86 protein-coding genes and 4 pseudogenes are annotated in these 103,867 nt (G+C 65.2%); 44 read left to right on the top strand and 46 right to left on the bottom strand.

The window, feature by feature from the left end; all coding sequences use genetic code 11:
- Positions 1-268, top strand: a 268-nt coding sequence (locus tag FMM79_RS11070) for an integrase core domain-containing protein (RefSeq protein WP_148625073.1), incomplete at its 5' end; no start/stop codon positions are given.
- A 111-nt stretch (positions 269-379) separates the two neighbouring features.
- Here the strand turns inward: FMM79_RS11070 and FMM79_RS11065 are convergent.
- From FMM79_RS11065 to FMM79_RS11050, 4 genes are all read right to left on the bottom strand, one after another.
- Positions 380-769: an STN domain-containing protein gene (locus FMM79_RS11065; RefSeq protein WP_162528489.1), complete on the bottom strand. Its 390-nt coding sequence runs from the start codon at positions 767-769 to the stop codon at positions 380-382.
- A gap of 78 nt (positions 770-847) precedes the next feature.
- A complete protein-coding gene (locus FMM79_RS11060) occupies positions 848-1,828 on the bottom strand; it encodes a DUF4880 domain-containing protein (protein WP_148627556.1) in 981 nt (326 codons plus the stop codon).
- A complete protein-coding gene (locus FMM79_RS11055; RefSeq protein ID WP_148627555.1) occupies positions 1,786-2,358 on the bottom strand; it encodes an RNA polymerase sigma factor in 573 nt (190 codons plus the stop codon). Before FMM79_RS11055 ends, FMM79_RS11060 begins: the two co-directional genes overlap by 43 nt.
- A 221-nt stretch (positions 2,359-2,579) precedes the next feature.
- Positions 2,580-2,942: a helix-turn-helix domain-containing protein gene (locus FMM79_RS11050; RefSeq protein WP_148627554.1), complete on the bottom strand. Its 363-nt coding sequence runs from the start codon at positions 2,940-2,942 to the stop codon at positions 2,580-2,582.
- A gap of 104 nt (positions 2,943-3,046) precedes the next feature.
- Here FMM79_RS11050 and FMM79_RS11045 point away from each other — a divergent pair, with 104 nt between their 5' ends.
- Positions 3,047-3,787 carry an NADPH-dependent F420 reductase gene (locus tag FMM79_RS11045; RefSeq protein WP_148627553.1) on the top strand — a complete coding sequence of 247 codons (741 nt, stop codon included), beginning with the start codon at positions 3,047-3,049 and terminating at the stop codon, positions 3,785-3,787.
- 22 nt (positions 3,788-3,809) lie between these two features.
- Entirely contained in the window at positions 3,810-4,553 is a 744-nt protein-coding gene (locus FMM79_RS11040) for an NADPH-dependent F420 reductase (protein WP_148627552.1), read from the top strand.
- A 585-nt stretch (positions 4,554-5,138) separates the two neighbouring features.
- Here FMM79_RS11040 and FMM79_RS11035 read toward each other — a convergent pair.
- The 10 genes from FMM79_RS11035 to FMM79_RS10990 form a co-directional block, all read right to left on the bottom strand.
- Positions 5,139-6,068 carry a YncE family protein gene (locus tag FMM79_RS11035; RefSeq protein ID WP_148627551.1) on the bottom strand — a complete coding sequence of 310 codons (930 nt, stop codon included), beginning with the start codon at positions 6,066-6,068 and terminating at the stop codon, positions 5,139-5,141.
- 67 nt (positions 6,069-6,135) lie between these two features.
- Positions 6,136-7,905 (bottom strand): allophanate hydrolase, encoded by a 1,770-nt coding sequence (atzF, locus tag FMM79_RS11030; RefSeq protein WP_148627550.1) that lies wholly within the window; start codon positions 7,903-7,905, stop codon positions 6,136-6,138.
- The gene (uca, locus tag FMM79_RS11025; RefSeq protein WP_148627549.1) at positions 7,902-11,498 is read right to left on the bottom strand and encodes an urea carboxylase; all 3,597 of its coding nucleotides are present in this window, start codon (positions 11,496-11,498) and stop codon (positions 7,902-7,904) included. The genes atzF and uca overlap by 4 nt, the downstream gene beginning before the upstream one ends.
- Positions 11,495-12,130, bottom strand: a complete 636-nt coding sequence (locus FMM79_RS11020) for an urea amidolyase associated protein UAAP2 (protein WP_148627548.1) — start codon at positions 12,128-12,130, stop codon at positions 11,495-11,497. Before FMM79_RS11020 ends, uca begins: the two co-directional genes overlap by 4 nt.
- A gap of 14 nt (positions 12,131-12,144) precedes the next feature.
- The gene (locus FMM79_RS11015; RefSeq protein ID WP_148627547.1) at positions 12,145-12,972 is read right to left on the bottom strand and encodes an urea amidolyase associated protein UAAP1; all 828 of its coding nucleotides are present in this window, start codon (positions 12,970-12,972) and stop codon (positions 12,145-12,147) included.
- A complete protein-coding gene (locus tag FMM79_RS11010) occupies positions 12,969-13,460 on the bottom strand; it encodes a CopG family ribbon-helix-helix protein (protein WP_148627546.1) in 492 nt (163 codons plus the stop codon). Before FMM79_RS11010 ends, FMM79_RS11015 begins: the two co-directional genes overlap by 4 nt.
- 12 nt (positions 13,461-13,472) lie before the next feature.
- Entirely contained in the window at positions 13,473-14,255 is a 783-nt protein-coding gene (locus FMM79_RS11005; protein WP_148627545.1) for an ABC transporter ATP-binding protein, read from the bottom strand.
- Positions 14,252-15,067 carry an ABC transporter permease gene (locus tag FMM79_RS11000; protein WP_148627544.1) on the bottom strand — a complete coding sequence of 272 codons (816 nt, stop codon included), beginning with the start codon at positions 15,065-15,067 and terminating at the stop codon, positions 14,252-14,254. Before FMM79_RS11000 ends, FMM79_RS11005 begins: the two co-directional genes overlap by 4 nt.
- A 57-nt stretch (positions 15,068-15,124) precedes the next feature.
- Positions 15,125-16,207, bottom strand: a complete 1,083-nt coding sequence (locus FMM79_RS10995) for a putative urea ABC transporter substrate-binding protein (RefSeq protein WP_148627543.1) — start codon at positions 16,205-16,207, stop codon at positions 15,125-15,127.
- A 237-nt stretch (positions 16,208-16,444) separates the two neighbouring features.
- On the bottom strand, positions 16,445-16,942 hold the full coding sequence (locus FMM79_RS10990; protein ID WP_148627542.1) for a CopG family ribbon-helix-helix protein: 498 nt from the start codon (positions 16,940-16,942) through the stop codon (positions 16,445-16,447).
- A 489-nt stretch (positions 16,943-17,431) separates the two neighbouring features.
- Here FMM79_RS10990 and FMM79_RS10985 point away from each other — a divergent pair, with 489 nt between their 5' ends.
- Together FMM79_RS10985 and FMM79_RS10980 are read left to right on the top strand one after the other, a co-directional pair.
- Positions 17,432-18,430, top strand: a complete 999-nt coding sequence (locus tag FMM79_RS10985) for a sterol desaturase family protein (protein WP_205466619.1) — start codon at positions 17,432-17,434, stop codon at positions 18,428-18,430.
- A 134-nt stretch (positions 18,431-18,564) separates the two neighbouring features.
- Positions 18,565-21,033 carry a TonB-dependent receptor gene (locus tag FMM79_RS10980; RefSeq protein ID WP_148627541.1) on the top strand — a complete coding sequence of 823 codons (2,469 nt, stop codon included), beginning with the start codon at positions 18,565-18,567 and terminating at the stop codon, positions 21,031-21,033.
- Between the two features lie 91 nt (positions 21,034-21,124).
- Here the strand turns inward: FMM79_RS10980 and FMM79_RS10975 are convergent, their stop codons facing one another.
- On the bottom strand, positions 21,125-22,696 hold the full coding sequence (locus FMM79_RS10975; RefSeq protein ID WP_148627540.1) for a tetratricopeptide repeat-containing sulfotransferase family protein: 1,572 nt from the start codon (positions 22,694-22,696) through the stop codon (positions 21,125-21,127).
- Between the two features lie 496 nt (positions 22,697-23,192).
- On the opposite strand from FMM79_RS10975, the gene FMM79_RS10970 reads away from it, so the two are divergent.
- The 4 genes from FMM79_RS10970 to FMM79_RS10955 all read left to right on the top strand — a co-directional run bounded on the left by FMM79_RS10970 (position 23,193) and on the right by FMM79_RS10955 (position 28,203).
- Entirely contained in the window at positions 23,193-24,194 is a 1,002-nt protein-coding gene (locus FMM79_RS10970) for a sterol desaturase family protein (RefSeq protein WP_148627539.1), read from the top strand.
- Between the two features lie 118 nt (positions 24,195-24,312).
- Positions 24,313-24,789 carry a hypothetical protein gene (locus FMM79_RS10965; protein WP_205466616.1) on the top strand — a complete coding sequence of 159 codons (477 nt, stop codon included), beginning with the start codon at positions 24,313-24,315 and terminating at the stop codon, positions 24,787-24,789.
- A gap of 344 nt (positions 24,790-25,133) precedes the next feature.
- Positions 25,134-25,304, top strand: a complete 171-nt coding sequence (locus FMM79_RS21615; RefSeq protein WP_205466613.1) for an SPASM domain-containing protein — start codon at positions 25,134-25,136, stop codon at positions 25,302-25,304.
- 601 nt (positions 25,305-25,905) lie between these two features.
- Positions 25,906-28,203 carry a hypothetical protein gene (locus FMM79_RS10955; RefSeq protein WP_240339116.1) on the top strand — a complete coding sequence of 766 codons (2,298 nt, stop codon included), beginning with the start codon at positions 25,906-25,908 and terminating at the stop codon, positions 28,201-28,203.
- Positions 28,204-28,210: 7 nt separating this feature from the next.
- Here FMM79_RS10955 and FMM79_RS10950 read toward each other — a convergent pair whose 3' ends face one another.
- The gene (locus tag FMM79_RS10950; RefSeq protein WP_148627537.1) at positions 28,211-29,074 is read right to left on the bottom strand and encodes a helix-turn-helix domain-containing protein; all 864 of its coding nucleotides are present in this window, start codon (positions 29,072-29,074) and stop codon (positions 28,211-28,213) included.
- A 159-nt stretch (positions 29,075-29,233) separates the two neighbouring features.
- Between FMM79_RS10950 and pobA the strand changes: the two genes are divergently transcribed.
- Positions 29,234-30,403: a 4-hydroxybenzoate 3-monooxygenase gene (gene pobA / locus FMM79_RS10945; RefSeq protein ID WP_148627536.1), complete on the top strand. Its 1,170-nt coding sequence runs from the start codon at positions 29,234-29,236 to the stop codon at positions 30,401-30,403.
- A gap of 151 nt (positions 30,404-30,554) precedes the next feature.
- Here the strand turns inward: pobA and FMM79_RS10940 are convergent, their stop codons facing one another.
- Both FMM79_RS10940 and FMM79_RS10935 read right to left on the bottom strand, forming a co-directional pair.
- Positions 30,555-31,697 (bottom strand): purine nucleoside permease, encoded by a 1,143-nt coding sequence (locus FMM79_RS10940; RefSeq protein ID WP_148627535.1) that lies wholly within the window; start codon positions 31,695-31,697, stop codon positions 30,555-30,557.
- 80 nt (positions 31,698-31,777) lie between these two features.
- Positions 31,778-34,255 carry a TonB-dependent siderophore receptor gene (locus FMM79_RS10935; protein WP_148627534.1) on the bottom strand — a complete coding sequence of 826 codons (2,478 nt, stop codon included), beginning with the start codon at positions 34,253-34,255 and terminating at the stop codon, positions 31,778-31,780.
- A 530-nt stretch (positions 34,256-34,785) separates the two neighbouring features.
- Between FMM79_RS10935 and FMM79_RS10930 the strand changes: the two genes are divergently transcribed.
- Genes FMM79_RS10930 through FMM79_RS10840 form a run of 19 tightly spaced genes read left to right on the top strand, consistent with a single transcriptional unit; the run spans position 34,786 to position 54,842 of the window.
- Positions 34,786-34,968 (top strand): AtzG-like protein, encoded by a 183-nt coding sequence (locus FMM79_RS10930; RefSeq protein WP_148627533.1) that lies wholly within the window; start codon positions 34,786-34,788, stop codon positions 34,966-34,968.
- Positions 34,965-36,335, top strand: coding sequence for an AtzE family amidohydrolase (locus FMM79_RS10925; protein ID WP_240339114.1), 1,371 nt, complete (start codon positions 34,965-34,967; stop codon positions 36,333-36,335). Before FMM79_RS10930 ends, FMM79_RS10925 begins: the two co-directional genes overlap by 4 nt.
- Positions 36,332-37,696, top strand: coding sequence for an NCS2 family permease (locus tag FMM79_RS10920; RefSeq protein ID WP_148627532.1), 1,365 nt, complete (start codon positions 36,332-36,334; stop codon positions 37,694-37,696). The genes FMM79_RS10925 and FMM79_RS10920 overlap by 4 nt, the downstream gene beginning before the upstream one ends.
- Positions 37,696-38,622 (top strand): 5'-methylthioadenosine/S-adenosylhomocysteine nucleosidase, encoded by a 927-nt coding sequence (locus tag FMM79_RS10915; protein WP_148627531.1) that lies wholly within the window; start codon positions 37,696-37,698, stop codon positions 38,620-38,622. The genes FMM79_RS10920 and FMM79_RS10915 overlap by 1 nt, the downstream gene beginning before the upstream one ends.
- Before the next feature lie 17 nt (positions 38,623-38,639).
- Positions 38,640-40,217 (top strand): gamma-glutamyltransferase family protein, encoded by a 1,578-nt coding sequence (locus FMM79_RS10910; protein WP_148627530.1) that lies wholly within the window; start codon positions 38,640-38,642, stop codon positions 40,215-40,217.
- Positions 40,211-41,461 carry an allantoate amidohydrolase gene (locus FMM79_RS10905; protein ID WP_148627529.1) on the top strand — a complete coding sequence of 417 codons (1,251 nt, stop codon included), beginning with the start codon at positions 40,211-40,213 and terminating at the stop codon, positions 41,459-41,461. Before FMM79_RS10910 ends, FMM79_RS10905 begins: the two co-directional genes overlap by 7 nt.
- Positions 41,451-42,713, top strand: coding sequence for an alanine--glyoxylate aminotransferase family protein (locus tag FMM79_RS10900; RefSeq protein WP_148627528.1), 1,263 nt, complete (start codon positions 41,451-41,453; stop codon positions 42,711-42,713). The genes FMM79_RS10905 and FMM79_RS10900 overlap by 11 nt, the downstream gene beginning before the upstream one ends.
- Positions 42,710-43,615 (top strand): allantoinase PuuE, encoded by a 906-nt coding sequence (gene puuE / locus FMM79_RS10895; protein ID WP_148627527.1) that lies wholly within the window; start codon positions 42,710-42,712, stop codon positions 43,613-43,615. Before FMM79_RS10900 ends, puuE begins: the two co-directional genes overlap by 4 nt.
- On the top strand, positions 43,612-44,004 hold the full coding sequence (gene hpxZ, locus FMM79_RS10890; RefSeq protein WP_148627526.1) for an oxalurate catabolism protein HpxZ: 393 nt from the start codon (positions 43,612-43,614) through the stop codon (positions 44,002-44,004). Before puuE ends, hpxZ begins: the two co-directional genes overlap by 4 nt.
- A complete protein-coding gene (gene uraD, locus FMM79_RS10885) occupies positions 44,004-44,444 on the top strand; it encodes a 2-oxo-4-hydroxy-4-carboxy-5-ureidoimidazoline decarboxylase (protein WP_148627525.1) in 441 nt (146 codons plus the stop codon). Before hpxZ ends, uraD begins: the two co-directional genes overlap by 1 nt.
- On the top strand, positions 44,441-45,874 hold the full coding sequence (locus tag FMM79_RS10880; protein WP_305778396.1) for an FAD/NAD(P)-binding protein: 1,434 nt from the start codon (positions 44,441-44,443) through the stop codon (positions 45,872-45,874). The genes uraD and FMM79_RS10880 overlap by 4 nt, the downstream gene beginning before the upstream one ends.
- A complete protein-coding gene (uraH, locus tag FMM79_RS10875) occupies positions 45,871-46,203 on the top strand; it encodes a hydroxyisourate hydrolase (protein ID WP_148627524.1) in 333 nt (110 codons plus the stop codon). Before FMM79_RS10880 ends, uraH begins: the two co-directional genes overlap by 4 nt.
- A 1-nt stretch (position 46,204) precedes the next feature.
- Positions 46,205-47,632: a xanthine dehydrogenase small subunit gene (xdhA, locus tag FMM79_RS10870; protein WP_148627523.1), complete on the top strand. Its 1,428-nt coding sequence runs from the start codon at positions 46,205-46,207 to the stop codon at positions 47,630-47,632.
- Complete coding sequence (gene xdhB / locus FMM79_RS10865) at positions 47,625-49,958, top strand: xanthine dehydrogenase molybdopterin binding subunit (protein ID WP_148627522.1); 2,334 nt, start codon at positions 47,625-47,627, stop codon at positions 49,956-49,958. The genes xdhA and xdhB overlap by 8 nt, the downstream gene beginning before the upstream one ends.
- On the top strand, positions 49,955-50,872 hold the full coding sequence (xdhC, locus tag FMM79_RS10860; RefSeq protein WP_148627521.1) for a xanthine dehydrogenase accessory protein XdhC: 918 nt from the start codon (positions 49,955-49,957) through the stop codon (positions 50,870-50,872). The genes xdhB and xdhC overlap by 4 nt, the downstream gene beginning before the upstream one ends.
- The gene (gene guaD, locus FMM79_RS10855) at positions 50,872-52,170 is read left to right on the top strand and encodes a guanine deaminase (RefSeq protein ID WP_148627520.1); all 1,299 of its coding nucleotides are present in this window, start codon (positions 50,872-50,874) and stop codon (positions 52,168-52,170) included. The genes xdhC and guaD overlap by 1 nt, the downstream gene beginning before the upstream one ends.
- Positions 52,170-53,186: an adenosine deaminase gene (locus FMM79_RS10850; RefSeq protein WP_148627559.1), complete on the top strand. Its 1,017-nt coding sequence runs from the start codon at positions 52,170-52,172 to the stop codon at positions 53,184-53,186. Before guaD ends, FMM79_RS10850 begins: the two co-directional genes overlap by 1 nt.
- A complete protein-coding gene (locus FMM79_RS10845; protein WP_148627519.1) occupies positions 53,186-54,319 on the top strand; it encodes a nucleoside hydrolase in 1,134 nt (377 codons plus the stop codon). Before FMM79_RS10850 ends, FMM79_RS10845 begins: the two co-directional genes overlap by 1 nt.
- A gap of 4 nt (positions 54,320-54,323) precedes the next feature.
- The gene (locus FMM79_RS10840; protein ID WP_148627518.1) at positions 54,324-54,842 is read left to right on the top strand and encodes a DUF4269 domain-containing protein; all 519 of its coding nucleotides are present in this window, start codon (positions 54,324-54,326) and stop codon (positions 54,840-54,842) included.
- Positions 54,843-54,902: 60 nt separating this feature from the next.
- Here FMM79_RS10840 and FMM79_RS10835 read toward each other — a convergent pair whose 3' ends face one another.
- The 9 genes from FMM79_RS10835 to FMM79_RS10795 all read right to left on the bottom strand — a co-directional run bounded on the left by FMM79_RS10835 (position 54,903) and on the right by FMM79_RS10795 (position 62,994).
- On the bottom strand, positions 54,903-55,481 hold the full coding sequence (locus tag FMM79_RS10835; protein WP_148627517.1) for a TIGR00730 family Rossman fold protein: 579 nt from the start codon (positions 55,479-55,481) through the stop codon (positions 54,903-54,905).
- A gap of 50 nt (positions 55,482-55,531) precedes the next feature.
- Complete coding sequence (locus tag FMM79_RS10830) at positions 55,532-56,065, bottom strand: phosphoribosyltransferase (protein WP_148627516.1); 534 nt, start codon at positions 56,063-56,065, stop codon at positions 55,532-55,534.
- Between the two features lie 86 nt (positions 56,066-56,151).
- Positions 56,152-57,108 carry a LysR family transcriptional regulator gene (locus FMM79_RS10825; protein ID WP_148627515.1) on the bottom strand — a complete coding sequence of 319 codons (957 nt, stop codon included), beginning with the start codon at positions 57,106-57,108 and terminating at the stop codon, positions 56,152-56,154.
- A gap of 305 nt (positions 57,109-57,413) precedes the next feature.
- The gene (locus FMM79_RS10820) at positions 57,414-58,193 is read right to left on the bottom strand and encodes an IclR family transcriptional regulator (protein WP_148627514.1); all 780 of its coding nucleotides are present in this window, start codon (positions 58,191-58,193) and stop codon (positions 57,414-57,416) included.
- Between the two features lie 153 nt (positions 58,194-58,346).
- Positions 58,347-59,126: a helix-turn-helix domain-containing protein gene (locus tag FMM79_RS10815; protein ID WP_162528488.1), complete on the bottom strand. Its 780-nt coding sequence runs from the start codon at positions 59,124-59,126 to the stop codon at positions 58,347-58,349.
- Between the two features lie 150 nt (positions 59,127-59,276).
- Positions 59,277-60,506 (bottom strand): MFS transporter, encoded by a 1,230-nt coding sequence (locus FMM79_RS10810; RefSeq protein WP_162528487.1) that lies wholly within the window; start codon positions 60,504-60,506, stop codon positions 59,277-59,279.
- Between the two features lie 236 nt (positions 60,507-60,742).
- A complete protein-coding gene (locus tag FMM79_RS10805) occupies positions 60,743-61,042 on the bottom strand; it encodes a hypothetical protein (protein ID WP_205466611.1) in 300 nt (99 codons plus the stop codon).
- Positions 61,043-61,053: 11 nt separating this feature from the next.
- Positions 61,054-62,103, bottom strand: a complete 1,050-nt coding sequence (locus tag FMM79_RS10800; protein WP_162528486.1) for a class I SAM-dependent methyltransferase — start codon at positions 62,101-62,103, stop codon at positions 61,054-61,056.
- Positions 62,104-62,163: 60 nt separating this feature from the next.
- Positions 62,164-62,994, bottom strand: a complete 831-nt coding sequence (locus tag FMM79_RS10795; protein ID WP_162528485.1) for an alpha/beta fold hydrolase — start codon at positions 62,992-62,994, stop codon at positions 62,164-62,166.
- A gap of 275 nt (positions 62,995-63,269) precedes the next feature.
- On the opposite strand from FMM79_RS10795, the gene FMM79_RS10790 reads away from it, so the two are divergent.
- On the top strand, positions 63,270-64,511 hold the full coding sequence (locus FMM79_RS10790; protein WP_148627508.1) for a serine hydrolase: 1,242 nt from the start codon (positions 63,270-63,272) through the stop codon (positions 64,509-64,511).
- Between the two features lie 114 nt (positions 64,512-64,625).
- Here FMM79_RS10790 and FMM79_RS10785 read toward each other — a convergent pair whose 3' ends face one another.
- From FMM79_RS10785 to FMM79_RS10775, 3 genes are all read right to left on the bottom strand, one after another.
- Positions 64,626-66,932 carry a TonB-dependent receptor gene (locus tag FMM79_RS10785; protein WP_148627507.1) on the bottom strand — a complete coding sequence of 769 codons (2,307 nt, stop codon included), beginning with the start codon at positions 66,930-66,932 and terminating at the stop codon, positions 64,626-64,628.
- A gap of 179 nt (positions 66,933-67,111) precedes the next feature.
- Positions 67,112-68,188, bottom strand: a complete 1,077-nt coding sequence (locus FMM79_RS10780) for a class I SAM-dependent methyltransferase (RefSeq protein WP_148627506.1) — start codon at positions 68,186-68,188, stop codon at positions 67,112-67,114.
- Entirely contained in the window at positions 68,185-69,582 is a 1,398-nt protein-coding gene (locus tag FMM79_RS10775; RefSeq protein WP_162528484.1) for an MFS transporter, read from the bottom strand. The genes FMM79_RS10780 and FMM79_RS10775 overlap by 4 nt, the downstream gene beginning before the upstream one ends.
- A gap of 236 nt (positions 69,583-69,818) precedes the next feature.
- On the opposite strand from FMM79_RS10775, the gene FMM79_RS10770 reads away from it, so the two are divergent.
- Positions 69,819-71,210, top strand: coding sequence for an FAD-dependent oxidoreductase (locus FMM79_RS10770; protein WP_240339112.1), 1,392 nt, complete (start codon positions 69,819-69,821; stop codon positions 71,208-71,210).
- A 7-nt stretch (positions 71,211-71,217) separates the two neighbouring features.
- Here FMM79_RS10770 and FMM79_RS10765 read toward each other — a convergent pair.
- Positions 71,218-71,907 (bottom strand): annotated as a pseudogene (locus tag FMM79_RS10765) (winged helix-turn-helix domain-containing protein).
- Between the two features lie 108 nt (positions 71,908-72,015).
- Between FMM79_RS10765 and FMM79_RS10760 the strand changes: the two are divergent.
- Positions 72,016-72,330: pseudogene (locus FMM79_RS10760) on the top strand (IS110 family transposase); the annotation flags it as partial.
- A 299-nt stretch (positions 72,331-72,629) separates the two neighbouring features.
- Positions 72,630-73,690, top strand: a pseudogene (locus FMM79_RS10755) (IS630 family transposase).
- Positions 73,691-73,964: 274 nt separating this feature from the next.
- Here the strand turns inward: FMM79_RS10755 and FMM79_RS10750 are convergent.
- Positions 73,965-74,546, bottom strand: coding sequence for a hypothetical protein (locus FMM79_RS10750; protein WP_148627503.1), 582 nt, complete (start codon positions 74,544-74,546; stop codon positions 73,965-73,967).
- Between the two features lie 79 nt (positions 74,547-74,625).
- Positions 74,626-75,765, bottom strand: coding sequence for a class I SAM-dependent methyltransferase (locus FMM79_RS10745; protein WP_148627502.1), 1,140 nt, complete (start codon positions 75,763-75,765; stop codon positions 74,626-74,628).
- A 187-nt stretch (positions 75,766-75,952) separates the two neighbouring features.
- Between FMM79_RS10745 and FMM79_RS10740 the strand changes: the two genes are divergently transcribed.
- Complete coding sequence (locus tag FMM79_RS10740) at positions 75,953-76,417, top strand: DUF4440 domain-containing protein (protein ID WP_148627501.1); 465 nt, start codon at positions 75,953-75,955, stop codon at positions 76,415-76,417.
- Positions 76,418-76,436: 19 nt separating this feature from the next.
- On the opposite strand, the gene FMM79_RS10735 is transcribed toward FMM79_RS10740, so the two are convergent.
- The 3 genes from FMM79_RS10735 to FMM79_RS10725 all read right to left on the bottom strand — a co-directional run bounded on the left by FMM79_RS10735 (position 76,437) and on the right by FMM79_RS10725 (position 79,269).
- A complete protein-coding gene (locus tag FMM79_RS10735; protein WP_148627500.1) occupies positions 76,437-76,754 on the bottom strand; it encodes a hypothetical protein in 318 nt (105 codons plus the stop codon).
- Positions 76,755-76,781: 27 nt separating this feature from the next.
- Entirely contained in the window at positions 76,782-78,191 is a 1,410-nt protein-coding gene (locus tag FMM79_RS10730) for an MFS transporter (protein ID WP_148627499.1), read from the bottom strand.
- 241 nt (positions 78,192-78,432) lie between these two features.
- Entirely contained in the window at positions 78,433-79,269 is an 837-nt protein-coding gene (locus tag FMM79_RS10725) for an SDR family oxidoreductase (RefSeq protein WP_148627498.1), read from the bottom strand.
- A gap of 208 nt (positions 79,270-79,477) precedes the next feature.
- Between FMM79_RS10725 and FMM79_RS10720 the strand changes: the two genes are divergently transcribed.
- Entirely contained in the window at positions 79,478-80,539 is a 1,062-nt protein-coding gene (locus tag FMM79_RS10720) for a DUF3089 domain-containing protein (RefSeq protein ID WP_148627497.1), read from the top strand.
- Between the two features lie 79 nt (positions 80,540-80,618).
- On the opposite strand, the gene FMM79_RS10715 is transcribed toward FMM79_RS10720, so the two are convergent.
- The 7 genes from FMM79_RS10715 to FMM79_RS10685 all read right to left on the bottom strand — a co-directional run bounded on the left by FMM79_RS10715 (position 80,619) and on the right by FMM79_RS10685 (position 87,172).
- On the bottom strand, positions 80,619-81,605 hold the full coding sequence (locus tag FMM79_RS10715; protein ID WP_148627496.1) for an aldo/keto reductase: 987 nt from the start codon (positions 81,603-81,605) through the stop codon (positions 80,619-80,621).
- Between the two features lie 2 nt (positions 81,606-81,607).
- Positions 81,608-82,567 (bottom strand): Gfo/Idh/MocA family oxidoreductase, encoded by a 960-nt coding sequence (locus tag FMM79_RS10710; RefSeq protein ID WP_148627495.1) that lies wholly within the window; start codon positions 82,565-82,567, stop codon positions 81,608-81,610.
- Between the two features lie 78 nt (positions 82,568-82,645).
- Positions 82,646-83,554 (bottom strand): class III extradiol dioxygenase subunit beta, encoded by a 909-nt coding sequence (locus tag FMM79_RS10705; RefSeq protein WP_148627494.1) that lies wholly within the window; start codon positions 83,552-83,554, stop codon positions 82,646-82,648.
- Position 83,555: 1 nt separating this feature from the next.
- On the bottom strand, positions 83,556-83,966 hold the full coding sequence (gene ligA / locus FMM79_RS10700; RefSeq protein WP_148627493.1) for a protocatechuate 4,5-dioxygenase subunit alpha: 411 nt from the start codon (positions 83,964-83,966) through the stop codon (positions 83,556-83,558).
- Between the two features lie 46 nt (positions 83,967-84,012).
- A complete protein-coding gene (locus FMM79_RS10695) occupies positions 84,013-85,038 on the bottom strand; it encodes an amidohydrolase family protein (RefSeq protein ID WP_148627492.1) in 1,026 nt (341 codons plus the stop codon).
- A 4-nt stretch (positions 85,039-85,042) separates the two neighbouring features.
- Entirely contained in the window at positions 85,043-85,942 is a 900-nt protein-coding gene (locus FMM79_RS10690; RefSeq protein WP_240339111.1) for an NAD(P)-dependent oxidoreductase, read from the bottom strand.
- A 63-nt stretch (positions 85,943-86,005) separates the two neighbouring features.
- Positions 86,006-87,172, bottom strand: a complete 1,167-nt coding sequence (locus tag FMM79_RS10685) for a LysR family transcriptional regulator (RefSeq protein WP_148627491.1) — start codon at positions 87,170-87,172, stop codon at positions 86,006-86,008.
- Between the two features lie 116 nt (positions 87,173-87,288).
- Between FMM79_RS10685 and ligK the strand changes: the two genes are divergently transcribed.
- The 6 genes from ligK (at position 87,289) to FMM79_RS10655 (ending at position 93,805) form a co-directional block, all read left to right on the top strand.
- Positions 87,289-87,963, top strand: a complete 675-nt coding sequence (ligK, locus tag FMM79_RS10680) for a 4-carboxy-4-hydroxy-2-oxoadipate aldolase/oxaloacetate decarboxylase (protein WP_148627490.1) — start codon at positions 87,289-87,291, stop codon at positions 87,961-87,963.
- Entirely contained in the window at positions 87,956-89,020 is a 1,065-nt protein-coding gene (locus tag FMM79_RS10675; RefSeq protein ID WP_148627489.1) for a 4-oxalomesaconate tautomerase, read from the top strand. Before ligK ends, FMM79_RS10675 begins: the two co-directional genes overlap by 8 nt.
- On the top strand, positions 89,013-89,903 hold the full coding sequence (locus tag FMM79_RS10670; protein WP_148627488.1) for an amidohydrolase family protein: 891 nt from the start codon (positions 89,013-89,015) through the stop codon (positions 89,901-89,903). Before FMM79_RS10675 ends, FMM79_RS10670 begins: the two co-directional genes overlap by 8 nt.
- A gap of 228 nt (positions 89,904-90,131) precedes the next feature.
- Positions 90,132-92,213, top strand: coding sequence for a phosphocholine-specific phospholipase C (locus FMM79_RS10665; RefSeq protein WP_240339110.1), 2,082 nt, complete (start codon positions 90,132-90,134; stop codon positions 92,211-92,213).
- Positions 92,210-93,262: an HAD family hydrolase gene (locus FMM79_RS10660; protein WP_148627486.1), complete on the top strand. Its 1,053-nt coding sequence runs from the start codon at positions 92,210-92,212 to the stop codon at positions 93,260-93,262. Before FMM79_RS10665 ends, FMM79_RS10660 begins: the two co-directional genes overlap by 4 nt.
- A gap of 21 nt (positions 93,263-93,283) precedes the next feature.
- Positions 93,284-93,805, top strand: a complete 522-nt coding sequence (locus FMM79_RS10655) for a prolyl-tRNA synthetase associated domain-containing protein (protein ID WP_148627485.1) — start codon at positions 93,284-93,286, stop codon at positions 93,803-93,805.
- Positions 93,806-95,118: 1,313 nt separating this feature from the next.
- On the opposite strand, the gene betA is transcribed toward FMM79_RS10655, so the two are convergent.
- Positions 95,119-96,777, bottom strand: a complete 1,659-nt coding sequence (betA, locus tag FMM79_RS10650; protein WP_148627484.1) for a choline dehydrogenase — start codon at positions 96,775-96,777, stop codon at positions 95,119-95,121.
- A 33-nt stretch (positions 96,778-96,810) separates the two neighbouring features.
- Positions 96,811-98,841: a betaine-aldehyde dehydrogenase gene (gene betB, locus FMM79_RS10645; RefSeq protein ID WP_148627483.1), complete on the bottom strand. Its 2,031-nt coding sequence runs from the start codon at positions 98,839-98,841 to the stop codon at positions 96,811-96,813.
- Positions 98,842-98,997: 156 nt separating this feature from the next.
- Here betB and choW point away from each other — a divergent pair, with 156 nt between their 5' ends.
- Positions 98,998-100,800 (top strand): choline ABC transporter permease subunit, encoded by a 1,803-nt coding sequence (choW, locus tag FMM79_RS21610; protein ID WP_205466608.1) that lies wholly within the window; start codon positions 98,998-99,000, stop codon positions 100,798-100,800.
- Positions 100,800-102,017 carry a choline ABC transporter ATP-binding protein gene (choV, locus tag FMM79_RS10635; RefSeq protein ID WP_148627482.1) on the top strand — a complete coding sequence of 406 codons (1,218 nt, stop codon included), beginning with the start codon at positions 100,800-100,802 and terminating at the stop codon, positions 102,015-102,017. Before choW ends, choV begins: the two co-directional genes overlap by 1 nt.
- A 190-nt stretch (positions 102,018-102,207) precedes the next feature.
- Here choV and FMM79_RS10630 read toward each other — a convergent pair whose 3' ends face one another.
- A complete protein-coding gene (locus FMM79_RS10630; protein ID WP_162528483.1) occupies positions 102,208-102,957 on the bottom strand; it encodes a LemA family protein in 750 nt (249 codons plus the stop codon).
- A gap of 113 nt (positions 102,958-103,070) precedes the next feature.
- Here FMM79_RS10630 and FMM79_RS10625 point away from each other — a divergent pair.
- Positions 103,071-103,867, top strand: a pseudogene (locus tag FMM79_RS10625) (IS3 family transposase); the annotation flags it as partial.

Genomic DNA, 103,867 nt, shown 5'->3' with positions numbered 1-103,867 from the left:
CTTCACCGGCGTGCTGCGGCGCGAGGGTATCGCCATCAGCATGGACGGCCGCGGCGCCTGGCGCGACAATGTCGTGGTCGAGCGGCTGTGGCGCTCGGTGAAGTACGAGGAAGTCTACCTGCACGCCGACGCATGCGTCAGCGAAGCGCGCAGTTCGATCGGCCGATACCTGGGCTTCTACAACGCCCGGAGACCTCACTCGAGCCTCGGCGGACGTACGCCCGATCAAACCTACTTTGACAATCTGCCACAGGCCGTGGCAGCGTGAATTGGCCGCGACTTGCGGGGCGTCACTCCGGCCGGGCTACGCCCGACCTCCATGACGCCCCGCAGGCGCCAGCTTGAACAACCAAACCGCAGACGATCCACTTATCAAACGTCAAAGGCTGTTCAGACAAACCGAGCCACTTCTGACAACGATTTCGCTCTGTGGCTCCCCCCCTGCAATTGGAATGGCACGTTCCGGAGCGGCTTTCAGTGAAATGAGCGTTGCACTCTCGCTTGCCACTACAAGGCCCTGACCTGAGATCAGGCGGCGCAGTGCCTCTCTTCGCGTGAAGCGCCCTCGCATGGCCTGGACCTTGCGGCCGGCAATCGCATCATAGGGGAAGGAGACGTGGACTTCTGCCTGTCGCGCAAAGGCGTTGAGCGCATTGGCCGTATCGCCTGCGGCGATGTCGAACGCAATTTGCCGTTCCTCGTTCTGGGCGTGGGCAGCGACAGGCGTTACGGCCGCCATCATGGCAGTCGTGAGCAAGTACTTATACATGGATGGACCCCGGTTGGTGCAAGTGTCGGGGCATGGATGGATGGGGCCGCCAAAACCGCCATCCGCACTGCAAAAAATTCAGGCGCGAGTGAGCACGACGCCGCCATTGCCGTCGCGACGAGTCCGGATGGAGAAGGACGTCTGCAGCGCGAGCAGGAATTCGGATGGATCGGCCGTGTCGAACGTACCGCCGATGCGCAGTTTGGACAATCCGGGATCGCCGATCACGATCTTGTGCTCAAGATAGCGATTCATTTCCGCCAGGGCATAGTCAAGGCTCTCGCCGTTCAGGACGAGCGTCCCGCTCCGCCATGAGGTGACGCGGTCAATTTCGTTTTCATCGCGCCGCACGGTGGCGAGACCCGCCGTTGCGAGAGCGGTTTCGCCAGCAGCAAGGATTTTTGGGTCATCGCCCAGTCGGCCCTGCCCTTGGATGATCGTCAGCTCGCAGCTCTCGTCCCGGAGGCGGGCGTTGTAGAAGCCTGCCGCGAGATGGAATGTTCCGCCTTGGGTAATAAGCGAAAGACTGTTCCCGGCGACCAACCGGATGGCGATCTCGCCGCGTTCGAGCCATAGCTGAAGCGGCGCGCCGTCTTTCCAATAGATGCGGCTGTCCGTATTGAGATCGACCGCCATATCCGTGCCGCTCACGATCTTGCGCCTTTGCCCGATGTCGGTGCTGGCCATATCGCGCGCGGCCGCGCGGTAAGTGAAGCTGCCGCCCGCGAGCGCCAGGACGCCAATGCCGATCCCGGCCCTCAGAAGTGTGCGGCGGCTGCCGGTGGGCGAACTGGCGGGGTTTTCGTCTTGCTCGGCGACCTCTGCGTCGGTCACGGGGCCTGCAGGGGCGAATGGAGCGGCCTTGAAATGCTTGAGATCGTTCAAGGCATGCCAGGTGCCCGCGACCTCGGCAAAGGCGGCGGCGTGGCGCGGATCGGCATCGCGCCACGCCTCGAATGCGCGCATGTCTTCCGAGCCAGCATCAAGGCTGGCAAGCCACCGCGCGGCGTCCTCTATCAGGTCGTCGCCAGGCGTTTCGAGTTCGGGACTATCGAGCAAGCTACCTCCAGCCCTGCATTATTGTCACGGCGTGCTCGCGTTACAAGGGCCAGACCTTTGGCGAGGTGCTTTTCGACTGTCGAGAGCGAAATAGATAGTGCTTCGGCAATCTGCGCTGGAGCCATGCCCTGTATCTTGCGCATGTGCAGGACCCGGCCGCATTGCGGCGGCAGGGCATCGATGAGTTTCAGGAGATGGGTCAGTTCGGAACGAGCCGAGGACACTGTGAAAGCGTCCGGTGTCGGGTCCGCCATTTCGAGCACTTCAAGTGAGGCCAGGTAATCGATCCGCACGACACTAGCGCGGCGCAGTCGCTCGATCGCAAGATTGTGCACGATTGTGAGGACAAAGCTCCGTGGTGCCTGGATCGCCCGAAAATCGCTGGTGCCCAACACGCGGGCGTAGGCCTCCTGAACGAGGTCGTCTGCCTCATCGCGGCCGCAGAAGTGGGCGGCCCTTGCCAGGTACGCCGCAGCATGCGGCAAGACTTCGGCAAGGAACCAAGAATCGATGTCGCGTAGCCAAGCCAAGGTGAACTCCTGATTGCCGCCTGCGCCCTAGGGCCCCAGTCTTACATTTTCAGGACACGGCGGCGCAGCAAGTGCCTCGGATCACGAACAGCACGCGATGCAGCTCTATCGATCGGGCGTATCCGCAAGGAATTCAAAGTGGTAAGGGCCAGTACGGCTATGGGACCGGCTGCGATCCCGCCAGCCAATGACCGGTTGCGGCGAAAGCTGCCAGTCGACCGTTAGCGCGAAGGTCGACCACTGTCTTTGAGTTTGGCCCAGTCCACCAAAGCATCGAACGCTGGGCCAAGCGCGCTACCGATTACACTCAGCGAATACTCCACCTTGGGTGGCACTTGCGGATACAGCGTGCGGACGACGATGCCGTCCCCCTCCAGTGCCTTGAGTTGCTGGATCAGCATCTTCTGGGTAACGCCGGGTATGCGCCGCTCCAGCTCGGAAAAGCGTAGTGGACCGTCGGCAGCCAGGAGCTGGACGATGATGACGATCTTCCACTTGCCCTCAAGCACCCGCAGCACCTCGGCGGTGGTCGCCGCCCAGGCGTGCTGCTCTTTCGGATCCTGACAGGGACGTGCCTGCTTCATCTACTTACCTTCTGGTGAGTATCCCACCGTCCGGTGGGTTCTTGTTGATTAGTCCGCGCACTCCTAGCTCCACATTTTCATTAACGTAAGTCAGGAGTTCAGCCTTGAAAATTGGCATTCTCGGCACCGGCTACATCGGCAAGACCCTCGTAACCAGGCTTTCCGGCGCGGGACACGATGTGAAGGTCGCCAATTCGCGCGGCCCGGACACGATTGACCGGGACCTGCTGGCAAACGGTGCCCGAGCGGTCAACGCGAAGGAGGCGATCACCGACGTCGAGGTCGTGATCATGTCCATTCCGCTCGACCGCATCCCTGATGCGGCGCCGATGCTCTCCGCGATCCCGGCTGAGACGGTCGTGATCGACACATCCAACTACTACCCGTCCCGAGATGGCTCAATCGATGCCATCGATCAGGGGCAGGTGGAGAGCCTGTGGGTTGCGGAGCAGATCGGCCGCCCGCTCGCCAAAGCGTGGAATGCGATCGGCTCGCCGTCCTTCGCCAACAAGGCCAAACCTGTTGGCGATCCGGATCGGATTGCAATCCCGATCGCGGCCGACCGCGACGAGGATCGGCGCGTGACCATGGCGCTCGTCAGCGACACCGGCTTTGATGCGGTGGATGCGGGCAGTCTCGCCGATTCCTGGCAGCAGCAACCGGGCAGCCCGGTCTATTGCACGGACCTTTCCCGCGACGAAATCCCTAGCGCGCTAACCGCAGCCGCGAAGGAACGTTCACCCAAGCGTCGAGACATCATCATCTCGGCCATCACCGAGCGGTTTGGCGACACCTACCCGGATGGCGACACGCTGGTCCGCCTGAACCGCGCGCTGTTTATGTAAACCTCCAGCAAGGATCATCCTCATGAAGATTGGACTTCTCGGAACCGGGCATATCGGCAAGACGCTTGCCCTGAGGCTCCCGGCCGCCGGCCATGACCTGAAGATCGCGAACTCGCGTGGGCCGGATACTATCGACGCCGCGCTGCTCAAGAATGGCGCGCGTGCCGTCACGGCAGAGGAGGCTCTGACCGACATTGACGTCGCGATCCTTTCGATCCCCTTGAAGGCCCTTCCGGGCATCAGGCACCTGATTGAGGGCCTGTCCGAGGATGTCGTGGTGATCGATACGTCGAACTACTATCCCGGCCGCGATGGTCAGATCGCCGCGATCGATGGCGGTCAGATCGAAAGTGAGTGGGTGGGTGAGCAGATCGGGCACACTGTCGTCAAGGCGTGGAACGCGATCGGCTCGGACAGCTTCGCCACCAAGCCTAGGCCAAAGGGAGAACCGGAGCGCATCGCGATCCCGATTTCGGGCGACCGGGAGGACCAGCGGGCGACCGCCATTGGTCTGGTCAATGATACCGGCTTCGACGGCTATGACGCTGGCGTGCTTGCGGAATCGTGGCGGCAGCAGCCCAGTGCCCCCGCCTATTGCACCGATCTGACCCGCGACGAGATGGGGCCGGCGCTGGCGGCCGCGGAGCGGCACCGCCTGCCCAAGCGCCGCGACCTGACATTCGCGATCGTCATGGAGCGGATGGGCGAGGGCGTGCCTCCTGACGCAGAATGGGGCGTAAGACTTACCCGCGCCATCAGTATGTGACCGCGAGGACGCCCTGCCGGCGCGGCGGGGCGTCCCGTTCCCAATTTCCAGAAAAGAAAGTCAGCCAACCATGTCCGGCAATCATGTGAGCATCGGCTGCGGCGCGCCCGTCGATCGATTGAAGGGCCGAACCGCTCTTGTCATGGGCGGCTCGCGAGGGATTGGCGCCGCGATCGTCAACCGTTTGACCGCGTTCGGAAGACCTCAAACGCAGCGTGTCGCGTAACCCAATGCCATCAAAGGCCGACCGCTACCCTGTGGTCGATTTGCGCAACAAAGTCATTGGTAAGCCATCTGGCTGCCTTGCATAGGGAGCGGACATCAAGGGGGCTTCTCTTTTGTGGCGTCGGGTCACGGAAAGTTGGGCGAGACCTATGCGAAGGCCCGTATTCGAACTCGGTCCCTGCGACAACGCCGACGTCGACCATCCGTGCGAATTCCTTGCCGAACATGCTTGTGCCCATGGCCAAGGCACTGGGTCCACGCAAAGCGGGCCCGACGCGGACGACCGCGGCGAGCCCGCTTTGCATGGGTAGGATCGTGTTATGGCACGGACCAGAGCGCGATCCGCGCGCGTTTCCCTGGTCAGTCGGGCAGCATGGCGGTGGGCCACCAGGTGATGATGTGCTCGTCGTGGGCGGAGGTCCACACGCCCTCGGGGGTGTGGCGCAGCGCCCCGCTGCCTGCGGCCTTGCCCATGCGGGCGATGATTCTCGAGGTCGCTGCATCAATGACGACGAAGCGCTGGTCGTCGGTGGTGCGCAGCCAGACCTTGCCCGCGCCGGTATCGATGTCGCCCCACTTGAGGTTGTCGCCCACCTTGATCCGGCCGGTCACCTCGACGCTGTCCGGATCGACTCGGGCCAGCGTCCCATCGCCCTGTTCCTGCACCCAGACCGCGCCTTCGCTTGCGGCCAGAAAGCCGGGCATGGCGCCAAGAGAAGTGCTTCCCGTCAAGTCGTTGGTGGCAGGATCGATGCGCTGGAGAGTCTGCTTCTCGGCGCTGACGGCCCACACGGCATCAAAGCCATAAGCGAGGTACCAGGTGCCCGGATCCACGGTGATTTGGGCGATCACGGCGTTGGTGGCGGGATCGATGCGCGCGACCTGCCCGTTGGGATTGCTCGCGACCCAGATCGAGCCTGCGCCGAAGGCCACGTTCAGCTCGCCCGCCTGGTTGGCGATGCCGGTATAGATCGCGGCGAGGAGCTTGCCGCTGGCAAGGTCGATGCGGTTGATCGTGCCCGCCCCGCAGTCCGCCACCCAGAGCGATCCCGCCGCGATGCTCATGGTGCCACAGGGGCGACCGAGCGGGATCTGCGCTTCCTTCCCTTCGCGCGACCATTTCTCGATGCGGCCGCGATTGGTTGCCCACACGCTGTCGCCGTCGACGGCCAGGAAGTCGGCGAAATCGGGGACATGGATGACAGTCTCATCCTGCGCCAGCGCGGGGCTCGCAAGCGATGCCATGGCGGCGGCGGCGCCTGCCGTCAGAGTGCGCGTATACCTGTTCATCCGATGTCCCCCATTCAACGTAGTGTGCGCAAGAGTGCCTGGTGCGACCCGAAGCGTGGCTCTCGTCTCAGGCGAGGCTGGCGATGTAGTTGCGCCATCCGCCAAGGGCCGTGATGTCGGTGGCGCCGATCGTCGCGCGCGGTTCGGACACGAAGCCCTTGACGCTGGAGCCGTCCGCCAGCGTCACCGTGCCGATGGCCAGCGGCGCGGGCACTTCGGCAACGAAGCTGCCGAACTCCGCCGCGCCCAGTTCGTAGACTTCGACCGGCAGGCTGGTGCCGCCTTCCTCGAAGACGAGGGCGGGCTTGGGCGGCGTGCTGTTGGCCAGCGCGTAGAGGCGGTAGCTGGGCGCGGTGTCGAAGGCGCCGATGAACTTGGCATCGCGCGAGGTCAGCTGCCAGTGGAGCGGCATGTCCTTCAGGTGCGCGCCGACAACGGCCAGTTTCACGGTTTCCATACGTCCCTCAAGATCAAGCGGTGGCAAAGGAGAAGAAGTGCGCGCGGCAAGGTAGCCGTCAGCCACGTCGAGCAGCGCGCGGTCGGTGTCGGCCGGCCCGATCAGGGTCACGCCAAAGCCGGTGCCGTTGTCGCGGATCCCTGCCGGGACCGCCAGCGCGGCCATGTCGAGCAGGTTCACGAAGTTGGTGTAGTAGCCAAGGTTGGAATTGAGCGCGACGGGCGCCTTGGCCAACTCGCCTACACGGTAGGTGGTGCCGGTGGTGGGGAAGGCGAGCATATCGACCTCCTCCCACACAAGGTCGGCGTGGCGCATCAGCGCGGCCATGCGGTAGATGCCGTTGAAGAGCTCGACCGCGCCGATCTTCAGGCCCGGTTCCACCACCTCGCGCACGACCGGGTCTATGGACTCGGGATCGCTCGTGAGCAGACTTTCGATGGCGGCGGTACGCTCGGCGACCCACGGGCCGCCGTAGAGGAGGAGCGCCGCTTCCTGGAGCGGGGCGTAGTCGATCTCGACGATCCTGGCCTCGCGACCCAGGACGTCGAGCGCCTGCTCGTAGAAGTGCTCGGCTGCCCCGTCGCCGAAGAACTGGCGCTGGTCGCGGCGAGGTACGCCGATGACCTTGGGCGCCAGCGGCGCGTCGGCCAGCGGCTTGGAATAGGGATCGGCGACATCGAAGCCCGCGATCACGCCGTCCACGATGCGGGCGTCGGCGGTGTCGTCGGTGAAGACGGTGATGCAGTCGATGGTCCGGCAAGCCGGGACGAGCCCCTTCGTGCTCCAGCGACCCTTGGTGGGCTTGAAGCCGATGAGGTGGTGGAAGGCGGCGGGAACGCGTCCTGAACCGGCCGTATCGGTGCCCAGCGCAAAGGGCACGATGCCCGCCGCGACCACCACTGAGGAGCCCGAGCTGGACCCGCCGCTGACGTAGGCCTGATTGTAAGCGTTGCGCGGGATGCCATAGGGGCTGCGCGTGCCGACAAGGCCGGTGGCGAACTGGTCGAGGTTGGTCTTGCCGATGAGGATGGCGCCCGCCTCGCGCAGGCGCGCGACCACGGTGGCGTCCTCGTCCGGTGCGTAGGCAAAGGCGGGGCAAGCGGCGGTGGTCTGGAGCCCAGCCGCATCGATGTTGTCCTTCACCGCGAAGGGCACGCCCGCAAGAGGCAGGCTTTCGCCCGCTGCCACGCGCGCGTCGACGGCGAGGGCCTCAGCCAACACGTCCTCGGGCGCGGCGCGGCTGATCCAGATCTGGGGCTGGATCGCGTCGTAGCTTTCGGCCCGCGCGAGGGTTTCCTCAGCAACGGCAAGGGCGGTCAGGGTTCCCGCGTTGACGTGGGTGGCAATGTCCGCAGCGCTGCGGCGGCTCAGGTCCATCATGCGGTCCTCGACAGGGCGAGCATCGGCGAGCCGGGCTGCAGCGACTTGCCCTCTTCCATGTAAATTGCCGAGATCGTGCCCGATCGTGGGCTCTCGACAGGGGCTTCCATCTTCATCGCCTCGACCACCGCGATGCGATCGCCCGCCTTCACGATGTCGCCGGGCGAGACGAGAAGCTGGGCAACGACGCCGCCATAGGGCGCCTCGATGAGGTCGGCGCCTTCGGGCACGTCCACGGCGACGGGTTCGAGGTCTTCGACGTCCTCGGCCTCAGCCACGCGGTCGAATTCGCCGTTGCGGTGCCATTCGGCGCGTTCCTCGTCGAACGCGGCCTGGCGGGTGGCCTGAAATTCCCCAATCGATTCCGCGTTGTCCGCCAGGAACTTGCGGTAGTCTGCGAGGCGGAACTCGCTCTCCTCGATCTGGATCGAACGGCGCCCGTTGGGAAACTCGCGGCGCCATTCCATCAGGTCGTCCGGACTGACCGGATAGAATCGGATCTGGTCGAAGAAACGCAGCAGCCAAGGCTTGCCGTCTGTGAAGGCGTCGGTCTGGCGGTAGGTATTCCAGACCTGGATGGTGCGCCCGAAGAGCTGGTAGCCGCCCGGGCCTTCCATGCCGTAGATGCACATGTAGGCGCCGCCGATGCCCACGACGTTGGGCGGCGTCCAAGTGCGGGCCGGGTTGTACTTGGTGGTGACGAGGCGGTGGCGCGGGTCCATCGGGGTCGCCACCGGCGCGCCAAGGTAGACATCGCCCAGGCCCAGCACGATGTAGTTGGCGTCGAACACGATGTTGTTGACCGCATCGGCATCGGGAAGCCCGTTGACGCGGCGGATGAACTCGATGTTGTCGGGGCACCAGGGCGCATCGTCGCGCACGATCGACATGTACTTCTCGATCGTCTCGAGAGTGGCCGGATCGCGCCAGCTCAAGGGCAGGTGGACAACGCGCGAGGGAACGGTGAAGTCCTCAAGGTCGCCCAGGCGCTCTTCGGCCGAGATGAGGGCGTCGAGCGCGTCCTTCTGGCGCAGGACTTCGCCATCGAAGTGGAACTGCAGCGAGCGGATGCCGGGCACGATGTCGATCACGCCGGGCAGCGCCATCTTCTCCAGTTCGGCCATCAGCGCGTGGACGCGAATGCGCAGCTCCACGTCGAGGATGATGTCGCCGTACTCAATGAGGATGTTGCGATCGCCCTGCTGGCGATAGACCGTGCGCGGACGCCCCGGACCTTCGGGCAGTTGTGCGAGGATCGGGTCGAGCTCGGCAACGTCGCGCTGCGGAGTGGCCGGTACGGGTGTGCCGTTGTCGATGAAGGCGCGCTGCGCGGCGTGGGCCGCATCGGCGTCGTCCATCGTCACCGGCACGAAGCGCACTTTGTCGCCCGCGGTCAGCTGGCCCACCTTCCACAGGTCCGCCGCGATCACCACGAAGGGACACACAAAACCGCCGAGCGACGGGCCATCGGGGCCCAGGATGATCGGCATGTCGCCGGTGAAGTCGACCGCGCCGATGGCGTAGGCGTTATCGTGGATGTTGGAGGGGTGCAGGCCCGCCTCGCCGCCATCGGTGCGCGCCCACTGCGGCTTGGGGCCGACCAGGCGCACGCCGGTGCGGTTGGAGTTGTAGTGGACCTGCCAGCTCGCCGAGACGAGCGTGGCGATATCGTCATCGGTGAAGAAGTCGGGCGCGCCGTGGGGGCCGTAAAGGACGCGCAGGGTCCACTCGGTCGAGACCTTGGGGATCTCGGGTGTGGGGAGTGCGGTGCCCGTGGGCTTGCCGCCCAAGTGCAGCGTGTCGCCTGCAAGCAGACGGCGCGCAGCGGGGCCGCCGAACTGGCCGAGCTCGAAGGTCGAGCAGCTGCCCAGGTACGGCGCGACATCGAGGCCGCCCGCAAAGAGGATGTAGCCGCGCATGCCGCCGCCGGTCGCCCGGCCCATCGAGAGAGTCTGGCCAGCTGCAATCTCGAGCACGGTGCCGCGCGCGATCGGCTGCTCATCGAGCCGCGCGCCGAAGTCCGCGCCCATCAGGCAGATGCGGGTAGGGGCGGTGAAGGCGAGCGTTGGGCCGGTGACGGTGATCTCAAGGCCTTCTGTACCTTCGGGATTGCCGAGAAGGCGGTTGCCGAGGCGGAATGACTGGTCGTCCATTGGACCTGAAGGGGGTACGCCGACCGCCCAGTACTTCTGGCGGCCCGGCCAGTCCTGCACGGTTGTTGCCGTGCCGCCTGCAACCACGCGAAAGCCGTTGGGCTGGTAGGCAATGGTGTCGAGCACGCGGGTGGAGACCGCACCGCTGGTGAATTCTTCGCAGCGGGTCACTTCGCGCAGCCAGCGCAAGTTGGTCTCGATGCCGTCGATGCGCGCCGTGTCGGCAACCTTCTGCACCGCCGCGACAGCTTCCTCGCGGGTGGGGGCATGGACGATCAGCTTGGCGAGCATGGGATCGTACCAGGCGGTGATCTCGCTGCCGCCCGCGACCCAGGTCTCGACGCGGATGTCCTCGGGGAATTCGACGTTGGTGAGAATGCCCGTGGTCGGACGGTAGTCGAGCGAGGGGTCTTCGGCGTAGATGCGCAGCTGCACCGCGTGGCCCCTGGGCGCGCCGTGGTCGTCATCGAGGAATGCGTAATCGCCCGCGCCGCCGCGGATCATCCATTCGACAAGGTCGATGCCGAAGACTTCCTCGGTGACGCCGTGTTCGACCTGGAGACGCGTGTTCATTTCCAGAAAGAAGAACTGCTCCTTGTCGGCATCGTAGAGGAACTCCACGGTGCCTGCCGAGCGGTAGTTCGCTGCCTGACCCAGGCGAATGGCCGAGGCTATGAGCTCTTCGCGCATGGGCTGGGAGAGGCAGGGGGCGGGGCTTTCCTCGACCACCTTCTGGTTGCGGCGCTGGAGCGAGCAGTCGCGCTCGCCGAGCGCCACGATCTTGCCTTCGCCATCGCCGAAGAGCTGGACTTCGATGTGGCGCGCGCGGCGGATGTAGCTTTCGAGGAACACGCCCGCATCGCCGAAGCTGGACTGGCCCTGACGCTTGACCGAGGCGAAGCCCTCACGCACGTCACTTTCGTTCTCGCACACGCGCATGCCAATGCCACCACCACCTGCGGTGGCCTTGAGCATGATCGGATAGCCGATCCTGGCGGCGGCGGCGACGGCCTCTTCCTCGTCGGTAAGGAGGTCGGTGCCGGGCGCCAGGGGCACGTCGTGCGCCGCGGCCAGCGCGCGCGCGGAATGCTTGAGGCCGAAGGTCGAGATGTTCTCGGGCGTCGGGCCCACGAAGACGATTCCCGCATCGGCGCAGGCCTGCGCGAATTCCAGGTTCTCGGAGAGGAAGCCGTAGCCCGGATGGATCGCACCCGCTCCGGTTTCCTTCGCCGCGGCGATGATCGCTGCGATGTCGAGGTAGCTTTCGGAGGGCTTGGCCTCGCCGATGCAGATCGCGACGTCGGCCTCGGAGACGTGGAGCGAGCCCTCGTCGGCCTTGGAGTAGACCGCCACCGATCTCAGGCCCATGCGGCGCACGGTACGGATGATGCGCGTTGCGATCGCGCCCCTGTTGGCGATCAGGACGGTGTCGAAGTTCATGCGGTCACGATCATCCGGACAGGGCTCGGGTTGAAGCCGTTGCAGGGGTTGTTGATCTGCGGGCAGTTCGACACGACGACGATCACGTCCATATCGGCCTTGAGATCCACGGTGAGGCCCGGCGCCGAGATGCCATCGACGATGCCCAATGACCCGTCCGCCTCGACCGGCACGTTCATGAAGAAGTTGATGTTCGAGACGATGTCGCGCTTGGTGCGGCCCTCGGTGAGGTTGGCGTTGAGGAAGTTCTCGACGCAGGCGTGCTGGGCCTTGGTGTGGTGGCCGTAGCGCAGAGTGTTCGACTCGCACGAGCACGCGCCGCCGATGGTGTCGTGGTAGGCGACCGAGGTGCCCGCGATGGTCATCATCGGGTTGCCCTCGTTCGAGCGCAGCACGGTGCCCTCGCGCAGGAACAGGTTGCCCTGAGCTGAAACGGTGTCCTGCGCGCTGTAGCGCTCGGCATCGTCGGCCTCGGAATAGAGCAGGAAGTCGACGGCCTGGTTGCCTTCCAGGTCCACGATGCGCAGCGTTTCGCCCGCCTTGATGTGGTGCAGCCAGGGGCCTCGCGCGGGAACGGTCTCGTCGTGGACAACGGCGCCGGAAAGATCGGCCAGGTAGGGATCAGTGGTCATGGCACTTGGTCCTTTCAGCGACGGAAGTAGTCATCGACATTAAGGAAGGCGCGGCGGCCTTCGGGCGTGGCGTTGCGCACCGCGTCGTCCTCGGGCGTGATGGGGCCGCGCCAGGCGGTCGCGCGAAGGGGGGTGCACGTCCACGCTTCGCGCGGGTCCATCACGTGGGGGCAGTTGGCGATCACCACGATCACATCCATTTCCGCGCGCAGGATCACGCTGCGCCCGGCATCGAAGGGGCCGGTGAGCGGGGTGATGACCCCGTCGTCCTCAACCCGCACGCCCTTGAACAGGTTGATGCAAGGGTGCACGTCGCGCGGGCCCAGGCCATGCTTGGCAACCCCGTTCAGGAAGCGGTCGCGCCCGTTGGAGAAGTAGGGGGCGGGCTCCTGGCCCTTGCCGTACTTGGCCGCGCTCAGCCTGGCGTTGGAGACACCGCAGAAGCAGTCGTGCGTCTCGGCCTCGTCCTCGATCAGGCTCATCAGCACGCGGCCCATGTCGGAGAGGAGCAGGCGCCCCTTCTCCAGATAGGCGTTCCACTGGACTTTCACCGTGTCGGCGACGTTGAGGCGTTCGCTGGGCATCTCGGCGTTGAAGATCAGGAGCGAGGCGCAGGCATCGCCCTTGAGGTCGACTAGGCGCAGGCGCGAGCCGCGCGAAAGGCGCCGCGTGGCGTAGCCGCCCGCCGCGATGGTCTCTTCCCAGACGAGGTCGCTGGGCGAAATGCCGGCGGGAAGATCGTCGGCCACTGGTGGCAGCACGGGCATGCTCTCCACCACGGTGCCTTCCATGCTGCGGGCATGGTCGCGCGCGGCAAGGGGATTTTCCAGGGTCTGTGTCATGCATTCGCTCCGGGAATGTGAGGGGGCGTGTCGGGCGCGCCGCGGTCCTGCTTGTGCAGCGGCGGCAGAAGCGAGGTGGTGGTCACCAGTTCGAGCTGCTGAAGGCCGCGCAGGCGGCGGATCGCGTCGCACAGTTCCTTGAGGCGGGCGTAGGGGCCCTGCACCAGCAGCACTTCCAGCGAACGGTCGTGCTCGAGGAAGATGTGCTGCGAGGAGATGATCTCCTTCAGGAAGCCGGACTGGGTGCGGAAGAGCTGGTGGCGCATGCGCCCGCGCTCGCCGCGGTAGACCATGGTGATCGTGCCGGCGAGCATCTCGTCGGGACGGAACAGGGATTCGTGCTCGGCCAGAGCCTGGCGGATCAGTTCGGCGATCAGCTGCGAGCGCGAGGGCAGGGCCCGTTCCGCCACCATCACGTCGAGCTGCCGGAACAGTTCGGCGGGCAAGCTCATGCTGAGACGAGCAAGGGAAGCGGATTCGGAGCTCATGCCTGTGGTCTCTCAGTTATTACTAACTTCGTCAATAGTAATACGCTCAGCGTGGTAGGTGACCTGCGCATTCTCCTTGTCGAGCGGCAGATCGTAGACCACCGTCGCGCCGTAACGGTGCGGCGCCTGGGGATCATGGCGGCGCTTGTCGAGCGTGAGCACACGGGTCCCCAGAGTGAAGGCTTCGCGGATGTCGTGGGTGACCATGACGATGGTCAGCGCATAGTCGCGCCACAGCCGCAAGATGAGCTCGTGCATGTCCGCGCGGATGCCCGGATCGAGCGCGCCGAGCGGTTCGTCGAGGAGCAGGATGCGCGGGCGCTTGATGAGCGCCTGGGCGATCGCAAGGCGCTGCTGCATGCCGCCCGACATCTCGGCCGGATAGCTGTCGAGATTGGCGCCTAGGCCTACCGCGGTCAGCATGTCAGCGGCTTCCTCGCGGGCCTTGCGTTTGGCCGAACCGAACAGGCGGGCCGAGAAGGGCGCGCCGTCGCATTCGTGCCCGAACATGACGTTGCGCAGCGCAGTCAGGTGCGGAAAGGTGGAATAGCGCTGGAAGACAACGCCCCGGTCAGGCCCGCATTCGGGCGGCAGCGGCGTGCCGTCGAGCCGGATTTTCCCGCGGCTGGGGCCTTCCTGGCCCAGGATCAGGCGCAGGAAGCTGCTCTTGCCAGCCCCCGATGGGCCGACCACCGAAACGAAGGACCCCTCCTCGATGTCGAGGCTGAGGTTCTCGATGATGACCTTGTCCCCATACTCGACCCAGACGTTGCGCAGACTGAGAATCGTACTCAATGGTCGTCTCCATGGGCCCAGGCAAAGCCGCGCTTGCTGATCGTGACGAGGGCGAAGTCGATGGCAATGGCGAGGAGCGCGATCCAGGCGACATAGGGCAGGATCACGTCCATCGAGAGATAGCGGCGGACAAGGAAGATGCGGTAGCCAAGCCCGACGTCCGACGCGATCGCCTCGGCCGAGATCAGGAACACCCAGGCCGGCCCCAGCGCGAGGCGGATCGCATGGATCAGGCGCGGCATGGCCTGGGGCAGCGCGACGCGGATCATTACCTGCCAGCTGCTTGCGCCCAGCGTCTGGGCCTTGATGATGAGTTCGCGCGGGAGCGCCTGGACGTGGGCGGCGATGTCGCGGATCATGACAGGCGCAATGCCCACCACGATAAGCGCCACCTTGGCCGTCTCGCCAAGGCCGAGCGCGATGAAGAGGATGGGAAGAAGGGCAATCGGGGGGATCACTGCAATGCCCGTCACCAGCGGCCCGAAGGTGGCGCGCACAGGCGGCAGGATGCCGAGCACGAGACCGACGGCGAGCGCCATCAGCGTCGAGATGCCAAGGCCGATGCCCAGGCGCTGGAGGCTCGCCAGCGTGTCGGCCCAGAAGATGAACTGCCCGGAGAGCTTGTCCGGTACCATGATGAGCGCGGACATGCTCGAGACCATGGCCGAGGGAAGCGGCAGGATCTTGTCGGCCGGGTTGGCCTCGTGCCGCTGGACGGCCAGGAACAGGTAGGTCAGCACGAGGAGCAGGATCGGCAGCGATCCGAGGAAAATCCGGTTGCTCCGGCCGACCTGGCGATTCACCCAACGCATAAGCGGCGCCTCACCTCAGGTTCGATATTTCGGGGGGAAGAGAAGGGAACCGGCCGATCAGAGCTTCTTGTCGGCCGCCATCTTCATGAAGCTGTCGTCGAAACGCAGCGTGACGTTCTGCGCATTGCCCAACGTCTTGCCGCCAGGGAAGGACATGCCCACGGTTTCGGCCGAGGGCGCACCGCCGAAGAGCCCTTGCGCGAAGCTGAAGTCGCGCACGCGGGTCATGGTGGTGATGAGTGCAGCATCGTCGGTCGCCTTCACCGCTTCGGCGGGATCGGCGTAGAGGCGGGTGGTGCTCAGCTGATCGTCGAACTGGGCGGGGCTGGCACCGGCGAGCTTGGCCATGGCTGCGCGCGCTTCCTTGCCCTGTTCATTCTGCTGCTGCATCAGCGCGACCGTCTCGTACCAGATGCCGGTCAGCGCCTTGCCGAGTTTCGGATTGCCCTTCAGCGTCTTGGTATCGACAACGAGAAGATCGAGGATTTCGCCGGGAATATCGGCCGAGCTGAACACCTCGTTGGCACCGTCCTGTGCCTTCATCGAGGAGAGCTGCGGGTTCCAGGCCACCGCGGCCTTGACGTCGGGGCTGGCAAAGGCGCCCACGATGTCGGCATCGGCGGTGTTGATGGTGTTCACGTCGCGTAAGGTGAGGTTTACCGATTCGAGCGCACGGGCGAGCAGGTAGTGCGAGACCGAAAGTTCGACCAGGTTGACCGGCTGGCCCTTGATCGCCTTGAGATCCGACGCGTTCTTGAGCAGCACGCCGTCGTTGCCGTTCGAGTAGTCGCCCACGATGATCGCGCTCGTATCCTTGCCGCCAGCGGCCGGGATGGTGAGCGCGTCCATGTTGGCGACCGTCACGCCGTCCAGCTTGCCTGCGGTGTACTGGTTTACCGATTCGACGTAGTCGTTCACCTGCACAATGTTGATCGTGATGCCGTATTTGTCGGCCCACTTCTTCACGATGCCAGCCTGCTGGGCATAGGGCCAGGGCATCCAGCCGGCGTAGATCGACCAGCCGATGTTGAACTCGGTGCGCGGGGTCTCGGGCGCGTCCGCAGGCCCGGAGCACGAAGCGGTGAAGAGCGCTCCGGCGGTCACGGCGAGGGTGGCGGCCTTGCGGATGGATACGAGCATGAATCAGTCCCCTTTCGCAATGCAACATTGCGCGTCTGGCAGGTCTTGTCCATCCAAAATGTATTACGTCGTGAAGATTATGTAATACCGAGGCAGAGGCGGCGCTGCCCGGGTGATGTCGGGAGCGAAGTGTGCCGTAAACTTCTTCAGGCGCGCATTTCCGGGCCTTTTGGCCGCTACCCAACACGGCGGGGTTCTTTTCTCGTGTGATCGTGATCCGTGCGCGAAGGCGCGCATTCAGGCGGCTTCGGCGCCTCGCGCCGCTTTTCCGGTCACCGCCGAGGTTGCGGCTTCCAGACCGTCCTGCTCGTGCAGCGGGGGCAGCAATGCGGTCGTGGTGACAAGCTCGAGCTGGCTGACGCCGCGGATACCGCGCAGGGCATCGGCAAGGTCGGCAAGACGCACGGCCGGACCCTGGACAAGCAGCACTTCGAGTGACTGGTCGTCCTCGAGAAATACGTGCTGCGAGGAGATCACTTCCTTGAGGAATTCGGTCTGGCGCTCGGCAAGCTGCTGGCGCACACGGCCCCGGTCGCCGCGATAGACAATGGTGATCGTACCCGCGAGCATCTCGTCGGGACGGGTGCGCGCCTCGTGCTTGGCGAGCGAGTGGCGGATCAGTTCCGCGATCAGCTGTGAGCGGGAGGGCAGGCCGCGCTCCTCAACCATGATGTCGAGCTGGCGGAACAGGTCGGCGGGCAGGCTCATGCTGAGGCGGGCAAGTTCGGTGCTCATTGGTCTCTCAACTCGTCTCGTCTTGGTGCCCGCGCTGGGGCAAGGCATCCTCGAAGGATAGGGCGCGCTCCTCGGCCTCAATCGCGAAAAGTATCCGGCTTGTCCATCGGCAATATTACCACATTCGCTCTTCGGTAATATCGAGGAGGGTCGGGAGGTCATGTTCGTGGTGTGGTGCCCGAACGACCGCTCGCATCCTCGGTGTGGCATAAGGGGCACAACAAGTCGCCAGAGTGCGGCGAATCACGCTTTCGTGCTGCCAATCGGCAGCATCCCGGAGTGTTCTGCGCACGCCGGCATGGAGTGTAGGGTAAGCATTTGCGCGACTTACGACTATTTAATGCGCAATGTTGCGGTCGCGAATTAATACTCTTGACCCGATCTGTAATATCAATACCGTGTCCGTATTCGCCACTGAGAGCGAGCTTGGACACGGGGAGGAGAACGCAAGGGTTGCGTCGTATTTCGGCGCGATGAGGGAGATTCGTAATGGCTCGAACGCCGACCTTCAGTCCGGATTGCCACGAGGAGCACGAACCTGTGTGTTCGAGCGCTTCGGCTGTCCGAATTGACTTTGCTCCAGCTGCACGTGCAGCAGGTTTCAAGGCGCTGTTCGTCGATCTTCTTCCGCCCTTCACGGTTCTGGCCGTCGTTCTCTTCTGGATGTTCGCGCCCGCCTCGTTGACGCAGGGCCCCTGGGCGCTGGTCGTTGCAGGACTTGCGGTGACGACTTTCGTTCAACTTCTCGAGTGGGCGTTCGAGCGCCACCAAGGCTGGCGCATGAACGCCCGCGAATTGGCGACCGACGTTTTTTACGTCGTGCTCGGCTACACCGCCATCGGCTGGCTGGTCGAAGTTGCGGGCGATGGTCCGCTGTTCGCTCTCAAGGAGACGCTTGGTATCGCGACGCCCTGGGCTGGTGAACTGCCGTTTCTCGTGCAGGTCGTGATGGTCATGGTCCTGTTCGAGTTCGGGCAGTACTGGATGCACCGCCTGATGCACAATTCGACGCCATTCTGGCTGACCCACGCGCCGCACCACCACGTTACCCAGCTTAACGCGATGAAGGGCTATGTGGGCAACCCGATCGAGCTGTTTTTGATCGGTCTCAGCGTCCTTGCCTTCTTTGATTTCGATGCGGTTCCGGTGTTCTGCGCCTTCAACGTGCTCGGCGTTGTCTCGACCTACGCCCACGCGAACGTGCGCGCGAACCCGCCGGCGTTCTATTCCTTCTTCTTGACTACCATCCGCCACCACAGCCTGCATCACTCGACCGACTACGAGAGCACGCGCTGCAACTATGCCAATTCGCTTATCCTGCTCGACCGCCTGATGGGTACCTACCGCGAGGGAGAGGCCTCGGTGGTCGGCCAGGACGACCTGCGGCGCCTCACGATCCGGGAGCAGTTCCTGTTTCCCTTCCAGCCGGTGATCGATCGCCTGCGCAGCACGACCAAAACCATGAAGACGTCGACCGGTCAGCCGTAACGCGCCGGGAGCATCCGGTGCGCGCAGCATCCCGTGTGCGCCGGGTCTTCGTTTCACCAACTATTCGGATCCGGCCCTGGCGGCGTGCTGTCAGGTAACGGGCAAGCTTTAACTAAAATCTACAGGGGGTTTGCATGTCAATTCGGGGACAATTCAAGGCCGGGCTCTTGTGCGCGACCGGCATCACCTGCGCCGCGCTGGCCGCGCCCGCGCTGGCCGGTGAGGCGGCCGACGCACCGGCGGATGTTGCGGCTACGGCCGCAGCGGCAGCCGAGGCGCCTGCACTGGTCGGCTCGGCAATCATCGTCTCGGCCACCCGCCGCGACACCACGATCATGGAAACGCCGATCAACATCAGCGCGATCAGCGGCGAAGATCTGCAGGAACAGCACATCGACGACATGCGCAACCTAGGCGCCTTCACGCCGGGTGTGACGATCCTCGACAACGGTCCGCGTGGCGCAGGCACGATTGTCATGCGCGGCCTGTCGGCCAGCGACACGTCGGCCACGGCCGGTGACAATTCGAACTCGGCCGTTGGCATGTACCTGGGCGAAGTGCCCATGTACTACGATTTCAAGCTGATCGACATCAATCGCGTCGAGACGCTGCTTGGTCCCCAGGGTACGCTCTATGGTCTGGGCACGCTGGCTGGCGCCATGCGCAACATGCCCAACCGCCCCGACGCGAGCGAATTCTCCTTCGAGGGCAGCGGCCGCGTCTTTGACATGGCCCACTCGGGCGACACCGGCTACAACGGCTATGGCGTCGTCAACGTGCCAATCGTGGAGGACACGATCGCGTTCCGCTCGGCGACGGGCTACTACTTCAACCCAGGCTTCATCGACTATCCCTACCTGCTGCAGGAGCCGGGAACGTCCATTCCGCAGCCGGGCGGGGTCGACAATCCGCTCGGCAGCGAAGCTGACCAGGACGCGAACTTCACGCGGGGCAAGGACCTCAACTTCGAGCGCACCTTCACCACCCGCAACCAGCTTGGTTTCTACGCCGACGATCTCAAGGTCTACGTGACCTATGCGCACCAGGAGACCAAGACCGATGGCCGTTCGGCCAACGGCGGCGGTGTCGTGGGTGAGGGCCGCTACGAGGCGCCGTGGCGCTTCACGGAGCCGGCAAAGCGTAGCGGTGATCTCCTCTCGCTCGAGGTTGAGGGCAACGTCGCGGACGCGGTCAACGTGGTGTTCGTTTCGGCCTACACCCAGCGCAAATCCGAGTACCAGGGGGACAACACCGACCTCCTGATTGACCTCGACTACGACTACGAACTGTTCCCCGGCTTTTCGAGCTACAACCAGTCGAACCAGAAGGAGCACGCCTTCACCAACGAGCTGCGCTTCGTCTCGACTTTCGACGGACCGTTCAGCTTCGTGGCCGGTGCCTTCTGGAATCGCCAGTCCTACCGCTCGAATTATGATGAATACGTGCCCGGCTTTCCGGCCTGGGCGAACGAGAACTGGGGCACCGACTTCGAAACCGACCCCTCGGTGGACGGCTACGCGCACGAGTACTCCTCGTTCGTGCGCTCGACCAACGATGAGAAGGGCCTCTACGGCGAGGCGACGGTGCACTTCACCGATGACCTGCAGGTCACCGGCGGTCTGCGCTACTACAAGTACGATGCCTGGGTGAATGGCGGCTCCTACCTGCCGCTTTGGGCCGACGACTACAGCTCGCGCTCGGGCAGTACCTCGAAGGACGGCCTTGTCTACAAGATCAACGCCTCGTGGAACATCACGCCCGAGTTCATGGTCTACGGTACCTGGTCGACTGGTTACCGCATTGGCGGCGTGAACCGCGTCGCCCCGTGCAGCCAGGAAGTCATCGACATCCATGAATCCGGAGGCCAACAGAACGGCCAGACGCTGTGCGCCCTGCCAAGCGAACTCGACTATGGCCCCGACGAGACCAAGAATGCCGAAATCGGCATGCGCGCCCAGCTCTTCGACAACAAGCTGATGCTCACGCTGGCCGCCTTCCACGTCGGCTGGGATGGTATCCAGCTTGACGGTCAGACCACCTATGGTGCCATCGGGATTACCTCGAACGGCGGTAAGGCGGTCTCCAAGGGCATTGACGTCTCGTTCCAGGCGCAGCCGCTCCCCGGCCTCTCGATCCGCGGCAACTACTCCTACCTTGATGCGCACCTGACCGAGGATGTACCCGATCTGCTCTCGATTGCAGGTGGCGATCTTGTCGGTGCCTTCTCGGGCGACCGTCTGCCCGGTTCGGCCAAGAACAAGGGCGCGATCGGGGCGACCTACGAGATGCCTGTGGGCGAAAATGCGCTCAACTTCGGTTGGACCGCGACCTATACCGGGAACATCCTGACCCGAGTGGGCCGCCGTGGCGGCGGCGAGAAGCTGCCGGATTACTGGATGCATCAGGCCAACATCACCTACAAGACCGACCGTTTCGACGTGGGCGTGTACGCGACCAACATCTTCGATACCTATGCGGTAACCGGCGTCAGCAACGACCTGACCCGCCGCAATCTGGTCAACGACGGGGTGATCTCGCGCTACTACGCACGTTCGGTGGCCCAGCCGCGCACCATCGGCGTGCAGGGTACTGTGCGCTTCTAAAGCACAGGGCCGGGCTGACGGCTCCTAAGACGAAAGGGCGCGGGCACTTGGGTGTCCGCGCCCTTTCGTCTATAAGCGTCGTGAAAGAGGATCAGTCGAGCGCAATGCCGCGGGCATGGAAGAAGGCGGCGACCTTTTCCATATCGGCGGCATGGGTCTTCCAGCGCCCGATCCCGTCCCGGTTGAGTGTACGGCGCACCTGCGCGGCGCTGGGGGTCGCAACGGCGGCGGTGTTGCGGTGGAAGTCGAGGCAGGCCGCATCCCAGTCGAGCCCGCAATGGGCCAGGAGGCGGCGGGTTTCCTTCTCCTGGTTGTCGACCAGCGCCTCGTAGCCGAACTGGAGCACCCGTCCCGGAAAACGCGTCTCCCAGAACGCCATCAGCGCGTCGAAACGCGCGTAGTAGCGCGCCGTGTCCATGAGGTCATAGGAATAGGCGTAGTAGGCCGACTGCGTGGCGAACAGGTTGCGCAGGTTGCTCCAGACCGTGTCCATTGCGCCGCGGCGCAGGCACACGATCTGCGCGTTCGGAAGCGCCTGCAAGATATGGCCGATATAGAGGAAATTTGCGGGCAGCTTGTCCGTAAAACGCGGCGTCTTGCTGCGCCGATGATGGCGCGCGCGGGCAAGGTAGGCCTCACCAATAGCGGCGGGCGGGCAATTTGCGCTTGCTGCAATAGTCTGGGCATCGATAACCTGGCGCGAGGTCGTGCGGGCCATCTGCTTCACCGCCAGCGGCATCGCCTGCAACTCACCGGTTGCCTCCACGTCGCGGTGGGAGGAGAGGATGCGGTCGACCAGCGTGGTGCCCGTGCGCGGCATGCCGACAACGAAGATCGGGGCGGCATCGGGGCAGCCGGGCCGGGTCGCGAGCGTGGTGTCGGTGCGCTGGAAGAGCGCTTCCAGCGCTTCGAAAATGGCGGCGTCCTGGGCAAAGTCATAGCCCGTCGCGCGCTTGTGTGCGGTGTTTGCGGCGCGCAGCTGGGCGAAGGCTTCGGCGGGGGAACCGATGTCCTCCAGTTCCTTGGCCAGCGCATAGCGCAGGCGCAGCGTGTCGCCGGGCGGCGGGTCGCTGGCGAGTACGTCTTCAAGGCGGGCGACATTGTTTGTCTCGTGCGTCTGGCGCTCCAGGATCGAAAGGGCATAATGCACGCGCGCGTTGCCCGGATCGGCGGCGAGGATCGCTTCGTAATGCGCGCGTGCCTTATCGACTTTGCCGGTAAAGCCCAGCGCTGCGGCAAGGTTGTAGCGGTAGTCGAGGTTGTCGGGCGCGCCCGCTACCGCGCCGGTGAAGGGCGCAAGCGAGGCTTCGTGATCGCCCAGCCTCGCCAGCACGCAGCCCAGCGTGTCGAGCGCGAGCGGATCCGTGCAAGGGAGAGCCAGCGCGCGCGCGACGACTTGGCCCGCCTCGCCGTCGCGGCGCAGCAGGATCAGCGTCTTGGCCAGTTGGGCGAGATACTCGGCGTTGCCGGGGGCCATCTGCGCTGCGCGCTGGAGCAGGGGAAGCGCCTTTCCGAATTGCCCGCTTTCCGCCGCGGCCATCCCGGCCAGGAACGGGCCTGCGGGATCGCCGGGTGCGCTCTGGCAGAGGGTTTGCGCGGCGCTGGCGGCACCGGGGATGTCGCCGCGTCGCAGGGCCGCGCGGGCCTGGTCTTCGAGTGTCATGGCATCCTTGCTCGCTGTCGCGGGGGTGCTTCGGCGCCGCGCGACGGCGCGGCGCCGGTTTTTCCGAGCCTAACCGGGCAGGCGGGAGGCGGCAATTGCCTTTGCGCCTGCCAGGCCAGGTCCACGCGTAGCACGCGCGTCATGCGCGCGGGCGCGCGAATCAGTGACGTGTGCAAGAGGCTGAGCGGTCGGGTTTGCAAGTTGGTCCAACGGCTTGACGGCCCGGCCTTGCGCGTAAGGGGGCTTCGTGAGACGCTTCGCGTTCAGGGAGCAGGCGAGCCGGCCAGCCAATCGGCCGGGCGCAAACTCCGCGATTCTGCGCATTTTGTGCCTGCTGGTGCCCCTCGACGCACGAAGAAAACCGGAAAAAACAGTGCTGCGGCAATAATATGCGCCCCAAGTCCAATTGGGCATGGACAGCTGCAGAATCGATTATTACGATACCCGTATTCAGTATTACTAGAACGATTGGCTGCGTATTACGGGGGTAGGTAATATGGACGGAGTTCGCGTAGGAAAGCGTATCATCGGGGCTGACTCTCCCGTCACTGTCGGCTGGGAGAACTTCGGCCGGGTCGAGGGTGGCACAGTGAAGCGTTTTATCTTCACCTGGTTTCAGCCCGCAGTGCTTGTCGCGCTCGTGCTGTTCTGGATGTACGCGCCCGAGTCCATTGCCAAGACCTCGACCGCGATCGGCATCGGCATCGGCTTCAAGGCGCTGCTCTACGTGCTGGAATGGGTGAGCCCGCGCTACAAGAGCTGGCGTCTCACCTGGAAGGAACTGGTCGTTGACCTGTTCTACGTCGCCATTGCCTACACGCTGATCCGCGCCGTGGGTAAGCACTTTGGCAGCGATGTCTGGGCCGAACACATCCTGGCGGCCTTCAACTGGGAAAAATTCGCCTGGTTCACGGACATGCCGCTCCTGCTACAGGCCTTCCTGATCACGCTCTTCGCGGACATCTGCTACTACTGGATGCACCGCGGCATGCACAATTGGTACCCGCTGTGGCTGACCCACTCGGTCCACCACTACATCACCCAGCTCAACATCAACAAGGGATCGATCGGCAGCCCCATCGAGATCTTCCTGATCGGCCTTGGCATCGGCGGCTTCTTCGACTTCCTGCCGCACGCCGCGCTGCTGGCCGGCTCGCTGGGCATGGCGATCAGCATCTACCAGCACGCCAACATCCGCTTCAACACGCCGCGCTGGTGGGGCTATGTGTTCAACACCACCGAACACCACAGCGTACACCACTCGCAGGACTTCGAGGGCAGCCGGAGCAACTACTGCAACACCTACATCTTCCTTGACCGTATCTTCGGCACTTGTGTCGATGGCGAGGCGGAAGTCTTGGGCATGGAAGGCGGCCGCCGCATGTCGATCTGGGAGCAGATGCACTACCCCTTCACGGAGGCCTGGAAGACCAGCAAGGCCTTCGTCCAGCGCCGGCTGCATCCGGGCGCCTCGGGCTCGACCGTACCTGCCGAATGATGCCGGCAGGGCGCCCTTTGCGGGGCGCCCGCATGCGCCCCTATCGTTTTTCGGGACCGGTGCGCCGGTCCGCAGGACAGCTATGTCCTCCGTATGCCATTGCGGGAGTACCCTTCGCGTGAACTTGCCCCTTATCGATACCATCTGGCGCGTGCGAGGATCACTTCCGCTCGACACCGCCGCGCCCGCCTCGGAGATCTTCGCGCGCCTTGAAAGCCTGTTCGAGGTGGCCGGCACCAGCTACGAGATCGAGAACGATGCCCTGACCTTCCGCAAGAAGGATCCGCTCTCGCAGGACAAGATGTCGATCTACAAGAGCGGCACCTTGAACGTATGCCACCAAGGCGAGGGGCGCTCACTGGCCTGGGACATGCAAAGCCCGGCGCTGATGTTCTGCTTCTGCCTGCCCTTCTTCTTCCTCGGCGTTGCCTGGCTGCTCGATGAATCGCGTACGCCCAGCTTCGTCTTTACCGGGATCTTCGCGTTCCTCTATGTGGTAGGGCGCATTCTCGAACCGCGCCTGTTCCGCGCCGAGCTGCGCCGCCGTATCGCTGGCGAGGTGAACGGTGACATGGGCGCTCCCGCCCACTCCTGATAAGGGCGCAGCGTCTTTTCCAGGAGAAAGGGCCGTTTCTTGATCCACATCGGGTTTGCGAGCCCGCCGCCGTGCTAGTCTTTGCTGCTAGGCGCGAGGGAAAACGCGCAGCAGGGCGAGAGCCGAGACAACCACTGGCGCAAGGCCGACATCGGGGCCATCTTCGTGATGAACATCGATTGGGCGCTGGCATCTTACATGGGAGAGCCGGGCGCGGTGTGCCTCCACCAGAAGCAATGCAGGCATGCGCTGGCGAGCGAATACAATGGCGATGTCTATTCCTGCGACCACTACGTCTATGCCGACTATCGCCTGGGCCCTCTTGCTAAGGACAGCATGCCGACATGGTTCTTTCCCCGCGCCAGCAGGCGTTCGGTGAGGCCAAATGGCGCGATCTGCCGGGTAAGTGCCACTCCTGCGCCCAGCTGACACTGTGCTGGGGAGGCTGCGCCAAGCATCGTTTTACCCCCACGCGCGAGGGCGAAGAGGGGCTCAACTACCTGTGCCGGGGCTAGGAGCGCTACTTCCGCTATATTACGCCCTGGCTGAGCGTGATTGCCCAACGCGTGATGGCAGGACAGCCGCTCGACCCGATCATGGCGATGAGCCCGGCGCAGGTACGTGCGCTGGCGTAGAAGGTATACGAACAGATCCGAGGGCCATTGCCCTCGGGCTCCCCGAACTGTCGAGCTCACCTTTTGCACGCTGCCTTGGCCGAGACGGGTGAGCTCACCCGTTCTGGGGGCAAGGGGCAATAACCCCTTGTATCATTCATTTCTTCCTGTTTCCGTTTGCAGCCTTCCGGCGCCTGCGTCCGGCGGGGTGGCCGCCGCGCCGGGCGGATAGCCACGCACCTTGACGGGGCCACGCGCGCCTTTCTAGGAGTGGGACACTCCCTGTTCTTCCGCGCCTTGGGCGTCGTGGCTGCAGCCCCGATGCGCAGATTGCGCCGGATGCCCTTTCGGATCGCTCTTGCCCGTGTTGACCTTGCTCCGTTCCCGAAGTCTGCCGCGCGCGCTTTGCGCTGCCTCCGCGCTTGCTCTGTTCTGGGGCGCGTCTGCAGACGCGGCTAGCAGTGGTGGCCCCGGCTTCGAGCTGCGCGGGCCGGAGCTCGTGATGGAGGTGACGCGCGGGGACACAACCCTGCCCGCTGCGCAGGTCCCGAGCCTTCTCGCCGGGGACGAGGTGACCCTGCACCTGCCGAAAAGCGAGGATCCCGACGACAAGCTGCGTGATTTTCTCTTCGTTGCGGCGTTCCTGCGCGGAGCCGTGAACCCGCCGCCCGACGACTGGATCGCGACCGGGCAGGGCTGGAAGGACAAGGAAAAGGACAACACCCTGCACCTTACCGTGCCCGAGGGCGCGCAGCAGATGGTGGTGCTCATGGTTCCGCGCACGCAGGGCGCGCACGGCGTGCTGGAGGATGCGGTGCAGGGCAAGCCCGGGGAGTTCGTGCGCGCGGGCGGTGAACTGTACGAGGCCTCGCTCGACCATGCGCGGCTGGAAACCTTCATGGCCTCGATCCGGGCGCAGGGCGACCGCAACCCGGAAGCGCTGCGCAAGGTCGCCCCCGTGCTCGCCTCCAGCCTGGGCATGCGCCTCCAGGCCGATTGCCTTGACAAGGTGCTGGAGGAGCAGGCCGCGTGCCTGATCGAGGGGCGCGGCGCGCTGGTCCTGAGCGATGTCCACACCAGTTCGCTGGCCGATACGCTGGCGGGCGCACCGACCGATCTGGCCCTGCAGTTGAGCGCGACGCCACAGGCCGGCTCGGGTTCGTACAGCGCCTATATCGGCGTCGCGCGCGACATCGCGCGCCTGTTCGGCGCCTTCAACAATCCGCAGTTCGATTATCTGCCCGCGCTGACTGAGCGGCGGCGGGACCGTTTGGCGCTGCGACTCAACACCGCGCCCTCCTTCACCAAGCCCAAGTCGGTGCTGGTCGTGGGCATGCCCTCTGTCGAGGCCGATGTCCTGCCGCGCCTGCGCAGCACGCACGCAGCGCCGATCTGTGCCGCGCAGGGCCACGTCCTCCTGCCGGTGGAAGGCGCGCCGCTGGTGTACGCAAGTGACTTCGCGCACGCGATGGCGCTGCGCATCACGGCCTCGGACGGGCGCACGGTGGACGTGCCGGTTACTGCGCGCGCCGACCGGGGCGGCTATGTCTTCGATGCCCGCGCGATCCCGGCGTCCTTCTCTGGGTCGTTGCGTGCGCACCTTCATGGCAACTGGGGTTTCGCCCCGTTCGAGGGGCCCGACTTCACGCTGCAACGCCCAGGGCCGGGGGCCTGGCACTCGGTGGGCGACAACGGCACGCTCGTCGTCGGGCGCAACAGCACGGCCGTTCTTGCGGGCTCTGCTCCGGCCTGCGTCAGCGCGATTACCTTGACCGGCCGGGACACACGCCGGGCGTTGGAGTGGGAGGTGAAGGACACAGAACGCTTTGCCGTGAGCGTCCCGCTGGAAGGTGCTCGGCCCGGGCCTGTGCAGCTGGCGTTGCATCTTCAGGGAGAGGCCGATCCGGTCACCCTGACGCTGGAGACCCGTGCCGAGGCAAGTCGGATCGACGGACTTCAGCTGCATGAAGGCGACGGGGAGGCGCGGCTGACCGGGCAGCGGCTCGACCAGGTGCGTGCCCTTATCCTGGGAGCCCAAACACTGGAACCCGGGGCCTTGCAGCGCCGCGACGGGCGCGATGTGCTGACCCTCGCCCTGGATGCGGCCGGGATGCCCGGGGCTGGCACCACGCTGGAGGCCCGCGTCCTGCTGGCCGATGGGCGCGAGCAGACCGTGCTGGTGACGATCGCACCGCCGCGCCCCGATGCGCAGGTTCTTTCCCGCTCGGTGCGCATGCCCGAACCGGCCCAGGGCAAGCGGCCACTGGAACTGACGTCCGACACGCTGCTCCCGGCGGGCGGAGAGCTCGTCTTCTCGCTCCAGGCCCCGCCGGGACAGCGCCTCGGGCGTGATACCGTGGTCGAGGTCGCGCTTGAGGACATGGCGGAGCCGGTGCGTATGGGGATCGGGTCGGGATTGATGCCCTCGAGCCCGGGCGTGCTGATCGCGCGGCTCGATACTGGTGCGCTGGCGCCCGGCAGCTTCGGGCCGCTGCGCTACCGGCTCGTTGCAAATGGCGTGGCGGGGCGCTGGCAGGACCTGGCGCGGCTGGTGCGACTCCCCGCAATCGACGAGGTTGTCTGCTCCAGGGGCAAGGCGGCGCACTGCACGCTGGAGGGGCGAAACCTGTTCCTTGTCGCCGCCGTGGCGCAAGGCGCGGACTTTGCAGATGCGCGGGCCGTGCCCCCCGGCTTTACAGGGGAGCGCCTTGAGGTGCCCGCACCCGGCGCGGATGGCCTCTACCTGCGCCTGCGCGATGATGGTGAGGCGGTGGCCCGGTTGCGGCCGGACGGCGCCTGAACGGGTCTTAGCTGCGTCCGGTGGCGCTCGACTTGTCCTGCTGCGGGCGGCGCCCGCTCAGCCGCTGGTAAAAGCGCGAGAAGTACGAGGGATCGCAAAAGCCCAGGTCATTGGCGACCTGCACCACGCTGGCGTTGGTGAAGCACAGCAGCCGCTGCGCCTCCAATAGCAGGCGTGCGTGCAGCATCTCGGATGGCGTGCAGCCAGCTGCGCGCTTGCAGATACGGGTGAGCGTCTTGCCACTGACGCGCATCTGCGCGGCGTACCATTCGACCGCACGGTGTTCGGTCAGGTGCAGCTCGATCAGCTGGCGAAAGGCGGAGAGGCGTGCTTCGTCCGACTGGGCAGGTGGGGACTCGCTATGCGGGGCCTCCAGACTGCGCACGAGCGCTTCGGCGAGCGTCAGGAACAGCGCGGAAGGAAGCCGCCAGTCCGCCTGGATCGTCAGCATCTCACGGCAGAGCCAGTCGACCCGCGCCACGGCGCCGGGAGCGACTTCGCCGCTCGCCCCATGGGTGAGCATGTGGAGCAGCGGGTCCTGCGCGTTCACTCCGCGTGCCATGAAGGCCGCGGAAAGGGAAAGCACGTAGCCGCGTGTGTCCGGCTGGAACTGGAAACCGTGCACGCTGCCGATCGGGACGGCCATGAAACAGGGACCTTGCAGCGTCTCCACCCGGCCGTCGCATCGGAAGGTGACCTGTCCCTTCGATACCAAGAGAATCTGCACGCTATGAAGGTGCCGGTGCGCGCCGATTTCCCAGTCCAGAAGCGAGCTGCGCGCGGCAATCGTCTCTATATGCGCGAATTGAGAGGGAATTTCACCAAGGTCTTCGCCATAGAGGAGGAAGGTGGGAATTGTGCCAGGTGCCATGTCTTGTGTCCGAATAGTACCTGAATTGTGACGCCCCCGGCCCTTCCTGTCGAGAGCGCAGACGCGCATTACGCTTGCAAGAGCAAAACAATTCAGGCGCGCGCGTCGCGCCGCATGTGCAGCGCCGACATGGCGCGCATCGGGAAAGGAGTACGGCATATGCGTACACAAGTTGTCATCATCGGTGCGGGACCTTCGGGTCTCCTCCTCGGGCATCTCCTGCGTCAGGCGGGAATCGACTGCGTTGTCGTCGAACGCCGGACCGGGCCTTATGTCCTCTCGCGCATCCGTGCCGGCGTGCTGGAGCAGGTGACCGTTCAGCTCATGGAGCGCCTCGGCCTTGACGCGCGCATGAAGGCCGAAGGCCTACCGCACGACGGCTTCAACCTTGCCGACGGCGAACGCCTCATTCGCATCGACATCAAGGCGCTGACCGGCAAGGAAGTCATGGTCTACGGCCAGACCGAACTGACCCGTGACCTGATGGAATCCGCGGGTGCGCGCGGGCTGGAAGTGGTCTACGAGGCGTCCGATGTCGCGCTCTTCGATATCGAAAGCGATGCGCCTTACGTTACCTACACCAAGGACGGGACCTCACACCGCGTTGATGCGCGCTTCATAGTGGGCTGCGACGGCTTTCACGGACCCTCACGCAAGGCCATCCCGGAATCGGTCGGGCGCAGCTTCGAGCGGGTCTATCCCTTCGGCTGGCTGGGCATCCTCGCCGATGTACCGCCGTGCAACCACGAACTCATCTACGCCAACCACGAACGCGGTTTCGCGCTGGCCTCGATGCGCAGCGAGACGCGCAGCCGCTACTATGTCGACGTACCGCTGACCGAGAAGATCGAGGACTGGTCGGACGAGCGCGTCTGGGAGGAATTGGCCGTGCGCCTTGGCCCCGAGGCGGGCGCCAACCTCACCCGCGGCCCCTCGATCGAAAAGTCGATCGCGCCTCTGCGCTCCTTCGTGTTCGAACCGATGCGCCATGGCAGCCTGATGCTTTGCGGCGATTCCGCGCACATCGTGCCGCCGACTGGAGCGAAGGGCCTGAACCTGGCCGCCAGCGACGTGTACTATGCCGCCGAGGCTCTGCTTGCCTTTTTCAAGAGCAACGATGCCGATGCCATCGCGGGCTATTCGGAGAAAGCGCTGGCACGCGTGTGGAAGTCCGAACGCTTCAGCTGGTCGCTGACCAAGCTCATGCACCGCTTCCCCGAAGACGGCCCGTTCGAGCGCCGCATGCAGCAGGCCGAACTGGACTACATCGCCAGCAGCGAAGCGGCGCAGCGTTCCATTGCGGAAAACTACGTAGGCTTGCCTGTCTGAAGGATAGAAGAAGAGGGTTTCCAAGGGCCATCGCCCTCGGGCTCCCCATACCAATCGACCTCACCTTTCCCTGCCACCGTGGCGGAGAGCGGTGAGGTCGATTGGTATGGGGGCAAGGCGTGATGACCCCCTTCAATCCTAAGTGCTTTCTTCAGGGCGTTGTCTCGGAATATCGCGCCCAGTCCCCCAGCAGTTCGTCGACCAGCACTGAGCCGACCGTGTAGAGGTTTTCCACCGCCGCCTCGAGCCCTGCGTAGCCCTCGTTCTCGCGCAGGAGGTAGCTCGCGGCATCGGCGCCGGGCGGGGGCATCGTGAAGTTGGAGCCCGCGCGCAGCACCAGCACCCGGTCGCGGTCCGCGCGGCCTGCCGCATCGAGGTAGGTCATGGCCTGGAGAATACCGCTGTCCTCCATCGCGGACGTCACGAATTCGCCCTTGCCGCCGGTCCATTGCCGCACCCAGTGGTTGGCCCAGTCCGTCATGCGCGCGCCATGCCAGAAGGTCATCGCCGAGAGCTGTTCGCCTTCGAGCACGCGCGGGGGCTGGAGCGCCTTGGGAAAGCCCGCGAAGCTGGCGCGTTCGCGCGCGATCTCGGATGTGTCGGGCAGAGCAATGTCCCGGGTGAGCGCAAAGGCCCATTGCTCGAGTGAGGGATTGATCTGGAACACCTCGCCGCCCGAGGGATCGAGCGGGGTCTGTGTGTCGTGGGGCCCTTGCGTGCCGCGCGCGAAATAGCCGAAGTCCCAGTCCGCCGGGATCTCACGCGCGTCGATCTCGTGGGCAAGGTCGCCATCGACGACATAGCGGGCGAGCGCGACTGACCCGATCGAGGCGTCTTCGGGGTCGATCCCGGCAATGCCTGCCACCAGCCAGTAGGCCTGTGTGAGATCGAAGCGGTCATCAAGGCCGAGCGCCATCGTCGCGGCGGTCGAGCGCGCGGTGCCGATCCCGGTCACCACACCCAGCACCTGTGTCTCGGGGTTGTAGTAGAGGTCGTGAAACCCTTGCGGGAAGGGAATGCGGGTGGTGAGGCCGCGGCGCTCCTTCCACAGCTGGAATTCGCCTGCGGTGTCGCCTTCATCCTCGCCGATCTCGAAGAGCGAGACGACGACGACCTTGACCGGCAGCGGGTTGTCGCACGGGGCGGCGGGCTTGCAGGCGGCGAGCGTGCGCGCAGCATGGGCGGCGGGGTCCTGCGCCTGGGCCGCCGGGGCGAGCGTGTAGCTTGCCAGAAGGGCCGCCGCGAGGAAACGCAGTCGGGACGGGCGCCGCGAGCGGAGCGGGGAAAGGCGCATGCAGGGTCTCGTCTTTTCGAAAAGGTGCGGCGCAGGGACGGTGCCGTGAGGGGAGCTTCGTCCCTGCGCCTGGGGGAGCGTCAGAAGTTGTAGGACAGCGTTGCCTGGACGCTGCGCGGACGTTCGGGCAGCGCGATGGTCGATCCGAACAATTCGGTGAAATTCGCGCGGAAGTACTTCTCGTTGGTCACGTTCTTGACCACGACGCGCAGGTCCCAGGGGCCCGTGCTGTACGACGCGCTGGCATCGAACAGCGTGTAGGCGGGCAGGCGCACCGCCTGCGACTGGCCCGAGTAGACCGAATCCACCGCGACCATGCTGCCTGCAAAGGCAAGGCCGTTGTCGAAGGCGTAGGTGGCCGTCAGCGCGTAGAGGTTGGTCGGGATGCCCGCGCGGCGTGAATCGCTCTTGGAATTGATCGGGATCAGGCCGCCTGGCTGGCCGCCCAGGTGCAGCGTCTGGTCCTCGACATTGATGAGGTCTTCCATGCCCAGGAAGCTGAAGGTGCTGCCGGCTTCGTAGAAGGTGAGGTTATAGACCTTGGTGCGCGTATAGGCGCCAGTGATGAGCAGGTGCTCGTCCACCGCCCAGCGCAGTTCGGCCTCCAGGCCCTTGGTCTCGACCGCCTGGTTCACCGTGCTCGACTGCGCGTTGTAGTCGGTGCGTTCCTGCTTGTAGACCGAGATCGCGGCGTAGAGCGTGTCGTCGAGCCACGATCCCTTGATACCGCCTTCGTAGAGTTTGGAGGCGGTGATGAACGTGTCGCCCGCGATGTTCGAGACGGCGATTTCCGCGCCTTGCCCCGCGATCACGACCGACTGGCGCGCAATCGTGGCGTAGGGGACGAGGCCGAGCGGGAGCTTGTAGTTGGCGCTGGCCGACCACGACCAGGCGCCCTTGCTGCCCTTGGCGCTGTCGGGGATGCCGGCGTCGCGGTCGGCGGCGACCTGGGCGGCCTCCATGCGGCCGATGTCCGAGGTCGATGTGGCCTTCACGTGGTCGTAGCGCGCGCCCAGCGTGACATCGAGGCCGAAGGCGAAGTCGAGGTCGGTCAGCGCAGCAAAGGCGACGTCGGTATAGTGGCCATCGACGTAGGAGGTGTAGTTGCAGTCGCACTCGGTCGAGAGCAGTCGGTCGCTGGCCGGGTCGTAGCCCTGCGTCAGGTCGACGCGGTGGAAGTACTCGTAGTTGAAGTCCTCCCCGTGCTCGAAGCTGGTGTAGCGGATCGAGGGGGAGAGCTGGAAGGCGAAGGTGCCCGCGCTTGACTCGAAGGTCTTGGAGACGACGATTTTGTCCTCGAAGATCCAGGAATCGTGCAGCTGCGAGAAGCCGTAGGCGTTCTCGTTGATGTTCTCGTAGCTGTCGTAGAAGGCCTGGTTCTTGATCTCGATGTCGCCCGGACCCGTCCAGATGAGGTCGGCGTAGAGCGTGGTCGCGTTATTGTCGAGCCGGTCGTCCTTGCCGGTCAGTGTCTTGCGGCGGCTGAGTGTGGTGGTGCCGGTATTCTGCAGGTTGAGCAGGTTGTTGGGGCTGGAGGTGTAGCAGGCATCGGTGATCGAATCCGGGAACACGCCGCCCCCGCAGGCAAAGCCGCCAAAGATCGAGAGACCGCCGGGCACTGCCGCGTTGATCTCTTCCACCGACATCTGTCCGTCGCCATCGGTGTCGAGCGAAATGGCGTTACCGGTGATGTAGGTGCCGTCATCGACCAGGTCCTGCGTCAGGCGGTTCCAGCCGCCGTTCTGCTGGCCACGGAAGCGGTGGTACATGCCGCCGAATTCCAGCCGCAGATCGGGCGTCAGGTCGGTGTCGAAGGCAGCCTGCAGGATCGTCTGGTTGGTGGACATATTGTCCCAGTAGCTGCCCGAATCTTCGACCTCGGCGTAGAGGCTGTACCCGAATTCTTGCGTGCCGATGTGGCCGGGGCCCCGGATCTGGGCGGTGAGGTCGGTCTTGTTCCAGCTGCCAAGCGTAAGGCCGACCTTGCCTTCCGGACCGGACATGAAGGCACCGCCCTTCGCGCGCGCCGAACGTGGCACGAAGTTGATGTAGCCGCCGGTCTTGGAGGGGCCATAAATCGGCGAGGCGGGACCGCGCACGATGTCGACCCGGTCCGCCGCCGCGATCGGGGTGGGGTAGTTGCCGGGATTGTCGAGACGGCGCACACCGCGGAAGTAGACTTCGCCCGGCGTGCCGCGAATGTCGAGCGCACCGCCCACGCCGAAGAACGAGTTGGTGAAGGTGCCCGGCGACTGCGCGACGAGGTCATAGATCTCGGTGATACCGAAGCGTTCCATCTGTTCGGCGCTGACGGTGGAGGCAGAACGCGGCGTTTCGACGATGGTCTTGTCGAAGCCGAAGACCGAGCCGACGTCGGCGACGGGCAGCGCATCGAGCGAGCCGGTGACGACAATTTCAGAAGCCGGATCGCGCTCTGCCGGTTCCTGCGAAAGCGCGGGCGTGCTCAGCGCGGTGCAGCCCAGAAGACCTGCAACAAACACATGACTAGGCGTTGCAGACCTGCGCGACCTGCCTGTAAAACAACGTGAAATCCGCATTTCAACCCCCTCATGAATGCCCCGACGCGCCATCCACAAGCGGCGCGACCGAATTGTTCTGCTCTCCCTTTCAGTTGCCCTCGCCCCGTTTCGGTGGTCTTTACGTCCTCTGATGCCGGATATTTCGGCCCGGTCTGGGACTGTTGTTCCCTGTTCTTGGTGCGTAGGGCTAGTGGCGCATCGATGTGCAGGCAAATGCAATGAATTTTACAAGGTGTTGCGAAAATTAGAGCGCTTGAGGCGCTCTTGATGAGGGTGCGCTCTTTTTTGCAACGATCTGTCCTGATCATTGCGTTTGCTGGTTAGGGTGGCGGCGGGCAGGAGGGGGACATGTGCCGCGCATTGCCTTACTCCCGGATTGGACCCGATCCGCGCTTCGTCTTGCTCACACCTCGAGCAGGAGGGGGCAATTGGCCCGTTGCCCGCAGGGCTGCCACGGGGCATGGTCGCGTGGTTGCACAGGGGCTTGGCGCATGCCTTCCCGTGCTGGCGCGCGCCAAGCGCGTCCTCCAGCCAGGAGATGAGGCCGCATGACCACGCCCACACCGCCCCGCCCCGGTGGCGCTGCAGTCCCGCGTTCGCGCGTGGCCATCGATGCAGTCGCCGCTGCTGTCGGGCTGCCTATTCCCGAGGCATGCCGTCCCGGCGTGGAAGCAAATCTGGAGCTGCTTGCAAGTCATGTGCGCCGCATGCGCGGAGAGGACGGGGAATGACCCTCTGGCACCGCATGACGGCCTGCGACATCGCCCGGGTGGTACGGGCGCGCGATGTCACCGCCCGCGCGGTCCTCGAAGGCTGCCTTGCCGATATCGAGGCGCGGGCTGCGCCGCTGGTCGCGGTGACGCAGCTTCTGGCCGAACGCGCACGTGCCGAGGCGGACGCTGTCGATGCCCGGATCGCTGGGGGCGAGGATCCGGGGCCGCTAGCGGGCGTGCCCTATGGGGTGAAGGATCTTTTCGACGTCGCCGGACTGCCCACCACGGCAGGCTCACGCGTCTATGCCGATGCGCCGCCTTCGCCGCGCGATGCCAAGGCCGTGGCGCGCCTGAAGGCGGCGGGCGCGGTGCTTGTCGCCACGCTCAATATGGACGAGTTCGCCTATGGTTTTGCGACCATCAACGCGGCCTATGGCACGACGCGCAACCCGCATGATCTGGCGCGCCTTGCCGGCGGGTCTTCGGGCGGTTCGGCCGCCGTCGTCGCGGCCGGGCTTATGCCGCTGGCGCTGGGATCGGATACCAACGGCTCGGTGCGCGTACCCGCGAGCCTCACCGGGCTCTATGGCCTGAAGCCCACCCACACCGCACTGCCGCTGGACGGGGTCTTTCCCTTCGCGCAAAGTTTCGACGATGTCGGGCCTTTCACAACGTCGGTGGAGGATATGGAGCGGGTCTGGGCGGTGTTGCGCGGGGAGCCGACCATGCCGCACACGGCTGCGGAACTGCGGATTGCAGGGCTGGGCGGACGCTTCCGGATGAATGCCGATCCCGACCAGCTGGCTGCAATGGACGCCATTGCGGACGAGGGACCCTTGCTGGAGATCCCCGAAATCGGCCGGGCGCGCTCGGCAGCGTTTCTGATCACCGCGCACGAAGGCGGAACGCTCCACCGGGCTGCGCTGGCCAAGCAGGCCCTCGAGTACGATCCGCAAGTGCGCGATCGTTTGATCGCCGGTGCCCTCCTGCCCGAGGCCATCGTGGACGAGGCGCGTGCGTTCCGGGCGGACTATATCGCCAGGGTTACGGCGATGCTGGCGGACTACGATGTGGTCCTGGCCCCGGCGACGCCCGGCACTGCCCCGCGCATCGAGGAACCGCGTATCAAGATCGATGGCGGGATGCGGCCCGCACGCGCGGACCTTGGCATTCATACGCAGGCGATCACGTTCCTGGGCTTCCCCTCCCTGGCCGTGCCCATGAAGCGACCAGGCACCTTGCCGCTCGGCCTTCAGCTGATCGGCAAACCGGGCGAGGAGAACAGGTTGTTCGCGCTGGCACGCGAGCTGGAAATGCGCGGGTTCACGGGGGTGAGCGCGCCGGCCTTTGTGGCCGAGACACGCAAAGAGGGGATTGCGCAATGAGTGACACAGAGACGCTGGCCCGACAGGACAGCGCCTGGTACGCCCGGCTGGAACGCCGTTTCGAGTTGCGCGCGCGCGGCACCACGCCGCGCACCGAGGTTTTGGCCGGGTTCACCACCTTCCTGACAATGGCCTACATCGTCCTCGTCAATCCCGCGATCCTGGGAACGGCGGGAATGCCTGTCGCGGCGGTTGCGGCGGCGACCTGCTTTGCAGCAGCCTTTGCCTCGATCCTGATGGGCTTTGCCTCGAACACCCCGCTTGCGCTGGCGCCCGGCATGGGCCTCAACGCCTATTTCAGCTTCACTGTGGTGCAGCAGATGGGCGTTCCCTGGCAGGTGGCTCTGGGCTGCGTGTTCATTTCGGGAGTGGCCTTCCTTGTCCTGACGCTGACCGGCATCCGCCAGCTGATCGTCCATTCTATACCGCAGTATCTCTTTGCCGCGGTAGCGGGCGGTATCGGCCTGTTCATCGGTTTCATTGGCCTGCGCGATTCCGGCATTGTCGTCGCCAACCCGGCGACGTTCGTGGCGCTGGGTGACCTGCGCCAGCCTGCCCCGGCGCTCGCGCTCTTCGGGCTTGTCCTTATCGGTGGGCTCAGCGCCTGGAACGTGCGCGGCGCCATGCTGATCGGGATTGTCGCGACCACGGCGCTGGGCTGGGTCTTCGGCCTCGTCAGCTTCAATCCTGAACCCTACTCGCTCGAGGCGATGACCGGCACGCTGTTCCAGCTGGACCTGGGCGGTGTGTTCGGCTCCGAAGGGCAGCACGGCCTGGGGCTTCTCGAAGTGCTCTTCGTCTTCCTCTTCGTCGACCTGTTCGACAACATCGGCACGCTTGTCGCGGTCACCAAGCGCGCGGGGCTGATCGGTTCGGACGGAAAGATCCCCCGCCTCAACCGCATTCTGGTCACCGATGCGGTGGCAACCGTGGTCGGCTCGATGGCGGGTACGAGCACGGTGACAAGCTACGTCGAAAGCGCATCGGGCGTGCAGGTGGGCGGGCGTACGGGCCTCACTGCCATTGTCACCGGCCTCCTGTTCTTCGCAATGATGTTTGTCGCGCCGTACGCGCAGCTCATTCCGCTCGCCGCCACGGCGCCTGCGCTTATCATCGTGGGCGGCATGATGTGCCTGCCGCTGACCGAGGTGGAGTGGGAGGATCCGCTCTGCGCGATCCCCGCTTTCCTGACTGTCGCGATGATTCCCTTCACCTTCTCGATTGCCAATGGCCTTGCCTTCGGGATCACCGCCCATGCGGTGCTCAAGATCGTGCGCGGCACCTTCGGTAAGAGTGACCTTTTCCTGCTGGTTCTCGCCTCTCTCTTCGTTGCCCGCTTCATCTGGATGGGAGCTGCCTGATGCGCCGTGCCATGTCTCTTCTCGCCACTGCGCTTGCGCTTGTGTCCTCTCCTGCGCTGGCCGAGCCCTTCGATCCCACCCCGCGCACGGTGGTGATGACCGCTTTTGCGCCCGAGTGGGATGCGCTTGCCCCGGCTATTGCCGAGCCGCACGAGTACAGCGCCAATGGCCTCACCTTCCTTGCCGGAACTCTCGAAGGAAAGCCCGTGGTGCTGATGCAGAGCGGGGTGAGCATGGTCAACGCGGCGATGAACACACAGCTTGTGCTCGACCGTTTCAAGGTGAAGCGCATCGTCTTCTCCGGCATCGCAGGCGGGGTCGACCCGGAACTTTCGATTGGCGATGTGGTGGTGGCCAGGGACTGGGCACAGTACCTCGAAGTCTCCTTCGCGCGCCGCTCCGCAGAGGGATGGGAGACGCCCGAGCCGGTCGATGCGGAGGCGCCTTCGAACTGGGAGATGATGTTCCCGCGCGGCGTACGCGTGGGTAACGCTAGCGAGGCCCCGGTGCGTCACTACACGCTGGGTGCGGACCCTGCGCTGCTGCAGCTCGCCGAAGACGTGACCGCACGCATCAGCCTGCAGCGCTGCACCGGCCCTTCGGGCGCGGCAAGCGGACCGCACTGCCTGATCGAGGAGCCCAAGGTGGTGGTCGGCGGCACGGGCGTGAGCGCAGGTGTCTTTGCCGACAACAAGGAATTTCGCGAGTATCTCCAGTCCGCCTGGGGCGCACGTGTCGTCGACATGGAGAGCGCGGCGGTGGTCCAGGTCGCCTATGCCAACGAGGTGCCCGCCATCGTTTTTCGCAGCCTTTCGGACCTTGCGGGCGGCGACGATGGCAAGAACCAGATGAACACTTTCATGGCGCTTGCGTCTGTCAATTCCGCGCATGTCGTTCGCGCGTTCCTCGCTGCGCTTCCGGACTGAACAGAAGGCCCCCACCCATGCAGACCGTCATCGCCCCAAACGGCATTGCCACCGCCCCTCACCACCTCGCCGCGCAGGCGGGCCGTGACGTGCTCGCCGAGGGTGGAACGGCTCTGGAAGCCTGCGTCGCCATCGCCGCCACGCTGAGCGCGGTCTATCCGCACATGACCGGAATCGGCGGCGACGGCTTCTGGCTGATCCGCGAACCCGACGGGCGCCTCCATGCGATCCACGGTGTGGGCGGAGCGGCGGCCAGCGCGGACCTATCTCTCTACGCGGGACTTGATGCTGTGCCTCAGCGCGGACCTCTGGCTGCGAACACGGTGGCGGGCACGGTCTCGGCCTGGGAGGCGGCGCTGGCCGATCCGGCCTGCACGCTGCCGCTCGACCGTTTGCTGCGCGACGCCATCGTCCATGCCGAAACCGGCGTTGCGGTGACCGCAGGCGGGGCAGGGATTGCGCAGGCCAAGGGCGAGGAACTGCGTGGCCAGCCGGGTGCCTATGCCGAAATCTTCGAGCCCGAAGGCCGCGCGCTGGCCGAAGGCGACGTGCTGCGCCAGCCTGCGCTCGCGGAAACGCTGCGTACGCTCGCACGCGAAGGACTGGCGAGTTTCTACACAGGCCCGCTGGCCGCGCGCATTGCAGAGGACCTCGTGGCATTGGGCAGTCCGGTTTCGGCCGCCGATCTCGCTGCGCATGCTGCGAGCCGTCCTACGCCTCTCTCGGTGCCGATCATGGGCGCGCGTCTCTTCAACACCGCACCGCCCACGCAAGGGTTCGCCTCGCTCCTGATCCTCGCGCTGTTCGACCGACTGCAGGCCGAGGCTGCAGATGGCTTCGATCACGTCCACGGCCTCGTCGAGGCGACCAAGCAGGCCTTCCTGCTCCGCGATGCACACGTGGGCGATCTTTCCTTCACCAATTTCGATTTTCAGGGCCTGCTTTCCGATCCCGAGGCGCTCGACGTCCTGGCCGCGCGCATTAATCCTGCAAAAGCGATGGCCTGGCCGCAGCCCCCGCAGTGGGGTGATACCTGCTGGTTCGCCGCCGCCGATGGGGAGGGCCGGATGGTCTCGTGCATCCAGTCGACCTACTTCGAGTTCGGCTCGGGGCTGGTCCTGCCGCAGACCGGGATCACCTGGCAGAACCGGGGCTCGTCCTTCCGTCTGGCCGAAAAGGGCTGGAATGCCCTCAGCCCCGGGCGCAAGCCCTTCCACACGCTCAATCCCGCCATGGCGCTTTTCGACGATGGGCGGATCATTGCCTACGGCACGATGGGCGGCGAGGGGCAACCCCAGACGCAGGCCGCGCTCTTTACCCGCTATGCGCGTTACGGCGTGGACTTGCAGGAGGCAATCTCGGCACCGCGCTGGCTGCTCGGGCGCACCTGGGGCGATGTCACGACCTCGCTCAAGCTGGAGGACGGTTTTGCTCCCGCGCTTTACACAGCGCTCGAGGCGGCGGGGCACGATGTCGAGCGGGTCGGCCCGCCCAACGCCATGATGGGGCATGCCGGCGCGCTGGTGCGCCTGCCCGAAGGCAGCTTTGAAGGCGCGAGCGATCCGCGCAGCGACGGGGCGGCGCTGGGATGGTAGGCGCGCCTTCAAAGCCGGGTGGTGCCCGCGCCGTCGCGCGCTGCGACGCGCTGCGCGATCCCCCCTATTCCGACATGGAAGGGGGGCTTTACCGGGGCTACCTGACGCCTGCCTATGCCGCCGCGCAGGAGGCGCTGACCGGCTGGATGGAAGAGGCCGGGATGCAGGTGCGCCGCGATACCGCTGCGAACCTCATCGGCCGTTACGAGGCCAGCCGTCCCGATGTGCCCGCGCTGATGATCGCCAGTCACCTTGATTCGGTGCGCGATGGCGGTGCCTACGACGGACCGCTGGGCATTATGCTGGGGATCGAGTGCGTGGCCGCGCTGAACGCCAAGGGGCGCCGCTTTCCCTTCGCGATAGAGGTCTATGCCTTTGGCGATGAGGAAGGTTCCCGCTTTCCCGCCGCGATGCTGACCAGCCGTGCGGTGGCCGGAACACTGGAGCGCGGCGCGCTCGACATCGCCGATGGGCAAGGTGTGAGGCTGGCCGAGGCCGGAGTGGACCCGGCTGAATATCTCACCGCCAGGCGCGCACGGGGCGACATCTTCGCCTATCTGGAAGCCCACATCGAACAGGGCCCGGTGCTCGAAGCCAATGGCCTTGCCGTGGGGACGGTCACCGGCATCGCCGCGCAGCTGCGCTATGCGATTACCCTTAAGGGGCTTGCCGGACACGCGGGGACGAGCGCGATGCCGCTGCGCCGCGATCCGCTGCCGGGCGCCGCGCAGATGGTGCTTGCCGCCGAGGAAGTGGCCGCCGCCGACATGTCCGATTCCGTCGCCACCGTCGGCCGGATCGAGGCACTGCCCGGCGCGCCCAACGTCATTCCGGGTGAAGTGCGCTTCACGCTCGACGTGCGCGCGGGCGATATCCGCCGCCGTAACCGCGTGGCCGAGGCGATCCTGGCGCGCTGTCAGGCGATTGCCGCGGCCCGCACGCTCGAACTGGACGTCGCGTGCATCCACGACCTGCCGCCCAGCCCGTGCGACGAGGGGCTGATGGAGCTGCTCGACGCCGCGCACGAAAGCGCAGGCCAGCGCGTTTTCCGCCTCGTTTCGGGGGCGGGCCACGATGCCATGAACTTGGGCGCGCTGTGCCCCACCGCCATGCTGTTCCTGCGCTGCCGGGGCGGTATCAGCCACAACCCGGCCGAACATGTCGAGCCCGCCGACGCGCAAGTCGCGCTCGCCGTCATGCTCGGTTTTCTCGACCGCCTCGGAGAGCGCCACCATGCCCGTTGAACTCGATCCCCTTCTCTTCGGGGAGATCGACCCGCCCCAGCGCCTGCTCATGGGGCCCGGCCCCGTCAACGCGCACCCGCGCGTACTGCGCGCGATGTCGGCGGATCTGCTGGGCCAGTTCGATCTCGAAATGACCGGCTACATGGAGCAGGTCATGGCGCTCTACCGCCCGATCTTCGGCACCCGGAACCGCTGGACGATGCTGGTCGATGGGACCGCGCGCGCCGGGATCGAGGCGGCCCTCGTCAGCCTCGTTGCGCCGGGCGAGACGGTGCTTGTCGTCAACTTCGGCCGCTTTGGCCTGCTCCTTACCGAGATTCTTACCCGTATCGGCGCACGCATTGAAACGATCGAGGCGCCCTGGGGCGAGGTAGTTCCGCTCGCGGCTATCGAGGAGGCCATCGCGCGCACCTCGCCCAAACTGGTGGCGACGATCCATGGCGATACCTCGACGACGATGGCGCAGCCCCTTGATGGTTTGGGCGCGCTGTGCCGGGCGGCGGGCGCGCTCTCCTACGTCGATGCCACCGCGACCATCGGCGGCATGGAACTGGCCGCCGACCGCTGGGATGTCGATGTCGTGACCGGTGGCCTGCAGAAGTGTCTTGGCGGGCCTTCCGGTTCGGCCCCGATCACCATCTCGGACGCGGCGGCCGAGCATATCTTCGCGCGCCGCCACACCGAGGCGGGCATCCGCATGAAGGGGCTTGAGGATGGGCAGGGGCCGCGCATCGCCTCCAACTACTTCGACCTCGCCATGATTATGGACTACTGGTCGGAAAAGCGCCTCAATCACCATACCGAGGCGACCTCGATGCTTTATGCCGCGCGCGAATGTGCCCGCGTGGCATTGGGGGAGGGACTGGCCGCACGCTACGATCGCCATACCCGCTCGGGCCGCGCGATGGCGGCGGGGCTGCGCGCGATGGGCCTCACCGTCTTTGGCGATGACGCGCACCGCATGACCAACGTCACGGGCGTCCACATCCCGGGCAGCGTCGATGGTGAGGCGGTGCGCGCGATGATGCGCGACACCTTCGAGATCGAGATCGGCACTGCGTTCGGCCCCTTGCAGGGCCGGATCTGGCGGCTTGGCGCGATGGGCTACAACGCGATGAAGCACAAGGTGCTGATCACGCTTGGTGCGCTCGAGGCGAGCCTGCGCGCCCATGGTTTCGTGCTGCCGCTGGGCGAAGCGGTGCCCGCTGCGATCGAAGCCTGGGACAGTGCCGGAGTGGGAGAAATCGCATGAACACGACGCCCCGCGACCTTGTTGGCTACGGCGCCAACCCGCCCGAGGAGCACTGGCCGGGCGGCAAGCGCGTCGCCCTCCAGTTCGTCATCAACTATGAGGAAGGCGCGGAGAACAGCGTCCTCAACGGCGACAAGGGTTCCGAGGCCTTCCTCTCCGAAATGGTGGGCGCGGCCAGCCACCCCGACCGCGCGATGGCCATGGAAAGCCTCTACGAATACGGCAGCCGGGCCGGGTTCTGGCGGCTCTACCGCCTGTTTGCATCGCGGAGCCTCCCGGTGACCGTGTTCGGCGTCGCAAAAGCGCTTGAAGCCAATCGCGAAGCGGTCGCCGCCATGCGCGCGGCCGACTGGGAGATTGCCTGCCACGGCCTGCGCTGGATCGATTATCAGAATGTCCCCGAAGAGATCGAACGCGCGCATATCGCCGAAGCCATCGCGCTCCACGAAAAGGTCACGGGCACCCGGCCGCTCGGCTGGTACCAGGGGCGGACCTCGCCCAACACCGCGCGCCTGGTGGCTGAGGAAGGCGGTTTCGTGTACGATGCCGACAGCTACGCCGACGACGTGCCCTACTGGGACGACAAGCACGGCCGTGCGCGGCTGGTCGTGCCCTATACGCTCGACGTCAACGACATGAAGATCGTCGCCTACAACGGCTTTACCGAAGGCGAGCAGTTCTTCCGTCATATGCGCGACACCTATGACCAGCTGGTCGAGGAGGGCGGGCGGATGATGTCGGTAGGCTTGCATGCGCGCATCGCGGGGAAGCCGGGCCGCGCGCGTTGGGTCGGCCGGTTCCTCGACCATGTCGCGCAAAGCGGCGAGGCCTGGATCGCGCGCCGTATCGATATCGCCCGCCACTGGCAGACCACGCACCCTTACGCCGGAGACAAGGCATGAAGATCAACGATCCCGTTCTCCTCGCCGAGGTCACGGCCGCGTTCCACGCATACGAACGCGCGCTGATGGAGAACGACATCGCGGCGATGGACGCGCTCTTTCACGAGGCGCAAACCACCAACCGCTACGGCGTAGGCGAAGTGCTTTACGGCATCGGGGAAATCCGCGCGTTTCGAAAGGGGCGTGGAGGTTCGCCCCAGCGCACGCTCGGTAAGGTTTCGATCGTGACCTACGGCGATGCTTTCGCGACCGCCGATGCCGAGTTCTTCCGCGAGGGATTGGAGCGGCGCGGGCGCCAGACGCAAAGCTGGGTGAAGTTCGATGACGGCGAATTCGGCGGCTGGAAGGTTGTCTCCGCGCACGTCAGCCTGGAAGGAAGCACTCACTGATGGGCGCGCTCTTCGAACACAGCCTCTGGGTCGAGGCGCGCGCCGATGCAGCCCCGACACTCGGAGACCGGCACGCCGATCTTATGGCCGTGGTCCATGCGGCCAGCCGTGACGAGCAGCTCGCGCTCATCCGCGCACATCCCGAACTTGCGGGCAAGGCCGCCATTGACCGCACCTTGACCCAGGCGAGCGCATCGGAACAGGCGAGCGCCGGGCTCGACCGGCTTACGCCTGCCGAATACGAGGAGTTCCACGCGCTCAACGCGGCCTACCGCGAACGCTTCGACTTCCCCTTCATCATCTGCGTGCGCCTGACCGACAAGGCCGGAATCCTTGCCGCCATGCGCGCACGCCTCGCCAACGACCGCGAGACCGAGATCGCCACTGCCCTTTTGCAGATCGGTGAGATTGTCCGCCTGCGCCTGGAAGACCTCGCATGACCGAACAGATGGGCCTGCGCGCACTGGAACAGCGCCTAGAACGCGAACTGGAGCTTGTCGCCTTCAACCGCCCGCAATGGGTGCGTCCGCGCACCTTCGCGGGCGAAGACGTGCTCGACGTCGCTGTCATCGGCGGCGGCCAGTGCGGCCTGGCCACGGCCTTTGGCCTCAGGCGCGAAGGCGTGACCAACGTCATGATCTTCGACGAGAGCCCATCAGGCTTCGAGGGGCCATGGGAGACCTATGCGCGCATGGTCACGCTGCGCACGCCCAAGACGCTTACCCCCCTCGATTTCGGTGTGCCTTCGCTTACCTACCAGGCCTGGTGGGAGGCGCAACATGGCGCTGCGGGCTGGGCTGAGCTCGACAAGATCGCGCGGGGCGACTGGATGGACTACCTGCGCTGGTACCGCCGTGTCCTCGACCTCCCCGTCGTCAACGAGGCGAAGCTCGTGCGGATCGAGCCGCTGCCGGATGAGGCGCTCCACCGTCTGCACTTTGCCGACGGCAGTCGCGAACTGGCGCGCAAGGTGGTCCTGGCCACCGGCATCCAGGGCGGGGGAGAATGGCACACACCGGCGATGGTGCGCGACAACTTGCCCAAGTCGCTCTGGGCGCACACGAGCGAGCCCATCGACTTTGCCGCACTTCATGGCAAGCGCATCGGCATCCTGGGGGGCGGGGCCTCGGCCTTCGACAATGCGCACTTCGCGCTTTCGCAAGGCGTGGAAGCGGCCGAAGTATTCATCCGCCGCAGACAGCTGCCGCGCGTGAACCCGATCCGGTTCATGGAGAAGGTGGGCTTCGCCGCGCGCTACCCGGCGCTTGACGATGCGACGAAGTACGCCGCGATGGACTGCTTCCTGGGCCATAATCAGCCCCCGACCAACGACACCTTCGCGCGCGCCGCGTCCTGGCCGGGCTTTCACCTCCACACCGGCGCGCCCTGGCTGGACGTTGCCGAGCATAATGACCTGGTGCGCGTGACCACGCCGCATGGCCATCACGAATTCGACTTCGTGGTCATCTCGACCGGCCTCATCAGTGACCCGGCACTTCGCCCGGAACTTGCCGACGTCGCCGATCTTATCGCGCGCTGGGGTGAGGTCGTGACGCCCAAGGGCGCGCGTAACGCGCTCATCGATGCGCATCCCTACCTCGGCGACGGTTTCGAGTTCTGCCCGCGCAAAAGTGTTGACGGCGCGCCGCTTCATGGTCTGTTCGCTTTCAACTATTCCGCGCTGATCAGCCTGGGCCTCTCGGCCTCGGCGCTCTCGGGCCTGCATCTGGCTCTGCCGCGTTTGCTGCGCAGCATTGCCGACCAGCTGTTTCTCGATGACAAGGACGTGCTTGTCGAAGAATTCCTCGCCTACGACGATCCCGAATTCGTCGGCGAATGGCCACTCCCCGAAGTCGGAGACGCGGCATGAACACTCTCTCGACCCACATTCTCGACACCGCCCATGGGACGCCCGCCAGCGGGGTCGCAATAGAATTGATCGCCGAAGGCGGTTCGGTGCTGTTCACAGGCACGAGCAACGCGGACGGGCGTTGCCCGGACCTACCCCAGGTGCCTTCGGGCGGGTATCACCTGCGTTTCGCCGTCGCCGACTATTTTCGGGAAAAGGGTGTGCACCTGCCCGAACCGCCGTTCCTCGATGTCGTCCAGATCGATTTCGGCATTGCCGAAACAGGCGCGCACTACCACGTACCGCTGCTCGTTTCGCCCTATGGCTACTCGACGTATCGGGGCAGCTGAGATGGCGATCTCATTTCTTCTCGATGGCAAGCGTATCGATCTCGATACCGTCGATCCGACGGGGTCGGTCCTCGATTTTTTGCGCACGCAGCTTCGCCGCACCGGCACCAAGGAAGGCTGCGCTGAGGGCGACTGCGGCGCCTGTACGGTGCTGGTCGGGACGCTGGAGGCGAGTGACAGGGTACAGTGGCGGGCGCTCAATTCCTGCATCCAGTTCCTTCCCATGCTGCACGGCAAGGCGCTGATGACGGTGGAGAGCCTCGCCCATGACGGCGTTCCCAATCCGCTGCAGGCGTGCATGGCGGCGAACGGTTCCTCGCAGTGCGGCTTCTGCACGCCGGGCTTCGTCATGTCGCTCCATGGCCGCGCCATTGGCGCAACCGGTTGCGAGCTTCCGGTCGAGGACGTGATCGCGGGCAACTTGTGCCGCTGCACCGGTTATGGCCCCATTCTGGAGGCCGCGCAGGAGGTGTCGGTTCTTGCGCAGAACGATGCCGCGGTGATCGCGCAGCTTGCCGAGATCGAAGGGGGAGCGGCCTCGGGCGAGTGGGAGGGGCGGCGCTGGTTTGCGCCGCGCAGCGCCGATGCGTTGGCCTCGCTCTGCCGTGAGTACCCGAACGCCACGCTGGTGGCCGGAGCGACCGACGTGGGGCTGTGGATCACCAAGGGCCTGAAGGCCCTCGAGACCGCGATCTTCATCGGAGACATTGCCGAGCTGGCTACAATCGAAGCGACCGATGAGGCGTTGTTTCTTGGCGCCAATGTGCGTCACGCCGATGCGCATGCGGCCCTGGCGCAGCTTCATCCCGACCTGGGCGAGTTGTGGCGCCGCTTCGCCGCGCTGCAGATCCGCAACGCGGGCACCATTGGTGGCAACATCGCCAACGGCTCACCCATTGGCGATGGTCCGCCTGCGCTGATTGCGCTCGGCGCGCAGCTTAAGTTGCGCAGCACTGAGGGCACGCGCACGCTGCCTCTCGAAGACTTCTTCTTGGACTACGGCAAGCAGGACCTGCGCGAAGGCGAGTTCGTGGCCGGGGTGCGCATCCCGCGTCCGGCGAGCGGTACCGTGATCCACATCGCCAAGCTCTCGCGTCGCTTCGACAGCGACATTTCCGCGGTGTGCGGGGCTTTTGCCCTGACCCTGGAAAAGGGGGACGTTGCTTGTGCCCGTGTAGCTTTTGGCGGTATGGCGGCAACCCCGCGCCGCGCGGCGGCGTGCGAAGCGGCCCTGGTCGGCCAGCCTTTCACGCAGGAGACCATGGCGCTCGCCGCCAGCGCGCTGCGCGAGGATTTCACGCCGCTCGATGATGTGCGCGGGTCTGCCGACTACCGCCTGGCTGCTGGGGGGAATCTCTTGCACCGCCTCTGGTTGCGCGCGCAGGGCAACTCTGTGGCGGTGCTGGATCTGGAGGCCCTCGATGGCTGATCGTGACCCCTCTTGCGATCTCGGTGCGCGCGTCCTCGCCAAGCCCTCGCACCCGCACGAAAGCGCACACCTGCACGTGACGGGGCAAGCGCGCTATACTGATGACCTCGCCGAACCGGCTGATATGCTGCACTTGTGCTTTGGCCAAAGCAGCGAGGCCCACGCCCGTATCGTGTCGATGGACCTGGAGGCGGTACGTCAGGCTCCCGGTGTCCACAGTGTCTACACCGCCGCCGATATTCCCGCTGCCAACGATGTCGCGCCTGTCGCGCATGACGATCCGCTACTGGCCGAGGACGAAGTGGTGAGCCATGGGCAGGCGCTATTTCTGGTCGCAGGAACCAGCCGAGATGCCGCCCGGCGTGCGGCACGTCTTGCCAAAATCGAATACGAACCGCTCGACGCCGCGATTACATCCGCACAGGCGCGCGCGGCAAACAGCCTGATCGAGCCGACCCAGCGCATGGCGCGCGGCGATGCCGGGGCGACTCTGGCATCCGCCCCGCACCGCGCCAAGGGCGCCTTCGAGATGGGCGGGCAGGACCACTTCTACCTGGAAGGCCAGATCGCGGTGGCGACCCCCGGCGAGGACGGCGCTGTGCACATCGTCAGCTCCACCCAGCATCCCAGCGAAGTGCAGCATTTGGTCGCGCACATGCTCGGCCTCAGCTCGGCCGATGTGACAGTGGAAGTGCGGCGCATGGGCGGGGCCTTCGGCGGCAAGGAAACGCAGGCCGCGCTTTTTGCCGCTGCGGCCGCGCTCGTCGCTGCGAGGACTGGCCGTCCCGCGAAGCTGCGCTGCGATCGTGATGACGACATGGTGATGACCGGCAAACGCCACCCTTTCGAAGTCGCCTACGAGGTCGGCTACGACGAGGAGGGGCATCTCCTGGCGCTTTCACTGTTCCTCTCGAGCACGTGTGGGGCAAGCGTCGATCTTTCGCCCGCTATCAACGACCGCGCGATGTTCCACGCGGACAATTGCTATTACTTGCCCAACGTCGAGATCGTCTCGGAACGGCTGAAGACCAACACCGTCTCGGCCACCGCCTTTCGGGGCTTTGGTGGTCCGCAAGGGATGCTGGCCATCGAGCGGATCCTCGACGATGTCGCCACGCGCCTGGGCCGTGATCCTCTCGAAGTGCGCCTCGCCAATCTCTACGCGGCCGGGCGCAGCGAAACGCCCTATGGCATGGAGATTAAGGACAACATCGCGCCCGAGATCATCGCGCGCCTGCGCGAAACTGCGCGCTACGATGCGCGCAACAAGGCCATCCATGCGTTCAATGCGCAAAGCCCTGTTCTCAAGCGCGGCATTGCGCTGACGCCGGTCAAGTTCGGGATCAGTTTCACGACGACCCATCTCAACCAGGCGGGCGCGCTCGTCCATGTCTATGCCGATGGCTCGATCCAGGTAAACCACGGCGGGACCGAGATGGGGCAGGGGGTCTACGTCAAGGTGGCGCAGGTTGTCGCCGATGTCTTCGGCGTGCCGCTCGGCACCATTCGCTGCACGGCGACCCGCACCGACAAAGTACCCAACACGTCCGCGACGGCGGCGAGTTCCGGGGCGGACCTCAACGGCATGGCCGCCTTCAACGCGGCCTCTACGATCAAGGCGCGCCTCGTCGACTTCCTGTCGCGGACATACGCCTGCACGCCCGAGGACGTGACCTTCGGCCCGGAGGGGGTGCAGGCAGGCGCAGCCCGGCTCACTTTCGGCGAAGTGGCGCGGCGCGCACAGATTGGCCGCGTGTCGCTCAGTTCCACCGGCTTTTATGCGACGCCCGACATTGCCTATGACCGGGCTGCCCACAAGGGCCGTCCGTTCTATTACTTCTCCTATGGCGCCGCAGTGAGCGAGGTCGCGGTGGACATGCTGACAGGTGAGCACAAGGTGCTGGCCGTCGACATCCTTCACGACGTGGGGGCCTCGCTCAATCCGGCCATCGACAAGGGACAGATCGAGGGCGGTTTCGTACAGGGCCAGGGTTGGCTCACCACCGAGGAACTGGTCTGGGACGCGCAGGGGCGCTTGCTCACCCACAGCCCGGCAACCTACAAGATCCCGACCGCCTCGGACCGCCCGAAGCGCCTTACCATCGAGCTATGGGACGGGCAGAACGTCGAGCCTACGATCAACCGTTCCAAGGCCGTCGGAGAGCCACCCTTCATGCTCGCGATCTCCGTCTTTTCCGCCCTCAACCGCGCGGTAGGAGCCTGCGTGCCCGAGGCGCGGTGCCTGCCGCCACTTGATGCACCGGCAACGCCCGAAAAGGTGCTTGCCGCGATTTCGGGGCATCGCAAGGAGGACGCTGCGGCATGACGCAGTGGATCGGTTGGCTGCGGCGGCTTGAGCCTGGCCGGTGCGCCATGGTTTCCGTGCTCGCGACCGAGGGCTCGGCGCCGCGCGGTGGCGGCACGCGCATGCTGGTGACCACTTCGGGCCAGCAGGGCACGATTGGCGGCGGCCAACTGGAGTTTCGCGCCGCCCAACAGGCGCGCGCGATCCTGGACCTGCCGGTCGGGACCTGGCGCGTGCAGGACTATCCGCTCGGCCCTCTCCTTGGCCAATGCTGCGGCGGGCGTGTGCGTCTCCTCATCGAGCATCTGGATCCCGCAGGGCTCGACTGGCTGCACGAGGCTGAGCCCGGCCGCATGCTGGAGACACGCTTTGAGGACGGCGCCGTACTGCGCCGCATCCATGACCGCGAGACGGCAACGCGCCAGTCCGCGCGCGGCGACAAACCGGGGGTGGGCGCGCGGATCATCGAGCCGGTGGGGGAGCGTTCGCGCCCAGTTTACCTTTTCGGAGCGGGCCATGTCGGGCAGGCCATCGCGCGGCACGCGACGGGGCTGCCGCTCCAACTGGCCTGGTTCGACATTCGTCCGGAACTGGCCGATCTCGACGGAGTGACCATCGTCGACGTCGAGGACATTGCAACCTGCATCGAGGAAGCGCCGCCCGAGGCGGCCATCGCGATTTTGACGCACGACCATCCTCTCGATTACCACCTGACCCTGACCGCGCTTACGCGCGATCCGATGGCCTTCGTAGGGCTGATTGGTTCGTCGACCAAGATCGCCCGCTTCCGTTCGCGCCTCAAGGCCGATGGCATTGGCGAGGAGGCCCTCGCGCGCCTGACGACGCCCATCGGCGTGCCGGGAGTGAAAGGCAAGGAGCCCGACGTGATTGCGATTTCGGTGCTGGCCCAGCTCCTTCAGTTAAGGGGGCAGTAATGGGACTTCGCGCGTTCCGGGGAGAATTCCTGTCGGTGAGCTGTGATCCGCGCGATGCAGGGCCAGACGACGGGGCGGCGGTTCGCCACGAGGAGGATGGCCTGCTCGTGGTTGAGGACGGGATCGTCGTGGCCCGGGGCCACCATGCCGATCTGGCCGGGCGTTTCGCCCAGGTGCCGGCCGAGACGCTGCCCGGCCTTGTCGTGCCGGGCTTCATCGATGCCCATGTCCACTATCCGCAGATGGACAGCATGGCCGCGCACGGCGAGCAATTGCTCGATTGGTTGGAGCGACACATCTTCCCGTCCGAGATGGCTTTTGCCGAGCGGGCCCATGCGGATGCCCTGGCGCAGGCGTTCCTGACCGAAATGCTGCGCAACGGAACGACAAGCGCGCTGGTCTTTGCAACAGTCCATGAACATTCGGTTGACGCGCTGTTCGAGGCGGCGCTGGCGCGGCGCATGCGGGTGATCTCGGGCAAGGTGCTGATGGACGAAGGCCCCGAGGGCCTGCGCGACAGTGTCGCCTCGGGACGGGCCGAGAGCGAGGCGCTGCTCCGGCGCTGGCGTGGACGTGGGCGGCTGGGCTATGCACTGACGCCGCGTTTCGCGCTTACCTCCAGCGACGCGCAGCTGGCCGATGCGGGCGCTTTCCTGGCCGACCATCCCGAGGTTTTGCTGCACACGCATCTGGCCGAAAACGTCCACGAGTGCGCGGCGGTTGCCGCGCGCTTTCCCGAGGCGGAGGACTATCTTGATGTCTATGACCGTTTCGGGCTGGTCGGGCCGCGCTCGGTCTTTGCGCATGGTATTCACCTGCCGGATCGCGCCTGTACGCGCCTGTGGGAAAGCGGGGCAGGCATCGCGGTCTGTCCTAGTTCCAACCTGTTCCTGGGATCGGGCCATTTCGACTTCGGGCAGGCGGATCGTTTTGGCGTGAAGCTGGGGCTGGGCAGTGACGTCGGCGCGGGCACGACCTTCTCACTTCTGCACACTGCCGGACTGGCCTACCAGGCCGCTTTGGCGCGTGAGGACCGGCTCTCGCCATACCGTGCGCTGTATCTGGCAACGCTGGGAAGCGCGCAGCTTCTGGGTATTGCCGACAATGTCGGCGCTCTCGAGGTCGGGCAAGAGGCGGACTTCGTGGTGCTCGATCCCGCCGCAACGCCGCTCCTTGCACGTCGTACACATGCGGCCCCTCTTGCGCAGCGTCTGTTTGCACTTCAGGTTCTGGGCGATGACCGGGCTGTTGCCCGCACCTATATTCTGGGCGAATGCGTCTGGGAAAGGACAGCATGATGACCGATCTTGAGACGTTTATTGCAGGGCTTCCCAAGGCCGAACTGCACTTGCATATCGAGGGCAGCCTCGAGCCCGAACTGATGTTCGAACTGGCCCGTCGCAACCAGGTCAAGATCCCCTATGCGAGCGTGGAGGAGGTTCGGGCAGCCTATGCGTTCACCAAGCTCCAAGACTTCCTCGACATTTACTATGCAGGCGCCAACGTGCTGCGCACGCGGCGCGATTTTCACGACATGGCCATGGCCTATTTCGACCGGGCCGCGAGGGACGGGGTGGTCCATGCCGAGCTGATGTTCGACCCCCAGACCCACACCGATCGCGGCATCCCCTTTGCCGAAGTGATCGAAGGGCTGTTCTCGGCAATGGACGAGGCGCATGCGAAGCATGGCATGACCAGTTGCCTCATCCTCTCCTTCCTGCGGCACCTGAGCGAAGAGGCGGCGTTCGATACGCTGGCCGCGGCCGAGCCCTGGCTGGACCGGATCGCTGCGGTGGGGCTGGATTCCAGCGAGATCGGCCATCCCCCGATCAAGTTCGCGCAGGTCTTTGCCGCGGCGCGCGAAAAGGGCCTCAAGCTCACCGCGCACGCGGGCGAGGAGGGGCCACCGGAATATGTCTACCAGGCGCTCGACCTGATCGACGTTGACCGCATCGATCACGGCAACCGCGCGCTCGAGGACCCGGCGCTGACCAAGCGGCTGGCGGACAGCGGCATGACGCTGACGGTCTGTCCGCTCTCGAACCTCAAGCTTTGCGTGATCGACGATATCGTGCAGCACCCCATCGACACCATGCTCAAGGCGGGCCTGAAGGCGACGCTCAATTCCGATGATCCGGCCTATTTCGGCGGATACATCGCGGACAACTATCGGGCGGTGGCGCAGGCGCGCGGGCTGGGCCGCGAGGATCTGGTGACGCTTGCACGCAACAGCTTTACCGGATCGTTTCTGCCGCAAGAGGACATCGCGCGCCATTTGGCCGCGATCGATGCCTTCGTCGCCGAGGTCGCCTGATGCACAGGCGTGCGAGCCTTGCGCTGGCGCTGCTCGTGGCTTTGTTCCTTGTGCCGGTGGCGGCCCTTGCGGCGCATGTGGGGGAGGGCGCTCCCCGCAAGGTCATCATCGAGGATGAGGGCTTTGCGCTCATGCACCTCATGCTGCTGCAAAGCCGCAGGATCGACGTGGTGGGCATTACCACGGTCTCGGGCGATGTCTGGGCCAACCGGGCGACCGCGCTTGCGCTGCGCGGGCTGGAGCTGACGGGCCGCGAGGAAATTCCCGTTGCGCAAGGGGCGACCTTTCCGCTCCTCAACTCCGAGGCCGCGACCGCGCGCTGGGAAGGGCTCTACGGCAAGCTTGTCTGGAAAGGTGCGTGGATGCGCGAATGGGTGGAGCCTACCGTGCAGTCGACGCCCGAATATCATGGCCCCTTCGCTCCGGTGGACCTGCCCGGCGGCAATCCGCACTTGCAGAAGTCGGATGAGATTGCGGCCAATTTCCTGATCCGGATGGTGCGCAAGTACCCAGGTGAGATCACCATCGTGGCGTGCGGGCCACTCACCAACCTGGCGCTCGCCCAGCGGCTCGATCCCGAATTTGCGGGGCTGGTGGGGGAACTCGTCTACATGGGCGGCAGCTTCAATCCCCAGCAGGTGCTCGAGGGTCAGTCCGCCGCCGAGTTCGCGCGCGAATTCGAGAACACCCCGCGCCGCGAGTTCAACGTCGCCTTCGATCCCGAGGCCGCGAGCATCGTCTCGCGCAGCCCCTGGCGCAAGCTGACGGTGATCCCGGTCGATCCCTCCACCGCCACACAGCGCACGCCCGAACTTCTAGCGCGGCTGCAGAAGGTGGCGCCCGCCAAGGTTGCGGCGTTCATCGCAGGCCTCGAGCCGGGCTTCCCGCTCTGGGACGAGATCGCGGCAGGCTATGTGCTCGACGCAGGCATCGTCACCAAGGCGGATCAGCTCTACGTGGATTACGTTACCGATTTCGGGCCCAAGTACGGGGCTACACTGAGTTGGCACGAGCACTACCAACCAGGGCTTGGCGAGCGCAAGGCGAACGTGGTGCTGGCAATCGACCCGGTGAGGCTTGAGGACCTGATGGTCACGGCCATGCGCGAAGGGGCCGAGCGGCAGGGCAACTGATCGGGTGGACTGGCGCGGCATCCTCGCGACGAGCGGTCTGCCCGACGTCCTGGCGGCCTACGATGCCCGTGTGGTTGGCACGTTCCCGCTCGGACTGGACGTTGCAGGCAGCGATGTGGACATCATTTGCCATGCGCCCGAACCTGAGGTGTTTGCACAGGAGCTATGGGCGTGTTTCGCAGGGTGCGAGCACTTTGCCCTGCGGCAGTGGGCGCACGGGAAGCGCGCGGTGATCGCGCAGTTTTCCATCTGCGATCTGCCCTTCGAAGTCTTTGGCGCGCCAGTGCCGGTCATAATGCAGGCGGGATGGCGCCACTTTGAGGTCGAAGAGCGCTTGCTGGCCCTGGGTGACGGGGCTTTGCACGCTGCGGTGCGGGCGCTTCGCCGCTCCGGGGTGAAGACCGAACCGGCCTTCGCACAGGTTCTGGGCCTTGCAGGGGATCCGTACTTGCAGTTGCTCGACCTCGCCTCGGCCCGCGATGCCCAGTTGCGGGGCATTCTCGCGCAGGCGGGCTTTGCCTAGGGCGACATGCGAAACAGGCCGGCGGAAGGTGTTTTTCCGCCGACCCGCTTTAACTGTGCCTCAGTTTTCGCCTTCGTGGAGCCAGTGCTCGGTTTGGGGCGGGATAAATTCGATGATGCGGTCGAGGAGCCGCTCGGGGTTGTCGTCGACCAGCAGCATGTCGCGGTGGCGGTCCTGGAGGAAGCCCTCGGAGACGATCTTGTCGACGAACTGGATGAGGCCGTTGTAGAAATCGCCCACGTTGAGCAGGCCCACGGGCTTGGCGTGGTAGCCCAGCTGCGACCAGCACCAGGCCTCGAACATCTCTTCGAAGGTACCGATGCCGCCCGGAAGCGTGACGAAGCCATCGGAGAGCTTGGCCATCAGCGCCTTGCGTTCGTGCATGGATTTGACCACGTGCAGCTCGGTGATGCCCTGGTGGTCTTTCTCGCGCGCGCGCAGTGCTTCGGGGATGACGCCGATCACCTCGCCGCCCCCGGCGCAGACCGCGTCCGCGATCACGCCCATCAGGCCCACCTCACCGCCGCCATAGACGAGGCCTATGCCGCGCTTGGCGAGAAGCGTGCCGAACTGCTCGGCCGTCTCGCGGTAGATCGGGTTACGGCCTGGGGAAGAACCGAGGTAGACACAGATGCGCATGAACGGGATATTCTTTCTGCTATCGCACGGGAGGGGCAGGCGCGAAGGCCTCAGGCAAGTCTTTCAGGTACCGAAAGCGCCTCGGCGGTAATGGTTTCCCGGGTCGAGACCGATTCCCAGGGGAAGACGAACCAGCGCTTGTCGTGGCTGCGATCGATGGTCTGGGCCCAGTAGTCGGTCTTCGCGCGCGAACTGGTGTTGGTGATGATGACGGCAAAGCGCACGAAGCTGGCGTCCGCGCCCAGTTCGGCAAGGCGCGCGCGCAGGAACTCGATGGTGCCGCCGCTGTCGTTGATGTCGTCGATGAACAGCAGCTTCTTGCCTTGCGCACTCATCACCGCGAGCTTGGCGAGGAGTTCGTCGGCAAAGTCGGGCTGCTTGGCGGAATGGTCGATCGAGAGCATGGGCACATCAAGCTGGTGCGAAACGTAGCAGCCCGGGACGAGGCCGCCGCGTCCGATGCCGATCACGAAATCGGGCATCCAGTCACTGTCGGTGACCTTGCGCGAGACAACGCGCACCTTGGCAAGGAAGTCCTCGTAGTATTCGAGGTACTGCAGTTGGGGCTCGGACGTGTCGTCCATGGGGGACTCCTGAGAGGAAAACTTGGGGGAGGGAGAGCCTTTCGAATTACCCAATTCCGGCCCTGCAAACAATATTGGAACGCGCGCTATTCCCCTGCCTTGCGCGCCGTTTCCGTCCCGAAATCGGCCAGCGCGCTGCGATGGTCAAGGCGGGTGTAGCCATTACCGATCTCGCGCAGGACCAACGCGGCGGCGTAGGACGGCGTGCGCGCGGAGGCGGTGCACAGCGCCAGCGTCATGGGCCGCAGCAGCGGTTCGGCGATGCGGGTGAACTGCAGGCGACCTTCCTGCACTTCGGTCATCACGTCGAGCGAGGTGAGGATGCCAATGCCCGCGTCCTGGCGCACAAGTGCCGCTATCATCTGGATATTATCCGAGGTGACGCGCCGTTCGAGGGGGGCGCTGGTGGCCGCTTCGAGAAGGGCGACCTGCTGGCCGACGGCAAGCGGCTCGCCCGGCGCGATGATAGGTTCGCCCACGCATTGGGAGAAGCGGGCTTCCGCGCGCGCGCCGAAAGGATGGCCGGGCGGAGTGACGAAGCCGAGGACCACTTCCACGTAGGCGCGCACGTTCAATTCGCGCAGCGATTGGGGATCGAACATGATCCCGCAATCAACTTCGCCCTCCGCGACCGCGCGCCGCACCGAATCGTTGTCGAGCACGCGCAGCGAGATCGTGATGCCCGGATAGTCGCGCTGGATGCGGTGGATGGTTTCGGGAATGTAGCCGCGGGTGAGTGCATCGATTACCGCGATCTCGACGTGACCGCGCTTGAGTCCGCGCAGGTCCTCGATCCGCGCGCGGACCTCGGTCATGCCCTTTTCCCACTGGTGGGCGCTGGCCATCATCAGTTCGCCCGCCGCGGTCAGCTTGAGGCCGGTGGGCAGGCGCTCGAACAGCGGCATGCCCAGTTCGGCCTCGACGTTGAGGATCTGGCGGTCGATGGCCGACGCCGACAGGTTCAGCTCGTCCGCGGCCTTGCGGATCGAGCCGAGGCGGCCCACGGCCATGAAGTAGCGCAGGAAGCGCGAGAATGCCGGCATCGCGTGATGATGTCTCCGAGGTGCGCGTTTTTGGGCAACGCATTTCGGGTTAGCATTGCATTTTGCCGGGCGCTGTCAAGGACGCCCGGCCCGGCAGGTCTAGGGGACTGAATCTGCAAGCGCCGGAGTTTGCAGGAAAGAAGCGGAATGACGGAAAGAAGATTCCGAGGACCATCGCCCTCGGGTTCCTCAGCCTGTCGAGCTAACCTTTGTCGCGCCGGCTTGGCCGAGAAAGGTGAGGTCGCCGATTACGGGGTCAAGGGGCGATGACCCCTCGAAAGGTATTTTTCATCTTCTTTCCGTTTTTAGGCGGCCACTGCGCGGCATTCGAGCCGGTCGGAGATGCGCGTGGCCACCGCGTGAAGACGGTCGGCGTAGCGCGCGATCGCGGTCTGTTCGTTCATCGCGTTGAAGAAGTAGGTCAGCGTGAGTGTCGCTTCCACTTCGCCGTCGGCCACTATCGGCACGGCGATCGAGGCGGTACGGTTGGCTTCGCGCGAGGTGTACGGGGCGGCGCTGAGGCCGCGGCCGCGGATCTGCTCGAGACGGGCGAGGAAGGCCTCGCGCTCGAAGTTGGGATCGAGACCCCAGCGGTTGCGCTCGGCGCTGTCGAGGATCGCGTGGACGCGCGCGATCGGCAGGGCCGAGAGGTAGGCACGGCCCGTGGTGCTGCTGAGCAGTGGAATGGTGACGCCCGGATTGCACGGTTCGAAGGTCATCGAGGTCTGGGCGTGGGTCGATTCGCGCACGACCATGCGCTGGCCGACGCGCACGGCGACGAAGACCGGCCAGCCGATCTCACGGGTGAGCGCGGCAATGGGCTCGCGGCTGGCCTCGCTCAAGGGGCCGTCCGAGCGGTAGCCGTGGGCCAGCGATTCGACGAGCGCGGTCGGGCGGTAGGTCTTGGACGTCGGCTCTTGCTCGACCAGTCCCTCATGGACGAGCGTCTGCACGATGCGAAACACCGTGGGATAGGGCAGATTGCCGATGCGCGCGATGTCCATTAGCGGCAGCGGCCCATGCGAATTGATGACTTGCAGGACCGAAATGGACCGGCAGACGGAGCGAATAGGAACCCCTTCCATTTGTGTACTTCCCCCTGTGTTCGCGCGGTTTCGCGTCGTGGTGGGAGGAGGATCGGCAAATTGCGCTGCGCCGCAGCAGGAAATGCAAAGTGTTTCCACCTAATGGAAACTTTTTGAGAAAATCCATTCTGTGAGAAGGACTTTAAGTTGCTTTCAGGGGCAGTCCGGGGTGACATTGCGGGCAATGCTGGCGGCAGTTTCCATCAGCGGCTGCACATAGCGTTCCCGCGCGACATCGGATTTCATCGCGGCAGAGAAGTAGGTCAGCGTGAGAACCGCGAGGATGCGCTCGCCATCGAGCACCGGCACCGAGATCGAGGAGGTCTTGTTTTCGTCACCGAACAGCGAGGGGCGCCATGCGTAGCCCTCGTTCCGAATGCGGGCGAGTGTCTCGAACATCGTCTCCTGGCGGTCCGCATCGGGGCCTTCGCCGCCGGTGTGGTAGTCGCTACCCCAGTTCACCAGGTCGCGGGCATGGTCCTCGGGCAGGTAGGCCAGCCAGGCAAGGCCGGTGGCGCTCCCTTCCATCGGCATGGCCGAACCGGCTTCCCAGTTGTGGAAGGTGAGCGTGGTCTCATGGTGGGTCGAGGCGCGAATGACCATGCGCGAGCCAACCCGCACCGACAGCAGCAAGGGCCATCCTACCTCGCGGGTCAGCGCGCTCATGTGCGGCTGCGCGCGTGAGCGCAGGGCGCTGTCGTCGTAACCGCTGGAAAGCGTGTGGACGAGCGCTGTCGCCCGGTAACGCTTGCCGCTGGCGTCGCGTTCGATCAGTCCTTCATGGACGAGCGTTTGCACGATGCGGAACATCGTGGGGTAGGGCAGGTTCTCGATGCGGACGAGGTCGGTGAGCGAGACTTCGCGCTCGTGGTTGATCGTGCGCAGCACCGAAAGCGTGCGGCTGACCGCCCGGATGGGAACCCCGTTGTCCACTGCCTGCGCCTGTCCTTCCGCGTTGCTTGTGCCGGTTTGGGCACAGAGTGCGGCTCGGTCGGGAGGCCAGCAAGCGGTTCGTTCGCAAGTTGGGCGAACGAAGGCCAAACTTGTGCCTGTTCCTCCGTCACGCGGATAAAAAGGGTGGTGTCAGGCGGGAGCTTCGCCCGACGGTAGCGTGGCGAGCGGCATGGCGAGCAGTGTCGCGGCGAGTAGTGCACCGCCCCAGAACAACGGCGCCGCTTCGCCCTGGAGGTCGTAGAGCGGACCTGCTGCCAGCGGCCCCAAGACGCGTCCCAGCGCGTTGGCCGACTGCATGACCCCCAGCCCGGTTCCTTGCGCATGCGCGGGCGAAGCCATCGAGACCAGGCCCGAGATCGCCGGGTTGACGAGGGCGAAGCCGCTGGAGGTCAGGAACAGGCCTATACCGGCCAGCGCAAGGCCATGGGCGAAGCCGAGTACAACCAGCCCTCCCGCGATGATTGCGAGCGAGAGGGCGAGCATGGCGGCCTCGCCCAGATGCTTGGCAACAGGGCCGGTGACGGTGAACTGGGTCACCGTAGTGACAAGGCCCATGGCGCCGAACAGCAGCCCGATGCCAAGCGGATCGAGGCTCAGCACGTCGTCGGCAAAGAGCGCGAGGATCGCCTCCATCTGGGCAAAGGCGATCGAGACCATGAGTGCAAAGCCAATGGCCGCGGCAAAACCGGGGCGGCGCAGCAGCGGGCCCTTGTCGGCCGCGCTGGGCTCACTGGCGATGGGCGCGGCCTCGGGACGGGTCTCGGGCATCAGCCACCAGGTCAGGAGCGCGGCGACAAGGCCCAGCAGCGCGCCCACCACGCAGACCAGCGCAAAGGCGTTGTCTTCGCCGGTTAAGCTAGCGGTCACGCCGCCGATGGCCGGGCCGAAGATGAAGCCAAGTGAAAATCCGGCGCTGACGATGCCCATGACGTGGGTGCGGTTGTCACGCGTGGACAGGTCCGAGGCCACCGCGAAGGTGATCGAGAAGCTGCCCGTGGCAAGGCCGCTCACGAAGCGGGCAGCCAACAGCGTCAGCGGCGAGAGCGCGAAGATGTGGAGGACATAGACAAAGGCGCCCACGGCCAGACCACCGATCATCACCGGGCGGCGCCCCCAGCGGTCCGACCAGCGCCCCCATAGCGGACTGGAGAGGAACTGGCCGAGCGAAAAGGCGGCGACCGCGCCAGCAATTTCGATCCCGCTCGCCCCGATCTGGCGACTGTAGATGGCAAAGACCGGGAACATCAGCCCGAAGCCTGCCAGCGAGACGAAGTTGACAAGGATGATCGCGATAAGGGCCCGGCGCCGTAGCGACTGGGCCGTGGTGTCATCGCGGGCAGCAAGCGGGGCGTCGGACATCGGGAAACACGGCCTTGGATTGGAGAACCTGACGAGGAACGTCTGGCCTGATTGCCTGCGAAGAGAAAGGGGCAGCGTGGCATTGGTTGCAAGCCGGAAAGGAAACCACTCTGGGGGCCATCGCCCTCGGGCTTCCCAACCTGTCCCCCTCACCTCTCCCGCACCGCCGTTGCGCAGCCAGGTGAGGTGAACGGTCATGGGGTCAAGGGGTGATGCTCCCTTGACCCCATTGCTTCCTACGCGCCCTCGGTTCCGGCCAGCGCGGCGACGATCATCTCGACCATGTGCTTGCCGCGCGCGTCGAGCTTTTCCTGCATTTTGGCGCTGGGCTGAAAGGTCTCGATCTGTTCGGCGATGTTGATGCCGTTTTGCGTAAGCAGTTCCTCCATCACCGCGACGCGGTCGGTCAGGACCCAGAGTTCGCGGGTGAGGGCGAGCACCGCGCTGCCCACCCGGCCCACGTCCGCATCGACCAGCGTCGGGCGGTCGGGGTGGTTGTAGGCCTTGGGGTTGGTGGGCGTGGCAATCGTGTTCATGGCTGCGGCGTTCATTTCGGTTTGTGTCCCTTCACGACGTGGGGATAGATGCCTTGCGCCGTGACATCGACGAAGCCGGCCGCGCGGGCCACTTCGGCAAGATCGAGGCTGGCGGATTCGCGCCAGTAGGGTTCGCCCCCGAGGCGCGCGTTGCTGTCCGCGCGCCAGACCGAGAGCTTGTCCATGTCGGCGTAGCGGGTGACGTCGGACATGATCATGTCGCCGCCCGGCTCCAGCACGCGGAAGGCCTCCTCGAAGACGCGGCGGATCACGTCCGCGGGGATCTCGTGGAGCAGGATGTACGAGGCGACGAGGTCGAACGAGGCGTCGGCAAAGCCGGTGTCCTCGGCAGGGCGCTGGTAGAGCTTCCAGGCCCAGCCGTGGGCGTTCCCGATGCGCTGGGCGTGCTCGAGAACGCGCAGAGAAAGGTCGACGCCGATGATCTCGGCCCCGGGGTAGGTCTCCTGCAGGGCCTGTGTGAAGTGGCCGGTGGAGGCGCCCATGTCGAGGATGCGCTTGTAGTCCTCGCGCGGGGCCATCGCGGCGACTGCGCGGCGCTGCTTGAAGATGCCGCCCGGAAAGAAGGCGTTGACGAGCTTGCGGTGGACGATCTCGCCGTGGATGTAGCCTTGCATCTCGTGGTCTTCCCAGCCGCCTGCGGTGCGGTGGAAGTTGACGCCCTCGAAGTAGGCCGGGGGCTCGGTTCCATCGGGAGCCGGTTCGAGGGTAGTCGCGCCTTGCGACTGGTAGCGCTCGATCACGGTATCAACGTCTTCACGCACTTCTTCGAAGGCTTCGCGCGCGATGAGGCCGTGGTTGCGGGCGTTCCACTCACCGATCAGGGCCTGGGTGCGCCAGAGCGGGCTTGCCATCAGGCGCTGCTCGATCTGCTGGCTGCGCTGGTCAATGTCCTGCGGCAGCTTCTCAGGGTCGGGCACGACGCGGGCGATGTCCTTCTCGACCTCGCCGCGCAAGCCTTGCGTGCCGCGTCCGAAGTGCAGCAGGAAATCGAGCGAGGCGCGCCCGCGCTGGCGAAAGGGCGGTTCAAGTGGGTTGGTCATGCGCATTCTCTTCTCAAGCTCTCGTGGGGGTGGGTACCAATGTGCCCCTGGCGGGTGTCCTTAGTGGGCACGGGCCTCGGCCATGGGGTCGCTGCGTTGGGCCCAGATCGTGGAACCGGGGAGCGTGCCGGCAAGGGCCGCGCGCATGAAGTGCGCGGTTTCGCGGGTCATCCGGGCGAGCGCGTCGGCGGCCTCGCGCGCACCGTCCTCGGTCGGGCGTCCGTAGGCCCCGTTGAAATAGTGATTCATGTCAGTGAAGACGAGCGCGTAGCCCAGCCCTCGGGGTGCGGCCTCATAGGCGTTGAGGTGCTGGTGCCAGTCGTCGATGAAGCCGGGCAGGACATCTGTGGTTCCGGTGACGACGAGCGCGGGGCGCTTCAGCGCGCCGAGCCCTTCGCGCGTCGCGAGCCCCTTCATTTCGCCCGGAGGAGACAGCGCGATGACCGCCTCGGGCGCGCGAGTCATGCCTAACGTCCAGGCCGGTTCGGCAAGCGTTGCCCCGCCCGCGACCAGCGCGATGAGCGCGCCGTAGCTGTGCCCGGCGGCGATTGCCTTGCCCGACAGGGTCGTCTCGTCCAGCTTCAGGTTCTTGGGAAGCGTCGTAGCAAAGGCTGCATCGACCGCGCGCCAGTCGGCAAGACGGGTGGCGCGGCTGTCGGGGTATTTGTCCGGTTCGGGGTATTCCTCGGAATCGGTGTGGAGCGGGGCCGCGACAACAAAGCCTTGCGCGGCCCAGGCGCGCAGCACGCGGTCATAGCGTTCGGGCGTTGCGAAATTGCCGTGCGAGAAGATCACCAGCGCGCAGGCATGGCACGCGGCCTCGGGCGCGTAGACGGTGACGGCAAGCTTGCGTGCGTCTTCGGTCGTAAGCGTCACGGTTTGCCTGCGCACGCCAGGCGCGCTCTTTTCGGCAGCATTTACCCGCATCGTGGGTGCCCCGGGTACGGTGGATGCACAGGCCGGAAAGCTTGCCAGAAGGGAAAGCGCAGCGGTTGCCTGAAGCAATGTTGGAAACCTCGTCATGACGGCAATGATCGACGAGTTGGCGGCCGAGCGCTCCCCGTTTTGTGCGCTGTGTTCGTCAGTTGAAAACGCATGCAGTCCTGCATTCAGGTGCGGGGGAGCGCGGTGCAGAACACAGGCCACGAGATCAGGAGAAACTCTGCATGAAGCGATCCTTCGCATTCCTTGCCCTGCCCACGCTGTTGCCCGTGCTGCTGGCTGGCTGCGCCGCTGCGCCGGTGTCCGAGACGCCCGCGCGCGCCGATACCGCGTTGAGCGAGGCCGAGGCTGAGGCGCTCTACCAGGAGCGCTTTGCGCGCTACATGCGGCGCCAGCCCGGCGCGGGGCTTGCCGGCTACGACACTCTCGCTCCGGTTCAGGGCACGACAGCCTGGAGGCCTTTCCCGAAGGGGGGCAGCGTGGCGCCCGATGCTGTTACGGCCGCGCGCGCCTATGCCGCGCAGGCGAACAGTTCCGCGTTCCTAGTCTGGCAGGATGGCGAGATGGTGAGTGAGGACTACTTTGGCGATACCGCCGCCACCAGTCCGGTCGTCTCCAAGTCGCTGGCCAAGCCGTTAGCGACGATCGCGGTGGGCCGGGCCATGGCAGCAGGGCATATCGCCTCGCTCGATCAGCCCATGTCCGATTTCCTGACCGAGTGGCAGGGCACTCCCAAGGCCGCGATCACCATTCGGCAGGTTCTGGGCATGCGCTCGGGGCTCCTGCCGCAGGGCAGTTCCACCGATCCCGACAGCGTGCTCAACCGCGCGTACCTGCACCCCTTCCATGACCGGGTGCTGATCGAGGACTACCCGCTCGTGGACACGCCGGGCAGCCGCTATGAATATTCGAACGCCAATGGCGATCTTGTCGCGCTCTTGATCGAGCGCGCAACGGGCACCCCTTACGAGGACTGGCTGGGCCGCGAGGTGCTGGCGAAGATCGGCGCGCGCGGCGGGCAGATCTGGATGGATCATCCCGGCGGCACGCCGCATTCGGGTTGCTGCATCCTGCTTCCCGCTGAAAGTTACCTGCGCCTTGCCGTGCTGCTGGTACAGGACGGAACCTGGGAGGGCGCACGCCTGCTGCCCGAAGGTTTCGTGACCGCCATGCGCACGCCTTCGGCGCAGAACCCGCACGCCGGGCTCGGTGTCTACGTGGGTGCCCCCTATGTCGAGTGGCGCGGACCAGCCAATCCGGAGCTTACCTATGGGCGCAGCTACCATTCCGAGCCCTATGCCACGGACGACCTGTTCCTGTTCGACGGCAATTCCAACCAAGTGGTCTACGTTGTGCCCTCGCGTCAGCTGGTGGTGCTTCGCACCGGCGACAGCCCGCCCAAGGAGCCGGTCTGGGACAACACCGTGCTGCCCAACCTCATCCTGCGAGGGCTTTTCGCTGACTGAGCTGTCACGCGCCGCGCAGTTGAGACGAAAAGGGGCCCGGAACCATGCGATCCGGGCCCCTTTCTCTATCTGCCTTGTCCCCGCGCCTGGCAGCGCGGGGGATAGCTCCTGCGATCAGTACTTCGCCTTGAGGGTGATGCCCATGGTGCGGCGCTCGCCGTAGAACAGCTGGTAGCTGTTGCCCGAGGGAAGCAGCACGACATAGGCGTTCGAGACGTACTTCTTATCGAAGAGGTTACGCGCCCAGATGCTGAGGTCGAAGTTGCCCAAGGAGATGCCCGAGCGCGCGTTGAACAGCGTGCGCGAGGGGATTGTCGCCTCGTTGGCGGGCGTGGTGTACATCTTGTCCTGCCAGCTGACATCGCCGCGCAGGAAGAACGAGCCGTTGTCCCAAGGCATCTCGGTCTGCCACTGCGCTCCGAACGAGCCCTTGGCGCGGGGCGTACGCTCGATCTGGTTGCCACCGACGCTGCCATCGGGCGTGCAGACGATCCCGTCGCAGGGGGAAACCGTGCGGCTGAAACGGGCATCGACCGTCTCGTCGCTGTACTCGCCATGGGCGTAGGAGAAGTTGGCATCGAACGACCAGTGGTCGTCGGGATAGAACGCGGTGTCGAACTCGGCGCCGTAGACGGTGGCACTGCCCAGGTTCAGGACGATGTTCACCGCGTTGGGATCGTTAGCGTACGTGTCGGCCGAGTTGATCTGGATGTCGCTCCAGTCCGTGTAGAACAGGGCGGCGTTGAAGGTCAGGCGCCCACCCATGAGGGTGTTCTTGGCGCCCACTTCGTAGGTCCAGTTCGATTCCTCGCCATAGGTGCGCTGCGTGTCCGAGGCGGCCGTGGCATTGAAGCCGCCTGCCTTGGTGCCGCGCGCGGCCGAGGCGTAGAGCAGGGTGTCGGCCGAGGCGTCGAATTCGGCTGTGAAGCGCGGGGTGAAGGCGCGGAAGGTGTCGGCGTAGCCCATCCCGTTGCGGTTGTTGAGGACCGAGAGGTCGGTCCAGGAATAGCGCCCTTCTGCACCCAGGCGCAGGTTCCCGGAGGGCGAGGTCCACTGGGTTTCCCCGAAGACCGAGCGCACCAGCGTGGTCGTCGTCGTGTTGGTGAGCGTGAGGTTGAGCGTCGCGTTTTCGGTAAAGGGCACGACCGGCTGGCCCTCGCTCAGTGGCGGGGCGTAGACGAGGTTGAAGTTGTAGTCGTCATCGCCCTTGGAGATGAACCCGCCGAAGGCGAAGTCGAAGCCGGAGCCATCGTAGTCGACGCGCCATTCGTGCGAATCGTAGTCGATCTCGCCCACCGGCGCGTTCTGGAAGACGCAGCTGGCAACGCAGTTCGACGGGTCGGACACGGTCATGTTGCCGATGCTGACATCGCCGGTGACGCGGCCAAACAGGTAGCTGGCGTTCCAATGCGGTGCAAACTCGTAGGCGGCGCGGATGCGCGCGATCTGCGTGCTGGTCCATGCGCCGTAGCTGCGCGGATCGACATTGGCGCGCGATCCGGTGCCGGGCACTTCGCCGCACATCAGGCTGGGGTTGCCGCTGGCACGAATGGCGCCGCAGTTGAGCTGGCCGTTGGCTTCCTCGTAATTGGCGTTGGGGTTGGATTCGCGCTCGATGTCGAACTCGGAGTAGCTGGCCTCGATTACCATGCCCTCGGTCGGCCGGGCGATGGCCGAGACCGACCAGGAATCGTTATTCCACCCGCCGATGCGCCCGTCCGTACCCGGGCTGACCCCGGCATTGGCCCAAGGGTTGGAGTTCTTCCAGGTGCCGTCGAACTCGGAGTGGTTGTATGTGGCGGCAAGGCCGAACTGGTCGCTGATCGGCAGCTTGGCTTTCACGCTGGCATCGTAGCGGTCGTAGATCCCGGCGGTCACTTCGCCCTCGGCGGTGAAGTTGCCGTCGGTGGTGGCCTTGTAGGCGATGAAGTTGACCGCGCCTGCAAAGGCGTTGCGGCCGTAGCGTGCGCTTTGCGGGCCCTTGACCACCTCGACGCGGTCGAGCGCGGCCACGCCCATGTCGACCGACCAGCTTCGCGGCATGTAGATGCCGTCATAGAAGGTGGCGACGTTGGTTTCGAGCGCGGTCACACTGGTCTGCGCCTGGGCGCGGATGACGGGCACCTGGAAGCCGCTGGAATAGTTCTCGAAACTGAGGCCAGGGGTGAAGCGCGCAATGTCGCTCATCCCTTGGACCGACTTCTTCTCCATCACTTCGTCGCTGAGCGCGGTGATCGACATCGGCACCTCCTGGATGCTCTCCGCACGGTTGCGCGCGGTGACGACAATGGTGCCGGCCGGCTGGTTCTCGCTCGCGGTCGGAGCTTCCTGGGCACGAGCGGCACCGGGCAGCGCGATGGCGAGCGCGCCCAGCGCTATCGAACACAGGGCCTGCGTCTTGTAGGTATGGCGATGGATCATGGTTCCCCCTGGATGGTCGTGTTCGGGCGCATCGGCCCGCGTCTCCTCGGGGGGAAGGTGTCCCGTTGGCAGCGCGCCCCCAAACTATTTGGGGGGCGCTGTTCAAGGGGCGAATTCGCAAGCCGCTGTGGCGTTCACCGCTGTTCGCAGGGTGAACGCCACAGCGGGGAAAGGAAGCCTCAGACCGGCTTGCGGCCCTGGACGACGTGGGGATAAATACCGTGCACCGTTACTTCGACGAAGCCAGCCTCGCGCGCTACTTCGGCAAGATCGAGGCTGGCTGATTCGCGCCAGAACGGCTCGCCGCCCAGCCGCGCGCCGCTGTCCGCGCGCCAGACCGCAAGCTTGTCCATGTCGGCGTAGCGAGTGACATCGGACATGATCATGTCCCCGCCCGGCTCCAGTACGCGCAAGGCTTCGGCAAAGACGGCGCGGATGACGTCGGCGGGGATCTCGTGGAGCAGGATATAGGAGGCGACGAGGTCGAAGGAGGCGTCGGAAAAGCCGGTGTCTTCGGCGGGGCGCTGGTAGAGCTTCCAGTCCCAGCCCTGTGCGTTGCCGATGCGCTGGGCATGTTCAAGAACGCGCAGCGACAGATCGACCCCGGTGATCTCAGCCTTGGGGTAGGTTTCCTGCAGGGCTTGCGTGAAATGGCCGGTCGAGGCGCCCATGTCGAGGATGCGTTTGTAATCGTCGCGCGGCGCCATCGCGGCGACTGCGCGCCGCTGCCTGTAGATGCCGCCGGGATAGAGCGCTTCCACCAGCTTGCGGTGGACGATCTCGCCGTGGATGTACCCTTGCATCGCATGATCTTCCCAGCCGCCCGCAGTGCGGTGGAAGTTGACACCTTCGAAATAGGCCGGGGGTACAGCGCCTTCGGGCGCGGGCTCGAGCGTGGTTGGACCTTGCGACTGGTAGCGTTCGATTATCGGATCCAGATCCGCGCGCACGTCCTCGAAGGCCTCGCGTGCAACGAGGCCGTGCATGCGCGCGTGGTATTCGTCCAGGAGTTGGCTGGTGCGATAGGCGGGACTCGCCAGGCAGGTCTGGCTGAGCTGCCGGTCACGCAGATCGAGATCGTCGGGAAGAACCGCCGGGTCGGGCAGCATCTCGGTCTGCTCCGCGCTCACCTGGTTGCGCAGCGGCTGACCGCCGCGCGCGAGGTGGATCATGAAGTCGAGCGAGGCGCGTCCGCGCTGCTGCGCGGTGAAGGCCAGAGGGTTGTCGGTGTCAGGTGCGGCCAGGGTTTGGGTCACGAGACGTCCTCCTGCTTAAGTTTGTATCCGGCAAGCAGCGTGATCGCCGCGATGCTCAGGAAACCGGGAATGTAGCATACGCCGAGCAGCAGCGCCTGCCGGATTTCCGGTGTGCGCATGGCTTCGGGCGGCAGCGTCTTGTCGAACCCGGCGGCCGAAAGCGCGATGCCCACGATCAGCGGTCCAACGGCGAAGGTGAACTTCTCGGTGAAGCTGTAGAAGGCGGTGTAGACGCCCTCGCGGCGAACGCCGGTTCGCAGCGCGTCGAAGCTGATGATATCGGTTAGCATCGACATTGCCATTATGACGTTGGCGCAGGCCCCGAACGAGACCACGGCCATGCGCAGCACGTAGAATATCAGCGGCTCGGTCGGCGAGGCGAAGTACCAGCTCAGCACGGCCAGCAGGTAGAAGCAGCCGCCCACGATGTAGGTCTGGCTCTTGCCAATCTTGCGCGAAAGCCGGACGAGGAGCGGGGCCGAGGCGAGCTGGACCAGCGTGCCCACGACCGCGGCGGGCGCCAGGATCGTGAGGTCGCGCTGAAGCACGTTGAGGAGAAAGAACATCGCGGCCGCCTGCGAGGAGGCAACTCCGATCAGCTGCGTGGCCTTGACCCCGAGCAGGCGGATGAAGTGGCGGTTGGAAAAGACGTGGCCGACCTCGCTCAGGATCTTCGGACGCTCCACCTGGCTGGCGGTGAAGCGCGCTCTGCGCGTGCCCAGATAGGCAATCATGGTGGCGCCGAAGATGATTGCCCCGCCGCACAGGCCGATCACCGTGTAGGAGAACTGGCTCGTGCGCCCAAGTGCCTCGAGCGCGATGGGTGAGATCGTGCCGACTACCAGCGAAGCGATCGCGACATACATCATGCGCACGCCGTGGATGGCCGAACGCTCGTGGTAGCTGTCGGTCATCTCGGCCGGCATCGACATGTAGGGCACGTTGAAGAGCGCGTAGCCGCAGGTATAGATGAGGAGGGCGCCGAAGACGTAGGACGCGCGCAGGATCTCGCTCGCGAACATCGGGGTCGTGAAGATCATGATGAACGAGCCTGCGCAGGCGAACGAGCCCCACAACAGGAACGGGCGGCGACGGCTGCCGGTGGTGCGCAGACGGTCACTCCAGGTGCCCACGACCGGATCGGTGACCACGCCTAGCAGCTTGCTCACGAAGATTAGGGTCCCCGCGAGAGCCGGGCCGATCTGCAGCACGCTCACCATGTAGAACAGGATTAGGCCGCCGATCGAGTTCATCAGGATCGCGATGCCCAGCGCGCCCGAGCCCCAGCTGTACTGCAGGCGTAGCGGAACCTGGCGCGGGTTCTCGATGGTATCGCGGGCCGGATCGGGCAGGAATGCGTCCTCCCCGCTGGCGTCGGCGACCTTGCTTGTCATCTTGGCTTCTTCCCCACTCGTCTCGCACGCTTGGTGCACGAAGGGGAAGGCTACCGCGCCCATAGGCCCAAGGCGCGCGCTCATTCGATGCGAATTCATGTGATGAACAGCCGCTTCCCAGAGGTCGGGGGCACAGCTGTTCACCTGCTGAAAACAGCGCGCTTCAGGGCAGGACAGGCGCTTCCGCGACGCTAGTGTGCGCGGCTTGTTTCGAGATGACGAAGGAAGACCTTACGATGAGCGATACCCTGCATTTCCCGGTCGTTGTCGTGGGCGCCGGGGGCACGGGGCTCACCGCTGCGCTGGCCGCGCACGATGCGGGCGTGGAGGCGCTGGTAATCGAGCGCGACGCGACCCCTCTCGGCTCTACGGCGATGTCGACCGGGCTTATTCCGGCCTCGGGCACGCCCGAGCAGGCCGCGCAGGGGATCACCGATTCGCCGGAACTGTTTGCGCAGGACATCATGGCCAAGACCAAGGGGCTGACCGATCCCGACATGGCGCTTGCCATCGCGCGCGAGTCGGTCGAGACGATTGTCTGGATGCGCGACGAACACGGCGTGCCGCTCGACCTGGTCGATGGCTTCCTCTATCCCGGGCACAGCGTTCGGCGCATGTACGGGACGCCTAACCGCACCGGGGGCGAGCTGATGGCCGCGCTGGAAGATGCCTGCGGCAAGGCCGAAATCCCGATCCTGACCGAAGCGACCGTGGAAGAGGTGCTGCATGACGGCGCGCGGGTGACCGGCGTGCGCTACCGCCGTCCCGACGGCGTGCTGGAAGATGTCACCTGCGACGCGCTGATCCTGGCTTGCTCAGGCTTTGCGGGCAATCCCGAGATGGTGGCAAAGTTCATCCCCGACATGGCTGCGGCCACCTTCCATGGCCATCCCGGCAACAAGGGCGATGCAGTGCGCTGGGGCGAGGAACTGGGCGCCAAGCTAGAAGACATGACCGGCTACCAGGGCCACGGCGGTCTCGCCATGGGACATGGTATCCCGATCCTGTGGCCGCTGATCATGGAAGGCGGCTTCCAGGTGAACCTGGAGGGCAAGCGCTTCTCCGATGAAAGCGCGGGCTATTCCGAGCAGGCCGCCAAGGTCAACGCGCAGCCCGAGCACGTTGCCTGGTCGATCTTCGATGAACGCCTGCACCAGCTCATGTGCGCCTTCGACGACTACCGTGATGCCTTGAAGGCAGGCGCCGTGGTGAGCGCGCAGACGCTCGAGGAACTGGCCGAGAAGATCCGCCTCCCGGCCAAGGCGCTCGGCGCCACGCTGGCCGATGTCGCCGCTATCGCGCGCGGCGAGGCGCAAGATGCCTGGGGGCGCCGTTTCGAGGAGCGCCACTTGCTGGAAGCGCCCTATTACGCCGCGCGTGTCACGGGGGCGCTGTTCCACACCCAGGGCGGTCTGGTTGTCGATGCCGAGGCGCGCGTATGCGGCGCAAACGGCACGCCGCTGCCCAATCTCTTTGCCGGTGGCGGCGCGGCGCGTGGGATCTCGGGCACGGGTTCCTACGGATATCTTGCGGGTAACGGCCTCCTTACGGCAACGACGCTGGGCAAGGTGGCCGGGCGCAGCGCCGCGCGGCTGGTACAGGGCTCAGTTATACCTAACCAGCATTGATCAGAACCTACCAGGCCCATTTGCGGTCTCCGATGGTCATGATGCGCCAAGGCTGATCGATGAGCTTGTTCCAGGCTTCACAGCAGGGGGCGACGATGTTTGCGTAAGATGTGAAGACACGGTTGGAGACACAGTTGTCGCGCATGAACTGCCGGACATTCTCGACCGGGTTGAGTTCTGGGCATCTGGCCGGGAGCGCGGCGCCCTTGCCCAGTTCCGGACAGATCGCGCCAAGGAAATAGACCGATTTCGTCCTTTGATCCTTCGACGCCGATGGCCGCGTTGCGTGTCTGACCCAGCGTCGCGTGATTGTATTCTTCTGGCCGACGCGTCCTCGTCCTGGAACCATATTTCTATGGGTATGCCCTTCACGAGGGTCGCTTTGACCTTTGCCAGCACGGCAGCGAGGCCCCCTTTTTGAAGGCCTCAATGGCATCTTCGTTCTGGGCATGGTGGCGAGGCCGCGCCGTGAGGTTGACGTAGCCCAACTTTTTCAACTCACGGCTGTTGGTCGTCTCTTCGAGCGAGACTGCAAATTCGTCATAGAGCTGTTGGGCCAGATCGATCAGCCGCCTCCGTCGTAAATTTCGGCCAAGGCCAGCAACCGGCGCGCCTGGTTCGCGCTCTTCGTCGTCCGCGACATTCGTCGCAGCGCTGCCCCGTCATAATCTTCTCGCAAACTAGTCGCTGAACCCATGACGCCACACTCCAAAGTCGCAGCCACATTGATGATGTGGACGCCCCGCACTGCCCAGCGATTGCCATGTTTCCGGTCGGACAACCGAGAGGAAGAAGGGCGTTTGCAATGACGATCACGACGATTGGTCTCGATCTGGCGAAGAGCGTATTCCAGGCGCACGGCATCGACGAGAGCGGTGTCACGGTGCTGGTGAAGAAGCTGCGCCGCAAACAGATGCTGCCCTTCTTCTCGAAGCTGCCGCCTTGCCTGATCGCGGTGGAGGCTTGCGGAGCGGCACTCTATTGAGCCCGCACGCTTTTTGCGATGGGGCGCGAGATCCGCCTGATCTCGCCATCTTATGTCAAGGCCTTTGGGAAGCGCGGCAAGAGCGACGCGCTTGATGCCGAGGCGATTTGCGAAGCAGTGCAGCGTCCTATGCTCGAGCGGCGATCAATACGTACGCCGATGGCGAACTGGATCAGGAAGCTTTCCGAGAAAAAGCTCTTCCGGCTCGTCTCGGTGGCCCTTGCCAGTAAACTCGCCCGGATCGTTTGGGTCGTGTCGACCCGCAAGGAGGCCTATCACCCCTACGCCCATCTCATCTGATCACGCCAGGTAACCCCAAATGGTAATGGCACTCGATGATGAGTAATACCAAGGCGCGCTGAGGCTGACTCACGCGACGGATTCCCAAGCTGATGAAAATCTGTTTCGACGTTGCAAGCACATGGAGGCTTGCGATGGCGGCAGCGATTGGGGTTCGATCTGACTACACCGGGTTGGATTTGCGTCGATTTGCACGACGAAGTGGCGATGCCGATCAGGTCCGACGTCTGTTGGCTGTCGCGCTGATCCTAGACGGCGGGAGCCGCAGCGAAGCTGCGAAGATAGCCGGCGTGACGCTGCAAATCGTGCGCGACTGGGTTCTGCGCTTCAATGAGGGAGGTCCCGACGGTCTGGAAACGCCCAAGCCCCGGGGGCGGGCTTCGATCCTGAACGATGAGCAGCGCGCCCGGCTTGCCGAGATCGTCGAGGCTGGGCCAATTCCTGCAGCGCATGGCGTAGTGCGCTGACGGCTGTGCAATCTGGCGCAGTGGATCTGGGACGAGGCTCAATTGTCGGTCACACGCCACACCCTCGGGCGCGAGCTTCGCGCTATGGGCTACCGCAAGCTCTCGGCGCGGCCCTGCCATCGTGGCCAACAGCCTGACGACATTGTCGATTGTAACAAAGCTTCGCCACCCGTCTGGCGCAAATCAAGCGGCGACTCCCGCGAGGAACGCCGGTAGAGCTGTGGTGGCAGGACGAGGCTCGCCTCGGTCAGCAGACCAGGCTCACCCGGCGCTGGGCGAAGCGCGGCACGCGGCCCTCGGCACCCAAGGATCAGCGGCGCTCCTCGGCATGGCTGCTCGGCGCGATTTGTCCCGCCGAAGGTGAAGCCGTCGGCATTGTACTGGCCCGCTGCAACAGCGAGGCGATGAGCATGCACCTCGAGGAAATCGCCTTCCACGTCGCGCCCGGCGCACATGCGGTCATCCTGCTCGGTCAGGCCGGATAGCACGGATCGGCCGAATTGGTCGTGCCGCCCAACATCACGCTGATGCCGCTGCCCCCGAGGTGCCCGGAGCTCAATCCGGTCGAGAACGTCCGGCAGTTCATGCCCGACAACTGGCTGTCAAACCGCATCTTCAAATCCTACGACGATATCGTCGATCATTGCGGCTTCGCTTGGAACCAACTCGTCGATCAGCCATGGCGGATCATCTCGCTCGGATTGCGCCAGTGGGCCCATGGGTTCTGATCTATGCGCGTTGGTATAACGATCGAGGCAATGCTGAGACCAGACCATCTGATTCAATGGGCTTCACGGCGTGGGAGCGTGTTTAGGGACCTCACCGGCGGATTTCCATCAAGGCCAGCGGCAGTACAAATGCCGCATAAACAGGCCGGACATATGAAAAGAACCGGTCAAACCCGTCCCAACAACGATGCCATTGCCAAGGGGGGCGTCCATATATGAACCAATTTTGCCGGGCTGGAAATCCCCTGGGCGTCAGACAATGCACAGGTTGGTATCAGCTCTCCCAAAGCGTCGCGATACATGCCGCAAGAATGCCGGTCAGGACACCGGCAAGTATCTCGAGGCGGCCATGGCGCGCAAGTTCGAGGCGCGACCAGGCGATGGTCGCCGTGAGAAGTCCCTGGATCAGCGCCAGTTCAGGATGGACTCTGGCATAGATGCCAGCGGCGAGGATAGCGAAGGCGACATGCTGGGACAGTTTCAGGTAGTCTCCTGAAATCCAGGCGATCCCGAAAATGGAGGTACTCGCTGCGAGGATACCTGCAAGGGTCTTGTCGCCAAGAAAGGCTGCGGTGATGGCGGCTGCCAGCGTGGCGAGCAGGCCCTGCCGGTTCCATTGGGCCCTTTCAGACAGGGCGGAGGCATCGAAATGCCGCCAATGACCATGCCGCACCTTCTTCCAACTCCAGAGCAGGAGTCCCGACACCAGCGCCAGCCCCAGAATGAGCGAAGGTACGCGTAGGCCTGCCTCACCTGTCCCTGCAAGCGTTACGACACTCGCGGTTGGCAGCACGATCGCGGGATGTCCCACTGTCGAGATGCCCCGCGCGAGTATCTGGCGATTTGCCTGGTCCATGGTGCGGACATGCGGCATTGCCGGAGCGGGCGCAATATCACGGAGGCATGCGCCGGGTTGTGTGTCGCCTTTGGCGGGCCTAGGGCTTCACCGCGCGCGTGACCCAAGGGTAGGATTGGGCGCCGAGGCCATAGGCCTCGACCTCGACAAAGCCGGCCGCGCGCAGTTCGTCTTCCCAGTTGGCCAGGCACGTCTCGCGGAAATAGGGCTCCTCGCGGTGGTCGTTGTCCCATTCCAGGAGTACGGCGGTAAACATATCGACCGCGCGGAACGGGGGTGGGTCGGAGATCACGATCTCGCCGCCGGATTTGAGAATGCGGAAGGCCTCGGCAAACATCTCGCGGTTCACGGGAATGGGGGCTTCGTGATGGACGGCGTAGCTGAAGACAGCGTCCACGCTCTCGTCCGCCTCGCCCGTCCTGCGCGCGTCGCACTGGCGCAGGTCCACCTTGAGACCCATCTTTTCGGCGAGGCGGTGGCCCTCTTCCAGGCCTCGGCCGTTGAGGTCGCAGCCGATCAGTTCGGCCTCGGGAAAGACCTTGGAGATCGCGAGCAGGGTGAACACGCTGCCACAGCCGATCTCAAGGATACGTTTGTGGTCGCGCCGGCGGAAGTGATGGACAACAGCGATGCGTTGGCCGCCAATGTTGGAGCCCGGCGGCACTGCGGCAAAGCCGCCGTAGCGGAACACGCGCCCGATCCCGGCGCCCTTGGTGCCAAGGTCGTAGTCCCCTACGCCGATGGGGGCGAGATGGAAGTGGATGCCCTCGTACCAGTCGGGCAGCGGGGCTTCTGGATCGAGGGCGAGGCGGCCGCCTGCGCTGTTTACCGGCAGGCTGTCGAGATGCTCATGCATCGCGCGCATTTCCTCGGCGGCGACGAGGTTGCGGTTCATCATCTCCTCGGCGACGTAGCGCTGGGCGAAGCGTTCCATGCGGTAGTCGGGAAGGCTGGCGGCAAGCGCCTTGGCCTTGTCGACACGTTCTGCAATCGCCTCGGGCGTATCGGCGGTGCCGGTCGCGTGCGCCTCGGTAAGCGCGCGGCCTTCAGGGCTGCTCTCGAAGTCCTGGCGTGCGGCTTCGCGCGTTGCGACTGAGGTGAATTTGAGGATGCCGCCCAGCACGTCGAGCCCGGCGCGGCTGCGCTGCGACATGGTCTGGGACGCGACGGGCATCCGCACGGCCTGGATGCCGGTTCCTTCCGGCCTCGCCTCACTCATTTCGCGCCTCCATCCTCGGCTAGGGCATCAGTTTCTACCTTCCGGCAGGGTGCGGCAAGGGCTTCCGCCACGCGCGCATTTTCCCAGGCGCTGTTCAACAGGTGAGCAGGCGGCGCATCGGCACTGCGGCAAAGGGCCCGGGGCGTGCTGTGATGAGCACACGATCCAGCACAGGAGGATAAGGACGATGACGGGTTCGAGATGGCGCATCGGCGCACTGTTGGCCGCACTTGTGGTCGGAGTGGGCAGTGCGCCTGTCCGGGCGGACGAGACCGAAACCGCGCGCGCGGCGATCTGGACGCTGGAACAGGCGATCTACGAGGGGCGCAGCAAGGGCGATATTTCAGCCTATGCGAACACGACCGCCAAGGGGTACATGGCCTGGCCGCCGGTGCTGGCAGCACCGATGCGGGTGGACGGGTTCGATGCGGCCCCTGCCAACCCCCAGGCCTCGCAGGAGAAACTGGCGATCAAGCTGATCGATTTCACACTGCACGGCGAGACAGCGATCATCTACTATCGCACCCACCGAACGCGGCTCGCTGACGGGACGCCCGCCGACGACCGCTTCGATGTCACCCATACCTGGATCCGCGAAGACGGTGCCTGGCGGGTGCTGGGCGGAATGGCGCGCAGCCAGGTCCTGCCCTGATTGCCCTGGAGCGTGCCGGTTACTCTGTGGTGAAGCCGGCACGCTCCAGGATCTTCTGGTACGTGCGCTCCTTGGCCGCAAGCGGTGCGCCCATGACCGAGGCAATCATGCGGTCGCGCAGCGCTTCCACCTTGGGCTCGCGCTCGGGCGTCCATTCGAAGCTCTCCACGCTGCCGGTTTCGAGCACGCCTTTATCCTCGAGCAGTTCCTCCACGACAGCAAGGCGGTCGCGCGTGATCCACAGCTCGGAGAGCAGACTCATTACCATGCGGGCGAGATCTTCGGTGTCCATGGCTTCGAGATAGCGGTGTGCGGGCGGATTGTTCGGGTGCGACATGGCAATGGCCTTTCGTGGACAAGGGGCTCATACGGGCGCGAGCGGCACCTGGGCTTCGAGTTGGCGGGTCTCGAGCTGGGCGATGCGTCGCTGGATCACGGCGTGGCGGCGCTGGTCGATCGGAAAGCGCCAGATGATGAGCGCGCCGCCGATCTTGAGAATTGCGGGGAGCAGCGCGACGGTAAACAGCATGCCGAAGGCGGCAGTCGCACCGTTGGTGGCGCCCGCGCGCGCATCGTAGCCAAACAGGCTGAGAAGGAGGAAAGCCGCGCCCGCGCCGATGGCCAGCGCCACCTTGTTGGTGAGAAGGTAGAAGGCGAAATAGCCCCCGGTGCGCTGCTCACCAGTGCGAAGGCGCCCATAGTCGGCAACATCGGCCAGGATCGCGGGACTGATGACGACGATGGCAGACGCGCCTGCGCCGATGAAGACAATGACAACGAAACTGATCGCGAGGATCGTGTCGAGGCTCATCGTGGCGACATCGACGAACCAGTAGCCCTGCATCGCGAGGCTGGAGATCGTGACCGCAACGACATAACTCCTGTGCTTGCCGAAACGGCCTGCGGCCCAGATCCATAGCGGCATCGAGGCGGTCATGGTGATCGCGAAGACGGTCATCAGATAGGGGTACCAGGCGCCGAGTTTCAGGTAGCCATCGTAGAAAGTGAAGATGATCTGCAGGATCCCCATCCCCATCCCGCACAAGGTGAAAGAGGCGAGGTAGATCCACAAGGGCTTGTTGGAGCGCACCGACTTCAGGAAGCCGATCAGTTTGGGGCGCTTGGCCGGAAGCGCGATCCCCTTGGGCGCGAAGAAAAAGCTGATGCCGATCGTGATGGGGAAGATCACTGCGGCCGCCACGAAGAAATAGGCGAGCATGTCGATCGAGTAGGCCGAGCTTTCGGCGAGGCCGAACCAGGCGACCGCGATGGGCAGGACGTAGTTGCCCAGGCTTCCCAGCTGGGTGACGATGGCCTTGGCGCCCGTGATCTTCGAGCGCGCATTATAGTCGGTTGTCAGCTCCGCGCCCCAAGACTGCTGGTTGATGTCGATTATCGTGAATCCGAAGTCGTAGAGCGCCTTCCACGCGACAAGGTAGACAAGGCCGACAGGTCCGCTCGGGCGCAGCAGGAAGAAGGAGGCGATGAGGCAGAGCAGGCCGCCCGCCACGATCCAGGGCTTGCGCGCGCCCCAGCGCGTGCGCGTGCGGTCTGAGACGTAGCCCATGAGCTGGTCGGTGACGGCATCGAACACCCGCAGGCTGACGAGCACGCCGCCCAGTGCGGCGAGGTCGATGCCGAATTCCTTGGCGTAGAGCTGGGGCACGTAGGCCATCATCGGCATCTGCAGCAGGCCCGGCCCGAAAGCGGCGAGTGCGAACGTGATAAGGGCGACGTGCTTCGGCTGCGTGGCGGCTCGTCTCGTCTTGGTCATCGGGCGAGTGTGCCGCAAGAGGTGCGTTGGGGCAGGGGGCTTTGCGCAGCGCTGTTCATCTGCCGAGAACGGACTTGAAAGAAGGCAGAACCGAACAAAGGGGCATCGCCCTTCGACCTCATAACGGGAGACCTCGCCTTATCTCAGCCAACGTCGTGCGCGAGAAGTGAGCTGGACAGTTTGGGGGGGCGAGGGCGATGGCCCTCGGAAAGACTGTACTTTTGTCAGTTGTCTTGTCCCATCACCCGGAAAGGCCGGCTTGCGATGCACCGCCCGCGAGTTCGGGGTAGGCCGAAAGCACTTCGCGCCGACCACTGCGGGCACGTTCGCGGATCTTGCGGCGGGTGAGCCAGTGGAAGGTCTTGCCGTGCTCGGTGTTGGTGTCGACGATGCGCGCGGCCCAGCGTCCGATGGTGGCGGGATGGTCGGCAATGAGGTTGACCTGGGCGCGGCGTTCCGGGGTCATGCCGCCTGCCTTGCGGTTCTCGCGCAGGAACCCTTCGGTAATGACGAGGCCGGGGCTCAGCGATCCGGTGAGGACGGGTGTGTCGCGCGTCTCCTCGGCCAGACAATCCATGAGGTAAGTGACCGCCACTTTGCTTGCCGCATAGCCACTCATCTGGGGCACGAGGCTGCCATCGGCCCCTGCGCCGAGCATGGTGTAGAGCGCGCCGGCGTGTTTGGCCTGCGCGAAGCCGCGAATGGCCGTGCGGCAGCCATGGACCACGCCCATGACATTGACGTCGAGCATAGAGCGCATGTCCTCGTCGGTGATCTGCATGAGGGGGCCGCCAAGCGCGAGACCGGCATTGTTGATCCAGATGTCGACCTTGCCCATCTGCACGCAGGTCTGCGCCCACAGCGCGTTGACGTCCTCGGGCAGGGTGACGTCACAGGCAAGGCCCAGCGCACTGGCGGGCATGTCGCGGCCGACCTCCTCGGCGACCGCGCGGGCCTCCTCGGCGTTGGTGGAAGAGACGACCACGTTGATCCCGCGTGTCAGGAGCGCTTCGGCAAGTGCGCGTCCGATCCCGCGTGTACTGCCCGTAACAACGGCGGTCTTGCGGTTCTCGGGCATCCTCGTGTGTCCTTTCCTTCAATCCCTGGCGCTGCCCAGGTTCCCTATCGGCGAATGGGCCCTGCCTGTGCGCAAATGGCCAGCGCGGCGAGAGGGGCTGTTCAAGCAGCGAGAGACGGAGGATCGTGTCCTGTCATACCTGTGACCTGCTGGTAGCGAAGATGGGTGTCGCAGGAGGAGGTGCACAGTGGGAATTTCAGGGGGCGCGATGCTGAGAGGAATACTTGCATTCGGTCTGGGGACGGTGGGCACATCAGGCCCGGCTTCGGTGGTGGAGGAAGGGCCACCGCCCTTTGCCGAAAGTACGGCTCCGCCGGCGCCCGACTATACCAACCCGCGTACCTGGGCGGCCTGGCCCGGACGTCCTTCGCGCGCCTTGCAGCAGCCCGGCGGCGGGCTGGCCGAGGGCAGCGCGCACGCGGTCGACGTCTTTTACGTTCATCCTACCAGCTTCCTGTCGCGTAGCGCCTGGAATGCGGATGTCGCCGATGGCCCGACCAACCGCTGGACCGACATCTCGGCGCTGGCGCGCCAGGCCAGCGCGTTCAACGCCTGCTGCCGGATTTACGCGCCGCGTTACCGCCAGGCCTCGCTTGCAGCCGTCCTTGACGGAGAGGAGGGGCCGCACGCCTACGATCTTGCCTATGGTGATGTCTCCCGTGCCTTTGCGTACTATCTGGCTAAGGCCAATGACGGTCAGCCCTTCGTCCTCGTAGGCCACAGCCAGGGTGCCTTGATGGTGCGCCGCCTGCTGGAGGAGCACGTGCGCGGCACACCGCTTGCCGCGCGCATGGTCGCGGCCTATGTCGTGGGGGTGGCCGTGCTCGAGGGCGATTTCGCGCATGATCTGGCCGGGCTCTCCCCGTGCCGGGGCCAGGACGACACCGGCTGCGTGCTCAGCTGGAACACCTTTCACGCGGGTAGCGATACGCAAGCCTACCGTGCGCGGGCGCAGGGGCCCTTCCTCACCGCACATCCTGAGGGTGATGCACGACTGCTGTGCAACGACCCAGTGACGCTTGCCGGGCGCGCACGCGGGAGTGGTGCGCTGCCTGGAAAGGCAGGTGAGGGGAACCTGCAGGCGCTTGTCTCCGGTGCGGTCTCGGTCACCTGCGAGGAGGGCATCGCCATGCTCGAGGTCAATCCGGAGCTGGAGTATGCACCGCTTCCGGCGGGGAACCTCCATTACCACGACGTTGCGGCCTTCTACGCCGATATCGCGGCGGACGTCGCGCGCCGGATCGCGGCTTTTCAGGGCGCGCAGAGCTGATGCGAAAAGCCCTCCCACGGCAGGCCCGGGGGAGGGCTCTTGCGCTAACGCCGAAATGGCGGCTCTCAGGCCCTGGGGCTCAGACGTAGTCCTCGGTGTCGATCGTGCCGCGCATCACTTCGGGATAGCGGTGGCCATGCACGCTCTCCTGGTTGATGAGGGCTGCGGCTTTCTCCAAGATCTCGACGGGGACATCGAGGGAGGCGGCCGCGTTGTTCTCTTCCCAGTGCGCGACCGAGCGGGTGCCCGGGATCACATGGATGTTCTTGCCCTGGGCAAGGACCCAGGCCAGCGCCAGCTGGGCGGGCACCACGCCAGCCTCTGCCGCGAGTGCGTTGAACTGCTGGATGAGCTCCAGGTTCGCGGGCCAATTCTCGGGCAGGAAGCGCGGGTGCGTGCGGCGCAGGTCCTTTTCGGTGAGCGTGGCCGGATCGGTCAGCTCCCCGCACAGTGCGCCGCGTGCGACCGGCGAGAAGGCAACGAGCGCGATGCCCAGCTCCTTGGTCGCTTCCAGAACGCCTAGTTCCACGTTGCGCGTCCACAGCGAGTACTCGGTCTGGACCGCGGCCATCGGGTGCACCGCGTGGGCTTCACGGATGTGGGCCGAGGACCACTCCGAGACGCCGTAGGAGCCGATCTTGCCCGCTTCCATGGCGCGCACCATGGCACCTACCGAATCCGCGATGGGCACCTTGGGATCGAACCTGTGCATGTAGAACAGGTCGATGTGGTCGGTGCGCAGGCGCTCCAGGCTCGCCTCGATCGACGCGGTGATCGCGTCCGGGCTGCAGTCGATGCCGCGGCGCGCGCCATCGACGATGATCCCGGTCTTGGAGGCGAGGAAGAACTCGTCGCGCCGGTCCATGATCGCGGTGCCCAGGATTTCTTCCGAGACGCCCTTGCCGTAGATGTTGGCCGTGTCGAAATGGTCGCAGCCATTGTCGAGCGCGTGGCGGAACAGGGCCTCGGCATCCGCCCTTTCGGGCGGATTTCCATAGGCCCAGGCTACGTTCATGCAGCCAAGCCCGACGGGATTGAGGGCCTTGCCGTTAATCGTGCGGGTCATGCTCAGGACCAGCCATCCTGCGCTTCGAGGCTGGCGGCGAGTTCACCGATCACGCGGTAGCAGTCGAGGACCGAGGCGATCGAGGAGTTGGGCTCACGCCCTTCCTTGATGGCTGCGACGAATTCGCGGTCCTGCAGTTCGATGCCGTTCATCGAGACATCGACGTTGGAGACGTCGATGGGCTCCTCGCGGCCGGTGACGAGATCGTCGTAGCGCGCAATGTAGGTGCCGGTGTCGCCGATGTAGCGGAAGAAGGTGCCCAGCGGCCCATCGTTGTTGAATGAAAGCGAGAGGGTCAGGATCTGGCCGGCCTCGGTCTTCATCTGGATCGACATGTCCATAGCGATCCCCAGTTCCGGGTGCTTGGGGCCCTGCAGCGCGTTCGCCGCAATGACCTTGGAGCCCGTCATGTACTGGAAGATGTCGATGGTGTGGGCCGAGTGGTGCCACAGCAGGTGGTCGGTCCAGGAGCGCGGCTGGCCCTTGGCGTTCATGTTTTTGCGGCGGAAGAAGTAGGTCTCGACGTCCATCGCCTGGATGTTGAGCTCGCCCGCGTCGATCTTGTTCTTCACGTACTGGTGCGAGGGGTTGAAGCGGCGGGTGTGGCCGACCATGCAGACAAGGCCGGTTTCCTTCTGCTTCTCCATCACCGCCTGCGCGTCGGCCCAGGTGTCCGCGGCCGGGATCTCGACCTGGACGTGCTTGCCCGCGTCCATGCAGGCGATCGCCTGCTCGGCGTGCATGGCGGTTGGCGTGCACAGGATGACGGCATCGACATCGGGCAGCGCGAGAGCTTCGGAAAGTTCGGTGCCCGAGTGGGGCGCGCCGTATTTGGCGGCGACTTCGGCGGCCTGGTCGGCCCGGCGGGAAATGACCGACGCGATCTCCACGCCGTCGATGTTCTTGAGGCCGTCGAGGTGCTTTTCACCGAAGGCGCCGGCGCCAACGAGAGCTATACGCATGAGGGGGAACTCCTTGGTCTGTTCGTACGTGTGAGCGGGGCGGCGCAGGGATTGTTCCCGCGCCGCCTGCCCATCGGTTCAGATCGCGGCCTGAGCCGCTTCATTGTTGCCTTCGAGCGTGGGGCTGGGCGGCACGCTCCCGTCCACGGGTTCGAGCACGATATGCCCGATCGCGGTGTTTGAACAAGGCACGTGGTAATGGCGATGCAGGCACTTCGTGCTCTTGCCCAGCGCGCCGCGCATGATCAGCCACATGACCATTTCGATGCCTTCCGAGCCCGTTTCACGCAGGTACTCGATATGCGGGACGTGGCGCAGGTCCTGCGTGTCGCCGATCAGCTTGTCGAGGAACATGTTGTCCCACTCGGCATTGATGAGGCCCGCACGCTGGCCCTGGAGCTGGTGGCTCATGCCGCCCGTGCCCCAGACCTGCACGTTGAGATTTTCGCCAAAGGAGTTGACCGCGCGCGCGATCGCCTCGCCCAGCGCCCAGCAGCGGTTACCCGACGGCGGCGGATAGGTGACGACATTGACCGCGAGCGGAATGACCTTGACCGGCCAGGCATCGGGCTTGTCGTACATCATCGTGAGCGGCACGGTGAGGCCGTGATCAACGTCCATCTCATTGATGATGGTCATGTCGAATTCATCGAGGATCAGGCTCTGCGCGATGTGCCAGGCCAGGTCCGGGTGGCCTTCCACGTCGGGCACCTTGCGCGGGCCCCAGCCTTCATCAGCGGGCGCATAGCGCTCCCCGCAGCCGATCGCGAAGGTCGGGATGATGCTCATGTCGAAGGCCGAAGCGTGGTCGTTGTAGATCAGGATCACCACATCGGGCTTGTTTTCGGGCTTGGCGATCCACTCGCGGGTCCAGTCGTACCCGGCGAAGATCGGACCGAAATAATCGTCCCGGTCCTTGCCCTGGTCCGAGGCTACGCCGAGCAGCGGCACGTGGCTGGAGGCCACCCCTGCGGTAATCTTGGCCATCTCAGCTGTCTCCCTTTATCGAACGCTGGCCTTCGGGCGAGCGGCCGCCTGCGACCATCATCGCCTGGTAGTCTTCCACGCTCATGCCGGTCATCGTCGAGACGGCCTGCACGAAGCTGAGGCCATCGGTCGAGAAGACCTTGGCGAGGAAGTAGATGTTGCCGCCAAGGTCGAGCAGGCGGTTGTAGTCGCGCGCGAGCACGGCCTCCTTCTGCTCCTCGGTCATCGGCCATTCGTTGATGTAGGCCCGCTCGTCCGCCAGCCAGCGCTGGCGGTTTTCCGGCTTCATCAGGCTCATCGCGAACTGGTTGAGGTGGTAGCCCTTGCGGGCACGTGCGGCGGTGTAGACGCGCGTGCCTGGAATGTCCTCGAAGTCGGCGAGGTACTCGTGAATGTCGCTGTGTCCAGCCATGGACCTCTCCCTTGGGTCGGTTGGGTAGGTGAAGGAAGGCGGCCCCTTAGAGGCCGCGTTCCTTCAGCTTGGCGTCGAGACGCGGGAACACCTTGCGCACGTTGCCCTCGAAGATCGCGTGGCGTTCCTCTTCGGTGATGTTGAGCGCGTCGACATAGCGCTTGGTGTCGTCGAAGTAGTGGCCGGTCTTGGGATCGATGCCGCGCACCGCCCCCACCATTTCCGAGCCGAACAGGATGTTCTTGTTGTCGATCACGTCGGCCAGCAGGTCGACGCCCGGCTGGTGGTAGACGCAGGTGTCGAAGAACACGTTGTTCATGATGTATTCGTCGAGGCTGGGCTTCTTGAGCATGTCGGCGAGGCCCCGGTAACGGCCCCAGTGGTAGGGCACCGCGCCGCCGCCATGCGGGATGATGAAGCGCAGCTTGGGGAATTTCGCGAAAAGGTCACCCTGCATCAGCTGCATGAAGGCGACCGTGTCGGCGGCAAGGTAGTAGCCGCCCGTCGCGTGCATCGCCGGGTTGCACGAACCCGAGACGTGGATCATCGCGGGCACGTCCAGCTCGCACATCGCCTCATAGATGGGGAACCAGTATTCATCGGTGAGCGGGGGGTGCTCGAAGTGGCCGCCGCCCGGATCGGGATTGAGGTTGCAGCCGATGAAGCCCAGCTCCTCGATGCAGCGTTTCAGTTCCTTTACCGAGGCGGTCAGGTCCGCCTTGGGGCTCTGGGGCAGCATGCACACGCCCACGAACGTCTCGGGGAACATCTGCGTGACGCGGTAGATGAGGTTGTTACAGTGGGTCGCCCACTCGGCGGCCACGGCCTGGTCGCCGACATGCGGGGCCATGGCCGAGGCGCGCGGGGAGAAGATCGTGAGGTCCGCGCCGCGCTCCTTGATGAGCTTGAGCTGGTTGTCCTCGATCGTCTGGCGGATCTCCTCGTCGGTGATCTCCGGATAGGGCGGGGGCGTGGTGCCAGCCTTGAAGGCGGCCTTCTGTTCCTCGCGCCAGGCATCGTGGCCCTTGGGCAGGACGGTATAGTGACCGTGGCAGTCAATGACGAGCGACATGGCTTCAGCTCTCTCCCTTGTTCGAATTCGGATGGGTTTTTTGTGATGCGGTAATGGCGTCGAGCTTGGCCGCATAGCATTCGGGCGGCGGGGTGAGGCCCAGTTCGCCGATCTCCTGGTGGCGCGCAACCGTGCCCTGCGTCATCAGCGGATCGATGCCCAGGTCGCGCAGCATCGCGGCGGCCTCGGCCATTTCTGCCGAACGGCGGCGGCCGTGGATCATCATTCGGTCCAGATTGTAGTCGGCGCGCTCGGGCCAGGTGATCGACTTTTCGCTCGCATCGAGTGAGGCAAGCACGTCTTCGGCTACCCCTTCGGCGTGGGCGGCCAGCATCATCTCGGCGGTGAGCGCCTCCAGTCCCTTGACCATGACCGAACGGACCAGCTTGATCGCCGAGGCACGCCCGATGGCATCGCCCACGATGCGGGTCTTTTCAAAGCCCATGCCCGACAGGAGGTCCTTCGCCTCCGCCGCGTCGGGCCCGGAGATGTTGAGCGGTACGCCCAGGCGCGCCGGGTTCACAGGGGCCATGATGGCGACGTCGACGTAGCGCTTGCCCGCGGCGGCAAAGGCCTCGGCCGCGGCGCGCTTGGTGCCGGGCGCAACCGAGTTCATGTCGCAGAACAGCGCGTCGGACGAAATAAGAGGCGCGCAGGTGTGCGCGACTTCAAGCGCCTGGTCGGCGGTGACGAGCGAAAGCACCAGGGACGCATCGGCAAGGGCCTCTTCGGCACTGGCGCAAGGCAAGACGTTCAGTTCCTCCATGACCGCGCGGCGCGTGGGCGCAATGTCGAAGGCGGCGGCGCGCGGCCCCCAGCTTCCGGCGCGGGCAAAGGTCGATCCGGCTTCTCCAAAGCCGATAAGGCAAGCGAACTTGGTGCGGACCTGCGTCATGGGGGGCATGTCTGCCCCCGGGGGCGGCGGGCGGCTAATCGGAACTGCCTTGGTCTTATAAGCTTTGCCTAATCAGCGCGCTTTTGTGCCTGCCGTTATTTCACGCGCGGCCTGTTCCAAATCGGCGAAAAACTCCTCCTGAACAGTGGTCGGGCGCAGTGAGTGGCGGGTGGTCATGCCGATAACACGGTGGAATTGTGCGGGGAGTTGAGCGACCTGTGAGAGCCACCTGGCTTCTAGCTCGACGGGCACCTGGTCACGCGAGAGCAGGGTCAGGAAATCGCTGTCCATCATGACCTGCCGGATCATCATCACCGAGCCTGATTCCAGTGGGACCTGCGGGCTCTGGCCATGGCTTTCGAAGTAACGCTCGAAGCTGTCGCGAAGCGGCGTGCCGCGTGCGGGCAGGCAGAACGGGTAGCGGGCGAGATCCGCGGCCTCCGGGCGCGTGCCGACGAGCGGGTGGTCGTGGCGGCCCAGGAATACGGGCACATCCTCGAACAGGGCGCGCTGTTCGAGGTCGGTCTCGACGAGCGGGCTGCGCAGCGCGCCGACCATCACGTCGAGCGAGCCGTTGCGCAAGGGTTCGACCAGTTCGGCGCGCGAGCCCTCGACGATGGTGAGCTGCACTCGCGGGCGGCGCGCGTGGAAGCGGGCCACGGCCAGGGGGAGGATGCGAGCGCGCGAGAGCGGCATGGCGCCAATGGCGATGCGGCGAGTCTCGTGCCCGCGCAGCGCCTGAATCTCGGAGAGCCCGGCTTCCAGCTCGACTACGGCGAGGCGGAACTCGCGTGCGAACTGGGCGCCGGTCTCGGTCATCACCACGTGCTTGCCTCGGCGAACCACCAGCGGGCGGCGCAGCGCGAGGGCAAGGTCGTTCACCGCGCGGTGGATCGAGGGCAGCGAAAGTCCGGTCTCTTGGCTGGCGCCTGCGTAGCTGCCGCTGTCCGAAAGTGCTAGTAGGGCGCGCAGGCGCGACATCGTGACGTGGGGGCTGCGCACGTGCAGGAGCGCGGCCGAAATACGCGCCTGGAGGATCTGCCCGGCGTGCGTGGGCACCATCCCGTCGTGGCGCCGCTCGAAGAGGGGAACCTGCAGCGCTCCCTCCAGACGTCCTAACGCCTGTGTTATTGCGGGCTGGCTAAGATTGACCGCGCTCGTCGCCGCGCTGACCGTTCCCAGTTCGGCAATTTTCAAGACTGCGCGCAAGTGGCGCAAGTTCAGTTCCCAAACGTCCATGCGGGCATCTTTAGCCAAATCCAATGGCGATTGCCAAAGTTCTCTTTCCCCCTCGCGCGCGCGAAGCCCATGTCAGGACCTACCTGAATTGATAACGAGCGAAGAGGAGTGCTGCCATGTCGGGTGTCGTCGTCCAGAATATCGAGCGGGCCGATCCTGCGATCATCGACGGCCTGGCCGCCTGCGGCGTTGCCACCGTGCACGAAGCGCAGGGGCGTACGGGCCTTCTCGCCAGCTACATGCGCCCGATTTATGCGGGCGCGCGCATCGCCGGTTCGGCCGTGACCATCAGTTCGCCTCCGGGCGACAACTGGATGGTCCACGTCGCCATCGAGCAGCTCAACGAAGGCGACGTGCTCCTGCTCGCGCCGACCTCGCCGTGCGAAGACGGCTACTTCGGCGACCTTCTGGCGACCAGTGCGCAGGCGCGCGGCTGCCGTGGTCTGATCATCGATGCGGGCGTGCGCGACGTGCGTGACCTCACGGAAATGCAGTTCCCAGTCTGGTCTAAGGCTGTCTACGCCCAAGGTACGGTGAAGAACACGATCGGCTCGGTCAACGTGCCCGTCGTCTGCGCCAACTGCTCGGTAAATCCGGGCGACATCATTGTGGCCGATGACGACGGTGTGGTGTGCGTGCCGCGCGAAAAGGCCGCCGAAGTCCTCAAGGCCGCGCAGGCGCGCGAGGCCAACGAAGGTGAGAAGCGCGAGAAGCTGGCCTCGGGCGTCCTCGGCCTCGACATGTACAAGATGCGCGAGCGCCTGGAGAAGGAAGGCCTCAAGTATGTCTGATCTTCCCACCAGCGCTCCGGTGATGTGGATGCGCGGGGGGACATCGAAGGGCGCCTACTTCCTCAAGGACGATCTGCCGAGGGATCCCGCCGCGCGCGATGCTTTCCTGCTGCGCGTGATGGGCTCGCCCGATCCGCGCCAGATCGACGGCATGGGCGGGGCGGACCCGCTCACCAGCAAGGTCGCGGTGGTCTCGGCATCGCAGCGCGAAGGCATCGACGTCGAGTACCACTTCTTCCAGGTCTTCGTCGATCAGGCGACCGTTTCGGACGCGCAGAACTGCGGCAATATCCTGGCCGGGATCGGTCCTTTCGCCATTGAGCGCGGCCTTGTCGCGGCGACGGGCGATGAGACACGGGTGGCGATCTATATGGTCAACACCGGGCAGGTCGCTGTCGAGGTGGTGCAGACCCCGGGCGGGATGGTGACGTATGCGGGTGAGGCGGCCATTGATGGCGTGCCCGGAACCCACGCGCCTATCCCGGTCGAGTTCCGCGATACCGCCGGTTCGATGTGCGGCTCGTTGCTGCCTACTGGAAAGCCCGTTGAGGAGGTGAATGGCGTGGCCGTCACCCTTATCGACAACGGCATGCCCTGCGTCATCATGAAGGCGGTGGACATGGGGATTGTCGGCACCGAGACCCGTGAGGAGCTGGAGGCCAACGCCGAGCTCAAGGAAAAGGTCGAGGCGATCCGCCTGGCCGTGGGTGAGCGGATGAACTTGGGCGATGTGACCGCAAAGTCGGTGCCCAAGATGTTCCTCGTCTCCCCTCCTGTGAACGGAGGTGCGATCAACACCCGCTGCTTCATTCCGCATCGTGCCCATGCGACAGTCGGCGTGCTGGCGGCGGTGACAGTGGCGACCGCCGCTCTCATCGAGGGAACGCCCGCAGCCGAAGTCGCGCAGATCCCGGGTGGCGCGCGCAAGACCCTTTCGGTCGAGCATCCGACCGGCGAGATGAGCTGTGTCCTTGAAGTGAACGAAGGAGGCTCGGTCACGAGCGCTGCCCTGCTGCGCACCGCGCGCAAGCTGATGGATGGAGAGGTCTATGTCTGATCGTATCGTCTGCTGGAATTCCGCGCCCAGCAAGCCTTCGTTCGTGCCGCCCGAAGGCGCGGTCGATGCGCACTGCCATGTTTTCGGTCCGATGGCCGAGTTTCCGTTCAGCCCTAAGGCCAAGTACCTGCCCGAGGACGCCAGCCCGGAAACGCTGTTCGCGTTGCGCGATCACCTGGGCTTTTCGCGCAACGTGGTTGTTCAGGCGAGCTGCCATGGCACCGACAACGCCGCGACGCTGAACGCCATTGCCAAGTCGAACGGTAAGGCGCGCGGCGTGGCTGTGGTCGATCCCGATATTTCGGACGCTGAGCTCCTCGCACTTCACGAAGGCGGTATTCGCGGCATCCGCTTCAACTTCCTGAAGCGCCTTGTTGACAATGCGCCAAAGGACAAGTTCCTCGAAGTCGCCAAGCGCCTGCCTGAAGGCTGGCACGTGGTGATCTACTTCGAGGCTAATATTCTGGAGGAACTGCGCCCGTTCATGGATGCGATCCCCGTGCCGCTGGTCATCGACCACATGGGGCGCCCGGACGTGACGCAAGGGCCTGACGGCGCCGACATGAAGGCCTTCCGCGCCTTCCTCGACAGTTGCGAGGACATCTGGTTCAAGGCCACCTGCCCCGAGCGCCTCGATGCGTTGAAGGAAGGCGGCATGGGCGATCCCTGGGACAACTTCGCGGCTGCGGTTGCTCCGCTTGTTGCCGATTACCCGGATCGCGTCATCTGGGGGACCGACTGGCCTCATCCCAACATGCAGGACGAGATCGCCGACGATGGTCACATCGTCGACATGATTCCGCGCCTCGCGCCCACGGCTGAATTGCAGACGAAGCTGCTTATCACCAATCCGATGCGGCTCTACTGGCCCGAGGAACTCTGAGCGCTCCGGTTTTCACGAACTCTGACGACTGAGGGGGATGGCGCTGGGCGCCATCCCCCTTTCTTTATGTGCGCCGTTGTTCATTTTTGAATGATCATTCAATATGATCTTGATTCGAGTGTCCGAGACGCCCGATATCCGGTCGAGGAGGTTGTAAATGTGACCTATGACCTTGAGAAAGATTGAGTGAATGGTTATTCAGCCGGTAATGCACACCGGAGAATGCTCATGATTGATCGTCGCCTGTTCCTCCAGCGCCTCGCCGCGGCGAGTGCAGCGGGATCGGTGCCTGCGCCGATCGCCAAGGCGCTGGCGCAGCCCGCCAACCACCGCACCGGCACGCTCAAAGACGTCGAGCACGTGGTGATCCTGATGCAGGAGAACCGCTCGTTCGATCACTATTTCGGCACGCTGCCGGGCGTGCGTGGCTTTGCCGATCCCCGGCCCATGCCGCTGCGTTCGGGCAAGTCGGTGTTTCATCAGCCGCGCCCGGACGGCGGCGCGATCCTGCCCTTCCGCATGAACGGGCAGACGACCAGTGGCCAGCTTCTCAAGAGCCTCGATCACAGCTGGAAAGGCGAGGGCGGGCAGACCTCGGCCGAGTGGGCGGACTACGCCAGCTGGATCCGCCGCAAGGGCGAGATGACGATGGGCTACTTCACACGCGAGGACGTGCCCTTCTACCACGCGCTCGCCGACGCCTTCACCGTGTGCGACGCCTACTACTGCTCGCTTCACGGGCCCACCAACCCCAACCGTATGTACCTGTTCACCGGCACCAGCGGCATGGCCGTGGGCGATACGCGCCGCCAGGCCGTCCACAACGAGGACGATGGCAACTGGACCGGCGACATGGCCCGCGACAAGGCCGATTTCGACCAGGTCGCACGCTGGACGACCTACGCCGAGCGCCTGCAGGAGGCCGGGGTCGACTGGAAGGTCTACCAGGAATACGACAACTTCGGGTGCAACTCGCTCGCCTATTTCGAGCAGTTCCGTGGCCTCGACACCAAGAGCGACCTCTACCGCCGGGGCCGCGCCCTCGTGCCCGGCTCGACCGCCGAGAACGCGGCCGACAGCACCGGCCAGCACCTTGTCGATGCGATCCGCGCCGACGTGGAGGCCGATAGCCTGCCGCAGGTCTCCTGGGTGGTGACGCCCACCAAGTTCTGCGAGCACCCCGAGGCGCCGCCCGCGTTTGGCGAGGACATGGTCTCGCGCATCCTCGACGCGCTGGTGGCCAATCCCGAGGTCTGGTCCAAGACCGCGCTCATCATCAACTACGACGAGAACGACGGCTTCTTCGACCACATGCCCGGGCCCGTTCCGGCCGCCGCCGGAATTGCGGGTGCGAGCACGGTCGACACGCGCGGCGAGGTCTACGAGGGCAACGCGGTCGGCCTTGGCATGCGCGTGCCGCTCCTTGTCGTCTCGCCCTGGTCGCGCGGGGGCTGGGTCAATTCCGAAGTCCATGACCACACCTCGGTGATCCGCTTCCTCGAAAAGCGCTTTGGAGTGATGGAGCCCAACATCACGCCGTGGCGCCGCCAGGTGACGGGCGACCTCACCAGCCTGTTCGACTTTGCCGACCCCGACGGTTCGGCGCTCCACACGCTGCCGGCCACTGACGATTATCTGCAGAAGATCATGGCGGTCGCGCAGCTTCCCTTGCCGGAAGTGCCCGAAGCGCAAACGCTGCCCGCCCAGGAGCCCGGACGCCGTCCGACCCGCCCCTTGCCCTACCGCATGGATGCGCACGCACGGGGCACGGAAGACGGCCTGGAGCTGACTTTCGCCAACCTGGGCACTCGCGGCATCGTCTACCAGGTCTACGCCAAGGGCAGCCGCGAGCTCGGCCCCTGGAGCTACACCGTGGAGCCGGGCAAGAAGATCGCGGCGAGCCTTCCCGGCCTGCCACGTAGCGGCGTGTATGATCTGGCTGTCTTCGGGCCCAACGGCTGGCTGCGCGAACTGGCTGGCGAGGCCGCAGACGAGGGCGTTGCGGCTCCTGTCGTGACACTGGATGAACGGGCGCGCGATACCGTCCATCTCGTTATCCGTAACCCGGGGCCGGCGCCGCTGACCTTCACCATCGCCGCTCCCACCTATGGCGAGCTGGCCGCGCAGAGCGTGACCGTGGCTCCGGGTCAGGAGCAGCGGGTGCCGGTGTCGGTTGCGGCCAGCGATCATTGGTACGATCTGGTCGTGACCCAGCAGGGCTCGCCCCGCCGCCGCCGCTTCGCAGGCCATGTCGAGACCGGCAAGGCGAGCCTTTCCGACCCGGCCTTCGAGCAGGGCGCGGTGGCATGAAGGTGCGTATCCTTTCAGGGCTGCTGGGCGCCGTGGCCGCGTTGACGGCTACGGCCAGCGCCGCAAACGAGCCCCTCGCGCATTGGCCTGCCGGGGCGCGGGCGTCGATCAAGCGTGCCCTAGCCGATGCGCCCGAAGGTTCCTTCGCGGTATTCGATGCCGACAACACGATCTGGCAGAACGACCTGGAGGAATCGCTCCTGCCTTTCATGGAAGCGCGCGGCAAGCTCTCGCCCAAGGCACTCGATCCCTCGCTGAAGCCCATTCCCTTTCACAAGGGCGAGACGCTCTACGGCTATTATCTGCGCCTGTGCGAGATCGACGACAACTTGTGCTATCCGTGGATCGCGCAGGTCTTTTCCGGGCACACGCTGGGTGAGTTGAAGGGCGAGGTCGATGCCTTGATGGCGCGCACCGCGCCGATCCCGGTGCGCTACGAAGAGGACGGCAAGGTCGTCTCGGGAACGGTCGAGCGCCCGCATATCTTTGAAGCGCAGCGCGAACTTCTGGATGAACTGCGCGCGCGCGGTGTCCATGTCTATGTCGTGACGGCGGCCTCCGAGGAACTGGCGCGCATGGTGCTGTCCGATCCGCGTTACGGGTTGAACATCGCGCCTGAAGACATCGTCGGGGTGACTATGGTGCTGCGCGATCCCCGGAGCGGCGCGCTCACCACCGCGCGCAGCCAGATCGCCAAGGGGCACTTCCTCGATGCGCACTACCCGGCCGAGCGGCACATGGGCATGGAGATGACCTCCACCCTCTGGGCGCCCAACACCTGGTACGAGGGCAAGGTCGCGGGCATCCGCACGTATATCGACGCGGTGAACCGGCCGCTCCTGGTGGCGGGCGACAGTCCGAGCGACCGCGCCATGCTGTTTCAGGCTTCAGGGCTTCGCCTCTGGATTGATCGCAGCGCGGCCAAGACCGCAGCGCTGGAAGAGGCGAAGGCCGCGCGCGCCAGAGCGCAGCGCGAGAGCGGCCAGCGGGTCGATGCGGACACCAACTGGCTGCACCTGCGCCAGGAGGAGCTTGCGCCGCGCCCCTGAGGCGCGATAGTCGCTGCGACCATGGCAGCAAACCGACACGAACGCGAGGCCGCGCTGCTGGCCGATCTCGACAGCGCGGGCACGGCCTTTCGCGTCTTCGAGCACGAAGCCACCGCAACGGTGGCCGAGAGCGCGGCGGTCAAGGCCCATATCGCGGGCGCCCACACCAAGAACCTGTTTTTGACCGACCGGCGCGGCCGGTTCTGGCTAGTGACGATGCCCGCCGAGGAGCGCGCGGACCTGAAGTTCATGGCCAGTCGCCTTGGCGCCCCGCGCCTTTCGTTCGGCAAGGCCGAAGATATGGTGGCTTTGCTGGGCGTGGTGCCGGGCTCAGTCACCCCGCTTGCCGCCTTCAACGACACCGAAGGCTGTGTGCAGGTCGTCCTCGATGCCGCCCTCGCGCCCAGGGGCACGATCAATATCCACCCCTTGCGCAACACCGCGACCCTTTCGCTGCAGACTGCAGACCTCGTCGCCACGCTCACCCGCTGGAACCATGCTCCCCAGGTGCTGACCCTGAAGCCGGACCAGACATCGAGGTGACACCGAAGTTGACACAGTTGACACGGTCCAGGGGGAAAGCCGTGTCACCTGCCACCCGCTGCAAAGTGACCCCGCTGTGCCGCGCAATCCCGACTTGCCATGTCGTGCCGATACACACCTCCCTAATTACCTGTAACCACCGACGCGATAGTCTGACTTCAACATAGCGCAGGCGCCCGGGTGTAGGAAAATCCTATCGCGCCGCGCGCGGACGAACACCTGCGGCCGCGCTATCTGGACCTGGGTTCAAGTCAGCCGGAAAGACATGGAATCCGAGGGCCATCGCCCTCGGGGTGGGCCAGAAACAGGCAAGGCCGCTTCGACACGGAGGCCGTGCAGGGGACCTGCAGCGTAGAATTCCTGCGCGAGTTGATGGATGTCTTGCCGGCGGCAGGGGCCAACACGAGGGCGCAGGATCGCTACAAGCTCACCGCCTACGATCTGGGAGAGACGGAGAACGATTGGCCGTGGGAGCTGGAAGAGACGCGCCGGACGGGCCTGAACTGGATGCAGCGCGCAAGGCAGGCGTCGGCGAACCGGGAGGCGGAGCGGACCGCGCAAACGCAGCGCTGGAAGCGCGAGCAGGCCGGGGCGCGGCGGCGCGGTGCGGCTCGGGTGGCGGCCCTGCGTGCTCAGACGGCGGACCTCCTTGGCCAAATGTCGCGCAACACGACCAATGCCGCGCAGTACGAGCGCGAGTGCCGTCAGCGGGTGGCGCGCAATATGGCGCGGTCGCGCCAGCAGTCGGCATCTGTGCCCTCATCTTCGTCCTCTTCGCGCAGCCGCAGTCCTTCCATCTCCATTGCCGGGTCGTCCTCGAACCGGTCGCGCACGGCGGTATCGTGGCCGACGCCTGCGCGTTCCTCATTGAGCTCGTCGTCCTCATCCACCTCGCGTGCGCCGGAGTGGAGTGGCAGCGCCTTCAGCGCCTGCTATCGCGAGGCCGAGCGCACCCGCACGATGGGGCCGAGCGAGGCGATCAAGGCCTTCAAGATCGGGTGCGACGTGGTGCACTTGCTCGAGTTCTCGACCGCCGGGACGGACCGGGTCTACTGCGGAAAATCCGGAGATCTTCCCGCCAAGGCGCACGGACGGCTGGCCGATACGGGCCTGCGCGGATACCTGCCCTTCGCCCAGCGCGCCTGGAACGTGTGGGTGTACAAGCGCGGGTGCATGCAGGAGTCCGAGGAGCATTGCCCTCCGGCTCCCGCAAAGCGGAACCTCACCTTTCACGCGCCCGAGTGGCTGCGAAAGGTGAGGTCGCCCCGTTTGGGTGGCAAGGGGCGATGGTCTCTTGAAAATTTCCTTTATCTTCAGCGCTGCGTCGTCTGCCAGTTCGCGCTGCGTACGAAAGGCATCTCGCTGGCGGCCAGCGTCTCGCGGCCCATCACAAGGTCGGCGCCGCGTTCGGCGAGCATAATGGTCGGCGCGTTGAGGTTGCCGGTGGTGATCGCGGGCATGGCCGAGCTGTCGATCACGCGCAGGCCCTGAACGCCGCGCACGCGAAGGTCAGGGGCCAGAACCGCCATCGGATCGCCGTCTGCGCCCATCTTGCAGGTGCACGAGGGGTGGTAGGCGCTCTCGACGTTGTCGCGCACGAAGGCGTCGATCTGTTCATCGGTCACGACATCGGTGCCCGGCTGCATCTCGCGCCCGGTGTAGGGGGCAAGCGCTTCCTGCGCGAAGATTTCGCGGGTGAGGCGCACGCAGGCGCGCATCTCTTCCCAGTCCTCGGCGTGGCTCATGTAGTTGAAGCGGATTTCCGGCGTGTCGAGCGCACTGTCGGAGCGTAGACGCACCGTGCCCCGGCTCTTGGAGCGCATCGGGCCGACATGGGCCTGGTAGCCGTGGCGGTCAGCCATCGAGGAGCCGTCGTAGGACACGGCGAGCGGCAGGAAGTGGTACTGGATGTCCGGGTACTCGATCCCGGCGCGTGAGCGGATGAAGCCGCAACTCTCGAAGTGGTTTGTCGCGCCAAGCCCTTCCCTGAGCGCGAGCCACTGTGCGCCGATGCGCGCTTTGGCGATGGGGCCCATGGCCGAGAACAGCGTGATCGGCTGGGTGCATTCCATCTGGAAGTAGAATTCCAGATGATCCTGCAGGTTCTCACCCACGCCGGGCAGGTCCTGTACGACCTCGATGCCGAGCGCCTTCAATTGCTCGGCCGCGCCAATGCCGGAGCGCTGGAGCAGCGCGGGCGAATTGATCGGGCCGCTTGCCACGATGACCTCGCGCGCGGCGCGCACTTCGCGCACCTCGCCGCCCTGCACATAGCGTACGCCGACCGCGCGGGTGCCCTCGAACAGGAGCTTGTCGGCAAGCGCGTGGGTCTCGACCGTCAGGTTGCGGCGCTTCATCGCGGGCTTGAGGTAGGCGTTGGCCGCGCTCCAGCGGCGGCCCTTGTGGACGGTCATGTCCATCCGGCCAAAGCCTTCCTGCTGCGCGCCGTTGTAGTCTGCCGTGAAGGGGTAACCGGCCTGCTGCGCGGCTTCGGCGAACTTGGAGTAGAGCGGGTTCTTGAGCGTACCGTACTTCGTGTTGAGCGGGCCGTTGCCGCCCCGGTAGGCATCGCCGCCTTCCTGGCGGGTTTCAGCGCGCTGGAAGTAGGGGAGGACGTGGGCGTAGTCCCACCCCTGCGCGCCCAGGTTGTGCCAGCGCTCGAAGTCCATCGGGTTGCCGCGCACGTAGACCATGCCGTTGATCGAGGACGAGCCACCCAGCACCTTGCCGCGCGGGGTGTGCATGCGCCGTCCGCCGAGGTGCTCCTCGGGCTCCGAGTAGTAGCGCCAGTCGTACTTCTTCATGTTCATCGGGTAGGACAGGGCGCTGGGCATCTGGATCAGCACCGAGCGGTCCGACCCGCCGAATTCGAGTACCAGAACGGTGGTCTTGCCGTCCGCGCTGAGCCGGTCGGCGAGCACGCAGCCGGCCGAGCCGGCGCCCACGATGACGTAGTCGAATTGCGCGTTCATGAAGGTGTCTCTGTACAGTTGGTCGTTCGGGGCTCAGTAGGGGGCGTCGACATCGCCCTTGGCGACGTAGACGCTCTTGAGCTGGGTGTAGTGCTCGATCGCGGCGAGGCCGTTCTCGCGGCCCACGCCGGAGTTCTTGTAGCCTCCGAACGGCAGTTCGATGGGGGTGACGTTGTAGTCGTTGATCCAGCAGCTTCCGGCCTGAAGCGCGGCGATCACGGTGTGCGCGCGCATCAGGTCGCGGGTGAAAACGCCTGCGGCAAGGCCGAACTCGGTGTCGTTGGCGCGCGCGATCACTTCCTCTTCGGTGTCGAAGGGCAGGACCAGCATGACCGGCCCGAAGACTTCGTCGCGCACGATCGAGGCGCTGTCGTCCTCAGCCAAGAACACGGTCGGCTCGACATAGTAGCCGCGATCGTACTCGCCGCCGGTGAGGCGCTCGCCGCCCATCAGCAGCTTCACGCCCTCGCGCCTGGCGCGCGCGATGTGCCCCAGGACGAGATCGAGCTGGGTCGCGCTGACAAGCGGGCCCAGGTGCGTTTCGGGGTTGAACGGATCGCCGATGCGCAGCGCCTTGGTGCGCTTTTCCAGCCTGGCAAGGAAGTCCTTGAGGACCGAGCGGTGGACAAAGACGCGCGTCCCGTTCGAGCAGATCTGCCCGGTGGAATAGAAGTTGGCCATCATCGCGCCGCTCACCGCGTTGTCGAGATCGGCGTCCTCGAAGACGATCAGCGGGCTCTTGCCGCCCAGCTCCAGCGTCGTGGGCTTGAGGCCCTTGGCGGCCTCACCCATGACGAGGCGGCCGGTGGGGACAGAACCCGTCAGCGAGACCTTGGCGATGCCCGGGTGCGCGATCAGCGAACGGCCAGTTTCGCCATACCCTTGCGCGACCTGGAACACGCCTTCGGGAAGGCCGGCTTCGCGGAAGATGCCTTCCAGTTCCATCGCCGTCATTGGGGTCTGTTCGGCCGGCTTGAAGATCAGCGCGTTGCCGCAGGCAAGCGCGGGCGCGGCTTTCCAGCAGGCGATCTGCATGGGGTAGTTCCACGCGCCGATCCCGGCGCACACGCCCAGCGGCTCACGGCGGGTGTAGCCGAAGGCGGCGGCACCCAGGTCGAGGAACTGGCCCGCCACGGTCGAGGCGATGCCGCCATAGTATTCCAGGCAATCCGCGCCCGAAATGATGTCGACCGCCTTGGTCTCCTGCACCGGCTTGCCGGTGTTGCGGGTTTCGATCTCGGCAAGCGCATCGTTGCGCTCGCGCAGGATGTCGCTGGTGCGGCGCAGAACGCGGCCGCGCTCGGTGCCGCTGAGCGCGGCCCATTCGCGCTGGCCTTCCTGCGCCTTGGCGACCATGCGGTCGATGTCCTGGGCCGTGGTAACGGGAAGGTCGGCGATGGTCTCGCCGGTCGCGGGGTTGACCGGACGCACGGTGGCGGGAACCGCAGCGGCGGCGATCGGGTGGCGCGCCAGCGAATCCTCAACGACGAAATTGAGCATGTCGCGCGCGGCTTCGGGGTCAACCTCGTTCCAGCCCGAGAGCGCGCCGCGCAGCCACACGCCGTCGATCATGGCGGCGATGAGGGCGGCGGTCTTGCGCGCTTCCTCGGGCGTTTCCATGGCGCGCAGCGCGTGGGTGAGGTTGGATAGCATGCGCTTCTGGTAGGCGCGCTGCACGCGGTGGAGGCGCGGGTGCTGCAGCGCTTGGCCCCAGAAGGCGAGCCAGGCCATGCTCGTGCGCAGGTCGATTTCGGTGCGCGAGAGCGAAGCATCGATCACCGCCTGGACCCGCGCGCGCGGGCTGTCGGCGGCGACCATGCGCATGCGCACGGCATCGCCGTGGCGGAACGCGAGCGCGCGGAACGCGGCTTCGAGAAGGCCGTTCTTGTCCTTGAAGTAGTGTGCAACAAGACCGGGCGAGACGTCGGCGCGCTTGCCGATTTCGGCGAGCGTGGTGCCGGTGAAGCCCACTTCGGCGAGCGAGTCGATTGTCATCTCGATAAGCTGGCGCGCGCGGGCATCGTGCCTTGACGGAGCTTTCGTTGTCGCCGAACCTGTTGCCATGATCTTGTCCTGAATGACCGTTCAATTGATTTAAGTGCCAGCTATACCTCTCGCCCTGTCTTTGCAAGTCTTGGCTGAAAAAGGTGGAAGGTTGCCATTGAATAAGCCTTCAATGGCGTTATAGGCACAGGGCATCACGCGAATTCAAGGAAGCCTATGCGCCGTCTGGCAACGCGACTTCTCCTGGCCCTGGGCCTCCTCTGCAGCCTCGTCCTGGGATCGAGCTCGGCCATCGCGGCCGCCGATCCCCCGGCGTGCCGCGCGGTGCGGCTGGCCGATGTAGGCTGGACAGATGTCACCGCGACGACAAGCATGGCCTCCGAGGTGCTGCGCGAGATCGGCTACAAGCCGAGCACGCGCGTACTTTCGGTGCCGGTGACCTTCAACGGCATGGCGCGCGGCGATGTCGATATTTTCCTCGGCAACTGGATGCCCGCGCAAAAGAGCCTGATCCAGGGGCATATCGAGGACGGCACGCTTGAACGCGTGCGCGCCAACCTGGTCGATGCGCGCTACACTCTGGCGGTCCCGGACTACCTTTACGAGGAGGGCCTGCAGAGCTTTGCCGACATCGCCCGCTTTGCCGATCAGCTGGACCACAAGATCTACGGCATCGAGCCGGGCAACGACGGCAACCAGCTGGTCATCGACATGATCGGGCGCGATGCGTTCGACACCGGCGATTTCCAGGTGGTCGAGAGCAGCGAGCAGGGGATGCTCTCGGAAGTCGAGCGTGCGGTAAAGGAAAAGCGCGCCATCGTCTTCCTGGGCTGGCAGCCGCACCCGATGAACGAGCGCTTCGAAATGAAGTACCTTGCGGGCGGCGACGATGTCTTCGGTCCCAATTTCGGCGGCGCGACGGTGAGCACCATCGTGCGCCGGGGCTACCGCGAGGAATGCCCCAATCTTGGCCGGTTCCTTGAAAACCTCTCCTTCAAGGTCGAGGAAGAGAACGCGCTGATGGGCCGCATCGAAGGCGGCGCTAACCCTGAAGATGCCGCGCGTGACTGGATCGCGCAGAACCCGGATCGTGTATCCGAGTGGCTGGAAGGCGTCTCCACCTTTTCGGGCGAGCCGGCCGAAGCCGCGCTCAAGGAGCGCACCGCCGCCGGACCGAGCCACTCCTGGTTGACCGCCAACAAGATCCCGGTGGGGGCCAGCATCGCTGTCGCGGTCGAGTGGATCAAAGAACACAGCGGCCTTCTCGACATCGTCTCGGGCGCGGTGAGCGGGGGCGTCGATGGTCTGACGGGCCTGCTCCACGCCGTGCCGCCGCTGGTCTTCGTGGCGGTCGCGACGGTGCTGACCTGGTTCCTGCGCAAGTCCTACGGGTTCACCACCTTCGTGCCGCTCGCCCTCCTTTTCATCATCAACCAGGGGTACTGGGACGAGACGGTCGACACGCTCGCGCTCGTGGTCTTTGCCGCAGCGACCTCGACCGTGATCGGCGTTCCCATCGGCATCTGGGCAGGGCACCGCCCGCGCGCCTACGAATATCTGCGCTCGGTGCTCGATCTCATGCAGACGCTGCCGACTTTCGTCTACCTGATCCCGACGCTGGTGATCTTCGGGCTGGGCGTGGTGCCGGGTCTGATCTCCACGATCATCTTCTCGCTGCCTGCGCCGATCCGCCTGACGCAGTTGGGCATCGCCTCGGTGCCGCGCCCGCTGATCGAGGCGGGGGAGAGCTTTGGGGCGACCAGGCGCCAGCTCCTCTTCAAGATCGAGCTTCCCGCTGCGGCGGGATCGATCCTGGCAGGGGTCACCCAGTGCATCATGCTTAGCCTTTCGATGGTCGTCATCGCCGCTCTCGTTGGCGCGGGCGGCCTGGGTGTGCCGGTGGTGCGCGCGCTCAACACGGTGCAGGTGGGCATGGGCTTCGAGGCGGGCTTTGCCATCGTCCTGCTCGCCATCATTCTCGACCGCGTGACCCGGCGCGAAACCAAGGGAGACAGCTGATGGCCACGGCGATCGAATTCCGGAACGTCGACATCTTCTTTGCGAGTGGTCGGGGGCGCAAGCGCGAGGCCGCGCTCGCCCACGCGCTGGAACTGGCCGAGGCTGGCCAGGAGCGCGCCGCGATCAGCGAGGAGACAGGCGTGGTCCTGGGCGTCCACGACGCCTCGCTCACGGTCGAGCGCGGACACATCTCGGTACTGATGGGGCTTTCGGGATCGGGCAAGTCGACACTGCTGCGCGCGGCGAATGGTCTCAACGAGGTGACGCGCGGGCAGGTCCTGGTCCATGGCAGCGAGGGCGAAGACGTCGTCGATATCGCGCCGCGCGATCCCGCGACCTTGCGCGAAGTGCGCCGCAAGCGCGTGGCGATGGTATTCCAGCAGTTCGCGCTCCTGCCCTGGCGAACCGTGCGCGAGAACGTGGCCTTTGGTCTCGAACTGCGCGGCGAGGGCAAGGCGGCCATGGCCGCCCGCGTCGATGAACAGCTCGAACTGGTCGGCCTCTCCGACTGGGCCGACAGCTATGCGAGCGAGCTTTCGGGGGGCATGCAGCAGCGCGTGGGGCTGGCCCGCGCCTTTGCCACGGACGCGGACATCCTCCTCATGGACGAGCCCTTCTCCGCGCTCGACCCGCTGATCCGCGCCAAGCTGCAGGACGACCTCCTTGAACTCCAGCGCGAGGTCCAGAAGACGATCCTGTTCGTCAGCCACGATCTGGATGAAGCCTTCAAGCTGGGCGACCAGATCACGCTGTTGGAAGGCGGGCGCATTGTCCAGAGCGGCAGCCGCGAGGAGATCCTCAACAACCCGGCGACCCCCTATGTCGCGAGCTTCCTCGAGCATATGAACCCGCTCCACGTGATGACCGGCGCCACGGTTATGCATCCGGTTGCGGAGCTGGAGGAAGTGGACGGCGGCCTGCTGCTCGACGAGGGTGGAAACTACCGTCTGGAGGGTGAGCGCGTCCATTCGGATGCGGGTTGGCAGCCGGTCAATACCATCGCCGATCCCCAGATGCAGGACACCTTCCCCGAAGGCATCGCGCAGGTGCCCGCCGAGACCAACGTGCGCACGCTCATGCAGATCGCCGCGCAGACCGACAACCCGGTGCTGCTCACCGAAGACGGCGAACTGGCGGGCGTAACCTCCAGCCAGGATATCCTCGACAAGCTGAGCCAGACCGGGCCGGCGGGATCGGAGGAACCCGCCGCGCAGTAAAAGGGAGCGCACGGCAGCGCAGCGCAAGGCAGTCCTTCGGGTCGCACCTTCGAGGGCGTCCTCATGCCGGTTCCTGTCGCATCCCAAGATCTGCGCCCCGCGCCCGGCCCCCCGGCGCTCCGTTCCCCTCTCTCCGGGAGCGCCGGGGGCAAAGTAGAAGGGCCGCTCTTGCGAGCGGCCCTTCGTCGTTTCAGGAAGAACTGTTTTGGGCCGTGTCGCTGCTCGCTTGGAATGTGGCGGAAGGCCACTCCCCGGTCGGAGAGGCGGGCGTGTCCACGGCTGCGCTCGCGCCCTGCGCCTGGGCCTCCTGCCGTGCGGTCTGGGCGCTGCGCAGGCGCTGCGCGGCGTTCTGGGCCTGGGTGTTGGCCATGCTTGCCATGCGCCCCATCGTGTCGCGCAGGACCTGGCCATCGTCGGTGCGGAAGGTGGCGAGCTGTTCCTCGCCCATTTCATCGACGTTGAAGTAGGGCGCTTCGGAGAAGCCGAGCTGGGCAGCGTAGAACAGGTGGGGCAGGCTGCCGCGCGTCGCATTGTAGGCTTCGGCGGCCGCGTTGTAGGCCTCGCGGCGGGTCAGGATTGCGCTTTCGATCTCGTCGAGCTGGTGCATCAGCTGCTGGTAGGTGGTGTTTGCCTTGAGGTCGGGGAAGCGGTTGGCGAGCATCTGCACGTTGCCGATCACGCGCGCCGCATCGCTCGAGGCCGCGCTGGCTTCGGCGACGTTGGCTTCGCCTTCGGCAACGGTGAAATGGGTCAGCTTCTCGTGATCGCCATAGCTTGCGGCGATGTCGGCGAGGCGCTGGGCGATGTCGTGGCGTTTCTTCACGGTCGCGGCGATATTGGCCTGTGCGCGCTTCACGCTTTCGGCAAGGCCGCGCAGCTTGTTGTAGGACAGGAATAGCCAGACGGCCAGGGCGATCAGGATAATCGTGAAGAAGGTCATGGCGTTATTGTACGTTTGGAGACCTCGAGAGGTGGCCTGGAGAATCTGCACACTGAGATAATTGGATTTTCTGCCTGAGAGCAGCCAGATGGGCTGCGAGACAGGAGCAGAGAATGAGCAGACGACCCCGGCGCAACCACAGCCCGGCATTCAAGGCGAAGGTGGCGCTTGCCGCGATCAAGGGTGAGAAGACGCTGGCAGAGCTGGCGCACGACTATGATCTGCATCCCAACCAGATCACGACGTGGCGCACGCAGTTGCTCGAAGGGGCGGCGGGCGTGTTCGGCTCGGAGAAGGCATCTGACGAACCGGCCGTCGACGTGAAGACGCTTCACGCCAAGATCGGCGAGCTGACGTTGGCCAATGATTTTTTGGAAGGCGCGCTCGGCAAGGCAGGTCTGTTGCCGAGCGCAAGGCGATGATCGACCGCTCGCATACCTTGCCCGTGAAGCGCCAAGCGAAGGAACTGGGGATCAGCCGGGGTAGTGTCTATTATCTGCCGCGGCCGGTTTCGTCCGAAGATCTTGCGATCATGCGTTGCATCGACGCGCTGCATCTGGAGTTTCCGTTCGCAGGCAGCCGGATGATGCGCGACTTTCTTCGTCAGGAGGGCATCACGATCGGCCGCTGCCATGTCGCGAGCCTGATGAAGAAGATGGCGATCGAGGCCGTCTATCGCCGTCCCAGCACTTCCAGGCCGGCGCCAGGGCACAAGATCTACCCCTATCTCCTGCGCAAGCTTCCGATGGTGAGGCCCAATCAGGTCTGGGCGACAGATATCAGCTACATTCCCATGGCCCGGGGCTTCGTCTATCTTGTCGCTATCGTCGACTGGTTCAGCCGCAAGGTCCTCAGCCACCGGATTTCGATTACGCTGGACGCCGACTTCTGCGTGGAAGCGCTCGAGGAA

This window comes from Novosphingobium sp. BW1 (genome assembly GCF_008107685.1).
GTDB lineage: Bacteria > Pseudomonadota > Alphaproteobacteria > Sphingomonadales > Sphingomonadaceae > Novosphingobium.
The sequence above is the reverse complement of the archived record's forward strand: the minus strand, read 5'-3'. Positions and strand labels throughout refer to the sequence as shown.

What these genes read in the sequence shown, in the direction of transcription:
- FMM79_RS11065 (WP_162528489.1), bottom strand. Translation starts at nt 769, where the DNA reads ATGTATAAGTACTTGCTCACGACTGCCATGATGGCGGCCGTAACGCCT.
- FMM79_RS11050 (WP_148627554.1), bottom strand. Translation starts at nt 2,942, where the DNA reads ATGAAGCAGGCACGTCCCTGTCAGGATCCGAAAGAGCAGCACGCCTGG.
- FMM79_RS11040 (WP_148627552.1), top strand. Translation starts at nt 3,810, where the DNA reads ATGAAGATTGGACTTCTCGGAACCGGGCATATCGGCAAGACGCTTGCC.
- FMM79_RS11035 (WP_148627551.1), bottom strand. Translation starts at nt 6,068, where the DNA reads ATGAACAGGTATACGCGCACTCTGACGGCAGGCGCCGCCGCCGCCATG.
- atzF (WP_148627550.1), bottom strand. Translation starts at nt 7,905, where the DNA reads ATGATGGACCTGAGCCGCCGCAGCGCTGCGGACATTGCCACCCACGTC.
- uca (WP_148627549.1), bottom strand. Translation starts at nt 11,498, where the DNA reads ATGAACTTCGACACCGTCCTGATCGCCAACAGGGGCGCGATCGCAACG.
- FMM79_RS11020 (WP_148627548.1), bottom strand. Translation starts at nt 12,130, where the DNA reads ATGACCACTGATCCCTACCTGGCCGATCTTTCCGGCGCCGTTGTCCAC.
- FMM79_RS11015 (WP_148627547.1), bottom strand. Translation starts at nt 12,972, where the DNA reads ATGACACAGACCCTGGAAAATCCCCTTGCCGCGCGCGACCATGCCCGC.
- FMM79_RS11010 (WP_148627546.1), bottom strand. Translation starts at nt 13,460, where the DNA reads ATGAGCTCCGAATCCGCTTCCCTTGCTCGTCTCAGCATGAGCTTGCCC.
- FMM79_RS11000 (WP_148627544.1), bottom strand. Translation starts at nt 15,067, where the DNA reads ATGCGTTGGGTGAATCGCCAGGTCGGCCGGAGCAACCGGATTTTCCTC.
- FMM79_RS10995 (WP_148627543.1), bottom strand. Translation starts at nt 16,207, where the DNA reads ATGCTCGTATCCATCCGCAAGGCCGCCACCCTCGCCGTGACCGCCGGA.
- FMM79_RS10990 (WP_148627542.1), bottom strand. Translation starts at nt 16,942, where the DNA reads ATGAGCACCGAACTTGCCCGCCTCAGCATGAGCCTGCCCGCCGACCTG.
- FMM79_RS10985 (WP_205466619.1), top strand. Translation starts at nt 17,432, where the DNA reads ATGGCTCGAACGCCGACCTTCAGTCCGGATTGCCACGAGGAGCACGAA.
- FMM79_RS10980 (WP_148627541.1), top strand. Translation starts at nt 18,565, where the DNA reads ATGTCAATTCGGGGACAATTCAAGGCCGGGCTCTTGTGCGCGACCGGC.
- FMM79_RS10975 (WP_148627540.1), bottom strand. Translation starts at nt 22,696, where the DNA reads ATGACACTCGAAGACCAGGCCCGCGCGGCCCTGCGACGCGGCGACATC.
- FMM79_RS10970 (WP_148627539.1), top strand. Translation starts at nt 23,193, where the DNA reads ATGGACGGAGTTCGCGTAGGAAAGCGTATCATCGGGGCTGACTCTCCC.
- FMM79_RS21615 (WP_205466613.1), top strand. Translation starts at nt 25,134, where the DNA reads ATGGTTCTTTCCCCGCGCCAGCAGGCGTTCGGTGAGGCCAAATGGCGC.
- FMM79_RS10955 (WP_240339116.1), top strand. Translation starts at nt 25,906, where the DNA reads ATGGAGGTGACGCGCGGGGACACAACCCTGCCCGCTGCGCAGGTCCCG.
- FMM79_RS10950 (WP_148627537.1), bottom strand. Translation starts at nt 29,074, where the DNA reads ATGGCACCTGGCACAATTCCCACCTTCCTCCTCTATGGCGAAGACCTT.
- pobA (WP_148627536.1), top strand. Translation starts at nt 29,234, where the DNA reads ATGCGTACACAAGTTGTCATCATCGGTGCGGGACCTTCGGGTCTCCTC.
- FMM79_RS10940 (WP_148627535.1), bottom strand. Translation starts at nt 31,697, where the DNA reads ATGCGCCTTTCCCCGCTCCGCTCGCGGCGCCCGTCCCGACTGCGTTTC.
- FMM79_RS10935 (WP_148627534.1), bottom strand. Translation starts at nt 34,255, where the DNA reads ATGCGGATTTCACGTTGTTTTACAGGCAGGTCGCGCAGGTCTGCAACG.
- FMM79_RS10930 (WP_148627533.1), top strand. Translation starts at nt 34,786, where the DNA reads ATGACCACGCCCACACCGCCCCGCCCCGGTGGCGCTGCAGTCCCGCGT.
- FMM79_RS10925 (WP_240339114.1), top strand. Translation starts at nt 34,965, where the DNA reads ATGACCCTCTGGCACCGCATGACGGCCTGCGACATCGCCCGGGTGGTA.
- FMM79_RS10920 (WP_148627532.1), top strand. Translation starts at nt 36,332, where the DNA reads ATGAGTGACACAGAGACGCTGGCCCGACAGGACAGCGCCTGGTACGCC.
- FMM79_RS10915 (WP_148627531.1), top strand. Translation starts at nt 37,696, where the DNA reads ATGCGCCGTGCCATGTCTCTTCTCGCCACTGCGCTTGCGCTTGTGTCC.
- FMM79_RS10910 (WP_148627530.1), top strand. Translation starts at nt 38,640, where the DNA reads ATGCAGACCGTCATCGCCCCAAACGGCATTGCCACCGCCCCTCACCAC.
- FMM79_RS10905 (WP_148627529.1), top strand. Translation starts at nt 40,211, where the DNA reads ATGGTAGGCGCGCCTTCAAAGCCGGGTGGTGCCCGCGCCGTCGCGCGC.
- FMM79_RS10900 (WP_148627528.1), top strand. Translation starts at nt 41,451, where the DNA reads ATGCCCGTTGAACTCGATCCCCTTCTCTTCGGGGAGATCGACCCGCCC.
- puuE (WP_148627527.1), top strand. Translation starts at nt 42,710, where the DNA reads ATGAACACGACGCCCCGCGACCTTGTTGGCTACGGCGCCAACCCGCCC.
- hpxZ (WP_148627526.1), top strand. Translation starts at nt 43,612, where the DNA reads ATGAAGATCAACGATCCCGTTCTCCTCGCCGAGGTCACGGCCGCGTTC.
- uraD (WP_148627525.1), top strand. Translation starts at nt 44,004, where the DNA reads ATGGGCGCGCTCTTCGAACACAGCCTCTGGGTCGAGGCGCGCGCCGAT.
- FMM79_RS10880 (WP_305778396.1), top strand. Translation starts at nt 44,441, where the DNA reads ATGACCGAACAGATGGGCCTGCGCGCACTGGAACAGCGCCTAGAACGC.
- uraH (WP_148627524.1), top strand. Translation starts at nt 45,871, where the DNA reads ATGAACACTCTCTCGACCCACATTCTCGACACCGCCCATGGGACGCCC.
- xdhA (WP_148627523.1), top strand. Translation starts at nt 46,205, where the DNA reads ATGGCGATCTCATTTCTTCTCGATGGCAAGCGTATCGATCTCGATACC.
- xdhB (WP_148627522.1), top strand. Translation starts at nt 47,625, where the DNA reads ATGGCTGATCGTGACCCCTCTTGCGATCTCGGTGCGCGCGTCCTCGCC.
- xdhC (WP_148627521.1), top strand. Translation starts at nt 49,955, where the DNA reads ATGACGCAGTGGATCGGTTGGCTGCGGCGGCTTGAGCCTGGCCGGTGC.
- guaD (WP_148627520.1), top strand. Translation starts at nt 50,872, where the DNA reads ATGGGACTTCGCGCGTTCCGGGGAGAATTCCTGTCGGTGAGCTGTGAT.
- FMM79_RS10850 (WP_148627559.1), top strand. Translation starts at nt 52,170, where the DNA reads ATGACCGATCTTGAGACGTTTATTGCAGGGCTTCCCAAGGCCGAACTG.
- FMM79_RS10845 (WP_148627519.1), top strand. Translation starts at nt 53,186, where the DNA reads ATGCACAGGCGTGCGAGCCTTGCGCTGGCGCTGCTCGTGGCTTTGTTC.
- FMM79_RS10835 (WP_148627517.1), bottom strand. Translation starts at nt 55,481, where the DNA reads ATGCGCATCTGTGTCTACCTCGGTTCTTCCCCAGGCCGTAACCCGATC.
- FMM79_RS10830 (WP_148627516.1), bottom strand. Translation starts at nt 56,065, where the DNA reads ATGGACGACACGTCCGAGCCCCAACTGCAGTACCTCGAATACTACGAG.
- FMM79_RS10825 (WP_148627515.1), bottom strand. Translation starts at nt 57,108, where the DNA reads ATGCCGGCATTCTCGCGCTTCCTGCGCTACTTCATGGCCGTGGGCCGC.
- FMM79_RS10820 (WP_148627514.1), bottom strand. Translation starts at nt 58,193, where the DNA reads ATGGAAGGGGTTCCTATTCGCTCCGTCTGCCGGTCCATTTCGGTCCTG.
- FMM79_RS10810 (WP_162528487.1), bottom strand. Translation starts at nt 60,506, where the DNA reads ATGTCCGACGCCCCGCTTGCTGCCCGCGATGACACCACGGCCCAGTCG.
- FMM79_RS10805 (WP_205466611.1), bottom strand. Translation starts at nt 61,042, where the DNA reads ATGAACACGATTGCCACGCCCACCAACCCCAAGGCCTACAACCACCCC.
- FMM79_RS10800 (WP_162528486.1), bottom strand. Translation starts at nt 62,103, where the DNA reads ATGACCAACCCACTTGAACCGCCCTTTCGCCAGCGCGGGCGCGCCTCG.
- FMM79_RS10790 (WP_148627508.1), top strand. Translation starts at nt 63,270, where the DNA reads ATGAAGCGATCCTTCGCATTCCTTGCCCTGCCCACGCTGTTGCCCGTG.
- FMM79_RS10785 (WP_148627507.1), bottom strand. Translation starts at nt 66,932, where the DNA reads ATGATCCATCGCCATACCTACAAGACGCAGGCCCTGTGTTCGATAGCG.
- FMM79_RS10775 (WP_162528484.1), bottom strand. Translation starts at nt 69,582, where the DNA reads ATGACAAGCAAGGTCGCCGACGCCAGCGGGGAGGACGCATTCCTGCCC.
- FMM79_RS10770 (WP_240339112.1), top strand. Translation starts at nt 69,819, where the DNA reads ATGAGCGATACCCTGCATTTCCCGGTCGTTGTCGTGGGCGCCGGGGGC.
- FMM79_RS10750 (WP_148627503.1), bottom strand. Translation starts at nt 74,546, where the DNA reads ATGGACCAGGCAAATCGCCAGATACTCGCGCGGGGCATCTCGACAGTG.
- FMM79_RS10745 (WP_148627502.1), bottom strand. Translation starts at nt 75,765, where the DNA reads ATGAGTGAGGCGAGGCCGGAAGGAACCGGCATCCAGGCCGTGCGGATG.
- FMM79_RS10740 (WP_148627501.1), top strand. Translation starts at nt 75,953, where the DNA reads ATGACGGGTTCGAGATGGCGCATCGGCGCACTGTTGGCCGCACTTGTG.
- FMM79_RS10735 (WP_148627500.1), bottom strand. Translation starts at nt 76,754, where the DNA reads ATGTCGCACCCGAACAATCCGCCCGCACACCGCTATCTCGAAGCCATG.
- FMM79_RS10730 (WP_148627499.1), bottom strand. Translation starts at nt 78,191, where the DNA reads ATGACCAAGACGAGACGAGCCGCCACGCAGCCGAAGCACGTCGCCCTT.
- FMM79_RS10725 (WP_148627498.1), bottom strand. Translation starts at nt 79,269, where the DNA reads ATGCCCGAGAACCGCAAGACCGCCGTTGTTACGGGCAGTACACGCGGG.
- FMM79_RS10720 (WP_148627497.1), top strand. Translation starts at nt 79,478, where the DNA reads ATGCTGAGAGGAATACTTGCATTCGGTCTGGGGACGGTGGGCACATCA.
- FMM79_RS10715 (WP_148627496.1), bottom strand. Translation starts at nt 81,605, where the DNA reads ATGACCCGCACGATTAACGGCAAGGCCCTCAATCCCGTCGGGCTTGGC.
- FMM79_RS10710 (WP_148627495.1), bottom strand. Translation starts at nt 82,567, where the DNA reads ATGCGTATAGCTCTCGTTGGCGCCGGCGCCTTCGGTGAAAAGCACCTC.
- FMM79_RS10705 (WP_148627494.1), bottom strand. Translation starts at nt 83,554, where the DNA reads ATGGCCAAGATTACCGCAGGGGTGGCCTCCAGCCACGTGCCGCTGCTC.
- ligA (WP_148627493.1), bottom strand. Translation starts at nt 83,966, where the DNA reads ATGGCTGGACACAGCGACATTCACGAGTACCTCGCCGACTTCGAGGAC.
- FMM79_RS10695 (WP_148627492.1), bottom strand. Translation starts at nt 85,038, where the DNA reads ATGTCGCTCGTCATTGACTGCCACGGTCACTATACCGTCCTGCCCAAG.
- FMM79_RS10690 (WP_240339111.1), bottom strand. Translation starts at nt 85,942, where the DNA reads ATGCCCCCCATGACGCAGGTCCGCACCAAGTTCGCTTGCCTTATCGGC.
- FMM79_RS10685 (WP_148627491.1), bottom strand. Translation starts at nt 87,172, where the DNA reads ATGGACGTTTGGGAACTGAACTTGCGCCACTTGCGCGCAGTCTTGAAA.
- ligK (WP_148627490.1), top strand. Translation starts at nt 87,289, where the DNA reads ATGTCGGGTGTCGTCGTCCAGAATATCGAGCGGGCCGATCCTGCGATC.
- FMM79_RS10675 (WP_148627489.1), top strand. Translation starts at nt 87,956, where the DNA reads ATGTCTGATCTTCCCACCAGCGCTCCGGTGATGTGGATGCGCGGGGGG.
- FMM79_RS10670 (WP_148627488.1), top strand. Translation starts at nt 89,013, where the DNA reads ATGTCTGATCGTATCGTCTGCTGGAATTCCGCGCCCAGCAAGCCTTCG.
- FMM79_RS10665 (WP_240339110.1), top strand. Translation starts at nt 90,132, where the DNA reads ATGATTGATCGTCGCCTGTTCCTCCAGCGCCTCGCCGCGGCGAGTGCA.
- FMM79_RS10660 (WP_148627486.1), top strand. Translation starts at nt 92,210, where the DNA reads ATGAAGGTGCGTATCCTTTCAGGGCTGCTGGGCGCCGTGGCCGCGTTG.
- FMM79_RS10655 (WP_148627485.1), top strand. Translation starts at nt 93,284, where the DNA reads ATGGCAGCAAACCGACACGAACGCGAGGCCGCGCTGCTGGCCGATCTC.
- betA (WP_148627484.1), bottom strand. Translation starts at nt 96,777, where the DNA reads ATGAACGCGCAATTCGACTACGTCATCGTGGGCGCCGGCTCGGCCGGC.
- betB (WP_148627483.1), bottom strand. Translation starts at nt 98,841, where the DNA reads ATGGCAACAGGTTCGGCGACAACGAAAGCTCCGTCAAGGCACGATGCC.
- choW (WP_205466608.1), top strand. Translation starts at nt 98,998, where the DNA reads ATGCGCCGTCTGGCAACGCGACTTCTCCTGGCCCTGGGCCTCCTCTGC.
- choV (WP_148627482.1), top strand. Translation starts at nt 100,800, where the DNA reads ATGGCCACGGCGATCGAATTCCGGAACGTCGACATCTTCTTTGCGAGT.
- FMM79_RS10630 (WP_162528483.1), bottom strand. Translation starts at nt 102,957, where the DNA reads ATGACCTTCTTCACGATTATCCTGATCGCCCTGGCCGTCTGGCTATTC.